At 30.3% G+C, this 115,343-nt stretch carries 99 protein-coding genes and 1 tRNA gene (2 of these 100 running past the window's edge); 39 read left to right on the top strand and 61 right to left on the bottom strand.

Translation table 11 applies throughout. The annotated features are described in order from the left end of the window. Window positions 1-436 carry the end of an ABC transporter substrate-binding protein gene (locus ACEWL1_RS08155; RefSeq protein WP_409232804.1) on the top strand. It extends 701 nt beyond the left edge of the window, so the window shows 436 of its 1,137 coding nt (coding positions 702-1,137); the start codon falls outside the window, past its left edge; the stop codon is at window positions 434-436. Window positions 437-480: 44 nt separating this feature from the next. On the opposite strand, the gene ACEWL1_RS08160 is transcribed toward ACEWL1_RS08155, so the two are convergent. The 3 genes from ACEWL1_RS08160 to ACEWL1_RS08170 form a co-directional block, all read right to left on the bottom strand. Continuing rightward, window positions 481-3,198 (bottom strand): DNA gyrase/topoisomerase IV subunit A, encoded by a 2,718-nt coding sequence (locus ACEWL1_RS08160; protein WP_409232805.1) that lies wholly within the window; start codon window positions 3,196-3,198, stop codon window positions 481-483. Window positions 3,199-3,244: 46 nt separating this feature from the next. Further along, entirely contained in the window at window positions 3,245-3,514 is a 270-nt protein-coding gene (locus ACEWL1_RS08165) for a hypothetical protein (protein WP_409232806.1), read from the bottom strand. A gap of 255 nt (window positions 3,515-3,769) precedes the next feature. Then, window positions 3,770-5,623: a DNA topoisomerase IV subunit B gene (locus tag ACEWL1_RS08170; RefSeq protein WP_409232807.1), complete on the bottom strand. Its 1,854-nt coding sequence runs from the start codon at window positions 5,621-5,623 to the stop codon at window positions 3,770-3,772. 294 nt (window positions 5,624-5,917) lie between these two features. Here ACEWL1_RS08170 and ACEWL1_RS08175 point away from each other — a divergent pair, with 294 nt between their 5' ends. Continuing rightward, complete coding sequence (locus ACEWL1_RS08175) at window positions 5,918-6,325, top strand: hypothetical protein (protein ID WP_409232808.1); 408 nt, start codon at window positions 5,918-5,920, stop codon at window positions 6,323-6,325. 55 nt (window positions 6,326-6,380) lie between these two features. Here the strand turns inward: ACEWL1_RS08175 and ychF are convergent, their stop codons facing one another. Both ychF and ACEWL1_RS08185 read right to left on the bottom strand, forming a co-directional pair. Then, a complete protein-coding gene (gene ychF, locus ACEWL1_RS08180) occupies window positions 6,381-7,472 on the bottom strand; it encodes a redox-regulated ATPase YchF (protein ID WP_409232809.1) in 1,092 nt (363 codons plus the stop codon). 139 nt (window positions 7,473-7,611) lie between these two features. After that, complete coding sequence (locus ACEWL1_RS08185; RefSeq protein ID WP_409232810.1) at window positions 7,612-7,962, bottom strand: 4Fe-4S dicluster domain-containing protein; 351 nt, start codon at window positions 7,960-7,962, stop codon at window positions 7,612-7,614. An 80-nt stretch (window positions 7,963-8,042) separates the two neighbouring features. On the opposite strand from ACEWL1_RS08185, the gene ACEWL1_RS08190 reads away from it, so the two are divergent. The 12 genes from ACEWL1_RS08190 to ACEWL1_RS08245 all read left to right on the top strand — a co-directional run bounded on the left by ACEWL1_RS08190 (window position 8,043) and on the right by ACEWL1_RS08245 (window position 24,228). Beyond that, entirely contained in the window at window positions 8,043-9,092 is a 1,050-nt protein-coding gene (locus ACEWL1_RS08190; protein ID WP_409232811.1) for an acyl-CoA reductase, read from the top strand. A 57-nt stretch (window positions 9,093-9,149) separates the two neighbouring features. Continuing rightward, entirely contained in the window at window positions 9,150-10,214 is a 1,065-nt protein-coding gene (gene serC, locus ACEWL1_RS08195) for a 3-phosphoserine/phosphohydroxythreonine transaminase (RefSeq protein ID WP_409232812.1), read from the top strand. 71 nt (window positions 10,215-10,285) lie between these two features. Next, window positions 10,286-11,236, top strand: coding sequence for a D-2-hydroxyacid dehydrogenase (locus tag ACEWL1_RS08200; protein ID WP_409232813.1), 951 nt, complete (start codon window positions 10,286-10,288; stop codon window positions 11,234-11,236). Window positions 11,237-11,243: 7 nt separating this feature from the next. Beyond that, a complete protein-coding gene (locus ACEWL1_RS08205) occupies window positions 11,244-12,482 on the top strand; it encodes a DUF1015 domain-containing protein (protein ID WP_409232814.1) in 1,239 nt (412 codons plus the stop codon). A gap of 2 nt (window positions 12,483-12,484) precedes the next feature. Further along, window positions 12,485-13,144 (top strand): YggS family pyridoxal phosphate-dependent enzyme, encoded by a 660-nt coding sequence (locus ACEWL1_RS08210; RefSeq protein ID WP_409232815.1) that lies wholly within the window; start codon window positions 12,485-12,487, stop codon window positions 13,142-13,144. Window positions 13,145-13,167: 23 nt separating this feature from the next. Beyond that, window positions 13,168-14,247 carry a 3'-5' exonuclease gene (locus ACEWL1_RS08215; protein WP_409232816.1) on the top strand — a complete coding sequence of 360 codons (1,080 nt, stop codon included), beginning with the start codon at window positions 13,168-13,170 and terminating at the stop codon, window positions 14,245-14,247. Window positions 14,248-14,250: 3 nt separating this feature from the next. Continuing rightward, window positions 14,251-16,209 (top strand): DUF3857 domain-containing protein, encoded by a 1,959-nt coding sequence (locus ACEWL1_RS08220; protein ID WP_409232817.1) that lies wholly within the window; start codon window positions 14,251-14,253, stop codon window positions 16,207-16,209. 124 nt (window positions 16,210-16,333) lie between these two features. Then, window positions 16,334-17,800, top strand: coding sequence for a C1 family peptidase (locus tag ACEWL1_RS08225; protein ID WP_409232818.1), 1,467 nt, complete (start codon window positions 16,334-16,336; stop codon window positions 17,798-17,800). Between the two features lie 8 nt (window positions 17,801-17,808). Beyond that, window positions 17,809-21,813: a caspase family protein gene (locus tag ACEWL1_RS08230; protein ID WP_409232819.1), complete on the top strand. Its 4,005-nt coding sequence runs from the start codon at window positions 17,809-17,811 to the stop codon at window positions 21,811-21,813. Between the two features lie 102 nt (window positions 21,814-21,915). Then, on the top strand, window positions 21,916-22,737 hold the full coding sequence (locus ACEWL1_RS08235) for an ion transporter (protein ID WP_409232820.1): 822 nt from the start codon (window positions 21,916-21,918) through the stop codon (window positions 22,735-22,737). Then, complete coding sequence (gene miaA, locus ACEWL1_RS08240; protein WP_409232821.1) at window positions 22,738-23,670, top strand: tRNA (adenosine(37)-N6)-dimethylallyltransferase MiaA; 933 nt, start codon at window positions 22,738-22,740, stop codon at window positions 23,668-23,670. A 51-nt stretch (window positions 23,671-23,721) separates the two neighbouring features. Then, window positions 23,722-24,228 carry an OmpH family outer membrane protein gene (locus tag ACEWL1_RS08245; protein ID WP_409232822.1) on the top strand — a complete coding sequence of 169 codons (507 nt, stop codon included), beginning with the start codon at window positions 23,722-23,724 and terminating at the stop codon, window positions 24,226-24,228. Window positions 24,229-24,275: 47 nt separating this feature from the next. On the opposite strand, the gene ACEWL1_RS08250 is transcribed toward ACEWL1_RS08245, so the two are convergent. Genes ACEWL1_RS08250 through ACEWL1_RS08275 form a run of 6 tightly spaced genes read right to left on the bottom strand, consistent with a single transcriptional unit; the run spans window position 24,276 to window position 30,405 of the window. Beyond that, complete coding sequence (locus ACEWL1_RS08250) at window positions 24,276-25,607, bottom strand: DUF58 domain-containing protein (RefSeq protein ID WP_409232823.1); 1,332 nt, start codon at window positions 25,605-25,607, stop codon at window positions 24,276-24,278. Between the two features lie 2 nt (window positions 25,608-25,609). Next, complete coding sequence (locus tag ACEWL1_RS08255) at window positions 25,610-26,614, bottom strand: AAA family ATPase (protein ID WP_409232824.1); 1,005 nt, start codon at window positions 26,612-26,614, stop codon at window positions 25,610-25,612. Between the two features lie 15 nt (window positions 26,615-26,629). Then, window positions 26,630-27,826: a DUF4350 domain-containing protein gene (locus ACEWL1_RS08260; protein ID WP_409232825.1), complete on the bottom strand. Its 1,197-nt coding sequence runs from the start codon at window positions 27,824-27,826 to the stop codon at window positions 26,630-26,632. Between the two features lie 2 nt (window positions 27,827-27,828). Next, entirely contained in the window at window positions 27,829-28,560 is a 732-nt protein-coding gene (locus ACEWL1_RS08265; protein ID WP_409232826.1) for a DUF4129 domain-containing protein, read from the bottom strand. A gap of 5 nt (window positions 28,561-28,565) precedes the next feature. Beyond that, a complete protein-coding gene (locus ACEWL1_RS08270; protein ID WP_409232827.1) occupies window positions 28,566-29,447 on the bottom strand; it encodes a hypothetical protein in 882 nt (293 codons plus the stop codon). Beyond that, entirely contained in the window at window positions 29,434-30,405 is a 972-nt protein-coding gene (locus ACEWL1_RS08275) for a stage II sporulation protein M (protein WP_409232828.1), read from the bottom strand. The genes ACEWL1_RS08270 and ACEWL1_RS08275 overlap by 14 nt, the downstream gene beginning before the upstream one ends. A gap of 111 nt (window positions 30,406-30,516) precedes the next feature. Between ACEWL1_RS08275 and ACEWL1_RS08280 the strand changes: the two genes are divergently transcribed. Next, the gene (locus ACEWL1_RS08280; protein WP_409232829.1) at window positions 30,517-31,233 is read left to right on the top strand and encodes an RDD family protein; all 717 of its coding nucleotides are present in this window, start codon (window positions 30,517-30,519) and stop codon (window positions 31,231-31,233) included. A gap of 159 nt (window positions 31,234-31,392) precedes the next feature. Here the strand turns inward: ACEWL1_RS08280 and guaB are convergent, their stop codons facing one another. The 10 genes from guaB to ACEWL1_RS08330 all read right to left on the bottom strand — a co-directional run bounded on the left by guaB (window position 31,393) and on the right by ACEWL1_RS08330 (window position 43,518). Next, window positions 31,393-32,868: an IMP dehydrogenase gene (gene guaB, locus ACEWL1_RS08285; RefSeq protein WP_409232830.1), complete on the bottom strand. Its 1,476-nt coding sequence runs from the start codon at window positions 32,866-32,868 to the stop codon at window positions 31,393-31,395. 67 nt (window positions 32,869-32,935) lie between these two features. Further along, window positions 32,936-33,424: a hypothetical protein gene (locus ACEWL1_RS08290; protein ID WP_409232831.1), complete on the bottom strand. Its 489-nt coding sequence runs from the start codon at window positions 33,422-33,424 to the stop codon at window positions 32,936-32,938. Beyond that, window positions 33,424-33,960, bottom strand: a complete 537-nt coding sequence (locus tag ACEWL1_RS08295) for an FMN-binding protein (RefSeq protein WP_409232832.1) — start codon at window positions 33,958-33,960, stop codon at window positions 33,424-33,426. Before ACEWL1_RS08295 ends, ACEWL1_RS08290 begins: the two co-directional genes overlap by 1 nt. Window positions 33,961-34,054: 94 nt before the next feature. Continuing rightward, on the bottom strand, window positions 34,055-35,179 hold the full coding sequence (locus ACEWL1_RS08300) for a porin (RefSeq protein WP_409232833.1): 1,125 nt from the start codon (window positions 35,177-35,179) through the stop codon (window positions 34,055-34,057). Between the two features lie 138 nt (window positions 35,180-35,317). Continuing rightward, window positions 35,318-36,811, bottom strand: coding sequence for a bifunctional metallophosphatase/5'-nucleotidase (locus ACEWL1_RS08305; protein ID WP_409232834.1), 1,494 nt, complete (start codon window positions 36,809-36,811; stop codon window positions 35,318-35,320). A gap of 266 nt (window positions 36,812-37,077) precedes the next feature. Beyond that, window positions 37,078-37,935 carry a hydroxymethylglutaryl-CoA lyase gene (locus ACEWL1_RS08310; RefSeq protein ID WP_409232835.1) on the bottom strand — a complete coding sequence of 286 codons (858 nt, stop codon included), beginning with the start codon at window positions 37,933-37,935 and terminating at the stop codon, window positions 37,078-37,080. Window positions 37,936-38,101: 166 nt separating this feature from the next. Next, on the bottom strand, window positions 38,102-38,716 hold the full coding sequence (locus ACEWL1_RS08315) for a LysE family translocator (RefSeq protein WP_409232836.1): 615 nt from the start codon (window positions 38,714-38,716) through the stop codon (window positions 38,102-38,104). A gap of 10 nt (window positions 38,717-38,726) precedes the next feature. Beyond that, a complete protein-coding gene (locus tag ACEWL1_RS08320) occupies window positions 38,727-39,758 on the bottom strand; it encodes a quinone-dependent dihydroorotate dehydrogenase (RefSeq protein WP_409232837.1) in 1,032 nt (343 codons plus the stop codon). Window positions 39,759-39,799: 41 nt separating this feature from the next. Then, entirely contained in the window at window positions 39,800-42,226 is a 2,427-nt protein-coding gene (gene pheT / locus ACEWL1_RS08325) for a phenylalanine--tRNA ligase subunit beta (RefSeq protein ID WP_409232838.1), read from the bottom strand. 101 nt (window positions 42,227-42,327) lie between these two features. Then, window positions 42,328-43,518, bottom strand: coding sequence for a THUMP domain-containing class I SAM-dependent RNA methyltransferase (locus ACEWL1_RS08330; protein ID WP_409233043.1), 1,191 nt, complete (start codon window positions 43,516-43,518; stop codon window positions 42,328-42,330). Between the two features lie 67 nt (window positions 43,519-43,585). On the opposite strand from ACEWL1_RS08330, the gene ACEWL1_RS08335 reads away from it, so the two are divergent. The 3 genes from ACEWL1_RS08335 to ACEWL1_RS08345 are packed head-to-tail and all read left to right on the top strand — an operon-like array spanning window position 43,586 to window position 47,449. After that, a complete protein-coding gene (locus tag ACEWL1_RS08335; protein WP_409232839.1) occupies window positions 43,586-46,036 on the top strand; it encodes a T9SS type A sorting domain-containing protein in 2,451 nt (816 codons plus the stop codon). Window positions 46,037-46,043: 7 nt separating this feature from the next. After that, window positions 46,044-46,772, top strand: a complete 729-nt coding sequence (locus ACEWL1_RS08340; RefSeq protein ID WP_409232840.1) for an SAM-dependent methyltransferase — start codon at window positions 46,044-46,046, stop codon at window positions 46,770-46,772. After that, complete coding sequence (locus tag ACEWL1_RS08345) at window positions 46,772-47,449, top strand: ZIP family metal transporter (protein WP_409232841.1); 678 nt, start codon at window positions 46,772-46,774, stop codon at window positions 47,447-47,449. Before ACEWL1_RS08340 ends, ACEWL1_RS08345 begins: the two co-directional genes overlap by 1 nt. Before the next feature lie 7 nt (window positions 47,450-47,456). Here ACEWL1_RS08345 and ACEWL1_RS08350 read toward each other — a convergent pair whose 3' ends face one another. Next, the gene (locus ACEWL1_RS08350; protein ID WP_409232842.1) at window positions 47,457-48,692 is read right to left on the bottom strand and encodes a TonB-dependent receptor; all 1,236 of its coding nucleotides are present in this window, start codon (window positions 48,690-48,692) and stop codon (window positions 47,457-47,459) included. A 111-nt stretch (window positions 48,693-48,803) separates the two neighbouring features. After that, window positions 48,804-50,999, bottom strand: a complete 2,196-nt coding sequence (locus ACEWL1_RS08355; protein WP_409232843.1) for a RecQ family ATP-dependent DNA helicase — start codon at window positions 50,997-50,999, stop codon at window positions 48,804-48,806. 161 nt (window positions 51,000-51,160) lie between these two features. Between ACEWL1_RS08355 and ACEWL1_RS08360 the strand changes: the two genes are divergently transcribed. From ACEWL1_RS08360 to lptB, 4 genes are read left to right on the top strand one after another with little or no spacing between them, the layout of a single operon-like run. Beyond that, window positions 51,161-52,129: a KpsF/GutQ family sugar-phosphate isomerase gene (locus ACEWL1_RS08360; RefSeq protein WP_409232844.1), complete on the top strand. Its 969-nt coding sequence runs from the start codon at window positions 51,161-51,163 to the stop codon at window positions 52,127-52,129. After that, window positions 52,130-52,942, top strand: coding sequence for a twin-arginine translocase subunit TatC (tatC, locus tag ACEWL1_RS08365; protein WP_409232845.1), 813 nt, complete (start codon window positions 52,130-52,132; stop codon window positions 52,940-52,942). Continuing rightward, window positions 52,932-53,282, top strand: coding sequence for a carboxymuconolactone decarboxylase family protein (locus tag ACEWL1_RS08370; RefSeq protein WP_409232846.1), 351 nt, complete (start codon window positions 52,932-52,934; stop codon window positions 53,280-53,282). Before tatC ends, ACEWL1_RS08370 begins: the two co-directional genes overlap by 11 nt. Window positions 53,283-53,325: 43 nt before the next feature. Next, on the top strand, window positions 53,326-54,060 hold the full coding sequence (gene lptB / locus ACEWL1_RS08375; RefSeq protein WP_409232847.1) for an LPS export ABC transporter ATP-binding protein: 735 nt from the start codon (window positions 53,326-53,328) through the stop codon (window positions 54,058-54,060). On the opposite strand, the gene ACEWL1_RS08380 is transcribed toward lptB, so the two are convergent. After that, window positions 54,057-54,800: a CDP-alcohol phosphatidyltransferase family protein gene (locus ACEWL1_RS08380; protein ID WP_409232848.1), complete on the bottom strand. Its 744-nt coding sequence runs from the start codon at window positions 54,798-54,800 to the stop codon at window positions 54,057-54,059. The genes lptB and ACEWL1_RS08380 overlap by 4 nt on opposite strands. Window positions 54,801-54,911: 111 nt before the next feature. Here ACEWL1_RS08380 and ACEWL1_RS08385 point away from each other — a divergent pair, with 111 nt between their 5' ends. The 3 genes from ACEWL1_RS08385 to ACEWL1_RS08395 are packed head-to-tail and all read left to right on the top strand — an operon-like array spanning window position 54,912 to window position 58,219. Next, window positions 54,912-55,907 carry a YheT family hydrolase gene (locus ACEWL1_RS08385; RefSeq protein WP_409232849.1) on the top strand — a complete coding sequence of 332 codons (996 nt, stop codon included), beginning with the start codon at window positions 54,912-54,914 and terminating at the stop codon, window positions 55,905-55,907. A 57-nt stretch (window positions 55,908-55,964) separates the two neighbouring features. Beyond that, entirely contained in the window at window positions 55,965-57,035 is a 1,071-nt protein-coding gene (locus tag ACEWL1_RS08390; protein WP_409232850.1) for a putative type IX sorting system protein PorV2, read from the top strand. A gap of 5 nt (window positions 57,036-57,040) precedes the next feature. Beyond that, window positions 57,041-58,219 (top strand): lipoprotein N-acyltransferase Lnb domain-containing protein, encoded by a 1,179-nt coding sequence (locus tag ACEWL1_RS08395; RefSeq protein WP_409232851.1) that lies wholly within the window; start codon window positions 57,041-57,043, stop codon window positions 58,217-58,219. Here ACEWL1_RS08395 and ACEWL1_RS08400 read toward each other — a convergent pair. The 23 genes from ACEWL1_RS08400 to ACEWL1_RS08510 all read right to left on the bottom strand — a co-directional run bounded on the left by ACEWL1_RS08400 (window position 58,199) and on the right by ACEWL1_RS08510 (window position 82,067). Beyond that, window positions 58,199-59,581, bottom strand: a complete 1,383-nt coding sequence (locus ACEWL1_RS08400; protein WP_409232852.1) for an exopolysaccharide biosynthesis polyprenyl glycosylphosphotransferase — start codon at window positions 59,579-59,581, stop codon at window positions 58,199-58,201. The two genes, ACEWL1_RS08395 and ACEWL1_RS08400, sit on opposite strands and share 21 nt — an antisense overlap. Before the next feature lie 67 nt (window positions 59,582-59,648). Beyond that, window positions 59,649-60,869 (bottom strand): glycosyltransferase family 4 protein, encoded by a 1,221-nt coding sequence (locus ACEWL1_RS08405; RefSeq protein WP_409232853.1) that lies wholly within the window; start codon window positions 60,867-60,869, stop codon window positions 59,649-59,651. Further along, window positions 60,862-62,247 (bottom strand): phenylacetate--CoA ligase family protein, encoded by a 1,386-nt coding sequence (locus tag ACEWL1_RS08410; protein WP_409232854.1) that lies wholly within the window; start codon window positions 62,245-62,247, stop codon window positions 60,862-60,864. The genes ACEWL1_RS08405 and ACEWL1_RS08410 overlap by 8 nt, the downstream gene beginning before the upstream one ends. Beyond that, window positions 62,248-63,261: a glycosyltransferase family 4 protein gene (locus tag ACEWL1_RS08415; protein ID WP_409232855.1), complete on the bottom strand. Its 1,014-nt coding sequence runs from the start codon at window positions 63,259-63,261 to the stop codon at window positions 62,248-62,250. Beyond that, window positions 63,248-64,576: an O-antigen ligase family protein gene (locus ACEWL1_RS08420; protein WP_409232856.1), complete on the bottom strand. Its 1,329-nt coding sequence runs from the start codon at window positions 64,574-64,576 to the stop codon at window positions 63,248-63,250. Before ACEWL1_RS08420 ends, ACEWL1_RS08415 begins: the two co-directional genes overlap by 14 nt. Further along, window positions 64,570-65,646 (bottom strand): glycosyltransferase, encoded by a 1,077-nt coding sequence (locus ACEWL1_RS08425; protein ID WP_409232857.1) that lies wholly within the window; start codon window positions 65,644-65,646, stop codon window positions 64,570-64,572. Before ACEWL1_RS08425 ends, ACEWL1_RS08420 begins: the two co-directional genes overlap by 7 nt. Next, entirely contained in the window at window positions 65,647-66,762 is a 1,116-nt protein-coding gene (locus ACEWL1_RS08430; protein WP_409232858.1) for a glycosyltransferase, read from the bottom strand. 4 nt (window positions 66,763-66,766) lie between these two features. Continuing rightward, the gene (locus ACEWL1_RS08435; RefSeq protein WP_409232859.1) at window positions 66,767-67,378 is read right to left on the bottom strand and encodes an HAD family hydrolase; all 612 of its coding nucleotides are present in this window, start codon (window positions 67,376-67,378) and stop codon (window positions 66,767-66,769) included. Then, window positions 67,375-68,100, bottom strand: a complete 726-nt coding sequence (locus ACEWL1_RS08440; RefSeq protein ID WP_409232860.1) for a 3-deoxy-manno-octulosonate cytidylyltransferase — start codon at window positions 68,098-68,100, stop codon at window positions 67,375-67,377. The genes ACEWL1_RS08435 and ACEWL1_RS08440 overlap by 4 nt, the downstream gene beginning before the upstream one ends. Then, window positions 68,100-69,635: an aldolase catalytic domain-containing protein gene (locus ACEWL1_RS08445; protein WP_409232861.1), complete on the bottom strand. Its 1,536-nt coding sequence runs from the start codon at window positions 69,633-69,635 to the stop codon at window positions 68,100-68,102. The genes ACEWL1_RS08440 and ACEWL1_RS08445 overlap by 1 nt, the downstream gene beginning before the upstream one ends. A 34-nt stretch (window positions 69,636-69,669) precedes the next feature. Further along, complete coding sequence (locus ACEWL1_RS08450; RefSeq protein ID WP_409232862.1) at window positions 69,670-70,449, bottom strand: hypothetical protein; 780 nt, start codon at window positions 70,447-70,449, stop codon at window positions 69,670-69,672. Between the two features lie 8 nt (window positions 70,450-70,457). Further along, window positions 70,458-71,594, bottom strand: coding sequence for a glycosyltransferase family 4 protein (locus tag ACEWL1_RS08455; RefSeq protein ID WP_409232863.1), 1,137 nt, complete (start codon window positions 71,592-71,594; stop codon window positions 70,458-70,460). Continuing rightward, window positions 71,576-72,994: a glycosyltransferase family protein gene (locus tag ACEWL1_RS08460; RefSeq protein WP_409232864.1), complete on the bottom strand. Its 1,419-nt coding sequence runs from the start codon at window positions 72,992-72,994 to the stop codon at window positions 71,576-71,578. Before ACEWL1_RS08460 ends, ACEWL1_RS08455 begins: the two co-directional genes overlap by 19 nt. 15 nt (window positions 72,995-73,009) lie before the next feature. Further along, window positions 73,010-74,134, bottom strand: coding sequence for a UDP-N-acetylglucosamine 2-epimerase (gene neuC / locus ACEWL1_RS08465; protein ID WP_409232865.1), 1,125 nt, complete (start codon window positions 74,132-74,134; stop codon window positions 73,010-73,012). Beyond that, on the bottom strand, window positions 74,131-74,790 hold the full coding sequence (locus tag ACEWL1_RS08470) for a TylF/MycF/NovP-related O-methyltransferase (RefSeq protein WP_409232866.1): 660 nt from the start codon (window positions 74,788-74,790) through the stop codon (window positions 74,131-74,133). The genes neuC and ACEWL1_RS08470 overlap by 4 nt, the downstream gene beginning before the upstream one ends. Window positions 74,791-74,794: 4 nt before the next feature. Beyond that, entirely contained in the window at window positions 74,795-75,838 is a 1,044-nt protein-coding gene (locus ACEWL1_RS08475) for an N-acetylneuraminate synthase family protein (RefSeq protein ID WP_409232867.1), read from the bottom strand. A gap of 15 nt (window positions 75,839-75,853) precedes the next feature. Continuing rightward, on the bottom strand, window positions 75,854-76,645 hold the full coding sequence (locus tag ACEWL1_RS08480) for an SDR family oxidoreductase (protein WP_409232868.1): 792 nt from the start codon (window positions 76,643-76,645) through the stop codon (window positions 75,854-75,856). Continuing rightward, complete coding sequence (locus tag ACEWL1_RS08485; protein ID WP_409232869.1) at window positions 76,635-77,333, bottom strand: acylneuraminate cytidylyltransferase family protein; 699 nt, start codon at window positions 77,331-77,333, stop codon at window positions 76,635-76,637. The genes ACEWL1_RS08480 and ACEWL1_RS08485 overlap by 11 nt, the downstream gene beginning before the upstream one ends. After that, window positions 77,330-78,322 (bottom strand): Gfo/Idh/MocA family protein, encoded by a 993-nt coding sequence (locus ACEWL1_RS08490; RefSeq protein WP_409232870.1) that lies wholly within the window; start codon window positions 78,320-78,322, stop codon window positions 77,330-77,332. Before ACEWL1_RS08490 ends, ACEWL1_RS08485 begins: the two co-directional genes overlap by 4 nt. After that, the gene (locus ACEWL1_RS08495) at window positions 78,315-78,962 is read right to left on the bottom strand and encodes a CatB-related O-acetyltransferase (protein ID WP_409232871.1); all 648 of its coding nucleotides are present in this window, start codon (window positions 78,960-78,962) and stop codon (window positions 78,315-78,317) included. The genes ACEWL1_RS08490 and ACEWL1_RS08495 overlap by 8 nt, the downstream gene beginning before the upstream one ends. Before the next feature lie 12 nt (window positions 78,963-78,974). Further along, window positions 78,975-79,934, bottom strand: a complete 960-nt coding sequence (locus ACEWL1_RS08500; RefSeq protein ID WP_409232872.1) for a hypothetical protein — start codon at window positions 79,932-79,934, stop codon at window positions 78,975-78,977. Window positions 79,935-79,945: 11 nt separating this feature from the next. Continuing rightward, window positions 79,946-81,202 (bottom strand): ABC transporter ATP-binding protein, encoded by a 1,257-nt coding sequence (locus ACEWL1_RS08505; RefSeq protein ID WP_409232873.1) that lies wholly within the window; start codon window positions 81,200-81,202, stop codon window positions 79,946-79,948. A gap of 1 nt (window position 81,203) precedes the next feature. Next, a complete protein-coding gene (locus ACEWL1_RS08510; protein ID WP_409232874.1) occupies window positions 81,204-82,067 on the bottom strand; it encodes an ABC transporter permease in 864 nt (287 codons plus the stop codon). Window positions 82,068-82,181: 114 nt separating this feature from the next. Between ACEWL1_RS08510 and ftcD the strand changes: the two genes are divergently transcribed. Together ftcD and ACEWL1_RS08520 are read left to right on the top strand one after the other, a co-directional pair. Then, a complete protein-coding gene (gene ftcD, locus ACEWL1_RS08515) occupies window positions 82,182-83,876 on the top strand; it encodes a glutamate formimidoyltransferase (protein ID WP_409232875.1) in 1,695 nt (564 codons plus the stop codon). Between the two features lie 3 nt (window positions 83,877-83,879). Then, on the top strand, window positions 83,880-84,341 hold the full coding sequence (locus tag ACEWL1_RS08520; RefSeq protein WP_409232876.1) for a GNAT family N-acetyltransferase: 462 nt from the start codon (window positions 83,880-83,882) through the stop codon (window positions 84,339-84,341). On the opposite strand, the gene aroQ is transcribed toward ACEWL1_RS08520, so the two are convergent. Continuing rightward, window positions 84,336-84,749, bottom strand: coding sequence for a type II 3-dehydroquinate dehydratase (aroQ, locus tag ACEWL1_RS08525; RefSeq protein WP_409232877.1), 414 nt, complete (start codon window positions 84,747-84,749; stop codon window positions 84,336-84,338). The two genes, ACEWL1_RS08520 and aroQ, sit on opposite strands and share 6 nt — an antisense overlap. A gap of 42 nt (window positions 84,750-84,791) precedes the next feature. On the opposite strand from aroQ, the gene xerD reads away from it, so the two are divergent. Beyond that, complete coding sequence (xerD, locus tag ACEWL1_RS08530; RefSeq protein WP_409232878.1) at window positions 84,792-85,688, top strand: site-specific tyrosine recombinase XerD; 897 nt, start codon at window positions 84,792-84,794, stop codon at window positions 85,686-85,688. 65 nt (window positions 85,689-85,753) lie between these two features. Here the strand turns inward: xerD and rny are convergent, their stop codons facing one another. The 3 genes from rny to ACEWL1_RS08550 form a co-directional block, all read right to left on the bottom strand. Next, a complete protein-coding gene (gene rny / locus ACEWL1_RS08535; protein WP_409232879.1) occupies window positions 85,754-87,322 on the bottom strand; it encodes a ribonuclease Y in 1,569 nt (522 codons plus the stop codon). A gap of 227 nt (window positions 87,323-87,549) precedes the next feature. Next, on the bottom strand, window positions 87,550-87,843 hold the full coding sequence (locus ACEWL1_RS08545; RefSeq protein ID WP_409232880.1) for a cell division protein ZapA: 294 nt from the start codon (window positions 87,841-87,843) through the stop codon (window positions 87,550-87,552). Between the two features lie 16 nt (window positions 87,844-87,859). Further along, window positions 87,860-88,150: a hypothetical protein gene (locus ACEWL1_RS08550; RefSeq protein ID WP_409233044.1), complete on the bottom strand. Its 291-nt coding sequence runs from the start codon at window positions 88,148-88,150 to the stop codon at window positions 87,860-87,862. Window positions 88,151-88,318: 168 nt separating this feature from the next. Here ACEWL1_RS08550 and ACEWL1_RS08555 point away from each other — a divergent pair, with 168 nt between their 5' ends. Both ACEWL1_RS08555 and ACEWL1_RS08560 read left to right on the top strand, forming a co-directional pair. Continuing rightward, window positions 88,319-90,016 (top strand): M23 family metallopeptidase, encoded by a 1,698-nt coding sequence (locus tag ACEWL1_RS08555; protein WP_409232881.1) that lies wholly within the window; start codon window positions 88,319-88,321, stop codon window positions 90,014-90,016. Between the two features lie 26 nt (window positions 90,017-90,042). After that, the gene (locus ACEWL1_RS08560; RefSeq protein ID WP_409232882.1) at window positions 90,043-92,490 is read left to right on the top strand and encodes a TonB-dependent receptor; all 2,448 of its coding nucleotides are present in this window, start codon (window positions 90,043-90,045) and stop codon (window positions 92,488-92,490) included. Window positions 92,491-92,598: 108 nt separating this feature from the next. Here the strand turns inward: ACEWL1_RS08560 and bcp are convergent, their stop codons facing one another. Beyond that, window positions 92,599-93,048 (bottom strand): thioredoxin-dependent thiol peroxidase, encoded by a 450-nt coding sequence (bcp, locus tag ACEWL1_RS08565; RefSeq protein ID WP_409232883.1) that lies wholly within the window; start codon window positions 93,046-93,048, stop codon window positions 92,599-92,601. 121 nt (window positions 93,049-93,169) lie between these two features. On the opposite strand from bcp, the gene ACEWL1_RS08570 reads away from it, so the two are divergent. Then, complete coding sequence (locus ACEWL1_RS08570) at window positions 93,170-93,832, top strand: endonuclease III domain-containing protein (RefSeq protein ID WP_409232884.1); 663 nt, start codon at window positions 93,170-93,172, stop codon at window positions 93,830-93,832. A 470-nt stretch (window positions 93,833-94,302) separates the two neighbouring features. Here ACEWL1_RS08570 and ACEWL1_RS08575 read toward each other — a convergent pair whose 3' ends face one another. Then, window positions 94,303-94,887, bottom strand: coding sequence for an RNA polymerase sigma factor (locus ACEWL1_RS08575; RefSeq protein WP_409233045.1), 585 nt, complete (start codon window positions 94,885-94,887; stop codon window positions 94,303-94,305). Between the two features lie 217 nt (window positions 94,888-95,104). On the opposite strand from ACEWL1_RS08575, the gene uvrA reads away from it, so the two are divergent. From uvrA to ACEWL1_RS08590, 3 genes are all read left to right on the top strand, one after another. Then, window positions 95,105-97,897, top strand: a complete 2,793-nt coding sequence (gene uvrA, locus ACEWL1_RS08580; protein ID WP_409232885.1) for an excinuclease ABC subunit UvrA — start codon at window positions 95,105-95,107, stop codon at window positions 97,895-97,897. 91 nt (window positions 97,898-97,988) lie between these two features. After that, window positions 97,989-99,086 (top strand): MauE/DoxX family redox-associated membrane protein, encoded by a 1,098-nt coding sequence (locus ACEWL1_RS08585; RefSeq protein WP_409232886.1) that lies wholly within the window; start codon window positions 97,989-97,991, stop codon window positions 99,084-99,086. Window positions 99,087-99,205: 119 nt separating this feature from the next. Continuing rightward, window positions 99,206-100,279: a hypothetical protein gene (locus tag ACEWL1_RS08590; RefSeq protein WP_409232887.1), complete on the top strand. Its 1,074-nt coding sequence runs from the start codon at window positions 99,206-99,208 to the stop codon at window positions 100,277-100,279. A gap of 53 nt (window positions 100,280-100,332) precedes the next feature. Here the strand turns inward: ACEWL1_RS08590 and ACEWL1_RS08595 are convergent, their stop codons facing one another. Next, window positions 100,333-103,467, bottom strand: coding sequence for a S41 family peptidase (locus tag ACEWL1_RS08595; RefSeq protein ID WP_409232888.1), 3,135 nt, complete (start codon window positions 103,465-103,467; stop codon window positions 100,333-100,335). A 125-nt stretch (window positions 103,468-103,592) separates the two neighbouring features. On the opposite strand from ACEWL1_RS08595, the gene ACEWL1_RS08600 reads away from it, so the two are divergent. Then, window positions 103,593-106,349 carry a sensor histidine kinase gene (locus ACEWL1_RS08600; protein WP_409232889.1) on the top strand — a complete coding sequence of 919 codons (2,757 nt, stop codon included), beginning with the start codon at window positions 103,593-103,595 and terminating at the stop codon, window positions 106,347-106,349. Window position 106,350: 1 nt separating this feature from the next. Beyond that, entirely contained in the window at window positions 106,351-107,100 is a 750-nt protein-coding gene (locus ACEWL1_RS08605; RefSeq protein ID WP_409232890.1) for a LytR/AlgR family response regulator transcription factor, read from the top strand. Window positions 107,101-107,183: 83 nt separating this feature from the next. Here ACEWL1_RS08605 and ACEWL1_RS08610 read toward each other — a convergent pair whose 3' ends face one another. The 6 genes from ACEWL1_RS08610 to ACEWL1_RS08635 all read right to left on the bottom strand — a co-directional run bounded on the left by ACEWL1_RS08610 (window position 107,184) and on the right by ACEWL1_RS08635 (window position 112,405). Further along, window positions 107,184-108,113: a threonine/serine dehydratase gene (locus ACEWL1_RS08610; protein WP_409232891.1), complete on the bottom strand. Its 930-nt coding sequence runs from the start codon at window positions 108,111-108,113 to the stop codon at window positions 107,184-107,186. A 224-nt stretch (window positions 108,114-108,337) separates the two neighbouring features. Continuing rightward, window positions 108,338-108,413, bottom strand: a tRNA-His gene (locus ACEWL1_RS08615). Between the two features lie 55 nt (window positions 108,414-108,468). After that, window positions 108,469-109,185 (bottom strand): bacillithiol biosynthesis deacetylase BshB1, encoded by a 717-nt coding sequence (gene bshB1 / locus ACEWL1_RS08620; RefSeq protein WP_409232892.1) that lies wholly within the window; start codon window positions 109,183-109,185, stop codon window positions 108,469-108,471. After that, entirely contained in the window at window positions 109,182-109,766 is a 585-nt protein-coding gene (locus ACEWL1_RS08625) for a TMEM175 family protein (RefSeq protein ID WP_409232893.1), read from the bottom strand. The genes bshB1 and ACEWL1_RS08625 overlap by 4 nt, the downstream gene beginning before the upstream one ends. 38 nt (window positions 109,767-109,804) lie before the next feature. Further along, the gene (locus tag ACEWL1_RS08630) at window positions 109,805-110,959 is read right to left on the bottom strand and encodes a trans-sulfuration enzyme family protein (protein WP_409232894.1); all 1,155 of its coding nucleotides are present in this window, start codon (window positions 110,957-110,959) and stop codon (window positions 109,805-109,807) included. Between the two features lie 36 nt (window positions 110,960-110,995). Further along, a complete protein-coding gene (locus tag ACEWL1_RS08635; RefSeq protein ID WP_409232895.1) occupies window positions 110,996-112,405 on the bottom strand; it encodes an MATE family efflux transporter in 1,410 nt (469 codons plus the stop codon). A gap of 182 nt (window positions 112,406-112,587) precedes the next feature. On the opposite strand from ACEWL1_RS08635, the gene ACEWL1_RS08640 reads away from it, so the two are divergent. Both ACEWL1_RS08640 and ACEWL1_RS08645 read left to right on the top strand, forming a co-directional pair. Beyond that, window positions 112,588-113,289: a Rossmann-like and DUF2520 domain-containing protein gene (locus tag ACEWL1_RS08640; RefSeq protein ID WP_409232896.1), complete on the top strand. Its 702-nt coding sequence runs from the start codon at window positions 112,588-112,590 to the stop codon at window positions 113,287-113,289. 79 nt (window positions 113,290-113,368) lie between these two features. Then, the gene (locus ACEWL1_RS08645; RefSeq protein ID WP_409232897.1) at window positions 113,369-113,896 is read left to right on the top strand and encodes a KdsC family phosphatase; all 528 of its coding nucleotides are present in this window, start codon (window positions 113,369-113,371) and stop codon (window positions 113,894-113,896) included. 181 nt (window positions 113,897-114,077) lie between these two features. Here ACEWL1_RS08645 and ACEWL1_RS08650 read toward each other — a convergent pair whose 3' ends face one another. Continuing rightward, window positions 114,078-114,719 (bottom strand): protein-L-isoaspartate(D-aspartate) O-methyltransferase, encoded by a 642-nt coding sequence (locus ACEWL1_RS08650; RefSeq protein ID WP_409232898.1) that lies wholly within the window; start codon window positions 114,717-114,719, stop codon window positions 114,078-114,080. 136 nt (window positions 114,720-114,855) lie between these two features. Here ACEWL1_RS08650 and ACEWL1_RS08655 point away from each other — a divergent pair, with 136 nt between their 5' ends. After that, on the top strand, window positions 114,856-115,343 hold the 5' portion of the coding sequence (locus ACEWL1_RS08655; RefSeq protein ID WP_409232899.1) for a Gfo/Idh/MocA family protein. Its footprint extends 472 nt past the window's final position; the window shows 488 of its 960 coding nt (coding positions 1-488); its start codon is at window positions 114,856-114,858; the stop codon falls past the right edge of the window.

The following is a 115,343-nucleotide window of genomic DNA, read 5'->3' on the forward strand; positions in this document are numbered from 1 at the left end:
AAAACCTACAGTTTTATCTGGTGCCATTATGAGTAAAGACATTTGGAATTTACCAGCAGGAGAAAGCTTTGTAGCGCAGTTTTTAACCGATGCAAACACCCATTATTTATGGAAAGATTCTAAAGGAAAAGGAAGTTTATCTATTAGTTTTGAAAGTATTTTAGACAAAGGGAAATCTGCTGAAATTTGGATTGCTCCAGGTTATTTTTCATCAAAAAAACAAATGTTAGAAAAGAACGCTTATTATAAGGAGTTTACGGCTTTTAAAAATGATCAACTATATACTTTTGCCACCAAAACTGGAGAAACGGGTGGCGTACTTTACTTTGAATTAGGCCCGACAAGGCCAGATTTAGTATTAAAAGATATTATTAAAATTACGCATCCAGAATTGCTTAAAGAGTACACGCCAACTTTTTTCGAAAAAATGAATTAATTTCTAAAAAAAGTTGACGCTTCTTTTATCTTGATTACAAATTGCTAAAATAATGTAGTTTGACTTTCATCATCTTTTGCTTTCTGATCGGCCTTTTTCTTTTCAATGGTTTTTTGCAAAGCTCTTTCTGCTTTTTCTTCACTACTTAATAGCGTTGGTTTATCTGAAGACTTTTCTAAATTTGTAATTTCTAAAGGTAAAGTTTCATCAGAAACAACCTCTTCTTCTACTACTTCAATTTCTTCAGAAGTCAACTCTTCAGGTTCTTCATACGGCAAAGAATCTAATAAGTTTACTTGTTTAATTTTATCCGTAGTTAATTGATTTCCTTGTGCTTTTATTCCTTTTACTGCTATAAAATCTTCAAAATTAACTTCAAGATTGTCTAAACTTCTTTTAGAGAATTGAACTTCTGCAACAGGTCTGTAATCTGTTGCAACAATTTCTAATTGCGACTTTGGATGCTCTGAAATAAACAACTCTTCTTTATCTACGCTTTCAATTAAGAAGCGCTTTACAAAATAACGTTCTTTTTCTCCATCAAAATAAATTGCTGACAAAGGCTTCTTTGGTTTCCATTTTTCTAGGACAATCATATCATCTTCGAACCTACTTGCTAAATTTGGCGTAACCGCTTTTGCTTTTCCAGATTGATGCACAATTAACAATTTATCTTCTGCTCTAAATTCTCCTAACAACTCACCTCTTCCATCCACATTTAAACGCTGAACGGTGTCATCAAACCATATTTTACGTGGTTTTAATGTTGAAACTCCTGCCGATTTAAATTCGATTTTCTTAATTGGGTATTTTGTTATTGTATTTCCTCTTACAGCTCTACCTTTTACTGCTAAATCAGCAAAATCGATATCCCATTTTAGTTTTTTAATGCTTCCAACAGCTCTTAAATTGATGGTAACAACTTCTGCTTCTCCATTTGGATTCGCTGAAAAATATAACACTTTTGAACCTTTGCTTCCATTAGTCAAGTCATAATCCTTGTCACGAGTTACTGAAGTTACATTAAAGCGTTTCATATAAGAAACTCCTTTTGTACCATCTCTATACATATAGTTATATACAGTTCTTTTGTCTTTCTTCTTAAAAACAGCAACATGAATGATGTCTTTACCAACAAAAGTTTTAGCGTCTACTTTAGTAACTATCATTCCGCCATCTTTTCTAAAGACAATAATATCGTCTATATCGGCACAATCGGTTACATATTCGTCTTTACGTAAAGATGTTCCTATAAAACCTTCTTCTCTATTCACATAGAGTTTTGTGTTACGCATTACTACTTTAGTTGCAACAATGTCGTCGAAAATTCTGATTTCTGTTTTGCGTTCTTTCCCTTTTCCATAGGTTTCTTTTAAACGTTTAAAAAAGGCGATTGCAAATTCAATTAAATTTGCCAAATGGTTTTTTACCTCTGCAATTTTATCTTCTAAACTTTCAATATGCTGTTTTGCTTTATCAATATCAAACTTGGAAATCTTTTTAATCCTGATTTCTGTTAAACGCACAATATCTTCTTCTGTAATGGCTCTTTTTAAATGTTTGATATGCGGCTGTAATCCTTTATCAATAGCAGCAATAACACCTTCCCAAGTTTCTTCCTCTTCAATATCACGATAAATTCTATTTTCAATAAAAATACGCTCTAACGAAGCAAAATGCCATTGCTCTTCTAATTCATTTAACTGAATTTCTAATTCTAACTTTAATAATTCAACGGTATTATCAGTCGATTTACGCAATACTTCTTGCACTCCAATAAATACTGGTTTGTTGTTTTCAATAACACAACACAAAGGCGAAATAGAAGTTTCACAATTGGTAAAAGCAAACAAAGCATCAATGGTTTTATCTGGCGATATTCCAGATGGCAAATGCACAAGTATTTCTACATTTGCTGCCGTATTATCTTCTATTTTTTTAATTTTTATTTTTCCTTTTTCATTCGCTTTAATAATACTTTCAATCAGTGTTGTGGTTGTTGTACTAAACGGAATTTCTGTAATAACCAAGGTTTTCTTATCTAACTGAGAAATCTTGGCTCTAACTCGAACTTTACCTCCACGTTTTCCTTCGTTATAATTGGTAAAATCTGCTACTCCACCCGTTAAAAAATCTGGAACAATTTTAAAACTTTTGCCTTTTAAATGTTTGATGGAAGCATCAATCAATTCATTAAAATTATGCGGTAATATTTTGGTTGATAAACCAACTGCAATCCCTTCTCCACCTTGAGCTAAAAGCATCGGAAATTTTACAGGAAGATTTACAGGCTCTTTTCTACGTCCGTCATAAGAAGATTGCCATTCTGTAGTTTTCGGATTAAAAACAACATCCAACGCAAATTTAGAAAGACGTGCTTCGATATATCTTGATGCAGCTGCGCGATCACCGGTTAATGTATTTCCCCAGTTTCCTTGCATATCAATCAGCAATTCTTTCTGACCAATTTGCACCATTGCATCGCCAATAGAAGCGTCACCGTGCGGATGATATTGCATGGTGTGACCAACAATGTTTGCTACTTTATTGTAACGACCATCGTCTAAATCTTTCATAGAATGTAAAATTCTACGCTGTACAGGTTTAAATCCGTCATCAATTGCAGGAACTGCTCTTTCTAAAATTACATACGAAGCATAATCTAAAAACCATTCTTTGTACATTCCTGTAACTTTTGTGATGGTCTCCGTATTTTCTACTGGATGATTTATTTCTTCGTGTTCGTTTATTTCTTCACTCATTTAAAAAAACGTTTATTCGTTTAAGAGTTTATTTATTTTATAAAAGCTACTTTTTATAGCCTATTATATTTCTGTCTGATATCTTTTCTTTCTTCTCAACCAATTCATCTAAATAATTAAAAACCAATTCAATATTTTTAGAATTATTGGTTAATTTCTTTTTAATGTTTTCTATTTCAAATTGTAGCGATAAATTATCACTTAATAACTGACACATTTTTATAAATATTCTAATAATTTTAATATTTACTGCAATTGCTCTATCGCTATTTAACACACTTGACAACATTGCAACGCCTTGTTCTGTAAAGAACAAAGGCAAATATCTACTTCCTCCTCAACTTGAGGTCACAAATTGTGACCTTCATTTTAATTCTTTTTCTCTTTTCTCAATTTATTTAGATAATAACATTGCAATTATTATCAAAATCATACTTATGATTCCTAAATAAGATGAACCATTTTCTTTCCAAGACAAATTTTTAAAATTAATCCTAAAAAAATGAACTATTATTAAAATTCCAGCTAAAGCAGCAATTATAAATCTAATATTTTCACCCATAATCTAACACTATTCCTCAACTAAATCTAATTCAACTTTCAGATTCTCAATAATAAACTTTTGTCTATCTGGTGTGTTTTTACCCATATAAAATGAAAGCATTTCTTCAACCGACATTTCTTTGTCTAACATTACAGGAGCTAGACGAATGTCATTTCCAATAAAATGAACAAATTCATTTGGAGAAATTTCACCCAATCCTTTAAATCGAGTTATTTCTGGCTTCCCTCTTAGCTTCTCTATGGCTTCTTTTTTCTCTTCATCAGAATAACAATAATAGGTTTCTTTTTTATTTCGAACTCTAAACAACGGCGTTTCTAAAATATACAAATGTCCTTCTTTGATCACTTCAGGAAAAAATTGTAAAAAGAACGTAATCAATAATAACCGAATGTGCATTCCGTCTACATCGGCATCAGTTGCGATAACAATATTATTATAACGCAATCCTTCTATTCCGTCTTCAATATTTAAAGCTGCTTGTAGTAAATTAAATTCTTCGTTTTCGTACACAATTTTCTTTGACAATCCGTACGAATTCAAAGGTTTTCCTTTCAAGCTAAAAACCGCTTGTGTATTTACGTTTCTAGATTTTGTAATAGAACCAGAAGCAGAATCTCCCTCGGTGATAAAAAGTGTTGTATCTAAATAATTTTCTTTTTTGATGTCATCAAAATGAACTCTACAATCACGTAATTTCTTGTTATGCAAACTTGCTTTTTTAGCTCTGTCTTTTGCTAGTTTCCGAATTCCTGACAATTCCTTTCGCTCACGCTCTGCTTGTAAAATTTTACGATGAATTGCTTCTGCAACATCGGTATTTTTATGCAAGTAATTATCTAAATTTGTTTTTACAAAATCGTTGATAAAAGTTCTAACGGTTGGCAAACCTCCGCCCATTTCTGTAGAACCTAATTTTGTTTTTGTCTGACTTTCAAAAACTGGTTCCATCACTTTAATGGCAATTGCAGAGATAATTGATTTACGGACGTCAGAAGATTCGTAATTTTTACCAAAATACTCACGAATTGTTTTTACAATTGCTTCTCTAAAGGCCGCTTGATGCGTTCCTCCTTGCGTTGTATGCTGTCCGTTTACAAACGAATGGTATTCTTCTGAATATTGTGTTTTACTATGTGTAATTGCAATTTCAATATCTTCTTCTTTTAGATGAATGATCGGATATAATAAATCTGATGCCGAAGTATTTTCTTCTAGTAAATCTTTTAAACCGTTTTCTGAATGAAATTTTTCACCATTAAACAAAATGGTTAAACCTGTGTTTAAATACACATAGTTTTTCAACATTTTGGCAACATATTCATTTCTGAACTTATATTTCCCGAAAATAGTTTCATCAGGAATAAACTGCACTTTTGTCCCTTTTCTTAACGATGATTCGTGCGCATCTTCAACTTCAATTATATTTCCTTGATTAAATTCTGCCCAAGCAGTTTTATTTTCTCTTATAGATTGCACCTTAAAGTATTCCGACAATGCATTTACTGCCTTGGTTCCAACTCCATTTAAACCAACTGATTTTTTAAAAGCCTTAGAATCGTATTTACCACCCGTATTCATTTTAGAAACAACATCTACCACTTTTCCTAACGGAATTCCACGACCATAATCGCGAACGGTAACTTGTTTGTCTCTAATAGAAATTTCGATGGTTTTTCCAGCGCCCATCACATATTCATCGATTGAATTATCTAAAACTTCTTTTAATAAAATATAGATTCCGTCATCCGGAGAAGAGCCATCACCTAATTTACCAATATACATTCCAGGACGCATTCGAATGTGTTCTTTCCAGTCGAGAGATCGAATATTATCTTCGGTATATTTTGTTTCTTGTGCCATAAAATTTTGCGGATTGAATGCCTTGCTAAAATAGCAATAAGCGTAAAAAATAAAAAACTCTATTGAATTAGTTATCAACAGATTTTTAAAGTGTTTTTTTGGAAGTTTAATAAAACCTAAAATATTCTTACAAATAAGGATTCTTATCTTTTATTTTGGTTTTATTAATAACAAAATACAACAGTAGATTACTAAAAAAAACCTCAAAACACCTAAAAAACAGGTATTTATACTCTTTTTTTTAAATATTTATCATCATAATTTTGTATTAGTATTAACTTAAAACCTAAAATTATGTCTAATTTATCTTTTGCAATCTCTGAAATTGTAATTACTAATCCTGGTACTACAGGAAATGATTGGAGCCCAATTGTGTATGCTTATTCAAAAAACGGATTCGAATGGGGTACAATTTGTTCAACATTAAATAATCAGGTAAATAATTATCCCATCCTTGAACAAGGGTCATCAAACAACGGAGTAAGTTACTTACAAATAACTTGTCAATCTGGTCAGTATCAATTATATTTTACTATGGCTTCTGGAATAGCCAATATACTTGCTCAATGTGTCACTTCGCCAAAACCATATCCAAATAACCAAGTGTCTTTATGGAGTGGTGCTCAAAACACAAATTTTAAATTAACTATAGATTTAAAGGCCACAAATGAATTGACTGGAATAAGTTTACAACCTGTATAACATTATTCTATTTCAGTAAATAGCTCTATAAATTTATAGAGCTATTCTTTTTAATCTAAACGTTAAATCTAAAGTTCATCATATCACCATCTTGAACAATATATTCTTTTCCTTCAATAGATAATTTTCCAGCTTCTTTCACTTTCGCTTCACTACCAAAAGCAACATAATCTTCGTATTTAATTACTTCTGCTCTAATAAAACCTTTTTCAAAATCAGTATGAATTACTCCTGCCGCTTGAGGCGCAGTATCTCCGATATTAATCGTCCAAGCTCTTACTTCTTTTACTCCGGCTGTAAAGTACGTTTGTAGTTTTAATAATTTATATGCAGATCTAATCAGTTTTGATGAACCTGGCTCGTCTAATCCGATGTCAGCTAAAAACATTTGACGCTCTTCATAATCGTCTAATTCGTTAATATCTGCTTCTGTACCAACAGCCAAAATAATAATTTCTGCATCTTCGTTGGCAACAACTTCTTTTACTTTATCAACATAAGCGTTTCCTGTAACGGCTGAATTCTCATCAACATTACACACATACAAAACAGGTTTAGATGTTATCAATTGTAATGTTTTTACAAACTCATCTTCTTTCTCTGTAAAATCGATGGTTCTTACTGATACTCCTTGCAATAATGTTTCTTGTATTTTTAGCAAGATAACCAATTCAGCTTGCGCTTCTTTGTTTCCTGTTTTTGCAGTACGTTTTACTCTTTCTAAACGTTTTTCTACAGTTTCTAAATCTTTTAATTGCAATTCTATGTCAATAGTTTCTTTGTCTCTAATCGGATCGATGGTAGTATCAACATGAATAATATTGTCGTTATCAAAACAACGCAATACATGAATAATTGCATCTGTTTCTCTAATATTTGCTAAAAATTGATTTCCCAATCCTTCCCCTTTACTTGCACCACGAACCAATCCAGCTATATCAACTATTTCTACAGTTGCTGGCACAACTCTTTCTGGATTTACTAATTCTTCTAGTTTTTCTAATCTTTCATCAGGCACATTTACAACTCCAATATTTGGTTCTATCGTACAAAAAGGAAAGTTTGCACTTTGCGCTTTTGCATTTGATAAACAATTAAATAAGGTTGATTTTCCTACGTTTGGTAATCCTACAATTCCAGCTTTCATATTTCTTTAGATATTTAGATAAAAGACACAAGCATCAAGACTTGATTTTTGCGAGTGCAAATATAGATTTTATTCACAAAAAAACCTCGAATTAAATCGAGGTTTAAAAGTCTTTATTCTATTTTCGAGAATCTCTTGTCTATTCGTTATGCATAAAGCGTTGCTTTGCTAACAATTCTTCTTCAGTTTCTACATTATCTTCATCTGGCACACAACAATCAACAGGACAAACTGCAGCACATTGTGGTTCTTCATGAAATCCTACACATTCTGTACATTTATCTGCAACTATAAAATAAATTTCGTCAGAAATAGGTTCGTTCGTTTCATCAGCATTTATTTTCTTACCATTAGGCAACACTGCATTTCCTGTTAAATCTGTTCCGTCTGCATATTTCCAATCATCTGCTCCTTCATAAATTGCTGTATTCGGACATTCTGGTTCGCATGCACCACAATTTATACATTCATCAGTAATTATAATTGCCATAGTTTTTTTCTTTGAGTTTATGTACCTTTGCGGTGCAAAAATAAGCCCAAAATAATTCACAACCAAAAGAAATAGACAGAATGCAACAACGAATTGACGCTTTTGTAAAATTAGGAACGTTTTTGAGTCAGTTTTCACCATCTGGCATCAAAAAGAAAGAGCATATTGCTTATAATGATTTATTTTTTGATGGATTTAAACATCAAATAAAATTGGCGGAAGAAAATAATAGCTGGTTTACAAATGACAACATTTTATTTTCTTTAGATAGTTGGGCTAATGCGCTAACAAAAGACAATCTTTCTAAATGGACATCAAATCATACTTTTCAAAATTCTGAAAAAAAAGTTGCTGTAATTATGGCAGGAAACATTCCGCTAGTTGGTTTTCATGACTTTTTATCTGTGTTGATTTCTGGACATACAGTTTTAGTGAAGCAATCTTCAAGCGACACTAATTTAATGCCTTTTTTAGCAAAATATTTAGAATATATTGAACCTTCTTTTAAAAATAAAATAATATTTACCGAAGGCAACCTAACTAATTTTGATGCTGTAATTGCAACCGGAAGCAACAATACAGCGCGTTATTTTGAACATTATTTTAAAGGGAAGCCAAGTATTATTAGAAAAAATAGAAATTCTGTTGCTGTTTTAACAGGAAAAGAATCTGACACAGAATTAGCAAATCTAAGCAATGATGTTTTTCAGTATTTTGGACTAGGCTGTAGAAGTGTTTCTAAATTATTTGTCCCGGAAGGCTATAATTTTGATGCCTTTTTTAACGGGATGTACACTAAAAAAGAAATCATCAACAACGCCAAATATGCTAACAATTACGATTATAATAAAGCTGTTTACTTAATGAGCTTGTTTGATTTGTTAGAAAATGGTTTTCTAATGATTAAAGAAGACAAAAGTTATTCATCGCCAATTGCTACTGTTTTTTACGAATACTATTCAGACATCAACCAATTAAAAGAAAAACTGAATACTGATGCTGATAAAATACAGTGTGTAGTTTCTAATGGAATTTTAGATTCTGAGATAGCATTTGGAGAAACTCAAAATCCCCAATTGTGGGATTATGCAGACGGAATAAATACTTTAGAATTTTTAGCAAGAATTTAAAAAAATACTCATCAAAAAGTAGGATATTTGTGCTACAAAAAACAACACAACACAATTATGAAAAAACATAATTTTAGCGCAGGACCATCTATCTTAACTGATGAAGTCTTAAAAAAAGCTTCTGAAGCTGTTCTAAATTTTAATAACGAAGGTTTATCAATATTAGAAATTTCACATAGAAGCAAGTCTTTTATTGCTGTAATGGAAAAGGCAAAGAGCTTAGTTTTAGAGTTATTAAACTTAGAAAACAAAGGGTATAAAGTCTTATTTTTACAAGGAGGCGCAAGCACTCAATTTTTAATGTCTGCTTATAATTTATTACATAAAAAAGCAGCCTATTTAAACACCGGAACTTGGTCTGAAAAAGCCATTAAAGAAGCAAAATTATTTGGAGAACTAGTAGAAGTTGCATCGTCAAAAGGCGATAATTTTACGTTTATCCCTAAAGGATATCAAATCCCTGAAGATGCAGATTATTTTCACTGCACAAGCAACAACACCATTTTTGGAACTCAAATAAAAGAATTTCCAAAATTTGATGGCGTTACTGTTTGCGATATGAGTTCAGATATTTTTTCTCGCCAATTAGATTTTTCAAAATTCGATTTAATCTACGCTGGTGCTCAAAAAAATATTGGTCCAGCCGGAACTACCTTAATTGTTATTAAAGAAGAAATTTTAGGAAACGTTGACAGAACAATTCCATCAATGTTAAATTACCAAGTCCATATTGATAAAGACAGCATGTTTAATACACCATCTGTGTTTGCAATTTATGTTTCTATGTTAACATTAGAATGGCTAAAAGATGTAGGCGGAATACCATTTATTGAAAAAGCAAACAACAAAAAGGCGGAATTGATTTATAATGAGATTGATAGAAATCCGTTGTTCAAAGGTTTTGCTGTAAAAGAAGACAGAAGCAATATGAATGCTACTTTTACACTTGTTGATGAAAGTTTAAAAGAAACATTTGACAATTTATGTGCAGAAGCTGGCATAAACGGAATTAACGGCCATCGAAGTGTTGGTGGCTATAGAGCAAGCATGTACAACGCATTACCTTTATACAGCGTACAAGCGTTGGTTGATGTAATGCAAGAATTAGAAAGAAATAATTAATGTAACAATTTAAAAGTTTGAAAATGTAACAATTTTTGAGTTTTTCAATTTTTGAATATTTAAATAGAAGAATGAAAGTATTAGCAAACGACGGAATTTCACAAAGTGGAATTGAAGCACTTGAAAACGGAGGATTTGAAGTTATCACCACAAAAGTTGCTCAAAATCAATTAGAAAATTTTATCAACGAAAACTCAATAGATGTAATTTTAGTAAGAAGTGCAACTCAAGTCCGTCAAGAACTAATCGATGCTTGTCCGTGTATAAAATTGATTGGTCGTGGTGGTGTTGGAATGGATAATATTGATGTTGAATATGCAGAAAATCAAGGTTTACATGTAATTAATACACCAAACGCCTCTTCTAGTTCGGTAGCAGAATTGGTTTTTGCGCACTTATTCGGAATGGTTCGTTTTTTACATCAAGCAAATAGAGAAATGCCTTTAGAAGGTGATACTCGATTTAAAGATTTAAAAAAAGGTTTTGCTGATGGAACTGAATTACGAGGAAAAACTCTTGGTATTATCGGTTTTGGTAGAATCGGAAAAGAGGTTGCTAAAATTGCATTAGGAATTGGGATGAAAGTAATTGCAAATGATGGTTATGTTGGTGAAGCCATTATTAATGTTCCTTTTTACAACGGGCAATCTATAGATGTAAAAATAGAAACTGAATCTTTTGATGAAGTTATAAAACAAGCAGATTTTATTACGTTACACGTTCCAAATCAAGATGAATATATTATTGGCGAGAAGCAATTTGGTTTGATGAAAGATGGAGTTGGAATCATAAATGCTGCTCGTGGTGGAGTAATTGACGAAGTTGCTTTGGTTAACGCAATTGAAACTGGAAAAGTAAAATATGCTGGTTTAGATGTGTTTGAAAAAGAACCAACCCCAGAAATTCAATTATTAATGAATCCTGATATTTCTTTAACGCCACATATTGGAGCAGCAACTGTAGAAGCACAAGATAGAATTGGTAAAGAATTAGCCGAACAAATTATACAATTACTTTCTTAAAAGTAACATGGCAATACTAAAACCTTTTAAAGCAGTAAGAGCAACAAGAGATAAAGTTGCGTTGGTTTCCACAAAATCACGCGAAATTTATACTCCAGATATGTTAAATGCAAAATTGGCTTTTAATCCTTTTACGTTTTTACATGTCATAAATCCTGGCAATAAATATCATCAACAAGATGTAAGCGGAGATTTGCGTTTTAAATTAGTGCATAATAGGTATTTAGAATTTAAAGAGAATCGTATTTTTACTCAAGACGAAACTCCCGCTTTTTATATTTATCAGAAAACAACTGCAACAAATTCTTTTTGTGGAATTATTGCAGCAACTTCTGTAGATGATTACAATAATAATGTCATCAAAAAACACGAAGGTACTTTACAAGAACGTGAATTGTTGTTTGAAAATTATTTGAAAAATACTGGCTTTAACGCAGAACCTGTACTCCTAACCTATCCAGATAATGAGGTGGTTACAAACATCATTAAAAAACATCAACAAACCAGGGCAGAATATGAATTTTCTACAACAGATAAAGATACTCATTTGCTTTGGATAGTAAATAATCAGAAAGATATTGATCTAATTACTAAAGCTTTTAAAGAAGTTGATACTTTATATATTGCAGATGGTCATCACCGATCTACATCTTCGTGTTTATTGGCAGAAAACTTGGCAAAAGAGAATCCAAACCATTCAGGTAAAGAAGATTATAACTTTTTTATGAGTTATCTATTGCCTGAAAGCCAACTTAGTATTTATGAATTTAATCGCTTTATTAAAGATTTAAACGGGTTAACACCAGACGAATTTTTAATTGAATTAGACACGTATTTTAGAATCGAAAATCGCGGACAAGAATTATACAAACCAAAAGAAAAACATCATTTTAGCATGTATTTAAATGGTGATTTTTATGCGTTATATTTAAGGAAGACTATTTATAAATTTACGGATGCACTTAGCGAACTAGATGCCGAAATTTTATACCAAGCAATATTAAAACCCATTTTAGGAATTTTAGATATTAGAAATGATTCTAAAATTATTTATTCTCAAAATAAATCTGATAGTTTAGAATTAAAAACAAAAGTAGATGCTGGTGATTTTAAAGTTTCATTTGGAATGTTACCAACAACTATCGAAGAACTTAAAAATATCGTTGACGCAGACTTGTTAATGCCTCCAAAAACTACGTATATTGAACCAAAATTAAGAAGCGCTTTAACTATTTACGAGTTTTAATTATGATTGCTAAAAACCTACATCAAATTAAAGAAAACTTACCAGACTATGTAACTTTAGTTGCGGTTTCTAAAACCAAACCAAACTCAGCTATTTTAGAAGCATACAATGCTGGACAGCGTGTTTTTGGCGAAAATAAAATTCAAGAAATGGCCACTAAATATGATGAATTGCCAAAAGATATTCAATGGCATATGATTGGACATTTACAGCGAAATAAAGTAAAATACATGGCGCATTTTGTTGATTTAATTCACGGTGTAGATAGTTTTAAAACTTTGAAAGAAATAAACAAGCAAGCAAAAAAACACAATCGAATTATCAACTGTTTATTGCAGGCAAAAATTGCAAAAGAAGACACGAAGTTTGGATTGTCTTTTTCAGATATTGAAGAAATTATTTCATCTGAGGAAATATCAGAATTAAAAAATATTAAAATTGTTGGTTTAATGGGAATGGCAACATTTACAGACAATCAAGAACAACTAATAACAGAGTTTTCTGCATTAAAAAACTTTTTTGATGTACTTAAATTACAGCATTCTACACTTAGAGTTTTATCGATGGGAATGAGTGGAGATTATCAATTGGCAATAAAAAATGGCAGTAATATGGTTAGAGTTGGAAGTGCTATTTTTGGTGCTCGAAATTATATTGCTTAGTTTTACTAAAAAAGAAAAAGAGTTTGTACGCAATTTTAGATATTGAAACTACCGGAGGAAAATTTAACGAAGAAGGAATTACTGAAATTGCAATCTATAAGTTCGACGGACATACAGTTGTAGATCAACTTATTACGCTCGTAAATCCAGAAAAAGACATTCAGCCTTTTGTGGTTCAACTTACAGGAATCAATAATAAAATGCTGCGAAATGCTCCAAAATTTCACGAAGTAGCAAAACGAATCTTAGAAATTACTGAAGATTGTATTATTGTTGCTCACAACTCAAGTTTTGATTATCGTATTTTAAAGACAGAATACAAACGTTTAGGATATCTGTTTAAAAGAGATACGTTGTGTACAGTTGAATTAAGCAGAAAATTGATTCCAGACAAACCTTCTTACAGTTTAGGCAAGTTATGTAAATCGCTCGGAATTCCGATGAGCGATAGACATAGAGCTTCAGGTGATGCCTTAGCTACCATTCAACTTTTTAAATTATTATTAGATAAAGATATTGATAAGACCATCATAAAAAGCACAATAAAACATTTTGATTGTAAGAAAACTGCAGAAAAACTAACTAGTTTGGTCGAAGAAGTTCCAACAATTATGGGGGTCTATTATTTACATAAAGATGATGGAGAAATTATTTTTATGGGCAAAGGAAATAATATAAAAAGCGATCTTATAAATCAGTTTATAAAAACAACAAAACGAAGCGTAAAAATTCAAGAAAAAACTGCGTCAATAAGTTATGAACTTACTGGAAATATGCTACTAACCAGTTTAAAATATTTTTTAGAATTAGATGCTAACAAACCGAAATATAATTTGAGAAGTAAAAAAAGAATTTTATCCGAAGGTTTTAATAGCGATAATATGTTATTGGTTGATAAAGGAAGAACTATAGATGAAAGCTCGATAATTGTTATAGAAAATAATGAAGTTTTAGGATACTGTTTTACCAATTTGGCTTTTCAAGAAAATCAAATGAGTATTTTAAAAGAAATGCTCACACCTATTTTAAATAAAAGTTTGGCCAAAACTATTATCAAAAATTATTTAAAAAATAAATCTGTTTTAAAAATAATACGTTACTAGACTATGAAAAAAGTTTTTTTATTGATTGTTTTTTTATTAATCACGACTTTTTCTTTTTCTCAAAGATCTAAGTCAGTAAAAATGGGACAGGCTACTTTAGAGGAATTAAAAATGACCGTTTACGACAAAGATTCTACAGCAGTTGCTGTTGTATTGTACGAGCAAGGAAATACATTTATGAATCCAGCAAAAGACCACAATTTAAGTACCAACTATTATTACAGAATCAAAATACTAAAAAAAGAAGGTTTTGACAAAGGGATAGTTCAAATTCCTTTTTATAAAAATGAATCTGTAGACAATATCAAAGCGATTACTTATAATATAGTTGCAAACTCCATCCAAAAAAAACATGTATTAGAAAAAGATATTTTTAAAAATAAAGAAACTGAAAATTGGACCACCTTAACATTTACCTTACCAGACATTAAGGTAGGTTCTGTAATAGAATATTCTTATACCTATACAACTCCTTATTTTCAAGGGTTAGAAGATTGGTATTTTCAATCTGACATTCCTAAAGTTAAAAGCGAATATGAATCGGCAATCTTAGGAAATTACATGTACAATGTGGGTTTAAGAGGTTTTTTAAAGTTAGATAAAAATAATCCTTCGGTAATTAAAAGATGTGTAAATATTCCTGGACTAACTCAAGGCGGATGTACGGTTTTATCATTGGGAATGAACCACATACCTGCTTTTAAAGAAGAAGGATATATGACTAGTAAGAAGAATTTTATTTCTAGAGTTACATTTGAATTAGAATCCTTTACATCAGCAAGTGGAAGTAAAATAAGATATACAGATACATGGAAATCAACAGATAAAAGATTTAAATCTGGAGATTATTTTGGTTCAGAATTAAGAAAATCTAATTTCTTTAAAAAGAATTTACCACAAGAATTAATTTCCGAAAAGAATACCTTAGAAAAAGCAAAAAACATTTATTATTTTATACAGAACCATTATACAAACAATGGTAAAAGTTTTTCGTATAGTAAAATTGACACAAAAAAATCTTTTAATGATAAAGTTGGTACACTTGCAGACATAAACATTTCTTTGTTTAATGCTTTAAAAGCAGCAGATTTAGATGTCAAAATTGCGTTATTGTCTACCAGAAGCAATGGTTTACCAACTAAAATATATCCTGTAATTACAGATTTTAATTATGTAATTGTTCTCTTAAAAATAGATGAAGAAGAATATTTTCTAGATGCAACTAACAAACAATTAACTTTTGGTCTTACTCCATTTTCTACATTAAATGGCGATGTTCGTGTAATGGATTTTAAAAAGGGAAGCTATTGGAAATCGTTAGCTCCTAAATTTGAATCAAATGAAAAAATAAACCTCAGTGTAACTATTTCAGAAGATGGAGAAATAAAAGGTTTGTTAAGAGTCTTTAATTCTGGTTATGACGCCTATAATTTAAAGTCTGAATTAAATTCTACTAGTCAAGAAAATTATTTGGAGAAATATGAAGCTAACAATAGCTTAGAAGTAAATGACTATAAGGTTTCTGGATTGGAAAGAAATAGCAATCAAATTACACAAACTTTTAACTTTAATTTTGAGGCAATCAATGAGGGTTTACAAGATAAAATATATCTCAATCCCTTTTTTCATGAGAAAGCACAAACGAACCCATTTAAACTAACAGAGCGCTTATACCCTGTTAATTTTGGTTATAAAAGAAACTACATTTATAGAGCAAGTATTCATTTACCAGAGAATTATTCTATTGGAGAATTGCCAAAAAGCAGAGCTTTTTCTTTACCCAATAATGGTGGTAGTTTTATTTTTAATATAAAGAAACTAAATGCTAAAATTACCATCTTTTATAAATTTCAACTCAACAAAGTTGCATATACAAATCAAGAATATTTTGCTTTAAAAGAGTTCTTTCATCAAATTGTTAAAGCTCAATCTACTATGATTACTTTAGCCAAAATCAAATAATCTTTTTCTAGTTTATTTAAAGAGTTAAACTTTTTTGTTATTTTTATAGAATATACGAAAAAATGCGTATTGTTTTTTCTGCTCATATCCCTTATTTTTGTAGAATAACCTAAAAACAAACATCATGAAAAAGTTTTCACTAATTGTGTTTTTAACGCTACTAAGTACAACATTCTATGCACAAGAATTTGTTACAGGATTAGAGTTTAGCAAAGAAAAATACGAAAATGTTACAGAAACGGTTCCTCTAATTACAAGAAGTGTAACCTCTGTTCCAAGAAGTTATAGTATAAAGGCATACTCTCCTACTCCTGGTAATCAAGGCCGTCAACCATCATGTGTTGGTTGGGCAAGTGGTTATGGAGCAAGAACCATTGCAAATGCAATAAAAAATGGCTGGGCAAATAATACTACAAAAATCAACCAAAACACATTTTCTCCTGCATTTGTATACAACTTAATTAAATTTAAAGGAGATAATGATTGTAAACGTGGATCATATATTGCTGACGCAATGAAATTATTAAATACATACGGTGTATTAGCATTAAAAGATTTCACTTACGATCAAACAAACTGTGTAAAAAGTCCGTCTACATACGGTTTACAAAAAGCAAAACAAAACACAATTTTAACTTACGAAAGATTAGCAAAATGGGACAACCCTTCTAATTTAGTTGGAAAAGTAAAAAAAGCAATCGCGAATAAAAATCCTGTTGTTATTGGTATGCAAGTTTCTTCTACTTTTTTTAAAGCTAAGGGAGCTTGGAATGGAATTCATACGAGTAAACCTGGCGGACATGCAATGGTTGTTATTGGTTATGATGATGATAAGTATGGAGGTTCTTTTGAGTTGTTAAATTCTTGGGGAACAAACTGGGGAAACAACGGATATATTTGGGTGCGGTATGATGATTTTAAAAAGAACACAAAAACAGCCTATGTTTTAGTTGATAAAAGTCCAAAACCTAAAGTTATTGTTTCTCCAGATGATAATGATGACGTGGTGGTAACCAATAATGAAACTACTTTAGCAGGAGAACTTACTTTAAAGTTAAGCAACGGTGAAAACATGACTCCTATTTTAGCAAAAGGAGCTTCAAGAAATTTTAATGTTGTAAAAGCATCAGAAACAACTTATAGCATTGCTAAAAGTTATGGTTCTGGAACTCAGTTTAGAATTTACTTAAAAAGCAAACAAAAAGGTTATGTCTATTTAATTGGATATGGTTCTGCTGATAAATCTGTTAGTAAATTATATCCATTTGAAAAATTTAGCGATTATTTTAGCTACATAAATAGCGAAATTGCATTGCCTAACGAAGACTATTTTATTGAGTTTGACGAAAAACCAGGTAGAGATGTACTTTGTGTTTTATATAGCAAAGAAAAATTAGATATTGATAAAATTGTAAGTACTACAAGATATGGTTCTGGAGATTTTGTTTCTAGAGTTAAAAAAGCACTGCAATCTAAAATATATAAAGGATCTGACATTAAATTTGATAGTAATAAAATTGCTTTTACAACTAAATCTTCAAATAGTACTGCTAAAGTTGTACCTATCTTTATAGAAATGAATCACCAATAAAAAATATTATGAAAACTAAACACGTATTCTTAGCTTTCTTCTTTCTAACATTTACTTTTATTGTCTCGGCACAACAAGTAATTTATAACGAAACGTATTCTAGTACAAATGGTTGGCCAGAAGGAAATAATACTACCCGAGAATTAATAGTTAAAAACGGAAAATATTATTTTGAACATAAAAGAAAAGATAAAAATTGGAATGTAAGAACTCCAGAGCTTAAAATTAATTTAAATGGCGATTTTGAGCTTGAAACATCTATAGAAAGAATTTCTTTTGATAACGAAAACCATGCTTTTGGTTTTATGTTTGGTAATAAAGATGATAAAAATACCTTTCATTTTTATTTGAGTAATGATCAATACAGAGTTTCTGATAAGAGAAATGATGAATATGTTAACTATAAAGGTTGGAAAACTTCTAGCGCAATAAATACAGGAACTTATGCAACCAATAAATTTAAAGTAAAAAAGGTTGGCCGTACTATATCCTTTTATATAAATGACCAATTTTTAGAGAGTAAAGACTACAACGCTTTTACAGGCAATAGATTAGGCATTTATATTTTCGACAAACAAAAAATTGCGATAGATTATATAAAAGCTACACAATTAAGTGGAAGCACTGTTGTAACCAACACTACCACAACAAATGGGAGTATAATTTTAGAGGATAATTTTTCCTCAAATAAAAACAATTGGGCAGAATCATCAACAAGTGATGCCGTTTTAGAAGTAAAAAACAACAGGTACTATTTTGAACACAAAAGAACCTCTGGTGGTTGGTCTAGTACAAAAGTTGTTGATATTGATGACAATAAAGATTTTGAAATTGAAGCTCAATTTTTAAAAATTAGCGGGATTAAAAACAATGGCTTCGGATTTGTTTTTGGGAGAAAAGATGGAAACAATCAATTTGTTTTTACAATCACAGCAGATGGTTCTTACTCGATTGATCAATATAAAGACGGAAAATATATTGCATTAAAAGAATGGACAAAATCTGCACATATCAAAACTGGTGATTATGCTTACAATACCTTAAAAATCAAAAAAGAAAGAGGTTTTATTAAGTTTTATGTAAACGATCGATATCTCACATTATACACTCATAAACCTTTTGCAGGAAATCGTTTTGGTTTTATTGTTTATAATGATCAAAAGATTGCTGTAAATGATTTGAAAATAAAATACATCAATCAAAGCAATGTTACTGTCAAAGACAACATAACTACCACAACAACAACCAGCAGTAGTATAATTTTAAATGATGATTTTTCTTCAAATAAAAATAGTTGGGCAGAATCTTCTGATTCTAGTGCAAAATTAGAGGTTAGTAATGGCAAATATTATTTTGATCATAAACGAACATCTGGTGGTTGGTCTAGTACCAAAGTAGTTGACATCGATACCAATAAAGATTTTGAAATTGAATCTAGAATTTTAAAAATTGATGGAATCAGCAATAATGGGTATGGTTTTGTTTTTGGAAGAAAAGATGGTAATAATCAATTTGTTTTTACCATAACTGCTAACGGTTCTTATTCTATTGACCAGTATATTGATGGTAAATTTACAGCAATTAAAGATTGGACAAAATCTTCTTATATAAAAACTGGAAATAATGCCTATAATACTTTAAAAATAAAGAAAGAAAGAGGTTTTATAAAGTTTTATGTTAACAATATGTATTTAACGCTATACACTCACAAACCTTTTATGGGAAACCGTTTTGGTTTTGTTGTATACAACAAACAAAAGATTGCAATAGAAGATTTAAACATAAAATATATAAATCAAAATGATAAAAATGATAACGTAGTTGTTGCTAACGGAGAAAATGTATTGACAGATTATTTTACAAATAACAATAATAACTGGCCTACAACTAACTCAAGTGGAACTACAATAATGAGTGTTTCAAACAGCTATTATAATTTTGAACATTTAAAAGAAAATGGTGGTTGGGCAGTAAATATTCCTAAAACTATAGATACTTCTAGAGATTTTGAGATTACAACTGCAATTAAAAAAATTAGTGGAGTTAATAACATTTCATATGGTTTTCAATGGGGAAAAGAAGGAAAAAATAGTTTTCGCTTTTACATCACAGGAAACGGTTACTATAAAATTGCCCGTGTTGTTGACGACAAAGAAGAGTTGATTAAAAAGTTTACAAAATCGTCTGCTGTAAAAACCGGAAATGGAGCATTGAATACGCTAAAGATTAGAAAAGAAAGTGATCAATACAAATTTTATGTCAATAATACTTTTGTGGCTCAATCTGATTTTGAAGCCTTTTTTGGACACCGATTAGGATATGTGGTTTTTAACAAGCAAAAAATTGGCGTAGATAATATTACCATAAAATATCTGAAAAAATCAAAGAATACTGTTGTTACATCAAACACGTTGACAGTTCCATTAAACGAAAGTTTTGCAAGCAATACAAATGGTTGGAATTTATCTGATGACACTAATGTAAAAAGTAGAATTAACAATGGTAAATTATACCTTAAAAGCAACAATGAAAAAGGTGGAGCATTTATCAGTAAAAAGGTGGGAATAGATACGAGTCGAGACTTTATTATAGAAACATCACTAACAAGGCTTACAAGTTCTTCTGACGGTTCTATTGCTTTTGTTTTTGGGCGTCAAAATAACACAAACGAGTTCGATTTATTTTTATCTAAAGGAGGTAGTTATTTGTTTAGAAAGTTAGAAAACGATGTTTCTAATAAATTAATTCCTTGGACAGAAACTGCTGCTTTAAATACCCAAGCATATCAACCAAATAAAATAAAAATTGTAAAAACCAATAATTTATTAAGAATTTACATCAACGATCAGTATGTAAATGAAGCACCATATTCTAAGTTTTTTGGAGATTATATTGGGTTTAGCGTTTATAATAAACAAGAAATATCTATCGATTATTTAAATGTTACCTATCCTTCTTCTAGTTTTAATACACCTCCAGAAGTTGTAATTATAGAACCGATTGTACAACGTGGATTTAAAATTGTAAAAACTAAAAAGATTTTAGTTCGTGGAAAAGCTACAGATAAAGATGGCATTTATGAAATTACAATTAACGGTGTAGATGCATCTGTCAAAGAAGACGGAACTTTTACAGCAAACGTTCCATTAAAAATTGGTACAAATGACTTAATTGTAAAAGCTACTGATTTAAAACAGGCATCATCAACTAAAACATTTACAATTAAAAGAAAATCTCCAGATGTAGTCGATGTTAAAGACGATGTAATTATTGTTAATAACAACAATAATGATAATAAAGGGTTTGGTGAATATTATGCGCTCTTAATTGGTGTTAGTGATTATGGTGACGGAGCCATTACAGATTTGGGTGGTTTGCCAACAAAAGATGCGCAAGACTTAGGAAATGTTTTGATCAACAAATACAGCTTTAAAAGAGAAAATGTAGTTATCCTAAATAAGAGTCCGACTGAAAATGACATCATTAAAGAATTTAGCAAGTTAAAAAAGAAAGTTACCAATAAAGACAATTTGTTAGTTTTCTATGCGGGTCATGGTGTTTATGATGAAGTTAGTCAGATTGGGCATTGGTTGCCTTCGGATGCAGATATGGAATATGAGCTAAATTTAATCAGCAACTCACAAGTGGTAGATTTCTTAAAATCGATTAGATCTAAACACACTTTATTAATTTCTGATGCTTGTTTTAGTGGTAGCATTTTTAAAACACGTTCTTTTGAAAAATCGCCAAAATCTATTCAAAAGAAATTCGAATTAACAAGTAGAAAAGCCATTACAAGTGGAACATTAAAAACGGTTCCAAATAAAAGTATGTTCTTAAAATACTTACTAAATAGATTAGAAACTAATACCAGTAATTATTTATCTGCGCGACAATTATTTGATAAAATAGAAGAGCCAGTAATGAACAACAGCCCAAATACTCCACAATACGGAACTATATACGGAATCGGAGATGAAGGTGGTGATTTTATTTTTATAAAAAAGCAATAACTAAATTTTAAAAATATCTAAAAGCACTAGTTGAACATTAAACTAGTGCTTTTTTCTTTATAAATTAGAATTTATAGTAAATTAGCACAAAATATTTTAACCTTGAAAGATCAAAAACCAACAACTTTTTGGAAACACCGACTTCATGAAATTATTTATGAAGCAGACACAAAAGCAGGTAAAATTTTTGACCTTATACTACTTATTGTTATAATTACAAGTGTTTTATTGGTAATGCTCGAAAGTGTTGCTAGTATAGATACTAAATATCATGATATTTTAAATATCTCTGAATGGATAATCACCATTTTATTTACAATTGAATATATTTTACGATTGGTTTCAATAAAAAAACCATTAAAATATGTTTTTAGTTTTTACGGAATTATAGATTTACTATCTACACTCCCTAAATACTTATCTTTTGTACTTGTTGGTTCTCACAGCTTGGTTGCTTTAAGAGCATTGCGTTTGTTAAGAATTTTTAGAATCTTAAAATTGGCAAGATATATTGGGGCATCAAATAAATTGTTAATTGCTTTAAGAGCAAGTAAAGCAAAAATTGCCGTTTTTATATTTTTTATTATTATTGTTTGTACCATTTTAGGAACTGTAATGTACATGATTGAAGGAGAAGAAAACGGATTTACAAGTATTCCTACAAGTGTGTATTGGGCTATTGTAACATTAACCACTGTTGGTTTTGGAGATATTGCACCTCAAACTCCATTAGGACAATTAATTGCTAGTGTTATTATGATTCTAGGATACGGAATTATTGCCATCCCAACAGGAATTGTAAGTTCAGAAATGACTAAAATGGATAGCATAAACACCAATACACAATCGTGTCCAAACTGTTTAGCCGATAAACATAAAGACAAGGCTGAGTTTTGCTATAATTGCGGAAGTAAAATTTTCTAAATGTCTTCGCAAAAAAACAACTACTTAATTACCATTGTCGGTCCAACTGCTATTGGAAAAACTGCTTTAAGCATTCAATTGGCAAATTACTTTAATGCAGAGATAATTTCCTGTGATTCTCGTCAGTTTTATAAAGAAATGACTATTGGAACTGCTGCTCCAATTAAAGAAGAATTAAACGCCGCAAAACATCACTTTATACAAGATCGAAGTATTTTTGATGCTTACAATGTTGGTGAGTTCGAACGTGATGCGCTCAAAAAATTATCAGAACTTTTTTTAAAAAACAATGTTGTCATTATGGTTGGCGGAAGCGGTTTATATGTTGATGCTGTAATCAATGGTTTAGATGAATTTCCGGATGTAGATCCATCAATTAGAGAACAATTAAATCAAAATTTGCTACAAAACGGAATAGAAAGTTTACAGCAACAACTAAAAGAGTTAGATTTAGAAACCTACCAAACTATAGCAATAGATAATCCGCACAGAGTGATTAGAGCCTTAGAAATATGTATTGGTTCAGGAAAAACGTATTCGAGTTTTAAAAATAAACCAAAAACTCCTAGAGATTTTACATCGATAAAAATTGGTTTAACTGCAGAAAGAGAAATTATTTATGATAGAATTAACCGTCGAGTAGCTCTTATGGTTGCTAACGGATTGTTAGAAGAAGCAAAAAAACTCTATCCAAATAAAAACTTAAATGCATTGCAAACCGTTGGGTACAGAGAATTATTTTCTTTTTTTGACGGAGCAATATCTAAAGAATTTGCTATTGAAGAGATAAAAAAGAATACCAGGCGTTTTGCCAAAAGGCAAATAACATGGTTTAAAAAGGATACTAACATAGCTTGGTTTGATTATAAAACAGAAGTAACATCAATCCTTAATTGGTTAGAAAAAGACGTTAAAGCAGATAAAAACTCTTAATAAATTAGGTAAAAGCACTCGCTTTCTTATATTTGCCAAAAACTTATAAAAATGAAAACTAAAATTACATTAATCATTGCAACTTTTTTTGTTTGCTTTGCTACAACAGCACAAACTAAAGTTGGAACTGTTGATAGAGAATTTATTATAGCAAAATTACCACAATTAAAAACTGTGCAAGAACGTATTAGTAAATATGGGGCTAGACTTGACTCAATTAATAAAACAAAAGTTGCAGAACATGATGCAGCTGTAAAAGTTTTTAACGATAATATAAAAAACTTATCAGAAACTGATAAAAAAACAAAATTTACAGAAATTTCAAAACTAAAACAAGAAATTTCTCAGTTCCAAAAAAATGGAACTACCATGATGCAATTAAGAAGAAACGACTTTATGCGTCCATTGTATCAAAAAGTAAATGAAATTATTGAAGGAATTGCAAAAGAAAAAGGATACACACAAATTTTAACCGTATCAGGAAATAACTTTGCGTATTTAGACACCAATCATGACATAACTAAATTGGTTTTAGCCAAATTAGGAATTAAAGAATAAACGCTTTGTACAATTCGAAAAAAACCAGCACAAGTGTGCTGGTTTTTTTATATCAATCCTTTAGATTTAAACTCTAAATATTTATTAATAACATTAATAGATAGCTGTTCTGGTTTTGTTAAAATTGTATTTATACCCTTATTTTCCAACTCTTTAACAATAAGTTTTTTATCATAAGAAAACTTTTCTGCAATGGTTTTATGATATACTTCTTGTAAATTATTTGCATTGTTTTCAATTAATTCATCCAATTCTGTATTTTCAAAAAACACCGTAATTAATAAATGCTTTTTTGAAAGTGCTAATAAAAAAGGCAATTGTCTTTTTAAAGCCGAAATATGTTCAAAATTTGTATATAAAATCAATAAACTTCGTTGGGTAATTTTACGTTTAATGGTTCCGTATAACAGCCCAAAATCAGAATCTGAATATTCTGTATTGATATTGTACAAGGTTTCATTTATAACAGATAAATTTGTTTTTTTATTGCTTGCCAAAACCATGTTATCTACTGATTTTGAAAACGTTAACATTCCGGCTTTATCGTTTTTTAGCAATGCAATATTAGAAAAAGCCAAGGTTGCATTAATGGCATAGTCTAATAATTTTAATTCATTAAACGGCATTTTCATTACTCGACCAGTATCAATAATAGAATATATTGGTTGCGATTTTTCATCTTGATATTGATTCAACATCAATTCACCTTTCTTCGCAGTAGCTTTCCAGTTTATCGTTCTAACATCATCGCCAACAACATAATTTTTAATTTGTTCAAACTCTAAAGTATGTCCAATTCTCCTTATTTTTTTTAAGCCAACTGCATTTAATTTATTGCTGATTGCTAAGAATTCGTACTTTTTCATTTGAATATACGACGGATACACAGCTACCATTTTATCAACATTAAATCGAAATCTTCTAGAAAAAAATGATAATGCTGTTGCTGCAAATACATTTAAACTTCCAAAATGGTATTCGCCTCTCTCAAAAGGGGTTACTGTATAATCAAAAGTATCCGCTGCGTGTTTTTCTAAATTCTTAAAATAAAAAAAATCTCGCTTTTGAAACTGTATTGGTAATTCATCTATTGTTGTTAATTGTACTGCAAACGGATATTGATTATTTAATGTAATGGTGACTTTATTTTCATCAGAATTAGAAAATTTTTCTGGCACTACTCTATTTGCTGAAATTCCATTTTTAAATCTAAATAACAGTACGATATCAATGATAGCAATTGTTGTAAAAGTAATTGCTAAAAACCAAGCAACAACCAATAAAACAGGAATCCAATACGAAAGTAAAAACACACCGGACAGTATTGCTATATAAGTAAAGAACCTATTGTGAATATGTATTTGTTTAAAGATTGTCAAAATTATCTTGGAACTTCTATGGTTTGAATAATCATTTCAATCACTTTATCTGTTGTATATCCTTCCATTTCTCTTTCTGGAGTTAACATTACTCTGTGTCTTAGCACAGGAAATAAGCTTTTCTTTACATCTTCAGGAATTACAAAATCTCTTCCGTTTATGGCTGCAAAAGCCTTTGAAGCCATTAAAACTGCAATACTTGCTCTTGGCGATCCGCCTAAAAATAAATGCGGATGTGTTCTGGTAGTTAAAATAATTTCTGCGATGTATTTTACAATCTTTTCTTCTACAAGAATATCGTGAACATTTGCTCTAAATAAAATTAATTCTTCTTCTGTTAAAACCGCTTCTATTACAGATTCTACAGATGTTCCTTTTCTATTATTATGATTATTAATAATTGTAACTTCTTCTTCTAAATTTGGATACCCAACATTAATTTTAAATAAAAATCGGTCTAATTGTGCTTCTGGCAATGCGTATGTTCCTTCTTGCTCAATTGGGTTTTGAGTTGCCAACACCATAAATGGAGGTTTCATTTTATACTGATTTCCATCAATTGTAATTTGTTTTTCTTCCATTACTTCAAACAACGCAGCTTGCGTTTTTGCTGGCGCTCTATTAATTTCATCAATCAATACTAAGTTCGAAAAAATGGGTCCTTTTTTAAATTCAAAATCAGACGTTTTCATGTTTAAAACAGAAGTTCCTAATACATCCGAAGGCATTAAATCTGGTGTAAACTGAATTCTATTAAACGCTGTATGAACCGTTTTAGAAAGCAATTTTGCAGTTATTGTTTTTGCAACACCAGGAACGCCTTCAATTAAAACATGTCCGTCTGCTAATAAAGAAACTAATAATAGCTCTACAAATTCATCTTGACCAACAATTACTTTCCCTAATTGCTCTTTAATTTTATCGACAGCTTCTTTTAATTTCGACAAATCTATTCTGCTAGAAAATTGGTGGTTTTCTTCTGAGTTTTGTTCTGATTGTGTTTCCATATGATGTTTTTTATACTATACTCTTTGTTTTTTAAATTGCTCTATCTGAGAATTTAATGCGATTAATTGCTCTTTAGAAATTACTTTCAAGTTTTGTATTGTGTTTATATTTTTAAATAAATCTTGAACATCTTCGAACGCATTTCCACTTCTTAATGCAACAGTTTTGTAAAACGCTGTATCAATAGTTAGCGTTGAAATATGTAATTGAGACCTAATGTATTCTAAGAAATAATTAATTTTATGTTCTGCAATATTTTTATGTTCTGATTTATGATAATACATCATCGCAATAGTTCTTGTAAAAGCTACTGTTTGATTTTTTAATGATGCAATAACCGGAATAATTCTTTGAGTTCTTTTTCCTTTAAAAACAACAAAAAATAGCACACCAATTAAAGCCGTATAATACGCCCAACGCAAATTATATGAACTTAAAATATAATGCATTGGTGATGTTATTTTTGATTTTCCTGTTTTATAATAACCATCATAAAATATCGGTTTGCTTTCGTCAATATAAGATAACACCGAAGAAATGTATTGATGATTTGCATCTTTTAACATGCTGTAATTAGTGAAAGCCAACGGAAATGTATGAAAATAAAATTGTCCTTTTCCGTATTTGTATTTAATAAAATTGACACCTTCTGCTCCTTTTATTGAATCAGAATCTTTAATGATTAGCTTTCCTAAAACCGTTGTTTTTAAAGTATCTATTTCAGAAAAAACAAGATTGCTGTTTTTTCTATCGAACTTATATTCTGTAGTATCTAGGTTTTTATTGAGTAGTTTATAAAAGGATGCTTCTTTAAAAAAATGTGTTGCTAATTGTTTTGTTTTAAGGTTAAGTGTATCAATGTTTACACCGTTTGTTGACATAAAAACTTCGTTTCCACGTGCTACAAATTGTAGCAATTCTTCAAATTCTACTTTTCCAAAATTTAAAGTTCCGTCTACAAAAAAATAGGTTCCTTTTTGAGTTGTATCTTTTAAAAATTGATATGGTGGTTCGGTAATCGTTTTAAATTCTGTGTCTTTAAATAGTTTTTTAAATTCTTCAGTAAACACAAAAGTTCCGTACGGAATCGTATGATTAGTTGCATAACTAGGAAACCAATTGATAGGTTTTGGCTTGCTTGCTTCCATAAAAATGATGAGTGCAAACATGAGTATGAAAACCGAAAAATATATTTTTAGTTTCTTATCCAAATCTATTTAATTTTATGTTCTATTTTTTGAACATTTTCCATTCCTTTTAAATATTGTTTGTCATTAATTTCAAAATTTCCGTACCAAACATAATCGTAAAGTTGGGTTATTTTATCAAACTCTACATGAATATTTTTATCTTGAAGTTCTTTACTATAATCTTCGTTTGTTTTTTGTTGCTCCCAAACAATTAGCTCTTTATTTGATAATTTCTGCAACAATAAAACATATTGGTATCTTGTTGCTAACCTGTAGTTTTTTGATGCTACTGCAGCGTGTATCAAAGTTGGTAAATCTTTACTATGTAACAATTCTTCATCAACTTGTAAGTGTACAATTTCTTTATTACTTTTTCCGCTAATGATGTTTCTTGAGTTAATTTTTAAGAAAAAGTTGATAATTAAATATAAAACAACAACTGCAATAATGTATGGCAGTAGTTTTAAAAAACTCTTTATAAACCCAAACGGAGCTTCAATATCATCAAAAAACCAAGAGAGTATTTTTTGCAAAACTCTATTCAACCAATTAGAAATTTGCTCATACAAAGAAGGTCCAGATGTATTGACAGAATAATCAAAAATTGCATCGTTTTTGTAATCTTCTATACTGTTTTTATCAAACTGCTTTTTTATAATTGATGTTGTATCAATTTTTACTTCAGGGAATTTTTCTTGTGCAGAAATCCCTGAAATAATAAAAAAAAGAACGATATATAAGAAGTTTTTTTTCAAATTAATTAACTTCCTAAGCTATCAATTTTATCCATTGCTCCACTTCCATTTTTCTGCTCATCAATATCAAAATAAATAAAAACACTTGATATTAAAGTAACTCCATACAAAATAAACTGACCGATATAAGAAATTCCGTTTAACATCAAATAAATGGGATCTGTTAGCGATTCTGCAAAAGCAGTTGGGTCATTTGATGCAATTACAGTTCCTGCTTTTATGAAAAAATAAATGATTGCTGGTACAGAAAAAACGTATCCAATAATGTTTACAATAATTCCAACTACTAACATTACTCCAAAAGTTTCCCACCAATGGCCTTTTATAAAGTTAAAAGAATAACTAATAGATTCTGTTACATCTAAATTATTGTACACCAATATTGGTGCAGCTAATGCTAACACGGTTCCTGTATAAATTGCAGGAAAAAAACACAACAAAGCACTTGCTAAAACAATTAATGCAACCAATAAAAACAATCCTGTAAAAGACCAGAATTTATCTTTAACGCTATCTTGAATCAAATTAAAATCTACAGTTCCATTATTTTCAATGTATGATTTTACATAATACAATGCTGTAATATTCATTATCACATAAGCAATTAAAAAGAAAACCATCATAAATGCAATCGAGATAAATAGCAGCCCAAAATTTGGTTCTTCAGAAACACCAAAGTCAGAAGCTTCTAAACCTCCAAAAATAGATGGAAAGGAATACATGTAAAAAAACAAAGCCCCAATAGCAATGATAATTGGTAAAAATGCTGTTTTTAAAATGGCCCCAAAAAAGGGTTTCCATTCTAATCTTAAAAACTTAAAGGTATCAGAAATTATTGCACCTAAATCTCTTTCTTTTTTAAATTCAATGAAGTTATTGTTGCTCATTTTTTTGTAGTTTTTTAGTGATTCTAATCGGATATATAATGTAATAAAATATAATTAAACTTAAGGATGATACAATGATAAAAATTGCTAACCAATCGGGCATTTCTGTATGTCTGGTTACAAAACCTTCTAGAAATCCTGCAACGATAAAGAACGGAATGGTGCTGACCATAATTTTTAATCCGGCTTTGATACTTTTTTTAAACGATTCTAAACGCGAATAGGTTTTCGGAAACAACAAACCGTTTCCTAAAACCATTCCTGCACAACCAGCAATTACAATTACAGAAATTTCGATTGTACCATGAATCCAAATTGTTCTAGACGATTCCCATAACAAATCTTTATCATAAAAAAAGTACAGAAAAGAACCTAACATAATTCCGTTTTGCATCAATACATATAAAGTTCCTATAGAAAACAAGATTCCCAATACAAAAGCCATCATTGCAACTCTAATATTGTTAATGGTAATTCCTAAAAACATATCCATTTCTGCTTGTTGTTTATAAACAGCCATCGGATCGCCTTTTGCAATATTTTCTAAAGTCATATTTACATAAGAATCTCCTAAAATTACACGCACAAAATTACCGTCGTTAGCAGCAGAAAATGCACCTACTAAAGCAAAAAATAAAAACACAGAAAACGCAATTAATAATTGTTTTTGATGCTGATAAAACTCTAAAGGAAATTCCGTTTTAAAAAAGGTAATAAATCTATTTTTACTTTCTTTTTTAGTGACATAAATTTTTAAATGTGCAGCAGCAGCTACTCCGTTTAAATAAGCAACCACTTTACTATTTGGATAAAATGTTTTAGCATAACTTAAATCGTCTGTTATTTCTATATATAAATCTGATAATTTATCTGGAGAAACACTTTTTTTCTTTGCTAAAACAGCTTCAAAGAGTTGCCACTTTTCTTTATTGTTTTTTATAAATGCGGCTTCTCTCATTAACTAAAAAACCTATTTAATAACAAAATCTGTAAAGTAATCAAAGTAGTCATAGAATCTTTTTATATTCGCTTTTCAGATGAAAAAGACGATTAACAAATAACGGCAAAAATGGATAATTTTCAAATAGAAACTGCTCAAAATATTTCTATCAATCAAAATGTTGCGCATCTAACCACAAGAATAGGTTCGTACTTACTCGATAGATTGATAATTGTTGGTTATGTTATTATCATTGTTATCATAATGAATTTAACGAATTTAGACAATGGTTTTGATGCTTGGGTAGCTTATTTATTATTTGGTTTGCCAATCTTTTTTTATACCTTGATTTTTGAAATGTTGATGAACGGACAAACTCCTGGCAAACATTTTAATAAAATTCGTGTTGTTAAATTAGACGGTTCTAAACCAACATTTAGTAGTTATTTATTGCGATGGATGTTGAATTTTATTGATTTTTCTTTGTCATCAGGTTCTGTAGCAATAGTTAGTATTTTATTAACTGGAAAAGGACAACGTTTAGGAGATTTAGCTGCCGGAACAACTGTAGTTAGTGAAAAGAAAAGAGTAAGTATAACGCAAACTGTGGCAGTAGATTTGCCAGAAAATTACGTTCCTCGTTTTCCGCAAGTTACTGTTTTAACAGATGCAGATATGCAAACCATAAAAAGTGTGTATTATAAGGCAAAAAGAAAACGCAATCATAAAGTGTTAATGAAATTGCACGCAAAAATCATCAATTTAACACAAATAAAAACAGATTTAAATGCAATGGATTTTATTGAAATTGTACTGAAAGATTATAGTTATTATACACAACAATAAAATTATATTTAGCTTTTCTAAAAAAAATCTCAATCGTTTTACAACTAACTCATTTCGGAATGACAACTAATTCAATTGAGTGCATTTTACAACAATCACTAAAAATTGATAATTGATTACTGATCATTGATAATTGATAACTGAAAACTGATAACTGTTTTATCTTCTACTATAATTTGGAGCTTCTTTAGTAATTGCTACATCGTGTGGGTGACTTTCGTTGATTCCGCTTGCAGTAATTCTAACAAACTTTCCGGTTTCTTTTAAAGTAGCCACATCTTTTGCGCCACAATATCCCATTCCTGCTTTTAAACCGCCTACAAATTGATGAATACTTTCTTCCAATTCTCCTTTATAAGGAACACGACCAACAATTCCTTCTGGAACTAATTTTTTAATATCGTCTTCTACATCTTGAAAATATCGATCTTTAGAACCTTGTTTCATCGCTTCAATAGATCCCATTCCACGATACGATTTGAATTTTCTTCCTTCGTAAATAATGGTTTCTCCAGGAGATTCTTTGGTTCCTGCTAATAAAGATCCCAACATTACACAATCTGCTCCTGCTGCAATTGCTTTCGGGATATCACCAGTATAGCGAATTCCGCCATCCGCAATAACTGGAACACCAGAACCTTTGATTGCTGCTGCCACTTCTAGTACTGCAGAAAACTGTGGAAAACCAACTCCTGCTACTACTCTCGTTGTACAAATTGATCCAGGTCCAATGCCTACTTTTACTGCATCAGCGCCTGCATCAACTAAAAATTGAGCCGCTTCTGCAGTGGCAATATTTCCTACGACAACATCTAAAGTTGGAAACTTTGCTTTTACTGCTTTTAACGCATTTACAACTCCTTTTGTATGTCCGTGGGCTGTATCAATAATAACTGCATCAACACCAGCATTTACCAACGCTTCTGCTCTATCTACAACATCTGGAGTAACTCCTAATGCAGCAGCAACACGTAAACGCCCAAAAGTATCTTTATTTGCTGTTGGTTTTTGAGTTACTTTGGTAATATCTCTAAAAGTAATTAATCCAATAAGTTTATTATCACTAGTAACAACAGGTAATTTTTCTATTTTATTTTGTTGCAAAATAACTTCTGCTTGATCTAAAGAAGTTCCTTCAACAGCAGTTACTAAATTTTCAAAAGTCATTACTTCTGTAATTGGTCTTTCGTTATTTTTCTCGAAACGCAAATCTCTGTTGGTTACAATTCCTAATAAAAATCCATTTTTATCAACAATCGGAATTCCACCAATTTTATGCTCACGCATATTATTTTTTGCATCTAAAACTTTTGCAGTTATTGGCAATGTAATCGGATCTAAAATCATTCCTGATTCTGCTCTTTTTACTTTTCTAACTTCTTGAGCTTGTTGCTCAATGGTCATATTTTTATGTAAAACACCGATTCCGCCTTCTCTAGCAATAGCAATTGCCATAGCAGATTCTGTAACGGTATCCATCGCTGCGGAAACAATTGGAACGTTAATCGTTATGTTTTTGGTAAATTTTGTTTGGATATTTACTTCTCTAGGAAGCACATCAGAAAAGGCAGGTACTAAAAGTACATCATCGTAGGTTAAACCTTCTCCAACAAGTTTTGAATTGTGAGCTTTCATGGTACAATCAACTTATAAATTAATTGCAGGCAAATTTACAATTATTAATTGGAATGCTACTAAAATTCTATTTTTTAATTAATAAACCTTTTAAAATAAAAAAAACTGAGGCTGTAAATGAGATGGTCATTAAAATTCCAGAAATCATGATTACATATTTCATCCACAGAATTCCTGCCCACATAAAATAAATTCCGCCAAAAGTACAGAGGATTGAAACAAAAGGTTCTATCATTAAAAATGCTTTTAACTTTTTATTAATTCTGGTTGTAGCAACTATTCCGCCTAATAAAAAAAAGATAACAGACAATGATAAAATATGATTATGAACCAATGTCATTACTTCTTGGTTGCTTTTTTTAAATTTCATTACCGTAGCATCTTCATCATTTTCGTTTCCTAAATAACGTTCTTCAATACCGGTTGGATTAGAGTTACTAGTTTCATCAACAAAACGAATTCCAGCATAAAATCCAATACTTAAGGTAATGATAAATGCGATTATTAAGCCTTTTACTTCTTTTGGAAACTGTGAAATACTACCGTGAATTTGCATTATAAAATGTTGTTTTTGTGAAGAATACTAACATCTAATAAAAACTGATTTACAGCATTGGTCATAGACAATGCAGAAATTGTTGCGCCAGAAATTGCCATGATGTTGTTTTTATATTTTAATTGATCTTTAGATGATTTTCCTATAAACTGTTTCAACCAACGTCTGCTTCCTATTTCGCCACCATAATCTTCTCTATAGATTAAAACCTTTGTTTTAAGAATTATCAATTCTTTGTTTAATAGAATTAAATAATCAAATTCATCTGTTTTACTTGGAGCTTTATCAATATACGCATAACCCATAACATTTTTACCATCAACAATTTTAAATAAATTGGCACTTCCAATTTTTTTACCGAGTTGATTATTTATTTCAACAGGAATTGTAACACTTACTAATTGTAAATCTTCTCTATTAAAATTTCTTACAAGCTCTTTAGTTACTTTTTTTGCAATATTTTTTGGTAATTGATCTGCAAATAACTGTGCTGTTATAAAGAATATGATTAGAAATATAAATTTTCTAGTTTTCATGTTGCAAAAATAGATGAATGTTTTTAAAACGGATAAAACTAGGATACTATTTTAAAACAATATCCTAGTTCAACATTAAACGAATTGTTTTTTCTTAGAACCAAATTCCGAATCCTAAGTTTAATTGTTTTACGGTATCAGCACCCGGAATTGCAGTATTTTTAAATTGATAATCAGCTTTAAATGCTGCTCCAGGAGCAACTTTATAAGTCAGGCCAAAAGTGATTTCATTTCTATCATAACTTAAATTTTGTGCTAAATTTCCTTCAGTTGAAGCATGTGTATTAAAATCCTCGAAACGTACAAATCCTACTAATTCTTGTTCTTTTTCTTGAGGTAATAAATTGTAAGCAGCTTCTACATACCAACCTTGTAGCGAAGAACCTAAATCTGAACCATAATATGCATTGTATGCTTCACTGTCTGTAATGTTTGTGTGGATAAACTGTCCACGAGCCGAAAATCGTTTATACGCGTAACGAGCATCCAATCCAAGCATTGCAACACCAACATCTGCTCCATCAATATCTTCAATCGATTTATCAGATTGTGTTCTACCAAAATATCCAGACAATCCTAAACGCAATCCTGGCAATCCGTAATAATCTAATTTACCAGAAAAATTTACATGGTTCATGGTTGATTCTGCCCCTTTTTGTCTACCGTTTCTCAATCCATTCGAACCTCCTAAATATTTTCCTCCATTATCAGAAGCAAATCCGTTAAACATATAAACTTGATAACGCAAAGAAGCTTCGTTATACTTTCCAGAAAGTCCTAAACCAATTTCTCTCCAAGTTGTTGGCACAATAGATTTATCCATACTTGGTCTTTCTACTCCGTTAAATGTGGTTGGTTCGTGATATTCATTTACAATTCCCATCGGAACCAACATTAAACCAGCTCTTAAATTAATGTTATCAGTTAAAGAATACTGTAAAAAAGCTTGTTCTACATATACTTCTTTAACGTGTTCAAATTCTAATTCTGTAATAAACTGAGTTCTTTCGTTAAATTTATAACCCAATAATAATACAACTCGATGTACATCTAATGTTGCGTTTTTTCCTGAAGCACTATTGTAATGTGTTTCTGCATAACCTCCAATTGTTAATCTTTCTTGGCTGTCATTAGTTGTTAATAATTTTTGTGCAGCATTTTCTTGTGCTGATAAACTGATTGATAAACCTACAATTGTAAGTAATAAAATTCTTTTCATTTTTATTTAGATTAATTATAAATAGCTTTAATTATGTCGCAAAAGTAAAAACACTTTTTAGTTTAAAAAAGCTTATTTAGATTTATTTTAAATAAAAATTATTGAAATAAAATAAAAGTCTGAAATACTGTTAATTATCTATAAAGATTTTAAGTATAAAATTACAGCATTTCTAATATCATAAGAAATATCTGTAGCAATTGGTTGATAAATAGAAAGTACTTCTTTGTTTTTTTCTGATAAAAACGGAATGTCGAATCCTTTTAAAAGATAATCAGAAAAAGCAACTGTATATATCTTGTTTGGGTTGATTGGTTTTGATTTTATCAACCAAGTAGTAGTTGCTTTTGAAACATTATAGCGTTGTAAATAAGCTCCTGTTCCTGCAGCTTTTTCACCATAATCTAACACTTTTAAAAGCAAACTTCCTTTGATTTTTACTTTTAAAACTGCGCCACCATAAGGCAACACTCTAAATATATCAACGGCTGTAATATTTCCTTCTAGCTCATCATCAATTCTAATAGAACCCCCATTAACCAAAGCACAATCAACTTCATTATCAAATGCAAAAGACATGGATTTGGTAATTAACTCACCTAAATTAGTTTGTTTGCTTCTAATCGGTTTATCTCTTCCGTCTAACGGAAGTGTTGCATTTAAAATTACTTCATCAGGCGACTCAATAATTTCTTTAATTTTCTTCTTTAAAATGCTTTGCCATTTTTGCACAACTGCTCCTACTCTTTCATTTTCTACAATGGATGCATTTATCTCTTTTAATTCTGATTGGATTGTAGCTTTTTTGGTTTTTTTATCAAACGAAATTCTATGAATATAAGCAGTTTTTGCATTGGCATCCGCTTTTGCGACAAAGGAATTCCCAACAGAAACTAGCATGTTTGTATGTTCATGTCCGCCCATAATTAAGGATATATTTGGTAATAATTTTGCAATTTTTTTATCTTCTGCGATGCTTAAATGTGTCAACCCAAAAACAACATCCACCTTATCTTTTAAATCGTTATACGAACGTGTTGCTTCTTCAAACACATCTTTATACGTAACATAACTTCTAGGATTAGAAGGCACACAAACACTAATAAATCCGACTTTTATTGTAGTTCCGTCTGCGTCGGTAAATTCTTTGATAAAGGTTTCGTTTACACGATTGTGTTTGTTAGAAAACGGAGCTATTTTTCCGTCTTTATTTTCTAAAACATTGCTTGTAATCCAATCAAAATTACTTTCATCCATGCGTTTTTGTAAATCGCTGGCACTTAAATCAAACTCGTGATTTCCAAAAGCAACCAAATCAAAATTCATCGCATTCATGGTTTCTATCATTTGTTTTCCACGAATACGTTCTCCATTGTATTTTACGGTTCCTAATAAAGACGGATTTAAAAAATCGCCCGCCATCACCAATAATGTGTTTTTATTTTCTTGTAATAATTCTTGATGCACTGTTTCTACTCTTGCCATTCCGCCAAATTCGCCACCTTGAATCGGAGCAATTTCGTACACATCATTTACTTGTAAAAATGTAAAATCTATTTTCCCATCGTCTTGTGAACATGAAAGAAATAGTACAATTGATAAAAAGTATAAAATTGAATTGATTGATTTCATTTTAATATATTTTTTAAGGTTTCGATTAGTTTCACTAGCTACCTTCAATCAAAATATATTTTGATTTTGCTAATGCTCAAGGTGACAACTTTTAAACTTTATAAACCTTTGCAACTTTGCAACTTTAATCCTTTGCAACTTTGCAACTCTGCAACTCTGCAACTTTGAGCCTTTGCAACTCTGCAACTTTGAGCCTTTGCAACTCTGCAACTTTGTAACTTTGTAACTTTTAACTTTGTAACTTTTAACTTTGTAACTTTGTAACTCTAAGAAAACACATTCATTGCCACATTATAAGCACTTTCAAAACTCATTGGTTTGATTCCGGTTTCTACTTTTTGCTCAGTAAAATAAGACAATAATTTTTCTGTTGGCATATTTCCAGTTAAATCATCCTTTGCCATCGGACAACCACCATAACCCATAATGGCGCCATCAAAACGATGACAACCAGCTTTGTAAGCAGCATCAACTTTTTCTTTCCAAGAGTTTGGAGTTGTATGTAAATGTGCGCCAAATTCTATTTGTGAATACGCAGGAATTAAATTAGAAAACAAATAGTCAATTACTTCTGGAGTTGAACTACCAATGGTATCTGAAAGTGATAATATTTTAACACCCATACTCGATAATTTTTCTGTCCATTCTCCAACAATTTCAACATTCCAAGGATCTCCGTACGGGTTTCCAAATCCCATTGATAAATACGCCACTACTTCTTTATTGGTTTTGTTGGCGATGTTTAAAATTTCGTCCAAGGTTTCTATAGATTCTGCTATGGTTTTGTGTGTGTTCCGCATTTGAAAGTTTTCTGAAATAGAAAACGGATATCCCAAATAATCAATTTCTTCAAACTGAGCTGCATCATTTGCGCCACGAACATTGGCAATAATTGCTAACAATTTACTTTTGGTTGATGACAAGTCTAATTGAGAAAGTACTGCTGCGGTATCTCGCATTTGCGGAATCGCTTTCGGAGAAACAAAACTTCCAAAGTCAATCGTATCAAAACCTACACGCAATAACGCATTGATATAGTTTGCCTTGTCTTCTGTGGCAATAAAATGCGATTTTATGCCTTGCATTGCGTCACGTGGACATTCTATAATTTTGACTTTTTTCATCGAAGAATCAAAGATAACCAAAGCTTTCGATTTTAGAAATATATTTAACTTGTTTCTAAAATCCTTTTTCGGTAACTTCGCTTACTACTGATATAAAACATTTATGCTGAACTAGTTTCAGTATTAAAACGTTCGATATCATATAAGTAAGTTAGTCTCCAAAAACCTACTTCAAAATAAAAACTGCAATGGCAATAAACACTACTATTTGTGTCCATTTTAAATACAAACCAACATTTTTATGGCTTTTGATGTAGGTAGAAATTTTACCCGCCAAAATTGCAATCGTAGAAAATATAAGTAAAGAAACAAACATAAATATAAGTCCCAACACATAAAACTGAATTACGGTACTTAAAGAATCGCTAAACAAAAACCCAGGAAAAAAAGCCAAAAAGAAAATAGATACTTTTGGATTTAATACATTCATTATAAATCCTTGTTTAAACAATTGTGTGGTCGATTTTTTAGACACATTGTCTTCAGAAAAAGCAATAGAAGCATCCGATTTATAAACCTTGTATGCCAAATAAATTAAATAGATGGCACCAAATAATTTAAGCGCAAAAAACAACGATTCGCTTTGTTTTATAAGTGCTGAAACTCCAAAAGCCAATAAAGTTGTGTGCACAATACAACCAGAAATTAAACCGTAAACTGTTGCCAATCCGTACTTTTTACCATTGACAATACTTTGTGTTAACACATACATATTGTCTGGTCCTGGAGAAAATGCCAATGCAGTTGTAGCCAACGCAAATGAAAGTAAGGTTTCTATCATTGACGAATTGTTATTGTTTTAAAATCGCTTTGTTAATTTTCTTAATTAAACTCGGTCCTTCATAAATAAAACCTGTGTAAATCTGTACTAAATCTGCACCAGCATTTATTTTTTCTAAAGCATCTTCTGCAGAATGAATTCCTCCTACTCCAATAATCGGAAAAGATTTGTTAGAATTGTCTGCTAAATATTTAATGACTTTGGTGCTTTGTGCTTTAATTGGTTGTCCGCTTACTCCACCATTTCCAATTTCTTGCAAACGTTCTGTAGACGCTTTTAAATGATTTCTATTTGTTGATGTATTTGATGCAATAACTCCGTCAATTTTTGTTTCTGCAACCAATGCTATAATTTCATCTAATTGAATATTGTTTAAATCTGGTGCGATTTTTAATAAAATTGGTTTTTGTTTTTCTTGTTTATTGTTTAAATTCTGTACAGCAGAAATCAACTCAATTAAATAAGCTTTGTCATTTAATTTTGCATGACTTCCAACATTTGGGCAACTAACATTCAGTACAAAATAATCTACATACGGATGCAATGCTGTAAAAACTTCGCAATAATCTGAAGTATAATTTTCTGGTAAAGTAGCTGTGTTTTTCCCTAAGTTTCCACCAATAATAACTTGACCTTTGTTCTTTTTTAAATTGTTGATGGCAGCTTTAATTCCGTCATTATTAAATCCCATTCTGTTGATGATTCCATTGTCATCTTTTAGACGAAATAAACGTTTCTTAGGATTTCCTACTTGACCTTTTGGCGTAACTGTTCCTATTTCGATAAAACCAAATCCGAAGTTTGCCAACTCATTATAAATCACCGCATTTTTATCAAAACCAGCTGCCAAACCAACTGGATTTTTAAAAGTAATTCCAAATAAAGTTCGTTCTAAACGTTTGTCATTTACTTGAAAGATACTTCTAATAATTCCCGGCACAAATGGAATTTTATGTAAAAACTTTATTATAAAAAATGTAAAATAATGTACTTTCTCTGGATCAAAAAGGAATAAAATTGGTCGTATTATTAGTTTATACATCTTCTTATTTATAAAAAAAGCTCCAAAAAGGAGCTTTATATTTATCTTAAAACAGCTTCCAAGTTTTTCTCAAAAGTTGCTTGTAATTTTTGCATTATTTTATCAATCTGCTTGTCTTCTAAGGTTTTGTTTTCGTCTTGCAACACAAAACTCACCGCGTATGATTTTTTACCCTCTGGTAATTTATCGCCTTCGTAAACATCAAACAAATCAACTTCTTTTAACAAGCTTTTTTCTGATTGAAAAGCCAAGTTGTAAATTTCTTTAAATGTTTTTCCGTTGTCTAATAACAAAGCTAAATCTCTTTTAACTGCTGGGAATTTCGGTAAATCAGATACTTTAATTTTCTTGTTACCACACATTTTTAAAACATTATCCCAATTGATATCTGCAAATAAAACCTCTTGTTTAATTCCGAATTCTTTTAAAACATTTCGTTTTACAACTCCAAAATCTACCAATTTAATTTTCCCTAAACTCAAGGTAATTCCTTCAGAAAACACATCATTTTTTGTTGGTGTTGTTTTAGCATTGTTGATTCCTAATCGCTCTAAAATCGATGTAACAATTCCTTTTACATAAAAGAAATCTGAGTTTTGAGAAACAGTTTTCCAACTCTCTTTTGTTCTATTTCCGGTTACAAACAAGGTTAAATGTTTGTCTTCTTGATATTTTTCGTTGTATTTATGATACGTTTTTCCAAACTCATACAACTTTAATGCGTTGTTTTTTCTGTTGATATTATAGGCAACCGATTCTAGTCCGCTAAACAATAAAGATTGGCGCATTACTTTTAAATCGTTACTCAACGGATTTAACATTTCTACGTTGTGCTCTTCATTTAGATTCTCTGTTAAACCAACATAATCTTCTTTTGTCAACGAATTTGCCATCGTTTCATTAAATCCTAAAGAACTCAATTGGTTGGCAACCACATTCTCAACTTTAACTTCTTTATTGATGTCAAAAGAAATTGAGGTATTTAATTTATGAGAAAACTCAATATTATTATATCCGTACACACGTAAAATCTCTTCAATAATATCAGCTTCACGTTGTACATCAACTCTGTAAGACGGAATTGTTAAACCTAATCCACCTTCTGTTTCACTACTAATTTTAATTTCTAAAGAAGCTAAAATATTTTTAATTGTTTCTCTTGGAATTTCTTGGCCTATTAAACGATCGACATTTTCGTACGCTAAAAACACTTGAAAATCTTCAACTTTCTCTGGATAAAAATCCATGATGTCTGAAGCCAACGTTCCTCCCGCATATTCTTCAATTAATAAAGCCGCTCGCTTTAAAGCATATTTTGTTAAGTTGATATCAATTCCTCTTTCAAAACGGAAAGAAGCATCAGTATTTAATGCGTGTCTTTTTGCAGATTTACGAATAGAAACAGGATTAAAATAAGCACTTTCTAAGAAAATACTTGTTGTGTTTTCTGTAACTCCAGAAGCCAATCCGCCAAAAACACCTGCAATACACATCGGATTTGATTCTGCATCACAAATCATAAGATCATCGGCACTTAATGTTCTTTCTACTTCGTCTAAAGTTGTAAATTTTGTTCCTTCTGGCAAGGTTTTTACAACAACTTTATTTCCTTTAATTTTTTGCGCATCAAACGCATGCAAAGGCTGACCTAATTCGTGTAATACATAATTAGTAATGTCAACTATATTATTTTTGGGTGTAATTCCAATAGATTTTAAACGATTCTGAATCCATTCAGGAGCATCTTTTACTTCTAAATCTGTAATAGAAATTCCACAATAACGTGGCGCTAAATCTTTATCTTCTACTTCAACATCAATCTTTAATTTTCTTTCATCTACGTGAAAATCACTTACTGATGGCGAAATTAATTCGATGTTGATATCTTGTTGCATCAAACCAGCACGCAAATCTCTAGCCACACCAAAATGGCTCATAGCATCTGCTCTATTTGGCGTTAAGCCGATTTCAAAAACTTCGTCTTTTTCGATATTAAAAACTTCTGAAGCTAGAGTTCCAGGTTTTAAAGCAGCATCTAAAACTAAAATTCCGTCATGAGAACTTCCCAATCCTAATTCATCTTCGGCGCAAATCATTCCATGACTTTCTTCTCCTCTAATTTTTCCTTTTTTGATTTTAAACCCTTCACCTTTTTCGTCGTACAATGTCGTTCCGATAGTGGCAACTGGCACTTTTTGTCCGGCAGCAACATTTGGTGCGCCACAAACTATTTGAACGGGTTCACCAGAACCAAGATTTACAGTAGTAACTTTTAATCTGTCTGCATTTGGATGCTGCACACAAGTCAACACTTCTCCAACTACAATTCCGGCTAAACTTCCTTTTATGGATTCTTTGGTTTCAATCCCTTCTACTTCAAGCCCTAAGTCAGTTAATAATTCTCCTGCTTTTTGTGCTTCCCAATCAACCTGTAAAAATTGTCGCAACCAATTGTAAGATATCTTCATGTTTCTTTTATCAAATTTCAGGTACAAATTTAAGCATTTTATCTGTATTATTTATCAGTAAAATAGCTTGTTTTGTCCTTCTTTTTATACTTATTTCTTAATTAATCTTCTAAATCTGTTTCTGGAATTTCACGTTCGTCAGAACGTATTTTTCTTGTCCCTGCATAGATATCATAACGAACCAAACGACAATCTAAATCTCCATTTTTAAGCGGAATTCTTTTTGAAGTTCGCAATCCAACATGTTTTAAAGCTTCTAAATCTGAAGTGATAAACCACACTTTAGAGTCTGGATATCCATTTTTAAGCGTATCTCCAATTTTCTTGTAAAATTCTTCGGTATCAATATTCAATCGTTCGCCATAAGGCGGATTAAACAAAATAGTGGTGTTGCCAAAAACTTCTTTTTTTGAATTGAAAAAGTTCACGTGATGCACGCCAATAAACTCATCTAAGTTTGCATTTTCGATATTGTCTTGTGTTTTTCTAACAGCAGATGGCGCCTTGTCAAATCCCATAATTTTAAAATGAGAACTACGTATTTTCTTCAACAATACATCTTGAATTAAAAAGTATAAATCTTCGTCATAATCTTTCCAGTTTTCAAATCCAAAATGTTTTCTATTGATGTTTGCAGGAATATTATTCGCAATCATTGTTGCTTCAATCAATATTGTTCCAGAACCACACATTGGATCGATGAAATTTTCATCACCTGTATACCCAGAAAGTAGTACTAATCCAGCAGCTAAAACCTCATTAATTGGTGCAATATTTGTTGCAGAACGATACCCACGTTTATGTAAAGAATCTCCAGAAGAATCTAAAGAAACTGTACACCATTCTTTTTGAATATGCACATGAATTTTTAAATCTGGATATTTTACATCTACATTGGGTCTTCTGCTATATTTATGTCTAAAATAATCTGCAACCGCATCTTTAGATTTTAAGGTGATATAATGAGAATTTGTCGTAAAATGTTTAGAGTTTACAACCGCTCCGATAGAAAAAGTTCCATCAACATCTAAATAATTTTCCCAGTTTATTTTTTGCAAACTTTCGTACAAATCTTCTTCATCATACACTTTAAAAGATTTGATAGGTTTTAAAATTCTAATGGCAGTTCTTAACGCAATATTTGCTTTGTACATAAAGCCCTTATCACCTTTAAAAGAAACATTTCTAATTCCAACTACAACATCTTGCGCTCCTAAATTTCGTAATTCAGTAGCCAACACTTCTTCTAAACCAAACATGGTGGTTGCTACCATTTTAAAATCTTTATTCATATTCATTCTGCAAAAATAATTTAATATCTTTGAATACGCTCAATTTTAAAATTTTAATATATTATTTATGAAGACGAAAATACTTTTCATTTTATCATTCTTATTTGCTTTTAGTTTACACAGTCAACAATGGCAAAGAACTGGAGGCCCAATTGGCGGTTTAGGTTATAATATAAAAATTCATCCTACAAATAATCAAATTATTTATATAACAGATGCGTTATCTGGAATTCATAAAAGTATTGATGGTGGAAACACTTGGGTTCCAAAAAATAATGGAATCACTTCAAGAAATGGAGACTCAAACGATGCTATTCCCGTTTTTACTGTAGCTATTGACCAAAATAATCCAACAACTATTTGGGCAGGAACACAATATGATAGTGGAATCTATAAATCGACAGACAGTGGAGAAAATTGGACAAAGAAAAACAATGGAATTATAGAAACAAATATTGTTTTTAGAGAAATCAGTGTTGTTAATGGCGACTCTAACACTCTTTTTGCAAGCGGTGAGATTCCGACTGGAAATCAAGGAAACGAGTTTGAAAAAGTAAATGGTGTTATTTATAAATCTACCGATGGCGGCGAAAATTGGACAAAAATTTGGAGCGGAGATAGTTTAGCAAGATGGTTGTGTATCGGTGCTAATCCAATAAATTTAGTTTCATCAACAGGGATTTTTGACAGAGAAGCTTCTAATACTGTAGGAATGGGAATTATGAAGTCTACAGATGGTGGAACTACTTGGAATCAAGCAAATACTGGAATTACTGGAAGTTTATTTATTGGTGGAATGTCAGATGCTGCAACGCCAGGTTTATTATATATTGCTACAGGAAACAATGCTGAAGTAAATTTAAATACACCAATTAAAGGAGGTGTTTTTAAATCTACAAATGGCGGAACTACTTGGACTCAAGTAATCTCTTCAACAGATGTTATTTTACCTGGTTATACAGAAGATGTTTTTAATGCAGTGAAAATTGCTCCATCAGACAATAATATTGTCTATGCAGCAAGTGCTTACGCTTTTTATAGAAGTAATGATGCTGGTGCAACTTGGACTGGTCATCGTGGAGGATTACCAACTTCTCCTTCTGCTTGGGGACCAAACGGAATAAGAGCTGGAGTTCCAATTGAGATTACAATCGACAAAACAAATCCAGATATTGTATACGCAGCAAATTATGGTGGTGGAATTTTTAAATCGACAGACGGAGCAAAAACTTGGCAAGTTTTAGGAACTGGTTATTCTGGAGCAACAATTCATAAAGTTTTAACGGATGCACAAAATCCACAAACCTTTTTAACCATTGGAAGAAGCGGCCCATTTAAATCTACGGATAATGGAGCAACGTATGATGGTTTATTTTATAAAGATGCTTATTCAGCAGAATGGTACGGAGCAGCAATACACCCAACAAATAGTAATACTCTATTTATTTCTGATGAACATGAAGGTTTGATTTTAAAAAGTACAACTGGAGGAACAAGTTGGACAACAAAATTTAATCAACCAACCGCAAATGCAAGTGATTTTAATCAAAGACATGGAGCAAAAGAAATTGTGATTTCTAAGAGCAATCCAACAACAATGTATGCTGGTTTTGCTTATCAATTTTTTTATAGCGATCCTGATAACACAAATTTTCCAAATAGTTTTGGGGTTTATAAATCTACCGATGCAGGAGAAACTTGGACACAAAGTGGAACAACAGGAATTGCTGCAACAAACTTAAATATTACAGCCTTGGCTGTGAATACCACTGATGAAAACTCGGTTTATATTGGTTTGCGCGGCGATGGATTATTTCACTCTACCGATGGTGGCGCAAATTGGACAAATATTTCTCAAGGAATTCCTGATCAAACAATTCATGGAATCGCATTAGCTGATAATAATTCAATAATTTATGCTGTCACAAAAAGTAAAGGTGTATACAAATCTACTGATAATGGAAGTAATTGGACACAAGTTTTAAGTGAAGTAAACACTTCTACTGATTTTCCCACAAAATTATTAATGGCTATCGCTGTAAATCCCACTAACAAAAACAATATAATTGTTGGAGATATTCATACAGGAGCATATATGACAACTGATGCTGGCGTAAATTGGACAAATATTTCTCAAGGATTAACGAATAGAGCAATCACTTCTTTAGCTTTTTCATCCGGTGGAAAAACGTTGTATACAGGAACAAAAGGAGGTGGAATATTTTCTTACAATACTTCTACGCTAGCTGTTGATGCTTTTTCTAATCTTTCAACAATAAAAAAGGTATATCCAAATCCAAGTTCAGGTAAAATTACTTTAGATTTGCAATCCAATACTTTAAAAAGTGTAGACATAGAAATCTATACAATATTGGGAAAACGTGTCCTTAAAAAAACATACAAGATAACTAATAACAAAGTAGAAATCAATATAGAGCATTTAAGTAAAGGAATGTATGTTGTAAGTTATCAGTTATTAAATGGACAAAAAGAAGCATCAAAAATTTTAATTGAATAATTCTAAATTGAACACAAAAAAAGATTGGTTTACCTCGTGGTTTGATACTCCTTTTTATCACACACTATATAAAGATAGAGATGATACTGAAGCACGTATTTTCATGCAAAATATTACTTCATTCTTACAATTAGAACCAACTACTCATATTTTAGATCTTGCTTGCGGAAAAGGAAGACATTCGGTGTTTTTAAATTCTTTAGGCTACAAAGTAACTGGTGCCGATTTGTCTGAAAACAACATTTCTTTTGCTAAAACTTTTGCCAACGAAAGATTGAATTTTGCTGAGCATGATATGAGAAATCCAATTGTAAATAAATACGATGCCATTTTTAATTTATTTACTAGTTTCGGTTATTTTGAAGATGATGAAGAAGACATCAAGGTTTTAGAAAACATAAAAAAAGGATTGAAAGAAAATGGTGTTGCAGTCATCGATTTTTTAAATGTTTTTGATGTAAAAAAGAATTTGGTTGCAAATGAAGTAAAATCAATCGAAGGAATTGATTTTTTGATCCATAGAAAAATTGAAAATGGTTTTATCATTAAAGAGATTACCTTTACAATTGACAGAAAAAATCACTCTTATTTTGAAAGAGTTAAATATTTAGATGCAGAAAAATTTACTTCTTATTTTAAAAAAGCAGGATTAAAAATAAATCATATTTTTGGTAATTATTCTTTATCAGATTTTGATAAAGAAACTTCTAATAGATTAATATTTGTAGTATCGTAATGAGTTATATATTGTTAATTCTCTCAGTTTTAATTGGCGCTTTGGTGGTTTTAATCTTTAAACCATCAAATAAAATTACACGTTTATTATTGTCTTTTAGTGGCGCTTATTTACTGTCTGTTACTATTTTACATTTAATGCCAGAAGTTTTTATTGAAACAACGAATACGAAAAGAGTTGGTATTTTTATTTTAGCAGGAATCGTAATTCAATCCGTTTTAGAATCGTTTTCTAAAGGTGCAGAACACGGACATATCCATGTGCATTCTCACGAAACTAAATTTCCGATATTACTTTTTATCAGCTTATGTATTCATGCCTTTTCTGAAGGGATTCCAATTCATTCTGATGACACTAATTTATTATTAGCAATCGTTGTACATAAAATTCCGATTGCCATCGTTTTAACAACTTTTTTAATTCATTCTAAATTCACAAAAAGCACAATAATAACATTTTTAAGTGTATTTGCATTCATGAGTCCGTTAGGTGTCTTAGTTGCTGATAAAATTGCTTTTATATCAGATTATCACACCGAGATAACTGCATTGATAATTGGAGTGTTTTTACACATTTCTACCATTATATTGTTTGAAAGTTCTGAAAATCACAAATTCAATCTGCAGAAGTTTATTGCTATTGTATTAGGGATTTTAATAACTATAGTTACAATTTAGTAATAACTTAATCAAATCTTGGATTTACAGCGGTGTTAAACATCGATCCAAATGTGTAACTAAAACCAACGTTAAAGAAATAATTATATCCAGATTTAATTTGTTGTTGTTGTAGTAAAATTTCTTCAACAGTAAGATTACCTGCTGGCAAATTAATTTGATTGTTTGTAATGTTATAATTTCCTCCAATATTAAAAGAAAAACCTTTAAAAAGTCTTACTCTCGCTCCTAAGTTAAAAGAAAATTGGTTCAATGCGGTATCGTGCAAATAACTTTCATACCTCACAGATCCATTAATATTCCCCCAAGTTTGTCTAATACTTGATTCTAGACCTAAAGAATGATTCCATAAAAACTCTTCTGTTTCACCAAAAACAGTTTTCTCTATGTATTCTGTGTAATCTCCACCAATTCTATAGGCTATGGTTAATTGTTTTTTAAACGATTCTTTATAATCAAAAAAATTATATTCAATGGCTGGCGCTAGTTTTGCGTATAAACTTTTATTAGAATAGTCTGAACCTCCGAAATAACTAAATATACCTGCCGACCAATGACTATCTAAACTAAACACATTGTATAATGTTATGTTTTTATTACTGTTATTATATATTTGATCTGGTTCGCCATCAAATTTATACACTTGTTTATTATTACCATATCTCAATCTAAAAATAAATTTATTTTTTTCGGTAATTCTTCTTGCGGATGCATTAAAATTTAAATTGCTGCTGCTATATGTTTCTTGTCCGTTAAAAAAACCATTTGCACCTAAACTAAAAATCCAATTATTCCACGGGTCCACTTCTTCAATTTCATCTTCTGGTTTTGATCTCTTAATTGTAATAGTAATTTTATCCTGTAAACCTGCTTTCATCCAAAAACGAACCAAACCTAAACGGATATTTTTCAGCATTAAACTTCTACTTTCATCTCTTGACGTATCAGAGTTTGTAGAATACGTAATTTTATCTTTAAATTCTTTGTAATCATTTTGGCCAACAATATCAATTTCATAAACTCTACCACCACTACCATTATTTTGGTTGGTGAAAAATAAATACACATCTGCAAATTCTTGGTCTCTTACAAATTCTGCTTGTTCTAAATTTTGTTTGATATAGGATTGATCACAAAAATTACAGTTTAGAAAAACATTTAATTTTGATTCTTTTTCTTGAGAGAAAGTTGATGTTATTGTAAATAACAACAACATAAATAGTGCACTTCTTTTAATTAGCATAATATTATTTTTATGGAGCGAAAAGTACAATTATCGTGCCTTAAAAATGTTAAGAGTATGTCAAAAGAGTGTTAAAAGTGAAAATAGATTTTTTAAAATTTTGATACATAATCAATTAGCGACTTCATTTATAAATTTAATTCGCATTAATCGAAGTTCTTCTTCATCATAATCGCCATCAAATTCATCTAAAGCTTCTTGAATCTTATCAGATTCAGCTTCCATAAAGTAGTCAAAAATCTCTTCTTGCTGTTCTTCATCTAATAAATCGTCTAAGCTATAATTGATGTTTAATTTGGTCCCAGAAAAGATAATTGCTTCCATTTCTTTAATCAATTCTTCCATGCTCAATCCTTTTGATTTTGCAATATCAATCAAAGGCAATTTTCTATCTGTGTTCTGAATGATATATAATTTTAAACCTGAATTTACACCAGTACTTTTTACCACTAAATCATCGGGTCTTAAAATATCATTTTCATCAACATATTTTGTAATTAGTTTTATAAATTCAGCGCCATATTTACGTGCTTTTCCTTCTCCGACTCCATGAACATTTGCTAAATCCTCTAAAGAAATAGGATATTTTAACGCCATATCATCCAAAGATGGATCTTGAAAAACTGCAAAAGGCGGAACACCTAGTTTCTTTGCTATGTTTTTACGTAAATCCTTTAACATTGCCATTAGTTTATCATCTACTCCACCAGCATTTCCTTTGGTATTTGTAATGATAGAATTATCGTTGTCGCTAGTGTATGTATGATCTTCCGTCATCATAAATGATGTAGGAGCATCAATAAAATCCAACCCTTCTTTTGTTATTTTTATAACGCCGTATTGCTCAATTTCTTTACGCAAATATCCAGCAACTAGAACCTGTCTAATCAACGCTTTCCAATATGTGTTTTCTTTGTTTTTTCCAATTCCAAAAAAAGGCTGACGGTGTGTTCTATGAGATGTTAGCATGGCATTTTCTTTACCAATTATTGTACTAACTATATCTTTTGCTTTGTATTTTTCTTTCGTATCTCTCACTACAGAAAGTAGTTTTACAACTTCCTCTTTCGCTTCGTGTTTTTTCTTCGGATTTTTTGTGTTATCATCCAACTCTGCTCCTAATCCATTTACTTCATCAAACTCTTCTCCAAAATAGTGCAAAATATATTTTCTTCTATTCATAGAAGTTTCTGCATAACCTACTACTTCTTGTAACAAAGCATGACCAATTTCCTGTTCTGCAACAGGTTTACTTGCCATAAATTTCTCTAGTTTTTCTATATCTTTATATGCATAAAATGCCAAACAGTAACCTTCTCCTCCATCTCTACCAGCTCTACCCGTTTCTTGATAATAACTTTCTAAACTTTTAGGAATATCATGATGAATTACAAAACGTACATCAGGTTTATCGATTCCCATTCCGAATGCAATCGTTGCTACAACTACATCACAATCTTCCATCAAAAACATGTCTTGATGTTTTACTCTTGTTTTTGCATCTAGTCCTGCATGATACGGAACAGCTTTAATTCCGTTTACCTGCAATACCTGTGCAATTTCTTCTACTTTTTTTCTACTTAAACAATAGATGATTCCTGATTTACCAATACGTTGTTTTACAAACCTTATAATATCTTTATCAACATCTTTTGTTTTTGGTCGTACTTCATAAAATAAATTAGGTCTATTAAAGGAAGCTTTAAACGTTTTAGCGTCAGAAATTCCTAATGTTTTTAAAATATCTTCTTGTACTTTTTCTGTAGCTGTGGCGGTTAAACCAATTACAGGAACATTATCAATTTGCTTGATGATTGTTCTAAGATTTCTATATTCTGGTCTAAAATCGTGACCCCATTCAGAAATACAATGTGCTTCATCAATTGCAACAAAAGAAATTTTTTGAGTTCTTAAAAAAGCTACATATTCTTCTTTGATTAAAGATTCTGGAGCAACGTATAATAATTTTGTGATTCCGCTTTCAATATCACTTTTAACTTGAGCTACTTCCGTTTTATTTAATGAAGAATTTAAAACGTGAGCAATTCCTCTATGTTCAGAGATACCACGAATTGCATCTACTTGGTTTTTCATCAAAGCAATCAAAGGAGAAACAACAATTGCTGTTCCTTCACTCATTAATGCTGGTAATTGATAGCACAACGATTTTCCTCCTCCAGTTGGCATTATTACAAATGTATCTTTCTTTCGTAAAATACTTTTAATAACTTCTTCCTGTAAACCTTTGAACTTATTGAATCCGAAAAACTTTTTTAACGGTACATATAAATCAATTTCATCACTCATATCAATCAATCAATCTGGGTATTTATTAGTGTCTGTTTAAAAACCAAGTTTTGGTTTGGGTCTATCATTATTTATAGTAAATTTGTAGAAGCAAATTAAAAGTGTTTTCTACAATATTTTAAAGATATAACTTTTTTTTTTACTACTAAAATTATAAAACGTTGAAAGACCTTAATTCTATCATAACTACAGCAAAAGAAACTATTCTTATAGAAAGTAATGCTATTGCTAATTTAGTAAATTTTATTGATGCCGATTTTGAAGCATCGGTTAAATATATCTTAAACTCTAAAGGAAGAGTTATAGTAACTGGAATTGGTAAAAGCGCTAATATTGCTACTAAGATTGTTGCCACCTTTAATTCTACCGGAACTCCAGCAATTTTTATGCATGCTGCTGATGCAATTCATGGCGATTTAGGAGCCATACAAAATGATGATGTTGTAATTTGTATTTCTAAAAGTGGTAATACACCAGAAATTAAAGTTCTAGTTCCGTTAATTCAGAATTATGGAAATAAAATCATTGCAATTACAGGTAATGTAGATTCTTTCTTAGGAACTAATGCAGATTTCGCTTTAAATACATTTGTAGAAAAAGAAGCCTGTCCAAATAATTTAGCTCCGACTACAAGCACAACCGCACAATTAGTTATGGGAGATGCTTTGGCTGTTTGTTTATTGAAATTAAAAGGCTTTTCTAGTAATGATTTTGCTAAATATCATCCAGGTGGAGCGTTAGGAAAACGATTGTATTTACGTGTTTCTGATTTGATAAAGAATAATGAAATTCCGAAAGTTAATAAAGACAGTAGTATTACTAAAGTAATTGTAGAAATCACAGAAAAAAGATTAGGCGTTACTGCTGTTGTTGAAAATGATAAAATTGTTGGAATTATAACCGACGGAGATATTCGTAGAATGCTGAGTAAATCTACAGAAATTAATTCGCTATCAGCAAATGATATTATGTCTAAAAACCCAAAAACAATTTCTATAAATGCGATGGCAATTGATGCCTTAGAAACATTAGAAGCCAACGATATCACACAAATTTTAGTAACAAACGACACAAGTGATTATTTAGGTGTTGTGCATTTACACGATTTAATTAAAGAAGGTATTTTTTAAATGAGTTATGAACAAAAAGAAATGTCTTTTTTAGGACATCTAGAAGAATTACGCTGGCATTTAGTTAGAAGTTTTGCTGTAATATTTGTTTTTGCAATTGTGCTTTTTGTTTTTAGAGAAGAAGTGTATAATGATTTTATTATTGCACATACACATTCAGATTTTGTTACCTATCGGTTTTTCTGTCATGTTTTTGGAAGCATTGGCATAGATAGTAGTTTTTGTGCCGTTGAAATTCCAAGTAAACTGCAAGCTTTATCGTTAACTCAGCAATTAATGAGTTCTCTTTGGGTGTCAATAATTTTAGGCGTTATCCTTGCATTTCCTTATTTATTATGGGAAATGTGGCGTTTTATTGCTCCTGGATTACACAAAACAGAAAGAAGAAAATCGAGAGGATTTTTATTTATAGCGTCTTTTCTTTTCTTTATTGGAGTTGCTTTTAGTTATTATGTGATCATGCCAATGTCTGTTTCGTTTTTCTACGGATATCAAATTAGTGATAACATCGTTAATAATTTCACATTAGATTCTTATATCAGTTTATTTACCAATACCATGTTGGGTATTTCTTTAGTTTTTGAATTACCCGTTGTCATTTATTTCTTATCAAAATTAGGATTGGTTACTCCAGAATTTTTAAGAAAATACAGAAAACATGCGTTGGTGTTAGTATTAATTTTATCCGCAATTATTACACCTCCAGATGTTGCGAGTCAAATAATTGTTTCAATTCCAATATTAATTTTATATGAAATCAGTATTTATATTTCTGGTTTTGTTTTAAAAAGACAATTAAAAAATGCCAAATAAAGTTAAAGAATTTAACGACTATCGTCAGAAAATGAACGATAAACTCTTAAGCAACGATAATAAAGTTATTAAGAGAATTTTTAATTTAGATACCAATGCTTTTACAGAAGGTCATTTACCTGTAAAAACCAAAGAATTGTTAGGCTTGGTTGCATCTGCTGTTTTACGTTGTGATGATTGTATTGCATATCATTTAGAAACAGCCTATAAAAAAGGGGTTACAAAAGAAGAAATGATGGAAACTATGTCTATCGCAACTTTGGTTGGTGGTACAATTGTAATTCCGCATTTACGTAGAGCATACGAATTCTGGGAAGCTTTAGAGCAAAACGATTTATAATTAATTTAAGAGTTCACTAAATCTCAATTTGTATATTTGATACATGATATTAAGAGCAGATAACATTGAAAAAATTTATGGAAGCCGAAAGGTAGTTCAAGGAATTTCTTTGGAAGTATCTCAAGGAGAAATCGTTGGTTTATTAGGTCCAAATGGCGCAGGAAAAACCACTTCTTTTTACATGATTGTTGGCATGATAAAACCCAACGCTGGTCATATTTATTTAGATGATGAAGAAATTACCAACGATCCGATGTACAAACGTGCTCAAAAAGGAATTGGTTATTTAGCGCAAGAAGCATCTGTATTTAGAAAGTTATCTGTAGAAGAAAACATTATGTCTGTATTGGAATTTACGGATAGAACAAAAAAAGAACGCAAAGAAAAACTAGAATCTTTAATTGAAGAATTTAGTTTAGGTCATGTTCGTAAAAATAAAGGAGAATTATTATCTGGTGGAGAACGAAGAAGAACAGAAATTGCACGATGTTTAGCTTCTGATCCAAAATTTATTTTATTAGATGAGCCTTTTGCTGGAGTTGATCCAATTGCGGTAGAAGATATTCAAAGTATTGTTGCGCAACTTAAAAACAGAAATATTGGTATTTTAATTACCGATCATGATGTACAAGCAACATTAGCTATTACCGATAAAACTTTTTTAATGTATCAAGGAAGTATTCTTAAAAGCGGAACTCCAGAAGAATTGGCTGCTGATGAAACTGTACGTAAAGTATATCTTGGTAAAGATTTCGAATTAAAAAAGAGAAAATTCTAAGCTTTTTTCTTATTCAAATTACTTCCCACAGAAAGTAGCACATATAAAATAATTATTAACGGAATAGAAATAACTTCCAAGGTTAAAATCATAGCTATAGAAGCTACTAAAAAAACGTATTTCAAAAGATTTTCTTTTATTCCATAATTCTTAAACTTTAAAGAGAATAACGGAATTTCCGCATTCATTAAAAAACTTAATACTAACGTAATTCCAATCAAAAAATAATTGTTCTGTACCAAATCAATAAAAAATTGATTGTCAGAATAAATCGGAATTAACGGGAATGAAAGTACAAACAAACTCATTGCCGGAGTTGGCATTCCTATAAAAGAATCAGATTGGCGTTCATCAATATTAAAATTTGCCAAACGATAACAAGCTGCCAAGGTTAATAACAAACCAAAATAAGGTAAATATCCAGTGCTAAAAGAAGCAATATGTAAAGTATCTGCTTTTCTTTCAAACAAATTCAATGCGTTTTCTTGTAACAATGTGTACATTACAATTCCAGGCACTACTCCACTTGTAACCATATCTGCTAAAGAATCTAATTGTTTTCCTAATTCTCCAGAAACATTTAAGATTCGTGCAAAAAAACCATCAAAAAAATCAAGTAGAATTCCAATTGTAACAGACAAAGCTGCAATTTCAAAATTTCCATTTACAGCAGCAATTGCCGCAATAGTCCCAAATAATAAATTTCCTAAAGTTATGATATTCGGAATGTGTTTTTTCATCTTGATTTTCGGATTTGTGTAAAGCAAAAATAAGGAAATCCGTTTGCTCTTGTTTCAATTTACTTCTTTTTTTATCATCTTTGTATTCAAATACTGTTTTAAAAAAGTTCTATGCCGCTATTTACTTCGGATTATAATCCTTCTCTACCATTTAAAAATGGCCATTTTAACACAATGTATCGTCCATTATTTATGAAAGAAACCTGTGCTTATTCTCGCAAAAGAGTTTTTACATGGGACAACGATTTTATCGACTTAGATTTTTCTAAAGTAAACTCAAATACCTTGGCAATTTTAATTCATGGTTTAGAAGGAAGCTCAGAATCTAAATACATACTTTCTACAGCAAACGAGTTAAATGGTAAAGGAATTGATACTGTATCATTTAATTTGCGTGGTTGTAGCGGAGAAGACAATTGGTTGTTAGGAACCTATCACAGCGGAAAAACAGAAGATGTAGATTTTGTTGTTAAGCATTTATTAAATAATTATTACTATGAAAACATCCTTATTATCGGTTTTAGTTTAGGCGGAAATTTAACGTTGAAGTATATGGGAGAATATTCAGAAAAACTTTCTCCAAAAATAAAAGGTGCCATTGCAACTTCAGTTCCAATCGACATTACAAGTTCAGAACGCGAAATGGACAAATTAAAAAACAAACTATATCTCGAAGAATTTTTAAAAACCATCCGATTAAAAATACTAGAAAAATCATATAAATTTCCAGATTTTAGATTAGATAAAGACAAACTTTTTAAAGCAAAACGATTTAAACACTTAGAACATTTATATACGGTTCCTGTTTTTGGTTTCGAAAGTCCAGAAGATTATTGGCAAAAAGCAAGTTCAAAGCCTTATTTATCAAAAATAAATAAGCCTACCTTATTAATAAATGCCAAAGATGACTCGTTTTTAAGTCCTGAATGTTTTCCGTTTGAAGAAGCAGGAGATTCAGAATTTTTTTTTCTTGAAGCCACAAAATATGGTGGTCATGTTGGATTTATATCAACATTTAAACAACAAGAAAGTAGATGGCTAGAAAAACGAATTAGTCGTTTTATCGATGAGAATATTCAAATCCTAGTTACACAAACAATATCTTAAGTTAACAATGGTTATTACAATAGGATTTAAGATATTTGTAACAAGCAACCGTTTATTTTGAAAAAACATTATTTCTTTCTGTTCTTTTTCTGTGCATTTCAAATAACTGCGCAAACCTTTAGAAATTATTCGAACGAATTTTTAAATATTGGTGTTGATGCTAGAGCTTTAGGTATGAGTAAATCGGTTGTTGCAACAAGTAATGATGTCAATGCAATTTATTGGAATCCTGCAGGTTTAGTAAATTTAGAAGACTACGAAGGTTCTTTAATGCATGCTTCTTATTTTGCAGGAATGGCAAATTATAATTTTGCCGCCATTGCATTACCAATTGATGATGAAAGTGCGGTTGGAATTTCTATCATAAGATTTGGAGTTGACGATATTTTAAACACCACTGAACTTATTGACAGTCAGGGAAATATTAATTTTAATAGAATTAGTTTATTTTCTGCTGCTGATTATGCTTTTACGTTTTCCTACGCTAGAAACTTAATTTTTAAAGACATGTATTTTGGTGTAAATGCCAAAGTTCTTAGAAGAGTTATTGGCGATTTTGCTTCTTCGTGGGGATTTGGATTTGATGCCGGAATTCAGTTCGAAAGAAACGATTGGAAATTTGGATTAATGGTTCGAGATATCACAACAACGTATAATACTTGGAATATTAACGAAATTGAGTTTGATAAAATTAAAAATTCGATTCCTGGTCAAAATCAAGAATTACCAGAAACTTCAGAAATTACCAAACCTAAAATACAGCTCGGTGTTGCACGAAAATTTAGAGTAGCAAGAGATTTTCATCTATTAACAGAAGTTAATTTAAACATGCGATTTGCGCAGACTAACGACATTATTTCATCAAGCGTTGTAAGTATTGACCCAACATTTGGATTCGAATTAGATTATACAGATTTGGTTTATGTACGTGGCGGAATTGGAAATATTCAAAACACAACTCAATTTGACGGAAGTAAATCAATCTCTTTACAGCCAAATTTTGGCGTTGGATTTAAGTACAACGGAATTCATATAGATTATGCATTAACAAATATTGGAAGTGTTGGAAATGCACTGTATTCAAATATCTTTTCAATCAAGATTGATTATAAATTTTTTAGAAATTAAGAATTATGAAAACAAAAATTATTGCTTTACTTCTGATGTTGTTTGTAATTCAACTTACCTTTTCTCAACATAAAAAATTATCAGAAAAAGCAGAAGTTAGCATTATCACTGCAGGACCTGGGAAAGTATTGTACGAAGGCTTTGGACATAGTACAATAAGAGTAAAAGACACCGATTTTGATACCGCCTACAATTATGGGATTTTTGATTTTGATGCACCAAATTTTTACTTAAATTTTACAAAAGGAAAATTATTATACAAACTGCAAAGTTATCCTTTTCATTATTTTGTGAGAAGTTATCAAAAAGATAAACGTTGGATTAAAGAGCAAGTTCTGAATCTTAATCAACAAGAAAAGCAACATTTTTTTGAATATTTAGAGAACAATGCAACACCAGAAAATGCAACGTATTTATATGATCCTTTTTTTAATAATTGTGCTACTATCTTAAGAGAAATAACAGAGACGGTTCTAAAAGATAAAGCTAATTTTAAGAATGAACATATTGAAAAAAATCAATCTTTTAGACAACTAATGAATGCTGAAATACCTTGGAACACTTGGGGAAGTTTCGGAATAAATTTAGCTTTAGGAAGTAAATTAGATAAAGTAGCAACTGCAAAACAACACATGTATTTACCAGATTATGTGTATAGCGGGTTTAAAAATGCCACTGTGAAGCGAGGCGCTATTTCTGAAAATTTAATTAAAAACGATCGTTATATTTTAAAGTTTGAAGAATTAAAAATTTCACCTTCCTTTTTCAATCCGTTTATCGTTTTTACATTCATTTTATTGCTTGGAATTTTTATCACCTATAAAGATATAAAAAGAAACCAAAGAACAAAATGGTTTGATTTTTTACTGTTCTTTTTTACAGGAATAATTGGAGCTCTAATTGCATTCTTGTGGTTTTTTACCGATCATTCTACTACTCCAAACAACTTTAATTTTTTATGGGCATTTGCACCTAATCTAATTGTTGCATTTTATATTGTAAAAGAAACCCCTAGATTGTGGATAAAAACGTATGTAAAGGTGCTCATTGTTTTACTTTTAATTATTCCAATAATTTGGATTGGAAAAATACAATTGTTACCGTTTGCAATTCTTCCTTTTGTAATGCTATTAGGGATTCGTTTTTTCTTTCTAAATAAAGTGTTATTGACCTTTAAAAAATAAAACTGTAGAAACTGTTTTGATAAGTATTTTGAAATTTAAAAAGAAACTTCTTTCTTTTATATAGTATAAATCATATCTTAATTTAGTTTCTTGCTCTTCAATAGTGTTTGCATACGGATAATTAACTTGTGCCCAGCCTGTTAAACCAGGTCTAACTATATGTCTTATTGCATAAAACGGAATTTTCTCTTCTAAATCAGAAACAAATTCAGGTCTTTCTGGCCTAGGGCCAATTAAACTCATTTCTCCTTTTAGAATATTTATAAACTGAGGAAATTCATCCAATCTAGTGTTTCTTAGAAGCTTCCCAAAAGAAGTAATTCTTTTATCGTTTTTTTTGGCCCAAACGGCTCCATCTGTTTCGGCATATTTAACCATAGATCTCAGTTTGTATATTTTAAAAACCTCTCCTTTAAAACCTACACGATCTTGAGTGTAAAATAATGGTCCTCTATTTCCTATTAAATTTCCAATAAGAATTAATGGGATAATACAAATAAAAAATGTGATTCCTATTAAAGAAATTAATACATCAATTACTATTTGCGTAAAATGAAAAAACTGATTGTCATTGTTTACACTAAAATTAATATTTTTATAAAAATTAAAATCTAAATACTCTTTTGGAATTCTATTGGTAACCTCTTCATAATACGTTTCAAAACTTTTTATATTGACACCTGTTTCAAATAGAAAAATTAATTGTTTGTTTAACCTACTTATGGTATCTCCAGAAAAACCTGATGTTGATATTACAATTTCTGAAGCCATATTAGCGCGAACTAATTCAATTAAATCTACAGTTTTTACATCGTTAAAGTTATTTAATCCTTCAATCTCTGCATTAGAAACATAAGTTGCAATGTTGTGATAGTTTTTAAATTGTATTAATTCTATCAACTTTTCTGTTCTTGAAGTATGACCAATGACAATTATGGTTTTAAAATATCTAGGTGAAAATAAAAGGGCAATATATAAAAATCTCCATATGATAACCGGTAAAGTTATGAGTAAGAAAAAATAAATTACCTGAAGCCTATTGGTTGGTAAAGAAGGAGTAATAAAAGGTGAAAAAACATAAAACAGTGTCGTAATTAAAGTAGTAACAAATACACTTCTAATTACTAAAAATCTATTGTTTGAAACTTTTAAATTATAAAGCTGAAATATTTGACCAAAGAGTATAAAATAAATAGCTAAAATAAAAAACCAACTATATATTAAATCACTATTTACATCTATATAAGTAAAACTTGTATATTTGGATGCAATAATTAAACTTAAGAGCATTGAAACGACATCAAAAGTTCTAAGTAATAATTTTCTTTCGGAAATGTCTATATGAAATGACTTTTTGCTCATATTAATTCATTAGAAAAACAGTTTGATGAGATTGTTGATTATATCAAATGTAATAAGTTTTTATGTCTTAATAATTAAATATCTCTAAATATAAATTACTAAGGTATTTATAATTATGATATTTTGTAACATATTCAAACCCTTTAACAGCAAAATTATTTTTATCCTCGGTTTTCATATCATATAATTTTATAATTGCCTTAACAATTTCTTTAGCAGATTCTGGTTTAACAATTATACCACAACCGGATAGTTCTACTGGGTCTTTAACTAAATTTGAAGATTCTAGAATCACCTTTTTAGCCAACATATAATCAAAATATTTATTATAAGAAACCCCATATTGATATAACGGAGAATCATATCTCCCAATAAAACAAACATCAAAATAAGCCAATATATTTTGGACTTGGCTTTTTTTTATCTTATTTATAAAAGTAATGTTTTCATTATTTTTAACTTGATTTTCAAACTGATGCTTTAATGGTCCATCACCAACTACAACAAAGTGAATATGATTATTTTCTCTTAGTTTATTAGATGCCTCAAAAAAATATTCCATTGCATTTGCCATACCTAAAGTACCAGCATAACCAATAATAAATTTATTATTAGGAATTTTATTTACAATTAATTTTGGTAACAGCTCGTTTTCTAATGAAACTAAATCAATTCCATTTGGTATGTATTTAAATTTTTTTTCATTTTTAGAAATGTCTGTAATATATTCTTTTGCATTTGGTAATAACGAAACAATAAAATCAGATTTTTTATATGCAAACTTCTCAAACCAACCAACTATTTTTATAAATGGGTGGTTTTTAGAAAATCCTTTTAAATAAATAGGTGTTAACGGCCATAAATCTCTAATTTCAAAAATCAGTTTATTAGCTTTATACTTTTTTTTAAAATAAGCACCGCTTAAAATAGGAAAAATAGGCATTGATGAAACCAAGATTATAGTTGGTTTTTCAATTTCTTTTTGAGGTAAAAAAAACAATTTTAAAGTAAATACGATATTACTCCAATATTTCCCAAAACCTGCATTAAGATATTTTGGTGTTTTTATCCAATAGAATTCTATCCCTTTTTCAACTTTTTCTTTAGTCAGTAATTTGTTAGAAATTTTTGGTTGATTTCTAAATAAATGATTGTACGAACCTGAAATTATTTTAACATTATAACCTTTTAAAACCCAATATTTGCTCAGGCTAATATGTCTCTCTCCCCAACCAGAATTAAATGTTCCCGCAGTTTGGTTAATAATCCATATTGTTTTTTTAGGCATTTTTTATTTTTGATATTGTTAATTTATATTTCCCATTTTTCTCTTTAGTGATATTGTTTACTTTATTTATAGATAAAGTTACATTTGTTCCAATCTTTTCAAAAAAACGTTGTTTTATTTTTCTTTCTTCTTTTTCAGAAAACGATGATTCAACAACAATATTTATTACATAGTTTGTGAAACTATTCTGAATTACTTGTGATAATTTTAAATAAGGAATGTCTGAAAACAATCTATATAAACTAATTATCTTTCTTCCATCTGCAGTTGTAATCACATCCTCTAATCTCCCAGAAATCTCATCAATTTTCAACATTTTAGATCCTGATTTAGTTTCTTGATTTTCTGATACTTTAATAAAATCTCCTATTCGATAACGTATTAAAGGCTGATCAAAATTTAACAAACCAGTTGATATAAGCTCACCTTCTTGAGTATAGTTATAATTCTCATCGATTACTTCTGCAATAGCAACATCAGAGCTCCATAAAAAGTCTCCATTCATATTTTCTGAAATTAAACCACAAGATTCTACACCACTATAAGCATCAAATGTTCTACAATTATATGCTTTCATAAAAGTCACCCTCATTTCTTTTGTTAATTTTTCACTAGATGTCAAAACAGCTTTTAACTTTGGAACATTACAGTTATTTTTAACAATTAAATCTGCTAAAAAATAATTACTCATTGCATATCCAACCATATATTCAATATCATTATTAATAATACCTTCAATATAGTTATTTAAGTTCTTTTTTGAAATATGATATGCAGAAAAATAAGTTTGCTTTTCAGCTAGATTATAGCGATAAAAAGGAGGTGTTGAAACTGCATCTGGCAAAATCTTTCTTCCACCAATCATTCCTCTTTTCATTTTCAAATCAATTCCTGCCCAATTTCTAACTCTTGCCTCATATAAAGCACTCCAAATTTGAAAAAATTCTTGAGAATAAAAAATTTTGATTGGTGTACCTGTACTACCACTTGTAGAAATAAAATTTCCTTTTTTCTTTTCTTTTGATAGCAATGTTGTAGTGCCATATTTACGTAATGCTTCTTTTTCTAAAAAAGGTAGTTTTATTAAATCTTCTAATTCAAACTTACTAAATGTTGAGTTATTAAATCCGTGTTTTTTATACATTTCATTATAATATGGAACTGTATTAAAAGCATGGCTCAATAATTTTCTTAATTCTATAGTTTGATAATCTCTGAATTGCTGTTTTGTAAAAATTTCACGTCGCTTAAATTCTTCTAGTTTTGAAAAAAAAACACCTGTATATTTTTTCTTTTTAAGTTGATAACCATAGGCAGAAACCATTAAGTTTTGAATAAAGACAGGAGTAATATCATATATTTTTTCAAAAAAATTCATTTATCTCAAAAGTTTAATCCATTTATCCTTAACTATTTCCCAACCAAAAGTTTCAGCTTTCTCTCGTGCTCTTTTCGTAAAACGAATATGTTGTTTCTTTAGAACGTTACAAATTTGATCTGCCATTTGCTTGGCATTTTCTTTATCAACTAAAATACCATCAACATCATTATCTATTAGGTATGGCATACCTCCAGCGTTAGTGCTAACCACTATTAAACCTAGCGCCATAGCTTCCATAATACTTACTGGTGTATTATCAAAATTTGTGGTATTGATAAAGATATCATAATCTACTGATTTTTTGTGCCATTTTTCTTTTGGTAAAACACCAGTAAATTCTACTGATTTTTCTAGTTGATATTCTTTAACTTTAGCTTTTACCAAATTAATTGAATCATCTTTTACGGGGCCAACCATGCATAAAGTTGCTTTAGGAAATTCTTTTTTCACTAAATATAAAACTTCTATAGCCATAGTTGGATTATAAATATGACAAAATGATCTTACCCATAAAATATTTGGCCTTATGTTTTTCCTTTCTTTATATGAATAATTTTCTATTTCTAAAATATTTGGAATGAATACTGTTTCATAATTTTTTTTTTCAAATGCAATTTTCAAATAATTTGAAGGAGCGACATTTTTGAATGAATTAGCAAAAATCATTTTAGATAGTATTTTTGAATTTACTAATCTAATTGGTAAATTTCCGCCGTGTAATATAGAAATGTATTTTATGTTAAAAATTCTAGCTAATTGTGATGTTATAAAAGCATAATAAAAATTAACTGTGCTAAAAGTATCAATAAGAATATAGTCTACTTTTTTTCTATATTTTATTACTGAAAAAGACATATGGAGTAACCTTACTAATTTATTTAATTTATTAGAGGATTTATAAATAGTCATCCCATCAGATTCTAATAATTTACTTAATGTCTCCATTGTTGAGTTGTATTTACTTTTTTCTGACAAATCATTTCCAATATATAAAATACTACTCTTCTTCATTTTTTGTAATTATAATTAAGCTCAAAGCATAAATAAACCCAGGTAAGGCAATCCGCATGGCGGAATGATTAATTGTTAAAAACCAAATCAAATAAAAAGCTATTAAATAGCCTCTTTGATAATTTGTTGAAAACCAAATATTAGAAAATGGAATAATTATTAAGCCTACTAAAATAATTAACCCAAATATCCCGTGCTCTTCAATTAGTCTTCCAGCTTCATTATGAGATACAGCAGTCACGTGTTCATTAGTGTCTTGTCTTCTATATTTACCATTACCAACTCCAATCCCTAAAGGGTTATTAACAAAACTCAGAATCTGGGTTTCTAAAATATCAACTCTCCCGGAAGTGATATCTTCTTTTTGAACTCCACTTGCATTTTTCCCAGCATAACGGTTGTCTAACATACCACCTGTAGCGCCAGAAGTGTAAACCCAAATTGCCATAGAGAAAGTTACCCCAATAGTAAGATATTTTATAAATACTTTCAGTGAATTTTTATTTGAAATAATATAAAATACCGCAAATACTATTAAAACAACAATACCTGTAATTATTCCTCCTCTAGAAAACGTTAATAAGCCTCTATAAATAAAGTACATTAAAAAAATTACATCTAAAATAACAAAACCAGTAATTCTTTTTTTTATTAGAATAAAAATAGATATAATAAATATACCTACTCCAATAACAGTAGCTACTTGATTAGGTCCAAAGCCTCCAGATGTTTCAAAATTTGCAGCTCCTCCAAAAATTATTTCTTTTATATCTGGTGTCCTAAAATACAAATACGTAACAGTTGAGAATAAAGGTAGAAGCATACTAAACAAGGAATTTAATAAATTTTCTTTTGCAATTTTTCTTTTGTAAAAATATATACCAGAAATACCTAAGACTAAAGGGCCGCTTAAATTAAAAACGATAGCTTTTCTGATAGATTCACCTTCAGGAACACTTGTTAAAAAAACACCTATAAAGAGTAGAAAAAGATAAAATAAAAAATGAATACCAAATCTTTGATTAAACCTACCTAAAAAAAAACCTAAGGTTAAAAATAAAATTACTGCATACTTACCGGACTCATAAAACACTAAAGAATTTGTCATTCTTAAAAAAACTTCAGCACCAACTATGTATGCAGAAAACACTAATGCTTCTTCATTAAAATTTTTTTGAGATATTAGAAAGAATATTGGCACTATAATACAGAGAAAACCAAATATTTTAGGAAAAAAAGAAAATGTAGCTAAGTACCCAATTACAATATGGATACCTATTAATAATAGTTTATTTTCTATGATTTTGTTTAACATTCGTTTTTGTAAATCTCTATTATTTTAAAAATTGCTTCTTCTTTAGAAAATTTTGTAGTAATCGTTTCATTAATTTCTAAGGCTAAAATCTTCCTTTTTTCTTTAGAATTCACCAATAACTGAAATGCATTCGCTAAAATAACACTATTTGATGGGGGGACAATGAATCTTAAGTCTTTAACGACTAAGTTACATTCACCTACGTCTGTAACAACAGCTGGGAGTTTTGCTAAGCCATACTCCAATAATGAAATTGGTAATCCTTCAGATTTTGAAGACAATACCCCAATTGTTGCTTGAGACAAAATATATTGAATATCAGAACAAACTCCATACTGAAATACTTTATCAGTTAACTTATTAGTTTCTATAAAGTCATTAACCGAATTAGAATACTCATCATTATATGATTTACCAACTAAATGTAAAGTCCAATTAGTATTCGCTTTAGAAACCTCAAGAAATGCTTTTAGTAAGTTTAAATGATCTTTATCTTTTCTATATCCAGCAAGATGAATAATCCTTTTATCTTTTTTGCCTCTCAATTCTGTTATTTTTTCTTGATTATTAAAAACTGGAAAATTCCGAATAAAAAAAACTTTTTTAGTGTATAAATTATTTAATGACCAATTTTTTAATTTGGTATTGACTGTAAATATTGCTGAAAAAAGGAGTGAAAATAGTTTTAAAGGAATCATATTTTTTTCACTTAATGATTCTCTAAAACCGTAATGATCATGCCAAATAATTTTAATTTTTGGATTGAGTATTTTTACACAGACAGCAATAAATGAAGAAGTTGAATGCGCATGAACAATTGTAATGTTGTGTTTTTTTATATAATTACTAAGTTTTATTATTGCTCTAAAATCAATGATTTTTTTTCTATTTAGAAAAATGTACCCAACACCAAAGTTTAAATTTTCTTTTAAAAGACCTTCATTTCTTGTAGCACATAAATGTGAGTTAATATTTTGTTCAAAAAGTCCGTTGGCAATATTAACAGCCAAAACTTCTGCACCGCCCACATGAAGTGAATCTATAATCTGTATGACACCAAGCTGCTCCAATTACACAAATTTTTTAATTTCTTTTTCAAATTTTTCTAAAGTAAATTGTTGAGACCAATCTTTTGCTTTAGTTATTTTTTCAATATAAATATTTTCTTGACTAATATACTTTTCTAATTCAATTATAATTTCAGTTATACTTTTACTTACAATACTACCTCTTTCTCCATTTCCTAACATAAACGGAACACAAGAAACTTTAGATGATATTGGTAAACAAGACCAAAACATAGCTTCTGCAACAACTTTAGGCCAACCTTCAGATTTAGAAATAAAAACTAAAAAATGACTTTCTTGAAAGGCTTTTTTTACCATTTCTTTAGGTTGATTACCGTGTAAAATCACATTTCTATTCAACTCGTTTTTAGAAATATACTCTTTAACTACATTAAATATTGCTCCATCTCCAAACATATCTAACTGAATGTTATATCCTTTATTTAGTAATATTTCTGCAACTTTCACAGTCAATAAAGGTTGCTTTCCAACACTAAAATTTCCAACAAACAATAACCTAATTTTGGCTTTTAAATTTTTAGTTTTAATAGCAGTAATTTCCTCTTCTGAATAAGAAGCAGTAAAAAAAGGGATTATATTTTTTGATTGATTTTTCCATTCTCCATAAACCAAGACTTTACAATTTTTGGTTAAAAAAGTACTCGATAATATTCTTTTTTGTAATCTATAACTTAATGGTTGTTTACTTTTAGGATCCCAGTTTCCAGCATATTTAACTGTTTTAGGTTTAGACGGAAAAGCAATTTGAACAAAACATCCTAATACTCCTATATTTCCTGGACAACGTAAGTGAATGTGGTCTACAGATTTCATCACTTTATAAATTTGAACACAAATTTTTGGAATTACTATAAGTGATAAAAAACTATTTTTTAAAGTTGTTAGATTAAAACTAGGGATTTCAACAAGTTTTAGCTTTGAATGATGATATGGAGTTTCAATTTTTGATATTTCTTTTTCTTTAGATTTTGGTGCCAAAATTACAATTTCATCAACATGTTTTGCCCATAAGTTCATTTCTCTTACATAAGGTTCGTAAGCAAAAATATCTTTTTCTTTTATTTTATGTTCTGCATGTGTTATAATTCCGAATTTCATTTGATTAACTGAACTTTTGTATATAGTTACCAAATTCCTTTAACTTATCATTATTATATCCACTAAAGTTAATGTTATTTGAAACAGCTGCATCTCTATCATTAATAGAATCTCCAATTAGCAAAATTTCACTTGTATTATATTTGTTTTGGTAGATTAAGTTATTTACATTTAAAATTTTGGTTGTTGGTGAACCATGAATGGATTTAAAATATTTATCAATTTCTATTTTAGCACAAATTGCTCTAAGCTCTTTTTGATCAGAAGCTGAAACTATATGCATCGTTTTCGTTTTATAATACTTTCTTACATACTCTAAAACTTCTTCAACAATAAGGCTTTTATCAGCAAGTAATTGCAACATGATTTTTGAAAATTTTTCTGCCCATTTTACAACTTCTTCTTCAGAAATTTTTTCTGATCTTATTTTCTCAAAAAAATATCTGAATTTAACATAGCGTGATAATCCACCATTTTTATGATGAAAGCTCATTAATTCTGCTACTTCATTTTCAGGAAATTCTTTTAAAACCTCTTCAAAGCCTTTATCCCTAATTTTATTAGAATTTAAAATAACACCATCAAAATCCCATATAATAATTGATTCTTTTATCATTTTCCTTCTAAAACATTAATTACTTTCTGAACATCTTCTGGATAATCAACGGGGATAGTTGATTCTGATAATTCTATCATTTGCACATCATAACCCATTTCTAAAAAACGCAATATTTCTATATCTTCTTCTTTTTCAAATTCAGTTTTTTTTCCATAATTATAAAAATCTGTCAATGCTTTTTTCGGAAAAGCATAGACACAAACTTGTCGATATCCAAAGCTGAATTCAATCTCTTTATTTCCAGGGATTCCTGCTCTAGACATATACAATAACCGCTTGTCATTTCTAAAAGTTACTTTTGGTATTCCCACACTTCTAAAATGATCTTCTGTTTTAATTGGACAATATCCGTTTAAAATTTTTCCTTCATTATTAATGATCTCATTTTTAATTTTAATAATATCTTCAGGATCAATTAGTGGCTCATCTCCTTGAACATTTATAAAATAATCTGCTTCAACAACTTTAGAAAATTCGGCAACTCTATCTGTTCCTGTCAAACAAGTATTACTCGTTAAAACCACATTGATATTTCTTTCTTTACAATGTTTCATAATTGCATCATTATCTGTTGCAACATAAACCAATTCTGGTGGCATTGCTTTAATACATTGCTCATAAACACGACTTATCATAGATTTCCCGAGAATATCTACAAGTGGTTTACCTGGCAATCTTGTTGATTGAAAGCGTGCTGGTATTACAAGAACTATTTTCATTAGTTATGAATCAATTTATAAATAGATGATTGTGGTAATGTTTTATAGTTTGTTGGAGTAATTGCACAAAATTCAACTTTTTGCTTCTCTAAATCTTCAAATAGTTTTGAGTTTTCAAAAAATAATTCATGGTCTTTTTGTGCCATTTCACTTTCTAAATAACCATCAAAACCAGTAAAATAAATCTCTTCTGCATCTAAATCAATAGCGGTTTGTATAGCAATCGTTGTATGAGCGTCATTTGATAAGGAAGTGAAATCTACTTTAGAAAGTTCAAATGTATTTTGTATAATTTTTTCTGGAACAAAAGTTCCCATTTTTCTAGGTGATGGTGGTAAAATACAGTTTCCAGAAAAACCATCTAAATCTTCAAATACTTTAGACATTCTTACCCCCTCATTACCAACTAAACAAAAATATTGTTTATTTTCAACATCTTTAAAAGGGAGTGCATTTTTTGAAGATGCATGAATTAGTGACATATCTGAATCAGCCATTAATAATTCTTTAATTGCTTCTTGATGTTTTATAACAGAAGGCCCTCCGCCAATTATTAAAATTTTTTTACATTTATTTACTTTTTTAAATTCAGGGAATTGAGTGTGCTTTTCTAAATTTGATTGTGTGTTTAATGCTCTAATAACACTGTTTAAAGAATAGTATTTTTTAGAAACCCACTCCATTACTTCTTTTTGAGGTAAGGATCTAACACCAGAAACCATATAAGGCAATGATGTACCCCATTGATGATTAGAGCGCAACTCTTCAAATGCTGTTGTTACATCACTTAAAGCATCAAAATTGACATCCAAACTTGCTCTTTTATTTAATACAGAAAGTAAGAGCTCTGTTTTTAAATTTCCAGCACCTCTTCCCATTCCTGTTACTGTAGAATCAATAATTTCAACACCATTTTCTATCGCAGTTAATGTATTTATCAATCCTAATTCAATATTATTATGTCCATGGAATCCTAAACTAATATCTGAATATGCTCTAATTTCTTCAATTGTGTTTTTTATGTCTTCTGGAAAAACACTTCCAAAAGAATCTACCATATAAAAATAATCTACCAAATTATTTAATTTTGATAAAACCTCTTTTATTTCTTTATACTTATGCCATTCAGACAAATACATTACATTAAATGCAACTTTGAAAGACATTTTTTTAATCTTCTCTGCTAGTTGTAAAGCTTTAAATACATTGTCTGGTTTGACAGCTATTCTAATTAAATCTACATATCCTAAACAGGGTTTTAATAATTCTTCTATATGACTAAGATCTACACTTTTTTCATCAATTATAATTGCTAATTTTTTACCTGAAAGATCTTTTATTCTTTTCATTGTAAATTCTGAGCAATAAAAAAATTCCCCTTGATACCCATTTTTTTTTGGACTCCTATACCCAGCCTCTAAATATTCTAGAGGTAATAAATTCATGTTCCTAAAATACGTCTTTACCAAAGAATCATCAAAATCCCAATTTGTATAATAACCACCATCTCTTAAAGTGCAATCTAAAATTTTCATCGACATATTATAAAATTGATTATTATTATTATTATTATTCTATATTATTTTTAAAGTAAGAATAATTTTTAATGAATGAAAATTTATTTTGCGAATTTTCTATAAAAACTCCCATATTGTATTTATTTTCATCTCTCATAGCAACATGATTAGGCATAGTGTTTCTTCCATTAAAATATTGCTCACCTCCTTCACCAGCATCTAATCCATAAATTTCACATGTTTTTATTGAAGAAATAATTGATGTCAACCAAACACAATATCCATAAATCATCAGTCCACTATTAGAATCTGGATTTATTAACTTGTTATCGTTTATAAATTTAATTCTTTTTGTATAATAGTTTTTTGAATTAACAGATATCAAGTTTTCGTTGTTAGAAACTACAATTGGAAATTTAAATTTTCTTTTTCCTAAATATTTTTTTACAAGTTCAAATGACAATTTACCAATTCCGTTACCATTAGAATGTGTAAATATCTCAATAACAACTAGTTTTGGATTGTGTTTTAAACCAAATAACAGAAATTTCTGTAAATAACTCACGTCTTTTATCAAATGCACGAAATCTGTATCTTTTTTTAAATATAAATAAGACGAATTTGTTGTTATATATAAAGTTTTCTTATCTATTTTACATTTATTTAAAGAGGGGCCAGCTGCTAAACCTGCTATTTTAACATAATCACTACAAATTTCTAATAAATCCTGATCAATAATTTTATCTTTTTTAAATAAATTAAGAACAAGAAATAAATATTTATTAATTCGAGAGTATTTGTTTGTATATTTTATAATATCAAAAAACCTCATACTATTTATTACTTTATTATAGATTTATAAAATTCTATATTTTGATTTATAATTGAATCTGAATTAAACCTTTTTAAAATATTTTTTCTTGCATCACTCCCCATTTTTTCGAGCTCTTCTTTTGAATTTAAAAGATTAATTATTGATTTAGCTATTTTTTCAGGCGTAATCGATTCTAGTGTTTTAAAAATATTCTTATTATTTCTAATTTCTTCAAATGGTTTAATATTACTTGCTAAAACAGGTTTTTCCATTAAGAGTGATTCAACTAACACCAAACCAAATGATTCCATATGCGAAGGAAAAACACATAAATGTACTTGTTGAATATACTTAGGTACTTCTTTATATGGAACAGGTCCAATAAAATTAATAGAATTTTCAAAAGTTTTTGGTATTATTGTTTTTAAATAGTTTTTATACGAATCTCCATTAGAATAAAACCAATCTCTTCCTAAGATATTTAAAGTGACATCAGGAATTTTCTCTTTTATGATTGGAATTGCTTGTACTAGTTGTCTAATTCCTTTTTTTTCGCAAATGGTGCCAATAAATAACAAACTGTTTTTTTTGTACTCTGCCACGTTATTATTTTTAAATTGATTAATATCAACTGTATTATAGATTGTCTTAAAATTAAAGTGGCTATTTAAATATTTTTTTGTTTGATTGCCAACATAATCACTCACAGCGATATATCCATCAGCTTTTTTAAAGGATTTTTTTTCTTGATTACCTCTCCAAAATGCAGGTTTTTTATTAAGTTCAATAGCAAAAAAATGATGTCCTCCATGCAAACGAATTACTTTCTTATAGGTTGTTTTTTTAGGAAAAAAAGCAAAACTTAATTCACTTCCTTCAATAACGTCAATCTTATTTACTGAGTTAATTTTATTTATTTTTTTTAAAAGACGTTTCGTGTTATTATAAAATTTTGCGAATTTCCATGTAGATTTTGGTAATCTATAAACGTTAATTCCATTCACTTTTTCTATTTGTTCTGAATTTACATTATAAAAACCAACAACAGAAACATCTATGTTTTTCTTGGCTAATTTTTCGCCTAAAAATTTAACGACAGAACCTATTCCTCCTCCATTTAATCCTTCGGTAGGAAACTCGCTTGTTATAAAGCAGATGTGCATTTTTCAAGAATTAGGTTTGCTAAATTTATAGAATTTTTTTCAAGAGGATGTTGTATTATTTTTTTTAGCCATAATTTTCTATCTGATGCGATTAAATCTGGTGTATTTAATGCTTTTTTTAATAATGGATAATATTCAGATGGATTGTTGATCCAACCTACAGCATCTAACTTTTTCATGCTCTTAAAATGCTCAAATTGATAAATCATTTCTACAGACCAGTTCTTATCTTTCTTTGGGTTGTAATTTAAATACAAGCAGGGCTTATCATAAATAGCAAAATCGTGTGCCATTGTGCTTCCCAAATTTACAACGACATCAGAGTGTAAACAAGTGTTTACTAAAAGAGAAATATCATTATATGATGGATAAAGTGTTTTGAAGTTGGTTTCTTTAGAAGATGTTTCCACTCGCCAATCAGGATTAATAACTCTAATATCATTTTTATATTTTTCCAAAACATAATCATAACGGTCACTAAAATCTACAGGGCATCTTCTAAAAATAATCTGTGGTCGTTCTTCAGTTGAAAACTTATCTAATGAAGAACATAAATCTTCTAAAAAATATTGATCATAGGGAGATGTGAGCTTATCATCACCCGAAAAACAGATAGTTTTTTTATTGATATTTAAATTGTGTTTCTTGAAAAATATTTCTTTTGTTTTTTTCAATTCAATCTTTTTGTAAAACTCAAATTGTGGTGAACCAACAATGTGAACATTCTTTGGAGATATTTCTTTATACAGAAAGCATAACTGTTTTTTCATTAAATCTGACCAAACAAAATACATATCTGGTCTGCAAATTAATCTTCCTTTAGGAATGTTATCCCAAGAAAAAATTACCGTACTGTTTTTAATTTTTAACTCTTTTCCTGCTAATATAATTGGTGTTGTAATAGGTGATCTTTGATGAAGATTTAAGATAAAATCTGGTTTTAATTCTTTTAAATCTTGTAGTGCTTTTTTATATGCATTCGTCTTTTTTATTTTGTTTTCATATTTTATTTCATTCTTTCTAAGATTATTATAATTCTTTGAAAAGAAGACTCCGAGTCTTTTACATAAAAAGTAAAACACTTTTAATTGAAGTGATTTTGGTTTTTTTCCCCAAAAATCAAGTATTGTTATGTTTTTTAAAACGTTTTTAAAATAAATTAGTCTTGCATATGCTGTAGACTCCCTAAGCAATCTCAAATAAAAACCTTCTTTTAAATCAGAAATCTCTATGTTTTCTATTTTAATATCATGAACCCTTTCTATTTCTTCAATAGCTGCTTTAGAAACTTTATGGTACAAACAAATTTCCGCCCCTCTTTTCCTTAGTTCTACAACTAAATCTGAGTATAAATAGTTTCTTATTCCTACACCATCTGGCACTAGAATTACAATCTTCATTTTTAAATTTTTAAATTATAAATCTTGAAATTGTTTTTGACAATTTACATTCCAAATCTGCTTAGAATTTAACAAATGTAAGAAAAGTGTATTGCTATTTCCTTTTCCAAAATCAGAAATATCCAATTTTTCAGATTTTATTTGATTACACTTTGTAATAGCTGACAAAATTTCATTTATTTCGTGAGAAACATTTAAAATAGAATTTCCTTTTGATCTATTATTTTGTCTTGAACCAATATTTATTGTTGGTATTTTATAAAAAGGGGCTTCTCTTATACCTGCACTTGAGTTACCAATTATAAAAGTTGATTCCTTCAATAGTCTAAGAAAATACTCAAATCTTAAAGAAGGAAAAATTTTAAATCTAGAATTATTTTCTAATCTTTTATACTGCACTAATATTTCGTCCGTTCCTAAATCATTATTAGGAAAAACAACAACAAAATTTATATTAGATTTTAGTAAGGCATCAACAAAAATTTTACTCTGTTGTTTAATACTTTCATATTCTGTTGTTACAGGATGAAATATTGCTATTGCAAAGTCATTAAAAGGGATGTTGTAATATTCTTTTACTTTTGTCAAGTGAGGTAAATTAATAGGATTCATTAAATCTAAATCTGGTGAACCAATAATATAAATTGACGACTCTAATTCCCCCATTTGAACTAATCTCTTTTTTGCTTCTTCATTAGAAACTAAATGTAAATGTGCTAATTTACTAATCGAGTGTCTTATTAATTCATCAATAGTTCCTGAAATCTCACCTCCTTCAATATGAGCAACTAAAATATTATTTAGGCTTCCTACAATTGCACCCGCTAAAGCTTCTACTCTATCTCCATGAACAACTATTAAATCTGGTTTTTGTAATGCTATATATTCAGAGAAACCTTCTATGGTTTTTGCTAGAGTTCTGTCCATCAAACTTGAATTGTTATGATTTTTAAAAGTTGAAATATTGTTAAATCCACTTTTATAAATTTCATTTACAGTCAATCCATATTTTTTATCTAAGTGCATTCCTGTAACAAAAAGTTGCACATCAAAATCATCAGATTCTTGAGTTATTTTAATTAACGATTTTAGCTTTCCAAAATCAGCTCTTGTTCCAGAAAGAAAAACTATTTTTTTCATTTTTTAATATATGAAATAGTTTGAGAATATGGTTTCTTTTTAATTTCTATTTTATTTTCAAAAAAATCATCTACTGCTTTATTTGTACCAGAGAAAGTTCCATAATCATCTAAAATAATTATTCCTCCTTTTGTAATTCTATCATATAATTTTTCTAAAATTATCTTTACAGGCTCGTATAAATCTACATCTATATGAAGTAAAGAGATTTTTAAATGCGGATTTTTAATTAAATATTCATCTAACGTTACAAGGATATCTCCTTTTATCAATTCTACATTTTTTTCTAATCTTTGTGATACTAATAAGTCATTCATTTCTTCATAAGAAATACTTTTACCTCCTTGAGTTTCTTCAACAAATAAATCTCTTCGTTTTTTATCCTCATCAAAATTAGCTTCAGGAAAATCGCCAAAAACATCAAATCCTATAATTTTTCTGCTTGAATTGTTTTCTAACAAATCTCTAAATTTAACCCATCTAAAAAATGAATTCCCTTTAAAAATCCCAAATTCCAACACTTCTCCTCTAACTGTTGAAGTCTCTCTAAACAATTCTAAATGAGTTAGAAACTTACTAAACCTCGATGAATCTGCTGTTGCATAAAATCCATTTTCATATTCAAATTTTTTATCTAAATCATATATTCTATCCATCATATTATTTTTCTATATCTTTTATTCTTAACTGTACATCTTTATTTATACTAGCTGATGCTTTTTTACCTAAAATAGTATTAAATTCTTCGGCTAAAATTTCTCCAGAACCTGGTCTTTTTACCCAGATATTTTCTTTAGTAAAAATTTCTCCTTTTTTAATTTCTGCTATTGTACAAACTGTTGCAAAGGCAAAATCTATGGTTACTTGTTCTTCTTTTGCTGGCTTTTTTGTTCCACCACGCATTTTCCAAACCAACTCTACCCCTTCTATTAATTCTTTACAAACTTTTTCATCCATAGAACAAATAATATCTGGACCTGTTCTACTCATATAGTCTGTAAAATGACGTTCTAAAATACTCGCTCCTAAAGCAACTGCTCCTAAACAAGCATGGTTACTTGTTGTATGGTCTGATAATCCATATACATGTTTTGGAAAAGCTTTATGTAATTCTGTCATTGCTCCAAAACGAACTAATTCAGGCGGTGTTGGATATAAATTTGTAGTATGCAATAAAGCTAAAGGTATATTTTCATTATCAAAAATTTGTATGGCTTTTTGAACACTTTCAATCGTGTTCATCCCTGTACTTAAAATAACAGGTTTTCCAAACTTTGCAATATGTTCTAATAAAGGATAATTATTACATTCTCCTGAGCCTATTTTATATGCAGAAACATTCATTCTCTCTAATCTTTCTGATGCAGCTCTCGAAAATGGAGTAGAGATAAAAATCATCCCATTATTTTCTACATATTCTTTAAGTTGGATCTCTTCTGATTCGTTTAACGAACATCTATCCATAATTTCATAAATAGAAACATCTGCATTTCCAGGGATTACGTTTTTTGCTGCTTCGCTCATTTCATCTTCAACAATATGAGTTTGATGTTTTACAACTTCAACTCCTGCTCTTTTTGCAGCATCAACCATTTCAAATGCGGTTTGTAAACTCCCTTCGTGGTTAATTCCTATTTCTGCAATTACCAAAGGCGGAAAATCTATTCCAATTTTTCTGCCAGATATTTCAATATATGGATTCATTTAATTTATTCTTTTTTACCAAGCGGTCCAACCACCATCAATTATTAAATTATGCCCTATAACATGTGAACTTGCGTCAGAAGCTAAAAACACAATTCCTCCTCTCAATTCATTTTTATCGCTCATTCTTCCAATAGGGTTTAAATTTTTAAATCTTTCTAAAAAAAGTCCGTCATGACCGTCATAAATTCCGCCAGGAGTTAAAGAATTAACTCTAACACCTTTTTCTGCTAACCAAGTTGCGGCATATTTTGTTAGTGCAACAACTCCATGTTTACTAACAGTATATGCAACTGGCTGAACAATTCCTGTTCCTGGATACATTTTATGATTTGGGCTAACAACCCCGTACAAAGAAGCAATATTAATAATTGATCCTTTTTTTTGTTTTATCATTTGATTTCCTGTAATTTGACATCCTAAAAAAGTTCCTGTTAGGTTTACATCCATAATTGCATTCCAATCTTCTAATGAAAAATTTTCAAATGTTTTATCATAAGAACTCGTTTTCGTTTGATTGGTAAAACCTGCATTATTTACTAAAATATCTAAAGAGCCTTCTTTAGCTACAATTTTATTAACTAATTCTTGCCAATTATTCTTACTTGTTACGTCTAAACAAGCAGCAAATACATCTTCATATCTAATTTCATCTACTTTTTCTTGACATTTTTTTAAATTGATATCTGCTAAATATACTTTAGCTCCATGAGAAGCTAAAGCAATTGCGTGTTCAGAGGCTAATAAACCAGCTCCACCAGTAACTAAAGCAACTTTGCCTGTTAAATCAAATAATTTATTCTCCATTCTTTTTCATTAAAAATTCTACAAGTTTAAAATCTAATTCTGTATCAATATCTATAGCTAATTCTCTAGGGATTGGATATATCTTACACGAAGCATTTGACCAATGGTCAAATTGAAATAATGCTTCTCTTTTTATTACATAAACAGCAGGTGTTAAACTATATACAATTGGTGCATCTTGACGGCAAACTATTGGTTTTTTGCTTTTTTTTACAATTTCAAAAGTTCCATCTTCTTTTTCTTCCATCATATTAAAATATGGATTTCTTTCAGGTTTATAACCCGTTATTACAACATCAACCTTGCTTTCTTTAGCTAATTGAATACAAGCATCTATATGTTCTGGCAATCTTCTTGGGACTGTAACATCAAGATCAACTAAATATGTTATTTTTAAATTATTTTTCTCCTCATATTTCAAAACTAAATCCTTAAAAACTTCCCATTTAGAAGCTTCATCTGAAGATAACACATTTGATCTTTTAAACACCTTACCTTCTTCTAAATATTTTTTAGAAATATCCAGTATTAAATCACTATCAGAAGAAACAATAACATCATCAATAGTTGCGGCGTTCTTTGCGCATTCAAAAGTGTATGACATTAAAGGTTTTTCTAATAAATCTCTATAGTTTTTTCCTTTAACTCCTTTAGAGCCTCCACGCATACAAATGCTCGCTACTATCATACGTGTATTAGTTTATTTTCTGTGTTTGATAATTTAGATTTCTCTACTAAAGTAATAGATTCTATTGCTTCATTAGTTGTAGTTAATCTCGTGTCTCGATTTTTTAAAGAAGAGTTCATAAACGCTTTTATAATAGTTATAAATCTATCATTTCTCTCTATTTGTTTATACTCAAATTTATTCCAAATAGGATTGTCATGAGTCATCCATTTAACAACTGCATTAGTATAATCCAATATTATTGTTCCTTTACTTCCAACTATTTTACAAGTTCTTGACAATTCTTTCTGTAAATAATCCAGGTAAATTGTTCCAATAACACCTGTACTTGTTTGCAAAATATTTACAGAAACATCTTCGGTTTCAATCTCTAAATCACTTATTTGATGGTGCTTTCCAAAGATTGAAGTGATCGGTCCAAATAGCCAATTTATATAATCAAATTCGTGAATTAAATCTAGCATTACACCGCCGCCTAAGGATTTTTTAGCGCTCATTCCTTCTCTATAATCTTCGTTTGGTCTCCAATCCGGTAAATATTGCCCAACTTCTGCTTGAAAAGAGCAAACTTTACCAATTAATTCTAATTCTAAAAGTTCTTTTACTTTATTTAAACCTAAATCAAAGTGCAAATCAAAACCAATAATTACATTTAAATCATTTTTTAAGCTAATTTTGTTTATTTCTTCTGCTTCAAATTTATTATTGGCAATCGGTTTTTCAATATAAATATTCTTCGTTGTATATTTTGATATTTCTAAGAAGCAATTATAATGTAATGCTGTAGGTGTACAAATAAAAACATAACAAAAGGAGTTTGTTTCATATGCTTCTTCTATAGATTTAAATACTGGTAAATTTGGAAATTCATTTACTTTACTACCACTCTTTCTAACCAAACTAATATTAATAAAACCTAATTGAAATAGGTTTTTTAAATGTCTTTTCCCTATGGAACCAACCCCAATTATTAAGATGTTATTATTCATAAATTGATTTTACTTCTTTGAAGTTTTTAAAAAACAAGGGCTTTAACTTCTCCAATTCAACTTCATTTTTATCCCACCATTTTAGTTCTTCAATTTCATTAATAATTAAATCTGAAAACCTTTTTTTAATTAGTTTTGCTGGAGTTCCAGCAACAATAGCATACGGTATTACATCTTTTGTCACAACTGCTCCTGCCGCTATTATAGCTCCATTTCCTATTTTTATATTACCAACTATTATTACTCCATGACCAATCCAAACATCATTACCTATTTCTATTTTGTAATTTTCTTTCAACTCTTTTAGTTCTCCATTGTAAAGTTTACTATTAATATAAGTTGACAGGTATGTTATTGGGTGATTTGAAGAATACATTGCTACATCCGAGCCTAACTGGCAATATTTTCCAATAATAATATTTCCTGAAAGGAAATTATTAAACCCCAATGTTGTTGCTTTACCTAGTGTGATTTTTCCTGAAAAATTACACCCTCGAGGAACATCATTATTTCCTTCAAATTTCACATTTAAATACCCATTAGATTTTGTTGAAATTCTAACCCTTTTCTTTTTTAATTGAGTTCTAAAAATAAATCGCTTAGTCCAGAGCAAATATTTATATGCATTTTTTTTAATCATAAAAATATGTTCCTATTTGTAAATTATATTTTTAAACACCCTATAAACCGTTTTTCTAAAGTAATATGGTAAATTTAAGTAAATTCTTTTTTTAAACTTGAGGTTACTTGATTTTAATAATTCAAATGAATGTTCTTTTACCCAATCTGGTATAGTATTTCCTAAATGATATACATAAGTGCTTATCAAAGAAACTCTATAATATCCCATCACATCAATTGGTTTATCTATATACTCTAACTCATATCCTTTTTTAAAAATATCTGTTGGTTTTTTAAATGGAAGTTTTCTTAAAACATCTCCTTTATATGAAGCTACAAAGTGTCCGGCACCAATGCAAACTTTTAAATTGTCTTTTTCCAAAAAATATTGTGAAGCAAACCATTCTTTTTTATTTGATATAGAAATATTATTCCCTACACTTTGGTCAAAAAGATTTAAAGATTTATTGGTAATTACTTTTCCTTTTTTCTTTTTTAAAAATATATTTGAAAATAATGTAACATTATTATAAAAAGCAACTTGAGGAGTTGGGAGTGGAGCAACTACTCCAACATTTTTAAATGTATTGAAAACTTTAATGGTTTCTGATTGCCAATTAGAAAAATACAAAACATCTGCGTCAGCAATAGTTATTAACTCTTCAAAAGTTCCTTTTACTTCAGATAAAACAGAGTACAGTTTTCCTAAATTTTCAATATACTTAACATGTTTATCAATTGCTTTAGATAGATATAATTCATCAATATAGTTTGTAACTTCAACTTTACATGCATTATTTATTATTGTAATAACTGTGCTTTCTTTATCTGTAGTTTTAATTAAAGAATTAACACTACATTTAAATACATCGAATAGGTTTTTATAATATTCATCATCAGATTCAGGTATAAAAACTGGAATAATTATCCGATGCGTTTTATATTTAATCTGACTTCCTTTATTTTTTTCTGGATTAACTCCTAGTCTCATTTATTCAAAACTTAATTTACTTCCCAACAATTAGGTATATAAATTTTACCATGAACAGGTTTCATTGGAAATTTATATCCCGTAAATTCACTATTTATTAAATCAAAAATAAATACATCAGAAAAATCTGTCATTTTATCTGTAAAAATTCTAACATTAACTGTATAAGTTCCTGCTTTAAACGAAAACCCATTTGGTAATTTAATTTTTAGATTTAGATTTTTCTGTGTAGGTGTAATAGTAACAGAATTTAGCCAAGATGAAATTGTTGATAATGTTTGGCCAAATAGCATATCATTTATAAATAATTCTATTTTAACGTCACTTGGTAAAGCTCCTATAAAATCTATTGATAATTCAATTATTACGGGTTTAAAAACTTCAATAGTGTTTAGGTTTTTATTATCTGAAATAATAGTTAATGAATTAATTAGAATATTATTTTTAGCTTTAGCCAAACTTGTTTTTGAGTCTTTCCTTTTCATATAACTATCTATACCTTCTTCTACATTTCCAACAAAACTTATTTGTCCGTCTTTTAAAACAATTAATCTAGAACATAAATTTTTTATAGCACCCATATCATGACTCACAAACAATACCGTTCGTCCATCGGTATTCGAAATGTCTTGCATTTTACCAATGGCTTTTTTTTGAAATTCTGCATCACCAACAGCTAATACTTCATCAACCACTAAAATGTCTGGTTCTAAAAAAGCTGCAACTGCAAAAGCTAATCTGACTTTCATTCCGCTTGAATACCGTTTTACAGGCGTATCAATATATCTTTCACATCCAGAAAAAGCAACAATTTCATCAAGTTTTAATTCAATTTCTTTTTTGGTCATTCCCAAAATAGCACCATTTAAAAAGATGTTTTCTTTTCCTGTCATTTCTGGATGAAAACCTGTTCCAACTTCCAACAAAGAAGCAATTCTTCCTTTTGATTTAATTGAGCCTGTAGTTGGACTGGTAACTTTTGATAAAATTTTTAATAAAGTAGATTTCCCTGCTCCATTTTTACCAATAATCCCTAAAACTTCTCCTCGTTTTAATTCAAAATTAACATCCTTTATAGCCCAAACATATTCTGTTTTTCCTTTTTTAGAACGGTCATTTGTTTCACCAATTTTTAAATACGGGTCTTCTTTTCCCCTAATTCTGGCAAAAAATCGATTTAAATCGTGACTTATGGTTCCAGTACCAATGGTGCCCAATCGATACTGTTTCGATATGTTTTCTACCTTTAAAATCACTTCGTCTTTCATTCTAAATTGTATCAATAAAACTTTTTTCTGTTTTGTTAAAAATAAGTAAACCTAAAGTAAAGACCACAAACGAAATCAATAACATATAAAAAATATCTAATGGTAAAACCCTTGTTTCTATAGTAGGAAAAACAATTTTTCTAAAATTCTCGATAACAATTGTCATAGGATTGTATTCTACCAACCAAGAATATTTTGGCACTTTAGCTTTAATCAATTCCACAGGATAAACTACTGCAGACAAATACATTAACAACTGTACTCCAAATGAAACCAAAAAAGTTAAATCTCTATATTTTGTCACCATTGAAGAGATTATCATCCCCAAACCTAAACCTAAAACTCCCATTGAAACAAACAAGAAAGGTAAATACAATAAATCTAGCGAAAAGCTAAAGTCTATTGCATTGATAGCTATAAAGTAAAAATAAAAAACAATGAAAATAAATAATTGAATTGCAAATTTTAATAAATTTGAAACAATAATAGACATAGGCATAATTACTCTCGGAAAGTATACTTTTCCGAAAATTTGTTCATTCTTTTTAAAAGTGTCTGAGGTGTCTATCAAACAATCTTTAAAATAATTCCACGCAGTAATTCCTCCTAAATTGAATAAAAAAGCCGGAATACCATTAGTAGAAATATTACCAATATTATTAAAAACCAACGTAAAGATAACCGAAGTAAACAAAGGCTGAATGATATACCACAAAGGCCCTAAAACAGTTTGTTTATATAAGGTAATAATATCTCTTTTTACAAAGAGCATTAATAAATCTCTATATCTCCAAAGTTCTTTTAGGTTTAAATCAAACAAACTTTGTTTTGGGGAAATTTCAAAAAGCCACTTTTCATTCTTCATTCTTAAAATATAGGGATCAAACAAATATAATTAATTCTTGCGAAGTTTTATCAATTCTTAACTAATATAAATTGATATATCTTTACTTTTGAAATGAACAAACAAATCTAAAAAATGAACAAACAACTTATAGAATGTGTTCCTAATATTAGTGAAGGACGTGATTTAAACAAAATACACACCATTGCAAACGTTGTCAAAGAAGTTGAAGGAGTTAAATTGCTTGATATTGATCCAGGAAAAGCAACAAACAGAACGGTTATTACTTTTGTTGGAGAGCCTAAAAATGTAATTGAAGCTGCTTTTAGATTGATTAAAAAAGCGTCAGAATTAATCGATATGAGCAACCATTCTGGCGAACATCCAAGATTTGGAGCAACAGATGTTTGTCCGTTAGTTCCGATTGCAAATATTTCTATGGAAGAAACTGCTGAGTTTGCACATCAATTGGGAAAACGTATTGGAGATGAATTAGGGATTTCTGGATATTTCTATGAAAATGCTGCAACTTCAGATGAGAGAAAAAATTTAGCAACAATTCGTTCTGGAGAATACGAAGGATTAAAAGAAAAATTAAATACTACAAAATGGAAACCAGATTTTGGCCCATCAACATACAATCAACAAGTTATTACTTCTGGAGTTACAGCAATTTCTGCACGTGATTTTTTAATCGCTTATAACATAAATTTAAACTCTACTTCTACGCGACGTGCAAATGCAATTGCTTTTGATGTGAGAGAAGCCGGAAGAGTTTTGCGTGAAGGAAATCCTATTACAGGAAAAAAAGTTTTGGATAAAAATGGCGAACCAACACGAGTTCCTGGAAAATTAAAAGCGGTAAAAGGAATCGGTTGGTTTATTGATGAATACGGAATTGCGCAAATATCTTACAACTTAACAAACATCAGCATTACATCGATGCACGAAGCTTTTGAAGAAACTGTTTTATCGGCAACAAAACGTGGATTAAGAGTTACCGGATCAGAATTGGTTGGTTTGGTTCCGTTACAAGCAATGCTCGATGCCGCGGATTATTTCTTAAAAAAACAAGAACGCTCTTTGGGAATTAGCGAAAGTGAAAAGATAAAAATTGCTATAAAATCCCTTGGATTAGACGATTTAAAACCTTTCAATCCGCAAGAAAGAATTATAGAATATGTAATGAATACCGGTGCTGATAAAAAACTAATCGACTTTACGGTGAAAGATTTTGCTGAAGAAACAGCTTCAGAATCTATGGCGCCAGGCGGCGGAAGTATTGCCGCTTATGTTGGAACTTTAGGCGTTTCTCTCGGAACCATGGTTGCAAATTTATCTGCTCACAAACCTGGCTGGGACGATCAATGGGAATACTTTTCTAATTGGGCAGAAAAAGGTCAGAAATATAAAAATGACTTGTTGTTCTTAGTAGATGAAGACACCAATGCTTTTAATAAAATTATCGACGGATTTAGATTGCCAAAATCAACAGAAGAAGAAATAACCATTAGAAAAAAAGCAGTGGAAAATGCTACAAAATATGCTACTGAAATTCCGTTTAAAGTAATGAAAACCGCATACAATTCTATGGAAGTAATGTTAGAAATGGCAAAAAAAGGATTGCAAAATTCGCTTTCTGACGCTGGCGTTGGCGCATTGTGTGCAAGAACCGCTGTAATTGGCGCATATTTTAATGTTCGTATCAATGCAAAAGATATTAAAGACAGAGTATTTGCTGATAAAATTCTTTCTGACGCAAAAGATATTTATAAAAAAACGATTGCTTTAGAGCAAGAGATGATGGCACTTATAGATGCAAAAATTTAATACATGATAAAAATTTCAATCATTCCTTTTGAAGAAAAATTTGCAAAGAATTTTTATGATTTAAATGTAGAATGGCTGCAAAAATACTTTTATGTAGAACCTTATGATGAAAAGGTTTTAAGCAACCCAAAAACGCATATCATTGATAAAGGTGGTTTTGTTTTTTTTGCAACTTACAAAAATGAAATTGTGGGCACCGTAGCTTTGATCAACGAAAAAGAGTGCTTTGAATTAAGTAAAATGGCGGTTCTACCAAAATATCACGGACAAAAAATTGGGCAACAACTCATTGATTATTGTATCCATTTTTCTAAACAACAAGGTTGGAGAAATTTGATGTTGTATTCTAATAGAATTCTTGAACCAGCAATTACTTTATATAAAAAAGTCGGATTTAAAGAAATAGCGTTAGAAAAAGACGTGTATTACGAAAGAGCAAATATTAAAATGAAATTAGAATTATAAAAAACTCTGAATTGCCAATTCGTAACTTTTAATTCCAAATCCAGAAATTACCCCTTTTGCATTTGCAGCTATATAACTAACATGTCTAAACTCTTCTCTTGCGTGTACGTTAGAAATATGCACTTCTACAACTGGAGTTTCAATGCCTTTTACTGCGTCTCCAATTCCGACAGAAGTATGCGTATAAGCAGCAGCATTTAAGATAATTCCATCATAATCAAAACCAACTTCGTGTAATTTATCAATCAATTCGCCTTCAATATTTGATTGAAAATAAGACATTTCTACTTCCGGGAATTCACTTTGTAGCTTTTTAAAAATAGCATCAAAGGTTTCTGAACCATAAATTTCTGGCTCTCTTTTTCCTAATAAATTTAAGTTTGGTCCGTTTATAATGATTAGTTTCATAAATTGTTTTAAAGTTGTAAATATAAACTTTATTTTTAGCTAATGAAATGGCAAAACGCACTTAAAGATTACCAATTGTTTTTAAAGATAGAAAGAGGACTTTCTAAAAACACGATTGATAGTTATACGCGTGATATTCAAAAATTAATGTATTTCTTAGAAGAAAACGAAATTATAGTTTCTCCAATTAAAATTGATATCGTTTTTATTCAGCGTTTTATTTATGAAATTGCTAAAAAAGTAAAACCCACAACACAATCTAGAGTGATTTCTGGACTTCGAAACTTTTTTGATTATTTAATTTTTGAAGATTATCGTTCAGACAATCCTACTGATTTGATTGAAACTCCAAAAATCGGAAGAAAATTACCAGATACTTTATCTGTAAGTGAAATAAATGAGTTGATCAATGCCATTGATTTAAGTCATCCGCAAGGAGAGCGCAACAGAACTATTTTAGAAACCATTTATAGCTGCGGACTAAGAGTAAGCGAAGTAATTTCTCTAAAAATTTCTGATTTATTTTTTGAAGAAGGTTTTGTAAAAATACTCGGAAAAGGAAATAAAGAGCGTTATACGCCCATAAACTACAACACTCAGAAATATATTCTTTTTTACATAAAAGACATTAGAAGTCATATTTCTCCTCAAAAAGGATTTGAAGATACACTCTTTTTAAACCGAAGAGGAAAAGGGTTAACACGTCAAATGATTTTTATGATTATTAAAAATTTGGCAATAGAAATCAATTTGAATAAAAAAATTGGTCCACACACCTTACGTCATTCTTTTGCTACGCATTTATTAGAAGGCGGAGCAGATTTAAGAGCGATACAACAAATGCTGGGACACGAAAGTATCACTACTACAGAAATTTATGTGCATTTGGATAAATCCTATTTGAAAAATGTGGTAGAAAAGTTTCATCCAAGAAATTAGAATTGCTTTAAAAAAAGATTCCTGCTTTCGCAGGAATCATAATAATATACTTTATTTAATATTCTTTACTTCGCTACATTTACAGCTCTCGTTTCTCTAATTACGGTAACTTTAACTTGACCAGGATAGGTCATGTCATTTTGAATCTTTTGCGAAATTCCGAATGATAATTCAGATGCTTTTTCATCACTCACCTTCGCACTTTCTACCATAACACGTAATTCTCTTCCAGCCTGAATTGCATATGCTTTTTGTACGCCGTTAAATCCGAAAGCAATTTCTTCTAAATCTTTTAAACGTTGAATGTAAGAATCCAATACCTGTCTTCTTGCTCCAGGTCTTGCACCAGAAATTGCATCACAAACCTGAACAATTGGTGATAACAAACTCTTCATTTCAATTTCATCGTGGTGCGCACCAATAGCATTACAAACTTCTGGTTTTTCGCCATATTTTTCTGCCCATTGCATTCCTAATAAAGCATGTGGTAATTCACTTTCTGCATCTGGCACTTTTCCAATATCATGTAACAAACCAGCGCGTTTTGCCATTTTAGCATTTAAGCCCATTTCTGAAGCCATAATTCCACATAAATTAGCAACTTCTCTTGAGTGTTGTAATAAATTTTGTCCATAAGAAGAACGATATTTCATTCGCCCAACCGTTTTAATCAACTCCGGATGCAATCCGTTGATACCTAAATCGATAACGGTACGTTTACCAACTTCTATAATTTCTTGTGTAATTTGATTTTCTGTTTTCTTTACAACTTCTTCAATTCTCGCAGGATGTATTCTTCCGTCGGTCACTAATTTGTGTAAAGACAAACGTGCAATTTCTCTTCTTACTGGATCAAAACATGATAAAATAATAGCTTCTGGCGTGTCATCTACAATAATTTCTACACCCGTTGCTGCTTCAATAGCTCTAATGTTTCTTCCTTCTCTACCAATAATTCTTCCTTTTACATCGTCAGATTCTAAGTTAAAAACAGAAACACAGTTTTCTACTGCTTGTTCAACTCCAACACGTTGAATCGTACTTAGAACAACTTTTCTTGCATCTTGTTCTGCAGTCAACTTTGCTTCTTCAATTGAGTTTTGAATAAAAGCCATTGCATCTGATTTCGCTTCTTCTTTTAAAGTACTTACTAATTCTTTTTTAGCTTCTTCTGCAGATAACCCTGAAATTTGCTCAAGCATATCAACTTGCCTATGATGCATCTTGTTTAAATCGCTTTCTTTCTTTTCTAAAAAATCTAATTTATAGGTAAAATCTGCTTCTTTTTGCTCTAAAGATTTGTTTAATCTTTTTGTTTTATCTACTTCTGATGCTATTTGAGATTCTCTATCACGAATTCTCTTTTCTACTTCAGAGATTTTCTTTTCTCTTGTTAATATTACTTTTTCGTGCTCAGATTTTAGTTCGATAAACTTCTCTTTGGCTTGTAATATTTTATCTTTCTTTAAAGATTCTGCATCTATCTTGGCTTGCTTAAGCATTGCCGATGCTTCTTTTCGCGTATTGTTTAAAAGTTTTTTCCCTTTTGATTTTTCAAGTGCTTTCGCAATTATAAACCCTATCGCAACTCCTATAAAAATTCCCAACAAAGCAGGAAGTATCATTCCATCCATAATTTTCTATTTATATATAAAAAAAGCCTACATCAGTGGTTTTTTTAAACTCCATTATGGCATTTATAGGATTAACTAATTGATCAAGGATCCATCTAAATACTAAATAAATTCAGTAATAATGGCTTGCTTTTACAATTAAGACTCATCCTTCATAATTGAATAGTGTTGAGTTTAATAAACTTATACTAACGTAGGCAGTGTATTGTAATTCTATTTTAATGAACTTAATCTAAATGAGATTGCAACATCTCATTTAGTTTATTTATTTTTTCTAAAGCTTTGTCTGTATTATCATTTTTATCAATAGACGAAATTTCTAATTGTGATGCAAAACGCAAGGCACACATTGCCAAGACATCTTGTTTGTCATTCACAGCATAATTTTGTTCGTACAAAGAAATTAAGTGATTGATATTGGCTGCAGCTTTTCTCATCCCTTCTTCTTCTTGTGTATTTTTAACACTTAAAGGGTAGGTTCTACCTGCAATTACAACATTAATTTTTAATTTTCCTGACACTGTTAATGAACTTTTTTTATTCGCTTAATTGAACAATACATTTATCGATTTCTCGAATTAAAGCATTTATTTTGAGTTTTGTTTCTCTTGTACTATCGTTACTGCCATCAATAGTTTTTGCAATTTTTAAAAGTTCAAATTTTTGTTTTTGATCTTCTATTGTTTGCTGATTCCTATTTATTTGAATTTGTAATTTACCAACATTTTGAAGAAGAATTTCGTTTTCTTCTTTTAAAAATTCATAATTAGCTAAAAGGGTTTTTAACCTATCTTCTAGTAAATGAATTGCTTCTAGTGTTTTACTCATCAATTTTCTGAATCAAAACTATTACAACAAAGTTAACATTCTGAATCCTAAAACACAAAAAAATAGACTCTTTTTAACTATTAATTTCTAAACAACTGTTTATTAGCGTTCTAAAATTTTGGCTTTTGTCTGCTTTAAATTTTTACTATTTTAGCTAAAAATAGAGATTTGAGACTAGTATTCGCATTCGTATTCCTCTTTGCAACTTCATTATTTTTTGGGCAAAAAAAGTATCCTACTAAAGATTTTAGAAATCCTTTAGATATCAAAACTATTTTGGCCGGAACATTTGGTGAACTTAGAACCAACCACTTTCATGCCGGTTTAGATATTAAAACGCAACGAAAAGAAGGTTTAAAAGTGTATGCAGTTGCTGATGGTTATGTTTCAAGAATTAAAGTGGCACTTTGGGGTTATGGTAAAGTAATTTATATAACGCATCCAAACGGTTACACTTCTGTGTATGCGCATTTAAGCAAATTTGGTGACGGAATTGAAGAATACGTAAAGTCAATTCAATATAAAAAGAAGAGTTACGAAACGGGTAATATTTTTCCTAAAAAAGGTGAAATTCCGATTAAAAAAGGGCAAGTAATTGCGTATACTGGAAGTACTGGCGGATTTGTCTCTCCGCATTTGCATTACGAAATTAGAGATACAAAAACAGAAAAAATTATCAATCCGTTATTGTTTGGGGTAAAGGTTAAAGACACTATTGCTCCGAAACTAAAAGGATTGTTCGTGTATCCGTTGTCCGATTCTACTCGAATTAATAAATCGGTAAAAAAATCACTATTGTCGTTTAAATCCATTGGAAATAATACATACACAACAAACAGAATAAACGCTAAAGGCCCAATCGGATTTGGTGTTCAAGTGTACGATCAATTAAACGGCGCTTATAATAAAAACGGAATTTACAGTTTGGAAATGAAGGTAAATGGACATCAAGTATATCATCATGTTCTAGAAACTTTTTCATTTGCAGAAAGCAAATACATTAATTTGCTAATTGATTATGATAATTACGCTCGTTTTAAAAACAAGTTTCAGAAAACGTTTAAAGAGAAATCAAATAAATTAAAAATTTATAAATCGTTGCTAAATAACGGTATCGTAAACATAAAAAAAGGCTTTAATTATAAGGTAGAAATTATTGCATCAGATTTTGCTGGCAATAAAACTACAGTTAAAATTCCGGTAAAAGGTGTAGAAAGCAATGCTGTTTTTAGACAAAAAAAAGACACAACTGCTTATAAAATTATAGCTGACAAATTCCATAAGTTTGAACAAAATGGTGTTAGCATTGCGTTTCCAAAAAACACTTTTTATACTGATGTGTATTTAGATTTTAACGTTGAAAATAACATTGCAGAAATTCACAATCCAAGAATTCCGTTAGATAAAAGTTACACCTTAACTTTTGATGTTTCTAAATACACAGAAGATGAAAAAAGTCAACTGTATATTGCTAATATCAATAACAAAAAATATCCTTCTTATCAAAATACCAGAAAGAAAGGTGACAAATTCTTTACCACAACTAAAACTTTAGGTAATTACACGTTACTAGCTGACAAACAAAAACCTACCATAAAATTAATCAATTTTAGAAGTGGTCAATGGATCACCAATCAGAATAAAATCATTGTAAAAATTGAAGATAAAATATCTGGAATTAAATCCTATACTGCTACTTTAGATGGCGAATGGATTTTGATGGAATACAATTTAAAAAAGAAGCAAATTGTATATCATTTTAAAGATAAAAAATTAGTTGGCGCCAAACATCAATTAGAAATAGTTGTAGAAGATAATGTTGGAAATACGAATACACTTAATACTACGTTCTATAAAAAAGAATAAATTAGCGTTTTAAACAAAACATCTTAGTGAAAAAACTTTTCCTTCTTATTTTAATGTTACCATTTTCGCTTCTTGGGCAAAATACCACAACTCTAAAAGGTGTTGTTACCAACAAACAAAATTCGCCAATTAAAGATGTTGCAGTTTCGTATTTAAATTCCGGAACCACAACCGACGCAAAAGGATATTACGAAATTACAATTCCGATTCGAAAAACCATAGAAGTTGTTTTTAGTCATGTTTCGTATTTAAAACATGCCAAAAAAATTACTTTACGAAGTAAAAGAATCCTTACCTACTCACCTATTCTAACTTCTTTAAATAACGAGTTGAACGAAGTTATTGTAAAAAACAATAAAAACTCAGCAAAAGGAATCAAAACAATTGATGTTGCTAAAGTAAAACGATTGCCTGGCGTAAATGCTGGTGTAGAAAATTTATTAATGACGCTTCCTGGCGTAAATAACAACAACGAACTCAGTACACAATACAATGTAAGAGGTGGAAACTTCGATGAAAACCTTGTTTATGTAAACGGAATTGAAGTGTATCGACCGTTTTTAGTGCGTTCTGGACAACAAGAAGGATTGAGCTTTATCAATTCTAATATGGTGCAGAATATTCATTTTTCTGCTGGTGGATTTCAAGCAAAATATGGCGATAAATTGTCATCAGTTTTAGATATAACGTACAGAAAACCAACAGAATTTAAAACGCAAGTAGAAGTGAGTTTGGTTGGAGCAAGCGCAACGATAGAAGGACAAACCAACAATAAAAAAGGAAGCGCACTTATTGGTTGGCGTCATAGAAACAACAGCTTATTTGTAAATAGCAAACAAATAGAAACCAATTACAAACCAAATTTCACAGACATTCAAGCATTTGCTCGTTATCAGGTAAATGATAAATTAAATGTCGATTTTTTAGGAAATTTCTCGCTCAACAATTACAACTATACGCCTATTTCTCGTAGAACACGTTTCGGAACGTTATTAGATCCAATTGAATTGATTGTTTTTTATAGCGGACAAGAAAAAGACAAATACATTACTAGTTTTGGCGCATTTAAAGCGGATTACAAACTCAATGAAGAAATTACGCTAAATGCAACCACATCGATGTATAATACGCAAGAAGAAGAATATTTTGATATTTTAGCTTCGTATAATTTAGGTGAAGTTGATGGCAATTTAGGTTCAGAGAATTTTGGAGAAGTAGCATTTTCTACCGGAATTGGCTCACAATTAAATCACGCAAGAAACGATTTAGACGCTTTAATTACCAATTTGCAATTGAAAGGAATTTACAAAAAAGACAACAATCAATTGGAAGTGGGAATTAAATATCAAGTAGAAGATATTAAAGACCGAATTATAGAATGGGAAGTGATTGATTCTGTAGGATTTGCCATTCGTCCGCCACATCATTCTATAAACGATCAACCGTACGATCCATATCAAGGCGCATTACAACCGTATCAAAGTATTAGAGCAACCAATAATGTAACAATCAATCGTGTTTCTGGTTTTGCTCAATTCAGTAGAAAAGATTTCTGGAACGAGCATCAAATTTGGTATAATGTCGGAATGCGTTTTCAGAATTGGACTGTAAAAGCAAACGGAATCGCATCAGAAAGCCATGCTATATTTAGTCCGAGAGCACAATTTGCCATCAAACCAGATTGGGATAAAGACATGTTGTTCAGAATTTCTGGCGGATTGTATTACCAGCCGCCATTTTACAAAGAATTAAAAGACAATTTAGGCGGAATTCATCCAGAAGTAGAAGCGCAAAAATCGATGCATGCTGTTGTTGGAAACGACTATAGTTTTACGCTTTGGGAACGTCCTTTTAAATTGACCACAGAAATTTATTACAAACATTTAAGCAATGTAAATCCGTACACGGTAGACAATGTTCGGATTCGCTATCAAGCAAAAAATAACGCAACTGCGTACGCAACAGGAATCGATATCAGATTAAACGGAGAATTTGTTCCGGGTAATGAAAGTTGGATTAGTTTAGGATTGCTAAAAACACAAGAAAATATTGATGGCAACGGTTTTATTGACAGACCAACAGACCAACGTTTTAAACTGGGAATTTTGTTTCAAGATTATGTACCCAACTTACCAGATTTAAAAGCGTATTTAAACTTGGTGTACAATTCTGGCGTTCCTGGAGGCTCACCAAGTTATGCGGATGTCTACAAATTTCAAAGTAGATTAGGCGCTTACAAACGTGCAGATTTAGGCGTTTCTTACATTTTTGTGGATAAAAATAAAAAAGCAACTTCTAGTTGGTTGCGTAATTTTAAAGAATTAACTGCCGGATTGGAATTGTTTAACTTGTTTGATATTAACAATTCGATTACCAATACTTGGGTGCGCGATGTGTATTCTAAAACCATGTACGGAATTCCGAATTATATGACCGGTAGAGTGTTGAATTTTAAAATTGGAATGCAGTTCTAAAATAATTTGGTTTGTTTCTAAACTTTAAAAAATATAACTTCGCTAACTGCTGATATAAATCATTAAAACAGATTCATATCAAAATGCATTAGCGAAACTTTAAAAATCTTAGAAAATCTGCGCAGCATGCGCTTTCGTTTTTACTTTGGTAATCACATCTTCAATAATTCCATTTTCGTCAATGACAAAAGTAGTTCTGTGAATTCCATCATATTCACGTCCCATAAATTTCTTTGGTCCCCAAACGCCAAATGCATTGATAACCGTTTTGTCTTCATCAGCCAATAACGGAAAAGGCAATTCGTGTTTGTCAATCCAATTTTGCTGTCTTTTAGCAGAGTCTGCACTTGCTCCTAACACATCATATCCTTTCGCTAAAAACGTTTGGTAATTGTCTCTTAAATCGCACGCTTCGGCTGTACAACCTGGTGTACTTGCTTTTGGATAAAAGAACAAAACTAATTTTTTTCCTTTATAATCAGTAAGCTGAATCGTATTTCCTTTATGGTCTTTTGCTGTAAAGTTTGGAGCCTTATCTCCTATTTTTAGTGTGGTCATTATTTTATTGAGTTTCAAAGTTACAAAGTAGGCAAGTTACAAAGTCTTAAAATAAAAGCCTAAAACTTAACGAACAAAATACTTTGCAACTTTGTACCTTTGTTACTTTCAAAAGCGAGAAATGACCAAACAAGAAAAAGTGCAATTTGTAATTGACACACTTCAAGAAACCTACCCAGAAATTCCGATTCCGTTAGATCATAAAGATCCGTATACATTGTTAATTGCTGTGTTATTGTCTGCACAATGTACAGATGTTCGCGTTAATAAAATCACACCAATTTTGTTTGCCAAAGCGGATAATCCGTTTGATATGATTAAAATGTCTGTAGAAGAAATTAAAGATATTATTCGTCCGTGTGGTTTATCACCAATGAAAAGCAAAGGAATTTACGGCTTGTCAAAAATATTGATTGAAAAATACAACGGAGAAGTTCCGCAAAGTTTTGAAGGATTGGAAGAATTGCCAGCAGTTGGTCACAAAACAGCAAGTGTTGTAATGAGTCAAGCTTTTGGAGTTCCTGCTTTTCCTGTGGATACACATATTCATCGTTTGATGTATCGTTGGAATTTAACCAACGGAAAAAATGTAGTTCAAACAGAAAAAGATGCAAAACGATTGTTTCCAAAAGAATTGTGGAACGACTTGCATTTACAAATTATTTGGTATGGACGCGAATATTCTCCAGCTCGTGGTTGGGATTTAGAAAAAGACATCATCACAAAAACTATTGGACGACAAGCTGTTTTAGATGAATATTACAAAAACAGACACAAGAAATAAGATAAATAGAAAGAAGATCTCTCCACTTTGGTCGAGATGACAATCACTCTTCAATTGTAAAAAGTAAAAATATAGTTGAAGTAACGCTCAAATATATGATTTCATTCAGACTAAAAATACCCATGTCATTCCGACTGAAATGGAGGAATCTCACACATAGTTTTTTCGCCTTCATTTCATTTTTCCTGTCTGCCGAACAAGCAGGCTCAAAATGACATTAAAAAGCATCAAAAAAGCCTCAACTCCGTTAGTTAAGGCTTTTCCCTCTTAATTCAAATTCAACTCAATAACTTGGTCTGGTCCCGTTTTAATTACTTTTAATGATTTAGAAAAATTAATTAAAAATTGAATTGTTTCTTGTTTTGGTTGCTCCCTAAATTCGGGAGACTTTTTAGAGTAAAGTTGCATCATATAGTGTCTTTTAGTACTTGATTGTTAATCACATAACGATGCTTTTTTACTTTTAGTATTTAGTTTACCAAAATTATTTTATTTTTTTCTATGAGTTTTCTTAAATTAATTAATGCATACCGCATTCTACCTAACGCAGTATTAATACTAACACCTGTATTTTCTGATATTTCATTAAAACTCATATCATTGTACATGCGCATTACCAACACTTGTTTTTGTTCTTCTGGCAATTCATTTATCAGCTCTCTCACATCTGCATGAATTTGCTCTTTGATGATTTTTTTCTCAGCATTTAGTACATCATCGCCTAGAACAGAAAAAATATCAAACTCGTCTGTATTTCTGAATTTTGGCATTCGATTCGATTTTCTAAAATGATCGATTACTAAATTATGAGAAATACGAACTACCCAAGGTAAAAACTTACCTTCTTCGTTGTAGTTTCCTTTCTTTAAAGTTCTAATAACTTTAATAAATGTGTCTTGAAAAATATCTTCTGTAATATCTCTATCTTTAACTTTACTATAAATAAAGCTAAACAAACGCTGCTGATGTCTCTTAATTAAAATTTCAAGAGCATACTCATTACCATGAATGTAATCGCTAACTAATTTGCCGTCTGGGGTTAAATTTTCACGCATCATAAATTACTTTTAGAAAGCAAGTTTGCCTTCTGGTTTCTATTGTTTATAAACAGTTAAAGTAATTTTAAACTATACGCACGTGATTTTAAGTGAATTAATGATTCAAATATGATGATAATAATTGATAAAAACAAATAAGTTGTTATTTATTAAATGAAATTTATCTTTTTCTTCTCTTAAAAAATGGTATTTTTAACGCTTACTTTTTTCACAAATGAAGTTAGATTTAAACAGCGTAAATCCGAAAGAAAATATCATTATAAAAGGTGCAAGTTTGCACAATTTAAAAAATATAGATGTTGTTATTCCGCGTAATAAATTAGTTGTAATTACTGGCTTATCTGGCTCAGGAAAATCATCTTTAGCTTTTGACACGTTGTATGCCGAAGGGCAACGACGTTATGTAGAAAGTTTATCTTCTTATGCGCGTCAGTTTTTAGGAAAATTGCACAAACCAAAAGTAGATTATATCAAAGGAATTGCGCCTGCAATTGCCATTGAACAAAAAGTAAATTCTACAAATCCGAGATCTACAGTTGGCACATCAACAGAGATTTACGATTATATGAAGTTGTTGTTTGCCAGAATTGGTAACACCTACTCGCCTATTTCTAACAACCAAGTAAAAAAAGATACGGTTGCTGACGTTATCAAACATGTAAAAACCTATAAAACAGGTTCAAAATTATTATTGTTAGCGCCCGTTTTTTTAGACAAAACAAGAGATTTAAAAACACTCTTAAACATTTTTTCTCAACAAGGTTATGCAAGAATTAAAATGGGCAATTCAATTTTAAGGATTGAAGATTTTCCTTTTGATGCTTATAAAGAAGAAACCCTGCAATTGGTGGTAGATCGAATTATTTTAAAGGATGATGAAGACTTTTACAACCGATTGGCAGATGCTATTCAGACTGCTTTTTTTGAAGGAAAAGGAACCTGTTTTTTAGAAAATTTAAACACCAACAAAATAGTTGAGTTTAGCAATAAGTTTGAGTTAGACGGAATTACATTTTTAGAGCCAAACACACATTTGTTCAGTTTTAACAACCCGTACGGCGCTTGTCCGACTTGCGAAGGTTATGGAAATGTCATCGGAATTGACGAAGATTTGGTGATTCAAAATACAGGACTGTCTATTTATGAAGATGCTATTGTTCCTTTTAAATCTGAATCCTTTAGAAAATACAAAGACGATTTAGTGCATAACGCTGTCGATTTTGACATTCCGATTCACAAACCTTGGTTTGAGTTGACCGAAAAACAGAAAGAATTGGTTTGGACTGGAAATAAAAAGTTTGACGGAATCAATCATTTCTTTAAAAAATTAGAAGAAAAAAGTTATAAAATTCAGAATAGAGTCATGCTTTCTCGGTATCGAGGAAAAACAACATGTACAGATTGTCACGGAAAACGTTTGCGAAAAGAAACCAATTATGTAAAAATTGATCACAAAACAATTTCTGATTTAGTCACGTTACCAATCGATGAATTAGCAGATTTTTTTAAGAGCATCAACCTAAATGAACAAGAATTAAAAATTGGAAAGCGTTTGTTGACAGAAATCAATAACAGATTGCAGTTTTTATTAAATGTTGGTTTGAGTTATTTAACTTTAAATAGGACTTCGAACTCACTTTCTGGCGGAGAAAGTCAGCGTATCAATTTAGCAACTTCTTTAGGAAGTTCTTTAGTCGGCTCAATGTATATTTTAGATGAACCAAGTATTGGATTGCATCCAAAAGATACCGAACGTTTGATTGGCGTTTTGCAAGATTTACGCGATTTAGGGAATACTGTAATTGTGGTTGAGCATGATGAAGACATCATGAAAATTGCAGATTATATTATTGATATTGGCCCAGAAGCAGGAACGTTTGGTGGACATGTTGTTGCCGAAGGAAACTTTAAAGACATTTTAAAATCGGATTCTTTAACTGCGCAATATTTGAATGAAAAATTAAAAATTGAAGTTCCTAAAACTCGCAGGAAATCAACCAATTTTATTGAAATTGTCGGCGCAAGAGAACACAATTTAAAGAATATTGATGTTACTTTTCCGTTGAATAATTTAACCGTAATTACGGGAGTTTCAGGAAGCGGGAAAAGCACCTTAGTTAAAAAGATTTTATATCCAGCAATGCAAAAAAAACTGTTTGGCTACGGAGATAAACTAGGACAGTTTACAGAAATCAAAGGTTCGTTTAGCAATTTAAAACACATCGAGTTTATCGATCAAAATCCTATTGGGCGTTCGTCTCGTTCAAATCCTGTAACCTATATTAAAGCTTATGATGATATCAGAAATTTATTTTCGAATCAGAAATTAGCGAAAATTAGAAATTACAAACCCAAACATTTTTCTTTTAATGTTGAAGGTGGACGATGCGAAGTATGTAAAGGAGATGGAGAAGTTACTATTGAAATGCAATTTATGGCAGATGTGCATTTAGAATGCGATGCGTGTAACGGGAAACGCTTCAAAAAAGAAGTCTTAGAAATTACTTTTGACGGAAAATCAATTGATGATATTTTAACGTCAACAATTGATGATGCTGTTGCCTTTTTTATAGAAAACGAGCAAACAAAAATCGTTCAGAAATTAAAACCATTGCAAGATGTTGGTTTGGGGTATGTACAATTAGGACAATCTTCTTCTACGCTTTCTGGCGGAGAAGCGCAACGAATTAAATTGGCGTCGTTTTTAGTAAAAGGAAACACCAAAGACAAAGCCTTATTTATTTTTGATGAACCAACAACAGGTTTGCATTTTCATGATATTAAAAAATTATTGGCTTCGTTTAATGCGTTGATTGAAAAAGGACATTCAATCATTGTAATTGAACATAATATTGAGTTGATAAAATGTGCCGATTATATTATTGATTTAGGTTTAGAGGGCGGAAAAAATGGTGGAAATCTAATCTTTCAAGGAACGCCAGAAGAATTAATTCTAGATAAAAAATCCTACACCTCTAAATACTTAAAAGGGAAATTAGTATTTTAGATGTCTCCTCGAGCATTACTTTCAATGAAAATACATTTTCATTGAAAGTAGTAAACACAGTTTAGCGAGAGGTTAATAAAGTTTTTAAAAAGTGATAACAAACTTAACAGACAAACAAAAAGTAAACGCGGTAAGAATTCTTGCAATTCTATCAACATTAGCAATGATGTTGTACGCGCCAGAACTTTGGATTACAGACAAAAACTTTCCTGTAATTCCGCTATTTGACTGGATTCCGATTCCGACTTCTCCGTTTGATACTGTTTTTGCAGGCATCTTTTTCGTGAGTCAAGTTGTCTATATTTTCAAACCCAAACGCTTGTTAGGTTGGTTTGTATTGTTACTATACATCTACTTAACTTTTGTAGATCAAAACAGACTACAACCGTATTTTTATCAAAGTTTTTTGACCATTTTTGCAATTGTAATATATCCTAAAACTACAGAAGCTAAAAAAGTATTATTTACAATTATACTCATTTTTATTGCGACCTATTTTTGGAGCGGACTTCATAAATTAAACGGAATTTTCTACGAACAATGGATGCACGCTTTGACAAAGCATTTTAGTTTTATTCCTGAAAAATTATTGTTAGCATTTACCTATGCTGTTCCGTGGTTAGAAGCTCTTTTAGGAGTTTTTATTGTATCAAACAAAACAAGAAAATTAGGCATTTACGGAATTGTATTGATGCATGCTATTATTATTGTAATGTTGTTGTATTTAGGATACGGCTTTAACGTAATTCCATGGAATCTACAAAACATTTTAAGTGTGCTTATTATCTTTTGGACGCTTAAAACAACTTCATTTACTGAAGTTTTTACAGATGCTATTTCATATCAAAAAGGATTGATTTTCATCTTCACCTTCATCTTGCCTTTTAGCAATTTATTTGGTGGTTGGGATCATTTGTTATCCTTTAGTTTTTTTACTTCTAAATTAGATTATTACTACGTTCAGATTGATGCTTCTTTAAAAGACAAACTCCCGGAAAATGTACAGAAATACTACAGGATAAACGAACACATGACCGTTTTGTATTTAAACGAATGGGCTGGAGATATTAATAAAGTACTACTCTATCCACAACCAAGAGTTGCAAAAAAAGTGGAACAATATATTTTGTCTTTTGCGGATGAAACCACAATTAAAAACCCCACAAAATTGGTGGTTTATAATAAATAAAAACTTGTTTACTTACGAATTCTAAATACTTCCTTACGAATTCTAAAACCAACCAAATTTAACTGCTTTCTGATACTAGATTTGATAAACCATAATTATTAATCTAAAACCTAAGTATCATGAAAAAAATCCTAAACACAAAAGTTATCGCAATCGTTTTGCTAGCTTTCAGTATTTCTTTTACTAGTTGTAACAGAAAAAAGAAAACAACAGCAACCATCGCTCCAACAGTACTTGCTGAAGAAATTAGTGAAGCTCCCATTTACCGAGAAGCTATCGTTTTTATCACCGGAGTAGATTCTGAACATTCAAATTATTACACAAGTGCAAAAATGTATTTTGAAGAAAAACAATTTGAAGTCATCACAGAAGCTTTTTCGCTACAAGAAATCATTTCTTGGTTAAACAACAATTATGATGACAGATTGTATTCTGACATTCATATTGTAAGCGAAAATAATCCTTGGAAAGGAATGCATTTAGAAACAGCGATAAACGGGAAAATTGTTAATGAAAACACACTAAGAAACGCTTTGCTAAATAATGAACTTCCAAAAGTAGATAAAGGAATTGCAGATGACACAAATATTGTTTTCCATGTTCCAGCTTTGGGTAGCAATACCAATTTAATTGAAGGTATGAAAACTGTTTTTAGTAGCAACAAACAACCAAATATTGTTGCGACTCCGTTTTACACCATTTTTGGTGGTGAGTTTTCTAAATATCATTTAGCTAAACCGTTTTATGAATTTTATCCAACGGCCCATTCTCCAGGAAAAGTAGATGTATCAAAAGCATTTGCTAAAAAATATCCGCAAGAAGATATTGATTGGTTAGAAACTTTGTATAATGAAAGTGAGCGTTATGTTGGAGATCCGTTTACAACACAATTTAATCTACCAATAAAAATGGAAGTAGATTTTACAGATTCTGATAACGGAGTTCCTACTTTAACTTCTCAAGATGCAATAATGGATTTTATTGAAGCTGACGAAAACCTGTTAATCGAATTTAAAAGCTACAACATTCCGATTGAAAAATTTAGATGGAAAACAGTTGAAAAAGACGACAAGTTAATTATTAAAGGAATTACCACTGTATTATGTGTTTTAAAACCAATTATAAAACCTTACGGAGATTTACAACACGTAGAGCCAGAAATTGATAACTTGCGTTTGTACAACGTAAACTAAACAAAGAAAAGGCTGTTCAAATTGAACAGCCTTTATCGTTTTTCATCTAAATATTACTTCTTTAATTTCTTCAAAATAATATCAATCGCTTTGTCTAATTGCGGAGTTTTATTCTCTAATCTGTCTTTAAAGTTTTTACCAACATACACATCTGGCGAAACTCCTGTTAATTCTAAATCTTTTCCGCCTAAAGTATAACATCCCCAAACTGGCAAACGATAACTAGAACCGTCTACTAAAGAACCACTTGTTGTAAAAATAATCCATCTGTAGGTTTCTGTTCCAACAATTGTTCCCATTCCAAGTTCTTTAAATCCGGCTGCTGTCATTTCTGCATCAGATAATGATTGCTCGTTGATTAACAATACAATTGGTTTATCACCATAACTAAAATTCGACTGACTTGTTAATTTCCCTTCTCTATACTTCCAGTTTAAATATTGTTTTTGTCTTAAGAAGTTTAAAACGGCATCGTGCACATTTCCTCCAGTATTAAAACGTAAATCTAAAATTAAACCTTCTTTATAAGCTTCATCACTAACTAAATCGTGATAAAACTTTGTCAATTCGCCACCAGACATATTTTTCATGTGCACATAAGCAATCTTGTTGTTTGATTTTTTATCTACATAAGATTGATTTTCATCTTGCCATTCATCATACAATAAAGTGCTAATTGCTCTGTAACTCGTTGGATGAATATTTACATCGAACTCTGAACCGTTTCTAGAAAAAGTCAAGCTAATTTCTGATGCAAATTTCGGATTTGTAAAATACGATTCTCTATTGTTTTTAGTGTTTACTTTTTTACCATTAACGGCAATTAACTTGTCACCTTTTCTTAGGTTTTTACCTCTAACATCAGTTGGACTTTCAGAAACTATTCTTTCAATTGTGTATGGATTTTCATTATCAAACAAAATTCCTGTTGCTAATGTTTGTGATCCGTAAAAAACTTGCTCTTCTTTTCCGAAAGAATTAAATCCAAAGTGAGAAGTATTTAATTCTCCTAACATGTCGTTAAAAATCAAACGCAAATTCGCTCTACTAGAAACCTTTGGTAAAAATTCTGCATAAGAATCTCTTAATTTTTGCCAATTTTCTCCATGGAAATTTTCATCATAAAAACTTTCTTCCATTCCTGCCCAAGCTTCGTAATACATTTGCTCAAACTCATCCGACAATGATTTATTGAAGCTATGAATGATTGCAATTGCTTTTAATTTATTTGCTCCTAAATTGATAGCACTAATGGTTCCTCTTGATAATAGATAATGTTTTTTTCCAGCACTTACTAGTTGATATCCAAAAGTTGGAGTATCACTTAATTTCACTGTTTTATTATTTTCAAAAGGCTCAATTGTTGTTTTCCATAATTTATTTCTTCCTTGATCATGATTAGAGATATAAATTACATGTGTTTTTGCGCCGTCTTTTATAATCGAAATATTTCTTTGACCACCAAATCTTGGACTAATTGCTGTTAATCTGTCCATTAAACCTTTTTCGTTTATTACAATTGGTTCAATTTCTTCCTTTTTATCTTTAGCTTCTTTTTTGTCTTTGCTTTTTTCTACAAACAACTCATTTACTTTATCAATCTTAAATGGTTTTTCGTATTTGTCTAAAGCCATTTGATACACTTTAGAAACACCATTTCCTCCGCTTGGAAAACTTGGTGCCGTTCTTTCTGACGAAAAATAAACATATCTTCCGTCTGGAGACCAATGTGGATCAGATTCAGAAACCTTTGTTTTTGTTAAGTTTACCGATTTTTTTGTAGCAATTGTATATACAAAAACATCTTCTTCAAAATCTCTTCTTGCACTGTATAAAATGTGTTTTCCGTCTGGAGAAAAATAAGGATTAGAACTATAAAAAGCCCAAAATTCATCTTTTACAACTACTTCTGATTTGTAATTGTTTAAATCAATAATGTGCAAACCATTTCTTCCGCTTAAATACACACCTTTAGTTCTGTCATTATTTAAGCTAAGTTGTCTGTTATTTTCTTTTGATTTTGTTACTTGTTTGGTTTTAAATGCGCCATTTGCACTTGTTACAAACCAATTATAATAACCATTTACAGATCTAGAAAATATTAAAGAGCTATTATCTTTTAACCATTTTACTTCTTTAACAGCTTCTTTAGGATTTGTTTCAATTTCTTTCACAAACTTTCCTTCAACATCAGAAACAAATAATTTTCCTCTAGAAACAAATGCCATTTTTTTTCCGTCTTCAGAAACATCAAAAAAGGTGATATTTCCTTTAACATCAAAAGATTGCTCTTGTTGTGTTGTAGAATTATTATTGATATCGATTTTTAGTTTTTTCGAAGATTTTCTATCAACATCATACACATACAATTGATAATCTTTTCTAAAAACTACTTTTTTACCGTTCGCACTTACTTTTGGCCACATGATTGATGTAGAAAAATTCGTCAATCTTTTTTTAGTTCCGTTTTCGAACGTATATAAATTGTATTCTCCTTTATATGCATCAGATTGAAAATAAACGGTTCCGTTTTCATCAATTGTAGCGGCAAAATCTTTTCCTCTATATGTGGTGTGTTGTGTGTATTTTTTTGTTTTCTTATTGTACGATTTTATATCTGGATTGTAATCTCCTTTATATCTTTTTCTATGTGTAAACCTTGAACTTTCCCAAGATTCATTAAAATAAATATCTCCCGTTTTTGGATGCTCAACAACATTATGTACCGTATTAAAATAATGTTCAAAAGTTCTTTTTGGTGTTCCACCATCAATATGAACAGCATAATTTGTCATCGAATTATACCTGTTTGATGTAAAGTTAATAGACTTACTATCCCAACTCCAAGAAGAAACTGCATCGTTACTTTGATGAAAAGTTAATTGCTTAATTTTTCCTCCATTTAACGGCATAATATAAACATCATTATTTCCGTATTGATTGCTCGTAAAAGCCAACCATTTTCCGTCTGGAGAAACACTTGGATCTGTTTCTACTCCATCCATAGCTGTTAAACGAAATGCTTCACCTCCGTTTGAAGAAACTTTCCATAAATCGCCTTCGTAACTAAAAATTACATTGGTAGCGTCTGGAGTTAATGTTGGTTTTAAAGTAAAATGTACGGTTCCGTTTTGCGAACAAATTGCTACAGAAAAAAGCAATAAAAATGCACTCATAAAAGATTTCATAATTCTAAAGTTTAGTTTTAAAATGTGAATTTACTAAATAATAAATACTATCTTTCTTCTTAAAATGTTAAAATAATTTTATGGCACAATAAATGTTTATTTTAGTGTGTTCAAGTACTGTAATAATGACTTTTTTTAGATTCACACTTTTCTTATTTTGTTTCCTTTTTGCAATAACGATTAATGCTCAAAAAGTAAATTTTAAAAACTACTCAATTGCAAACGGGTTGCCACAATCGGATGTAGTTGATGCGGTTCAAGATGCTGTTGGATATATTTGGTTTGCAACTCAAGGTGGCGGAATCGCTCGTTTTGATGGAAATAGTTTCGATGTTTTTAGTCAAGAAAATGGATTGTCTTCTAATTTTGCAAATTCATTTTATATACAAAAAGACAGTTTGTTTATTGGTACTAATAATGGTTTATCTATTAAAATTAAAAACAAGTTTGCAACTTATAAAACACCAAAAATTAACAAGCTAATTTGGCTAGATAAAAAAATCTATTTGGCAACAAATCAAGGCGTTTATCAATTTAAAAAGAACTATACAACTCCTATAAAAATCAATTTAAAAATTGATTTATCTGATGTGCTAGACATCCAATATAAAAATTCTTCTTACTGGATAAAAACATCAAATAAAATCTGGAAATCAACTTCATTAAACTCAACATCAAAAATTAAGAGCAGTACTTTAAAAGAATTTGATGCGCTTTTTAATCAAGAAAAATCAATCATTCAACGTTTAGAAATTGACAACTCAATAAAATCTATCACACATAAAATTTTTACTGATAGACAACAAAATACCTGGTTATTAACCTACGGAAATGGCGTTTACAAATCGATTTCTAATAATTTTAAGCATTTTAATATTATTAAAAATCAAACTATTAAAGAAATTACTGCCATTCATCAAAAGAACAATAGCATTTGGTTTACTGATACAAATAGAAACTTATTTACCATTGATAGTTTAGGAATTCGGTTTGTTAGAAAAAATAGCTTTAAAACAACAGCAATTACATCAGATAGCAATGATAACCTTTGGTTTGGCTCACAAAACAAAGGTGTTTCTATTTTTAGAAAATCCAATGATTCTTTAAATGTTTCAGGCTTTGACATCGAAAGATTACATTCAGAAAATGGTTTACCAACCAATAATATTCAGAATATTATCATTCAAAATAATACAGTTTGGCTAGTTTCAGAAAAAATTGGAATCCTAAAATTAGCCTATAATTTTCAGCAAAATTTTGTAGAAAGTATTTCTGTTTTCAATCAAAATAACGGATTAAAAAATCATTTGACAACTACTTCTCTGCTACATAATAATAAAATTTGGTACGGAACATTAAATGGTGATATCGGTTTTATTGCCAACAATACAGTAACTCATTATTCAAGACTTCTAAATATAAATGCCACAATTAGTAGTTTGGCTTTTTCTGCTGATGATTTGTATATCGGAACTTTAGGAAACGGAATTTGGAAAACCACAATTCCGAAATTGAATTCTCCAAAACCGATAAAAAGCGAATTTTTAAGTTCAAAAAATAGTTATCAATTAATGGTTGATGCAAAAAATCAATTATGGATGGGTTCAGAAAAAGGTGTTGATAAAATTGAATTTCAAAACCATGAAATTTCAAAATCTACACATTACAATGCAAATGATGGTTTTATCGGAATTGAAACCACAAAGAACACAAGTATCCAAGACAACTTTGGCAATCTTTGGTTTGGAACAAAAAACGGAATTACTAGATATACACCAAACGAAAATAAAAAAACGCTGATAAAACCAACGATTCATTTTATAACTATTGAAGTTTCAAATCAATCTATTGATCCTATTCAACAGCAGTTTAAAAATGCTGTTTTGCAACTTTCTCCAGCGCAAAATAATATTTCTTTTAACTTTAAAACGGTAGATATCAATCAACCGAAAAGAGTTGAATATAAGTATACTTTAAATGAAACTAAAAGCGCTTGGACATCGAATAATTCAATCAATTTTGCAAATTTAACTTCAGGGAATTACACCTTTTCTGTAAGATCTAGAAATGCATCAAAAACTGAAAGTCAACCTACAATTTTTTCTTTTTATATTGATAAACCATTGTATCAAAAAACGTGGTTTATAGTTAGTGCTACTACTTTAGTAATACTAATTTTCTTGTTGATTATATTCTCTTACTTTAGAAGAAAACAATTAAAAAATCAACAAAAAATTGAAAAACTAACCTTAGAAAATCATTTAATTACTTTAGAGCAAAAAGCCTTACAACTACAAATGAATCCGCATTTTATTTTTAATGTGTTAAACGGAATTAAAGCATTTGGAAACAACGGAAATACAAAAGAATTAAACACTACAATTAGTCAGTTTGCAACCTTGTTACGCTCGCTTTTACAGAATTCTAGAAAAGAAGAAATTAGTCTTTCAGAAGAAATTGATACGCTAAAAAATTACTTGAATTTAGAACAGAAAATGAATGCTAATTTTGAATACACAATTACAACAGAAGTCGGAAATATTGCAACAGAAGAAATTTTAATTCCGCCAATGTTGGTGCAACCTTTTGTAGAAAACAGCATCAAACATGGTTTTAAAAATGTAAACGGAAAGGTATCGATTCATTTTAAAACAAAAAACAATCATTTAGTATGTACAATTATTGATAACGGAATCGGAATTGAGCAATCAAAAAAAGGAAAAACAGCTTCAACGCATACTTCAATTGCTTTAAAAGTAACCAAAGAACGAATAGAAAATTTATCAAAAACGAGTACATTAAAAATCAAAGAACTCGCTGAAAACAGTTATGTAATTGGAACAAAAGTTGAATTTAAAATTCCGTTAAAAACAGATTATTAATATGCAACAACAAACAGCTATTTTAGTCGATGATATGCCGCAAGCATTAGAAATGCTAACACAAGATATTGCTAACAATCATCCAAACATAAAAATTATTGGCACCGCAAATAGTGTAGTTTCTGCTGCAAAAATTTTACAAAAAAAACAACCTGATATTTTGTTTTTAGATATTATGTTGGGAGACGGAACAGGATTTGATTTGTTAGAAATCGTTCCGAATTTAACTTCTAAAATCATCTTTGTAACTGCTAGTGATGAGTTTGCTATCAGAGCATTTAAATTTGCGGCAATCGATTATATTTTAAAACCTTACTCTGATGAAGAACTGAAAAATGCAATTGACAAAGCAATGCTTCAAGTTCAGCCAAAAAACGAGCAATTATCAGTCTTACAAGAATCTATTGCTACACCAAATCAATTGCCTAAAAAAATATCATTACATACCTTAGATAAAATTGTGGTGGTTTCTTTAGATGAAATTATTCGTTGTAAATCCGACAATAATTACACCACTTTTTATTTTGAAAATGGCACTAAAATTATGGTCACAAAAACCTTAAAATTTTATGCCGATTTATTAAAAGACAACTCCTTTTTACGCGTACATCAAAGTCATTTAGTAAATACAAAATACATCAAAGAGTTTATAAAATCTGATGGCGGTTATTTGGTATTAAAAGATAAAAGCACCGTTTCGGTTTCTGTAAGAAAACGTGCTGAAGTTATTGAAGCGCTTGCTAATCTTTAATTTTAGTGTCATTCCTGCGAAGGCAGGAATCTTTCAAAATCTAAGTTTATGGATTCTCTTTTTCATGGGAATGACATTCTTTTTTAAAAAGGAAGTTTTGTTACATCTACATTTCCGCCAGAAATAATAACACCCACTTTTTTATTTTTAAACAAAATTGGTTCTTTAAAAATTGCTGCGACAGCAACAGCGCTAGATGGTTCAATCGTGATTTTCATGCGTTCCCAAACAAAACGCATGGCCGAGATAATTTCATCTTCAGTAACTCTAATTACTTGGTCTACATGATTTAAAATGATTGGAAAGTTATGATTTCCTAGTTGTGTTTTCAATCCGTCTGCAACCGTATTTGTTGTTTCATTGGTTTCTATTTTACCGCTTAGCAAAGAACGATACGCATCATCAACCTCAAAAGGTTCCGCTCCGATTACTTTTGTAGATGGAGAAAAAGCATTTGCGAATAAACACGTTCCTGCAATCAAACCACCACCACCAATTGGTGCAATGACATAATCCAAATCTGATGCTGATTGAAGCAATTCATAACATGCAGTTCCTTGTCCGTCAATTACATCAATATTATTAGAAGGGTGAATAAAAGTTGCTCCAGTTTCTTTTTCAATCTTCTTTGAGGCCATTTCTCTTTCTGCCAAAGTTGGCCCGCTAATCGTTATGATTCCGCCATAATCTAATGCCGCTTTTCTTTTAATTTCTGGAGCAGAAGAAGGCATTACAATATAAGCTTTTACACCTAAGTTTTTAGCGGCTAATGACAAAGCTTGAGCAAAATTTCCAGAAGAATGTGTTACAACACCTTTACTTCTTTGTGCTTCAGTTAAATTTAAAATGGCATTACTTGCTCCTCTAGTTTTATAGGACCCCGTTTTTTGAAAGTTTTCACATTTTAAAAATACGTGTGCACCTGTTGCTTCATTTAATAATCTTGATTGCAATACTGGAGTTTTGTGAATATGTGGTTGTATTCTTTTGTAAACGTTCAATAAATGTTGCATAGAAATAAGTATTTATCCAAATGTAAAAAATAAGAACTATAAAATATGATGAAAGAATAAAAAATTGAAGCACAAAAAAACCTTTTCATTTCTGAAAAGGTTTTGCTTTTGGGTGGAAGACGGGATTCCTTTCGACTCCGCTCAAGATAAACTTCTCATCCCTTTTCTTCATAAATGTAACATACAAAAAAAGCTCCTCTAAAAAAGAGAAGCTTTTTGCTTTTGGGTGGAAGACGGGATTCGAACCCGCGACCCTCGGTACCACAAACCGATACTCTAACCAACTGAGCTACAACCACCATGTAACTTGCGGGTGCAAATATAATTCATTTTTTAATTTACAACAAAAGAAAAGCTAAATTAATTTTCCTAAATTTTCTACAGCAACGTAACGTTCTGTGGTAAAACCTTCTGCGTATTCTACGCCAATTAATCTCCCTAAATCTTTGGCTCTGTATTCTATACTATCAGTAAAGTTTTTACTTGTAATTGGCGTTTCTGGCTCTTTACTATTCGGATCAAAAAATTGTGAACTGTAGGCATTTACCGATTCAATTTTTGCATTCATAAAACCAGTTACATCAACAACAAAATTAGGTTCACTATTTTTCCATTGGATATAATGATACACTTGTTTTGGGCGCCATTTTTGTTGATTTTTTCCATTCAATTCCGTTTCTACTTTTATCAATCCGCTTAAAAAACACGCATCAGAAACCAATTTACTTCCTTTTGGATGATCTATATGCCGGTCATCAACCGCATTACACAGCACCATTTCTGGTTGGTATTTACGAATCATTTTTATAACTTCTAGTTGATGTTTCTTATCGTTGATAAAAAATCCATCAGCAAAACCCAAATTCTCACGAACCGAAACTCCTAATATTTTTGCCGCTTTTGCAGCTTCTTTATCTCGTAAATCCGCAGAACCTCGAGTACCTAATTCGCCACGAGTTAAATCTACAATTCCGACTTTTTTCCCTAAAGAAATTTCTTTGGCAATGGTTGCTCCACAACCTAATTCAACATCATCTGGATGTGCTCCAAACGCTAATATATCTAGTTTCATTTTTCTTCTTTTTTAAGTGCTTTTTCAATTCTACGATCAGGAATTAACCACATAATTGCTACAATGATAAAAATTGCACCACTAATCCAAATATTAAAAAAAGAAGAAACAATACCAATTATGTATAAAATTGGTGATGCTTTTCCTTTATAATCTTTACCTAATGCTTTTGCTAAAATTGATGTTTTACCTTGACTTTTTATAATTAAACTTTGCAATATAAAATAAGCAATTGCTGCTCCAAGTAGAACAATTCCATAAGAAAACACAGTAGCAGTTGTAAAATTATTTTCACCCATCCAACCAGTAACAAACGGAATTAAAGACAACCAAAATAATAAATGCATGTTTGCCCAAAGAATTTTTCCAGTAACATGTTTTACCGTTTGCATCATATGATGATGATTATTCCAATAAATGGCAACATAGATAAAACTTAAAATATAACTACCAAAAACAGGAAACAACGGTTGTAAATCTTTAAACTCTCCGCCATGTGGCACTTTTAATTCAAGCACCATAATGGTAATAATAATGGCTAAAACGCCATCTGTAAATGCTTCTAATCTTCCTTTTATCATTTGTTTTGTTTTAAAATATTTCTTAGTTGATAACAGGTTTACGACAAACTATTAATAGCCTGCTCAATATCGGCAATTAAATCTTTGGTTTCTTCTATTCCGACTGAAAACCGAATCAATCCGTCTTTTATTCCTTGATTTTCTCTTTCATCTGGAGATAATAATGCGTGGGAAGTTTGAGTTGGACTTAACATCGTGCTTTCTACTCCAGCCAAACTCATGGATGGTTTTATCAACGATAAATTATTCATAAAATCCATTGCATTGATGTTTTCTTTCAATTCAAAAGACAACATTCCTCCAAAATTGTTCATTTGTTTTTTTGCCAATGCATAATCTGGATGCGATTTTAAACCAGGATAATATACATTAGCAACTGATTCATTTTTATCCAAGTATTTTGCCATTTTCAACGCATTTTTACTTTGACGTTTTACACGTAAATTCATCGTTTTTAAACTGCGTTCTAACATCCAAACGGTAAAATCACTTAAACTTCCGCCTAAGTTTTTTGCGATGTTCCAAATTTTGTCAATATGTTCATTAGAAGCAGCAACTGCTCCGGCTAAAATATCTGAATGTCCGCCCATATATTTTGTTGCAGAGTGCAACATAATATCAATTCCGAAATCAATTGGAGTTTGATTTATTGGTGATGCAAACGTATTATCAATCATCGTTATAATTCCGTTTTGCTTTGCCAAGTTAGCAACCAATTGCATGTCAGTTATCGTTAAAAGTGGGTTTGATGGAGTTTCTATGTATAATACTTTGGTATTTTCTTTGATTTCTTTTTGAAAAGATTCAATGGATAAATCTTTTGTAAACGAATATTCAATTCCGAATTTATCAAACTCTTCTACTACAAAATTATAGGTTCCTCCATACAAGGTTTGTTGCAAAACAACATGATCTCCTTTGTGTAAAAAAGCCAATAATGTTGTACTAACAGCTGCCATTCCAGATCCGAAAATCAAAGCGTTCTCAGTTTTTTCTAAAGCTGCAATTTTCTTGCATAACATTTCTTGATTTGGTGTGTTGAAATAACGCGGATATCGCTTTACATCAACATTATCAAACTCATACGAAGTCGACATATAAATTGGCGAAATTGCGCCTTTAAATTGCTCGTCTTTAACTTCTCCAATGTGTGTGCAAATGGTATTGATTCCTAAGTTGTTATTTTTCTTCATTGTGTAAAAATTAGTTTAGCTAAATTAAGAAAACAATTACACTTGCACCGTTTTCCACTTTCCTTTTTTAAAGAGCCAAATTCCGATGACTGCAATTAGGATTTCTGCAAACGTAATGGATAAAAATACACCAATTGGTCCAGCTTCAAATAGTATCGCAACGATATAAGCAAACGGCAATTGAAACAACCAAAAGCAAACAAAATTAATATACGTCGGCGTTTTTGTATCACCAGAACCATTAAAAGATTGAATCACAACCATTCCGTATGCATAAAAAACATAACCTGCTGCAATAATTTGCAAGCATAAGGTTCCGTTTTTTACCACTTCAGGATTATCGCTAAACCAATTTAAAAAAGTGGAAGCAAAAACCATATAAATGATAGAAACAAATCCCATAAAATATGCTGCGTATTTACTTGTTTTCCAAACTGATTTTTCTGCTCTGTCAGGTTTTTTTGCTCCCAAATTTTGTCCAACCAGTGTTGCTGCCGCATTGCTCATTCCCCACGCTGGCATCAACGTAAACATCATTATTCTAATTGCAATTGTATACCCTGCCAACACTTCGCTTCCAAATTCTGACATGATTCTCATCAAGAAAACCCAACTAGAAGTTCCGATTAAAAATTGTCCTATTCCGCCTAAAGAAACTTTGATCAAATTAATCATTACAGAAACTCGAATCACCACATCTTTTACGGCAATTTTAATTTTTCCAAAACCATAAAACAATGCAATTAATTGCCAAACCACAGCAGTTCCTCTACCAATTGTTGTTGCTATCGCTGCTCCTTCTACACCATACGCTGGAATCGGACCAAATCCGAATATAAAAATTGGATCTAAAATAATGTTCAGTCCGTTTGATAAAATCAACGTCCACATTGCAATAGAAGCATTTCCTGCGCCTCTAAAAATAGCGTTGATTAAAAACAGTAACATAATGGTGATGTTTCCTCCTAATAAAATTTTTGTATAGCCAAAACCTTCTTCAATTAAATCAGGTTCTGCTCCCATTAATGCAAGGATTTCTTTCGGATATAGAATTCCGATAACACTAATTATCATAGCGATGACAACGCCTAAAATAATGACTTGTATGGCTGCTTGATTTGCACCTACAACATCTTTTTCTCCGATTCTTCTTGCAACAACAGCGGTTGCTGCCATACTTAATCCGATGGCGACTGCGTATACTAAGGTAATTACAGATTCTGTTAAACCTATCGTTGCTACAGCGTTTACGCTTACCCTAGAAACGTACATAATATCAACCAAAGCAAATATTGACTCCATCAGCATTTCTAAAATCATCGGAATGGATAATAGAAAAACTGCTTTTCGGATGCTTCCTGTTGTAAAATCTTGTTCTTTTCCGCTAACGGCGTCTTTAAAAAGTTGAAAGATATTTTTTATGGTAAATTGATTGTTTTGTGACATAATACTTAAAATATATAATAATAGAAGTCAGCTTTGAAAAGATATTTCAATGCTGATAATTTTGGGTCGTGTTAGAAACGACGAAAACTGAAGTCTATTTAAACAATCATAAGACTGCAAATATGCAAAAATATTTTTAATAATCTAATTGTTGAAAATTAATTTCAATATCTTCGCTAGATATGATTTCAGTAGCAATTCTTGGTAACGGAAACGTGGCAACACATTTGTATAGTGCTTTTTCTAAAGCAGCAAATATTAGTGTGACGCAATTTAATTCTAGAAAATTATCAACTATTCCTAGTTCTGACGTGACTATTATTGCGGTTTCTGATGATGCAGTTCAATATGTATCTAATGTAATTAAAAATAGAAATGGTTTGATTGTTCACACTTCTGGTGCAGTTGACATCAATGCAATTGCAGGAAATCGAAAAGGTGTTTTTTATCCGTTGCAATCGTTTACAAAAAATGCAATCATCAATTTTAATGAGATTCCGTTTTGCCTAGAAACTTCACAGAAAGATGATTTTAATTTGTTAGAAAATGTCGCAAAATCAATTGGAGAAAAAATCTATCAAGTTGATTCAGAACAACGAAAAAAACTACATGTTGCGGCTGTTTTTGTAAATAATTTTACCAATTATATGTATACAATTGCAAATGATATTTGCGAGAAAAATAAGATTCCTTTTGAAATTTTATATCCATTAATTGAAGAAACTGCTAAGAAAATTCAGTCAATTTCACCAAAAGATGCACAAACGGGTCCGGCAAAAAGAAACGATGTGCAAACCATACAAAATCATTTAGAAAATTTAAATTTGCAGCAACAAAAAATATATCAATTGCTTACAAAGTCAATTCAGAACTCAATTGAGTAAAATAAAATGTCTCCTCGAGCTGAGTAGAGAGGTTATATGAGTTCTCTACTCCGCTCAAACAGACAAATTAAATTAAGATATGGAAAAAAGTTATAAAGAATATTTGCCACAAATAAACACACTAATTTTTGATGTTGATGGTGTTTTAACCAACGGAATCGTAACTGTTTTTCCGAACGGAGAACTAGTTAGACATATGAATATTAAAGACGGATATGCATTAAAAACGGCTGTGGATGCTGGTTTAAATGTATGTATTATTTCTGGTGGAAATAACGAAGGTGTAAGAACTCGTTTAAAAGGCTTGGGAATTAAAGACATTTATTTAGGCGCGCATGATAAAATAAAACAATACAACGAATTGGTTGAAAAATACAATTTACAACCAGAAAACGTATTGTATATGGGCGATGATATTCCAGATTATCCAGTGATGAAATTAGTCGGAATGCCATGTTGCCCGAATGATGCAGCACCAGAGATTCAAAAAATTTCTACATATATTTCCTACAAAAAAGGTGGCGAAGGTTGTGTCCGTGATATTATCGAACAAATTTTACGCGTTCAAGGAAAATGGGATGGAAATTTTGATGCGAACTATAATTAAAAAATTGTGTGTAATTGTTGATTTGTTTATCTAAGGTAAATTGAAGTTTTAGAACTGACTGTCACTTCGAGTGATTTTTCTGAAGAATGAAGAAAAATTGTATCGAGAAGTCTTATAAAAAATAATCAAGAACTTGCGTTTTATAATTATTTCCTTTTAACAGAACTCACATTGGTATCGATTAATTCTTTTCCTCTAACATCGGCACAAAAGCAAAATCTCCCAACTCGTGTTTTTCAAATTCTTTGGCAGATTTTCTGATAAACAACGTCATTATTTGTGTGGATTCTCCGACTGGAATTAATAACTTTCCTCCCACTTTTAATTGACTCAATAAAGGTTTCGGAACAAAAGGTGCACCAGCAGTTACAATGATTTTATCAAAAGGTGCAATTTCTGGCAAACCTTTATAACCATCACCAAAAATTAATTTCTTTGCTCTATACCCTAATTTTGGCAAGAATAAAGAGGTCTTTTTAAACAATTCTTTCTGACGTTCAATCGAATATACTTCTGCTTTCATTTCTAATAAAACAGCCGTTTGATATCCAGAACCTGTTCCGATTTCTAACACTTTATCTCCTGGTTTTATTGCTAGTGTTTGTGATTGAAAAGCAACGGTATACGGTTGAGAAATGGTTTGCTCGGCAGCAATCGGAAATGCTTTATCTTGATATGCGTGCGCTTCAAAACTAGAATCGATAAACAAATGTCGTGGAATTTTACACACAGCATCTAACACATTTTTATCGGTAATTCCTTTTGCTTCTAACACGTTAGCTAGCTGTTTTCTAAGTCCTTGATGTTTATGAGTGTCTTTCAATTCTATCTTTAGTTTGGAGTTCTAAAAGTAGTAATAAATCTAAAAAAATAGCTATAAAAGTGTATCTTTGTTAACGATTTATTTTTGGCTTTTTTCTTTGCTGAAAATCAACATTTAACACAAAAATATATTTTATATGCTAAAAGTAGGTGTTCTTGGCGCTGGTCATTTAGGGAAAATTCATCTTCGCTTATTACAACAATCAAATAAATACGAATTAGTAGGTTTTTACGATTCATTTACAGAAAACGCACAAAAAGTTGCAGAAGAATTTGGATATACATTGTTTGATTCTGTAGAAAGTTTAATTGACGAAGTTGATGTCATCGACATTGTAACTCCGACTTTATCACATTTCGAATGTGCAAAATTAGCCATAGAAAAAGGTTGTCATATTTTTATTGAAAAACCAATTACAAAAACAGTTTTAGAAGCAGAAGCTATAAGAACATTAGCAAGTCAGAAACATGTTCGTGGTCAAGTTGGTCACGTAGAACGTTTTAATCCTGCATTTACTGCGGTAAAAGATATGATCGAATCGCCAATGTTTATAGAAACGCATCGTTTGGCAGAATTTAATCCAAGAGGAACAGATGTTCCGGTGGTATTGGATTTAATGATTCA

The organism is Polaribacter gochangensis (genome assembly GCF_046224025.1).
GTDB classification, from domain to species: Bacteria; Bacteroidota; Bacteroidia; order Flavobacteriales; family Flavobacteriaceae; genus Polaribacter; species Polaribacter gochangensis.

Coding starts and splice junctions, on each gene's coding strand:
- ACEWL1_RS08170 (WP_409232807.1), bottom strand. CDS start 5,623: ATGGCACAAGAAACAAAATATACCGAAGATAATATTCGATCTCTCGAC.
- ychF (WP_409232809.1), bottom strand. CDS start 7,472: ATGAAAGCTGGAATTGTAGGATTACCAAACGTAGGAAAATCAACCTTA.
- rny (WP_409232879.1), bottom strand. CDS start 87,322: ATGGATGGAATGATACTTCCTGCTTTGTTGGGAATTTTTATAGGAGTT.
- ACEWL1_RS08600 (WP_409232889.1), top strand. CDS start 103,593: ATGACTTTTTTTAGATTCACACTTTTCTTATTTTGTTTCCTTTTTGCA.
- ACEWL1_RS08485 (WP_409232869.1), bottom strand. CDS start 77,333: ATGATAGTAGCGAGCATTTGTATGCGTGGAGGCTCTAAAGGAGTTAAA.
- ACEWL1_RS08640 (WP_409232896.1), top strand. CDS start 112,588: ATGATTTCAGTAGCAATTCTTGGTAACGGAAACGTGGCAACACATTTG.
- ACEWL1_RS08335 (WP_409232839.1), top strand. CDS start 43,586: ATGAAGACGAAAATACTTTTCATTTTATCATTCTTATTTGCTTTTAGT.
- ACEWL1_RS08495 (WP_409232871.1), bottom strand. CDS start 78,962: ATGATTAAAAAAAATGCATATAAATATTTGCTCTGGACTAAGCGATTT.
- ACEWL1_RS08590 (WP_409232887.1), top strand. CDS start 99,206: ATGAAAAAAATCCTAAACACAAAAGTTATCGCAATCGTTTTGCTAGCT.
- ACEWL1_RS08475 (WP_409232867.1), bottom strand. CDS start 75,838: ATGAATCCATATATTGAAATATCTGGCAGAAAAATTGGAATAGATTTT.
- ACEWL1_RS08295 (WP_409232832.1), bottom strand. CDS start 33,960: ATGAAAACTAGAAAATTTATATTTCTAATCATATTCTTTATAACAGCA.
- ftcD (WP_409232875.1), top strand. CDS start 82,182: ATGAACAAACAACTTATAGAATGTGTTCCTAATATTAGTGAAGGACGT.
- ACEWL1_RS08300 (WP_409232833.1), bottom strand. CDS start 35,179: ATGAAAAGAATTTTATTACTTACAATTGTAGGTTTATCAATCAGTTTA.
- ACEWL1_RS08625 (WP_409232893.1), bottom strand. CDS start 109,766: ATGATAAAAGGAAGATTAGAAGCATTTACAGATGGCGTTTTAGCCATT.
- ACEWL1_RS08350 (WP_409232842.1), bottom strand. CDS start 48,692: ATGCTAATTAAAAGAAGTGCACTATTTATGTTGTTGTTATTTACAATA.
- ACEWL1_RS08430 (WP_409232858.1), bottom strand. CDS start 66,762: ATGAAATTCGGAATTATAACACATGCAGAACATAAAATAAAAGAAAAA.
- xerD (WP_409232878.1), top strand. CDS start 84,792: ATGAAATGGCAAAACGCACTTAAAGATTACCAATTGTTTTTAAAGATA.
- ACEWL1_RS08645 (WP_409232897.1), top strand. CDS start 113,369: ATGGAAAAAAGTTATAAAGAATATTTGCCACAAATAAACACACTAATT.
- ACEWL1_RS08225 (WP_409232818.1), top strand. CDS start 16,334: ATGAAAAAGTTTTCACTAATTGTGTTTTTAACGCTACTAAGTACAACA.
- ACEWL1_RS08385 (WP_409232849.1), top strand. CDS start 54,912: ATGCCGCTATTTACTTCGGATTATAATCCTTCTCTACCATTTAAAAAT.
- bshB1 (WP_409232892.1), bottom strand. CDS start 109,185: ATGAAACTAGATATATTAGCGTTTGGAGCACATCCAGATGATGTTGAA.
- ACEWL1_RS08520 (WP_409232876.1), top strand. CDS start 83,880: ATGATAAAAATTTCAATCATTCCTTTTGAAGAAAAATTTGCAAAGAAT.
- neuC (WP_409232865.1), bottom strand. CDS start 74,134: ATGAAAAAAATAGTTTTTCTTTCTGGAACAAGAGCTGATTTTGGAAAG.
- ACEWL1_RS08270 (WP_409232827.1), bottom strand. CDS start 29,447: ATGAGCAACAATAACTTCATTGAATTTAAAAAAGAAAGAGATTTAGGT.
- ACEWL1_RS08455 (WP_409232863.1), bottom strand. CDS start 71,594: ATGCACATCTGCTTTATAACAAGCGAGTTTCCTACCGAAGGATTAAAT.
- ACEWL1_RS08435 (WP_409232859.1), bottom strand. CDS start 67,378: ATGATAAAAGAATCAATTATTATATGGGATTTTGATGGTGTTATTTTA.
- ACEWL1_RS08205 (WP_409232814.1), top strand. CDS start 11,244: ATGGCAATACTAAAACCTTTTAAAGCAGTAAGAGCAACAAGAGATAAA.
- miaA (WP_409232821.1), top strand. CDS start 22,738: ATGTCTTCGCAAAAAAACAACTACTTAATTACCATTGTCGGTCCAACT.
- ACEWL1_RS08445 (WP_409232861.1), bottom strand. CDS start 69,635: ATGAAAATTTTAGATTGCACTTTAAGAGATGGTGGTTATTATACAAAT.
- ACEWL1_RS08175 (WP_409232808.1), top strand. CDS start 5,918: ATGTCTAATTTATCTTTTGCAATCTCTGAAATTGTAATTACTAATCCT.
- ACEWL1_RS08395 (WP_409232851.1), top strand. CDS start 57,041: ATGAAAACAAAAATTATTGCTTTACTTCTGATGTTGTTTGTAATTCAA.
- ACEWL1_RS08460 (WP_409232864.1), bottom strand. CDS start 72,994: ATGAAGATTGTAATTCTAGTGCCAGATGGTGTAGGAATAAGAAACTAT.
- pheT (WP_409232838.1), bottom strand. CDS start 42,226: ATGAAGATATCTTACAATTGGTTGCGACAATTTTTACAGGTTGATTGG.
- tatC (WP_409232845.1), top strand. CDS start 52,130: ATGAGTTATGAACAAAAAGAAATGTCTTTTTTAGGACATCTAGAAGAA.
- ACEWL1_RS08305 (WP_409232834.1), bottom strand. CDS start 36,811: ATGAAATCAATCAATTCAATTTTATACTTTTTATCAATTGTACTATTT.
- ACEWL1_RS08575 (WP_409233045.1), bottom strand. CDS start 94,887: ATGCGTGAAAATTTAACCCCAGACGGCAAATTAGTTAGCGATTACATT.
- ACEWL1_RS08440 (WP_409232860.1), bottom strand. CDS start 68,100: ATGAAAATAGTTCTTGTAATACCAGCACGCTTTCAATCAACAAGATTG.
- ACEWL1_RS08290 (WP_409232831.1), bottom strand. CDS start 33,424: ATGCAAATTCACGGTAGTATTTCACAGTTTCCAAAAGAAGTAAAAGGC.
- ACEWL1_RS08220 (WP_409232817.1), top strand. CDS start 14,251: ATGAAAAAAGTTTTTTTATTGATTGTTTTTTTATTAATCACGACTTTT.
- ACEWL1_RS08490 (WP_409232870.1), bottom strand. CDS start 78,322: ATGAATAATAACATCTTAATAATTGGGGTTGGTTCCATAGGGAAAAGA.
- lptB (WP_409232847.1), top strand. CDS start 53,326: ATGATATTAAGAGCAGATAACATTGAAAAAATTTATGGAAGCCGAAAG.
- ACEWL1_RS08280 (WP_409232829.1), top strand. CDS start 30,517: ATGGATAATTTTCAAATAGAAACTGCTCAAAATATTTCTATCAATCAA.
- ACEWL1_RS08355 (WP_409232843.1), bottom strand. CDS start 50,999: ATGAGTGATGAAATTGATTTATATGTACCGTTAAAAAAGTTTTTCGGA.
- ACEWL1_RS08320 (WP_409232837.1), bottom strand. CDS start 39,758: ATGTATAAACTAATAATACGACCAATTTTATTCCTTTTTGATCCAGAG.
- ACEWL1_RS08595 (WP_409232888.1), bottom strand. CDS start 103,467: ATGAAATCTTTTATGAGTGCATTTTTATTGCTTTTTTCTGTAGCAATT.
- ACEWL1_RS08380 (WP_409232848.1), bottom strand. CDS start 54,800: ATGAAAAAACACATTCCGAATATCATAACTTTAGGAAATTTATTATTT.
- ACEWL1_RS08345 (WP_409232841.1), top strand. CDS start 46,772: ATGAGTTATATATTGTTAATTCTCTCAGTTTTAATTGGCGCTTTGGTG.
- ACEWL1_RS08605 (WP_409232890.1), top strand. CDS start 106,351: ATGCAACAACAAACAGCTATTTTAGTCGATGATATGCCGCAAGCATTA.
- ACEWL1_RS08255 (WP_409232824.1), bottom strand. CDS start 26,614: ATGGAAACACAATCAGAACAAAACTCAGAAGAAAACCACCAATTTTCT.
- aroQ (WP_409232877.1), bottom strand. CDS start 84,749: ATGAAACTAATCATTATAAACGGACCAAACTTAAATTTATTAGGAAAA.
- ACEWL1_RS08470 (WP_409232866.1), bottom strand. CDS start 74,790: ATGGATAGAATATATGATTTAGATAAAAAATTTGAATATGAAAATGGA.
- ACEWL1_RS08415 (WP_409232855.1), bottom strand. CDS start 63,261: ATGAAGAAGAGTAGTATTTTATATATTGGAAATGATTTGTCAGAAAAA.
- ACEWL1_RS08400 (WP_409232852.1), bottom strand. CDS start 59,581: ATGAGCAAAAAGTCATTTCATATAGACATTTCCGAAAGAAAATTATTA.
- ACEWL1_RS08420 (WP_409232856.1), bottom strand. CDS start 64,576: ATGTTAAACAAAATCATAGAAAATAAACTATTATTAATAGGTATCCAT.
- ACEWL1_RS08405 (WP_409232853.1), bottom strand. CDS start 60,869: ATGCCTAAAAAAACAATATGGATTATTAACCAAACTGCGGGAACATTT.
- guaB (WP_409232830.1), bottom strand. CDS start 32,868: ATGAAAGCTCACAATTCAAAACTTGTTGGAGAAGGTTTAACCTACGAT.
- ACEWL1_RS08450 (WP_409232862.1), bottom strand. CDS start 70,449: ATGAGGTTTTTTGATATTATAAAATATACAAACAAATACTCTCGAATT.
- ACEWL1_RS08315 (WP_409232836.1), bottom strand. CDS start 38,716: ATGATAGAAACCTTACTTTCATTTGCGTTGGCTACAACTGCATTGGCA.
- ACEWL1_RS08550 (WP_409233044.1), bottom strand. CDS start 88,150: ATGAGTAAAACACTAGAAGCAATTCATTTACTAGAAGATAGGTTAAAA.
- ACEWL1_RS08630 (WP_409232894.1), bottom strand. CDS start 110,959: ATGAAGAAAAATAACAACTTAGGAATCAATACCATTTGCACACACATT.
- ACEWL1_RS08505 (WP_409232873.1), bottom strand. CDS start 81,202: ATGAAAGACGAAGTGATTTTAAAGGTAGAAAACATATCGAAACAGTAT.
- ACEWL1_RS08210 (WP_409232815.1), top strand. CDS start 12,485: ATGATTGCTAAAAACCTACATCAAATTAAAGAAAACTTACCAGACTAT.
- ACEWL1_RS08510 (WP_409232874.1), bottom strand. CDS start 82,067: ATGAAGAATGAAAAGTGGCTTTTTGAAATTTCCCCAAAACAAAGTTTG.
- ACEWL1_RS08410 (WP_409232854.1), bottom strand. CDS start 62,247: ATGAATTTTTTTGAAAAAATATATGATATTACTCCTGTCTTTATTCAA.
- ACEWL1_RS08310 (WP_409232835.1), bottom strand. CDS start 37,935: ATGAAAAAAGTCAAAATTATAGAATGTCCACGTGACGCAATGCAAGGC.
- bcp (WP_409232883.1), bottom strand. CDS start 93,048: ATGACCACACTAAAAATAGGAGATAAGGCTCCAAACTTTACAGCAAAA.
- ACEWL1_RS08370 (WP_409232846.1), top strand. CDS start 52,932: ATGCCAAATAAAGTTAAAGAATTTAACGACTATCGTCAGAAAATGAAC.
- ACEWL1_RS08635 (WP_409232895.1), bottom strand. CDS start 112,405: ATGTCACAAAACAATCAATTTACCATAAAAAATATCTTTCAACTTTTT.
- ACEWL1_RS08275 (WP_409232828.1), bottom strand. CDS start 30,405: ATGAGAGAAGCCGCATTTATAAAAAACAATAAAGAAAAGTGGCAACTC.
- ACEWL1_RS08500 (WP_409232872.1), bottom strand. CDS start 79,934: ATGAGACTAGGAGTTAATCCAGAAAAAAATAAAGGAAGTCAGATTAAA.
- ACEWL1_RS08480 (WP_409232868.1), bottom strand. CDS start 76,645: ATGGAGAATAAATTATTTGATTTAACAGGCAAAGTTGCTTTAGTTACT.
- ACEWL1_RS08185 (WP_409232810.1), bottom strand. CDS start 7,962: ATGGCAATTATAATTACTGATGAATGTATAAATTGTGGTGCATGCGAA.
- uvrA (WP_409232885.1), top strand. CDS start 95,105: ATGAAGTTAGATTTAAACAGCGTAAATCCGAAAGAAAATATCATTATA.
- ACEWL1_RS08200 (WP_409232813.1), top strand. CDS start 10,286: ATGAAAGTATTAGCAAACGACGGAATTTCACAAAGTGGAATTGAAGCA.
- ACEWL1_RS08570 (WP_409232884.1), top strand. CDS start 93,170: ATGACCAAACAAGAAAAAGTGCAATTTGTAATTGACACACTTCAAGAA.
- ACEWL1_RS08330 (WP_409233043.1), bottom strand. CDS start 43,518: ATGAATAAAGATTTTAAAATGGTAGCAACCACCATGTTTGGTTTAGAA.
- serC (WP_409232812.1), top strand. CDS start 9,150: ATGAAAAAACATAATTTTAGCGCAGGACCATCTATCTTAACTGATGAA.
- ACEWL1_RS08245 (WP_409232822.1), top strand. CDS start 23,722: ATGAAAACTAAAATTACATTAATCATTGCAACTTTTTTTGTTTGCTTT.
- ACEWL1_RS08190 (WP_409232811.1), top strand. CDS start 8,043: ATGCAACAACGAATTGACGCTTTTGTAAAATTAGGAACGTTTTTGAGT.
- ACEWL1_RS08160 (WP_409232805.1), bottom strand. CDS start 3,198: ATGAGTGAAGAAATAAACGAACACGAAGAAATAAATCATCCAGTAGAA.
- ACEWL1_RS08610 (WP_409232891.1), bottom strand. CDS start 108,113: ATGCAACATTTATTGAACGTTTACAAAAGAATACAACCACATATTCAC.
- ACEWL1_RS08230 (WP_409232819.1), top strand. CDS start 17,809: ATGAAAACTAAACACGTATTCTTAGCTTTCTTCTTTCTAACATTTACT.